General features: G+C 70.5%; 115 protein-coding genes and 2 pseudogenes (1 of these 117 running past the window's edge). 65 read left to right on the forward strand and 52 right to left on the reverse strand.

Annotated elements, in window-relative coordinates; genetic code table 11:
* Together FG385_RS19380 and lpdA are read right to left on the reverse strand one after the other, a co-directional pair.
* Positions 1–740: biotin/lipoyl-containing protein (locus FG385_RS19380; protein ID WP_327436855.1), on the reverse strand; the 740-nt coding region annotated here is incomplete at its 3' end.
* A 57-nt stretch (positions 741–797) separates the two neighbouring features.
* Positions 798–2171 (reverse strand): dihydrolipoyl dehydrogenase, encoded by a 1374-nt coding sequence (gene lpdA / locus FG385_RS19385; protein WP_139098186.1) that lies wholly within the window; start codon positions 2169–2171, stop codon positions 798–800.
* Between the two features lie 191 nt (positions 2172–2362).
* Here lpdA and FG385_RS19390 point away from each other — a divergent pair, with 191 nt between their 5' ends.
* On the forward strand, positions 2363–2686 hold the full coding sequence (locus FG385_RS19390) for an oxidoreductase (protein ID WP_139098187.1): 324 nt from the start codon (positions 2363–2365) through the stop codon (positions 2684–2686).
* A 63-nt stretch (positions 2687–2749) separates the two neighbouring features.
* Here FG385_RS19390 and FG385_RS19395 read toward each other — a convergent pair whose 3' ends face one another.
* Positions 2750–4255, reverse strand: a complete 1506-nt coding sequence (locus tag FG385_RS19395; RefSeq protein ID WP_139098188.1) for a leucyl aminopeptidase — start codon at positions 4253–4255, stop codon at positions 2750–2752.
* Between the two features lie 86 nt (positions 4256–4341).
* Between FG385_RS19395 and FG385_RS19400 the strand changes: the two genes are divergently transcribed.
* Entirely contained in the window at positions 4342–5313 is a 972-nt protein-coding gene (locus FG385_RS19400) for a hypothetical protein (protein ID WP_235022666.1), read from the forward strand.
* On the opposite strand, the gene FG385_RS19405 is transcribed toward FG385_RS19400, so the two are convergent.
* Complete coding sequence (locus FG385_RS19405) at positions 5282–5569, reverse strand: hypothetical protein (protein ID WP_235022667.1); 288 nt, start codon at positions 5567–5569, stop codon at positions 5282–5284. The genes FG385_RS19400 and FG385_RS19405 overlap by 32 nt on opposite strands.
* Before the next feature lie 62 nt (positions 5570–5631).
* Here FG385_RS19405 and FG385_RS19410 point away from each other — a divergent pair, with 62 nt between their 5' ends.
* Complete coding sequence (locus FG385_RS19410; protein WP_139098191.1) at positions 5632–6735, forward strand: branched-chain amino acid aminotransferase; 1104 nt, start codon at positions 5632–5634, stop codon at positions 6733–6735.
* Between the two features lie 54 nt (positions 6736–6789).
* Here the strand turns inward: FG385_RS19410 and cobT are convergent, their stop codons facing one another.
* Entirely contained in the window at positions 6790–7848 is a 1059-nt protein-coding gene (gene cobT, locus FG385_RS19415) for a nicotinate-nucleotide--dimethylbenzimidazole phosphoribosyltransferase (protein WP_139098192.1), read from the reverse strand.
* Positions 7849–7872: 24 nt separating this feature from the next.
* Here cobT and FG385_RS19420 point away from each other — a divergent pair, with 24 nt between their 5' ends.
* Entirely contained in the window at positions 7873–8529 is a 657-nt protein-coding gene (locus tag FG385_RS19420) for an IspD/TarI family cytidylyltransferase (protein WP_139098310.1), read from the forward strand.
* Here the strand turns inward: FG385_RS19420 and FG385_RS19425 are convergent.
* Positions 8526–9515 (reverse strand): aldo/keto reductase family protein, encoded by a 990-nt coding sequence (locus tag FG385_RS19425; RefSeq protein WP_139098193.1) that lies wholly within the window; start codon positions 9513–9515, stop codon positions 8526–8528. The genes FG385_RS19420 and FG385_RS19425 overlap by 4 nt on opposite strands.
* Positions 9516–9570: 55 nt before the next feature.
* A complete protein-coding gene (locus tag FG385_RS19430; protein ID WP_200834548.1) occupies positions 9571–10227 on the reverse strand; it encodes a DUF3043 domain-containing protein in 657 nt (218 codons plus the stop codon).
* 162 nt (positions 10228–10389) lie between these two features.
* On the opposite strand from FG385_RS19430, the gene FG385_RS19435 reads away from it, so the two are divergent.
* The gene (locus tag FG385_RS19435; protein ID WP_139098194.1) at positions 10390–10755 is read left to right on the forward strand and encodes a HesB/IscA family protein; all 366 of its coding nucleotides are present in this window, start codon (positions 10390–10392) and stop codon (positions 10753–10755) included.
* Positions 10756–10926: 171 nt separating this feature from the next.
* On the opposite strand, the gene FG385_RS34400 is transcribed toward FG385_RS19435, so the two are convergent.
* Positions 10927–11100 carry a hypothetical protein gene (locus FG385_RS34400; protein ID WP_200834549.1) on the reverse strand — a complete coding sequence of 58 codons (174 nt, stop codon included), beginning with the start codon at positions 11098–11100 and terminating at the stop codon, positions 10927–10929.
* 124 nt (positions 11101–11224) lie between these two features.
* Between FG385_RS34400 and FG385_RS19440 the strand changes: the two genes are divergently transcribed.
* Positions 11225–12214 (forward strand): carbohydrate kinase family protein, encoded by a 990-nt coding sequence (locus FG385_RS19440; protein WP_139098195.1) that lies wholly within the window; start codon positions 11225–11227, stop codon positions 12212–12214.
* A gap of 74 nt (positions 12215–12288) precedes the next feature.
* Here the strand turns inward: FG385_RS19440 and asnB are convergent, their stop codons facing one another.
* Positions 12289–14223: an asparagine synthase (glutamine-hydrolyzing) gene (asnB, locus tag FG385_RS19445; protein WP_139098196.1), complete on the reverse strand. Its 1935-nt coding sequence runs from the start codon at positions 14221–14223 to the stop codon at positions 12289–12291.
* 147 nt (positions 14224–14370) lie between these two features.
* On the opposite strand from asnB, the gene ctaC reads away from it, so the two are divergent.
* Both ctaC and FG385_RS19455 read left to right on the forward strand, forming a co-directional pair.
* Positions 14371–15267, forward strand: coding sequence for an aa3-type cytochrome oxidase subunit II (gene ctaC / locus FG385_RS19450; RefSeq protein WP_200834550.1), 897 nt, complete (start codon positions 14371–14373; stop codon positions 15265–15267).
* A 27-nt stretch (positions 15268–15294) separates the two neighbouring features.
* Positions 15295–15714, forward strand: coding sequence for a cytochrome c oxidase subunit 4 (locus tag FG385_RS19455; RefSeq protein ID WP_139098197.1), 420 nt, complete (start codon positions 15295–15297; stop codon positions 15712–15714).
* 78 nt (positions 15715–15792) lie between these two features.
* Here FG385_RS19455 and trpD read toward each other — a convergent pair whose 3' ends face one another.
* From trpD to FG385_RS19470, 3 genes are all read right to left on the reverse strand, one after another.
* Entirely contained in the window at positions 15793–16818 is a 1026-nt protein-coding gene (trpD, locus tag FG385_RS19460) for an anthranilate phosphoribosyltransferase (RefSeq protein ID WP_139098198.1), read from the reverse strand.
* Positions 16818–17228 (reverse strand): amidohydrolase family protein, encoded by a 411-nt coding sequence (locus FG385_RS19465; RefSeq protein ID WP_139098199.1) that lies wholly within the window; start codon positions 17226–17228, stop codon positions 16818–16820. Before FG385_RS19465 ends, trpD begins: the two co-directional genes overlap by 1 nt.
* A 63-nt stretch (positions 17229–17291) precedes the next feature.
* Complete coding sequence (locus tag FG385_RS19470; protein ID WP_139098200.1) at positions 17292–17705, reverse strand: hypothetical protein; 414 nt, start codon at positions 17703–17705, stop codon at positions 17292–17294.
* A gap of 84 nt (positions 17706–17789) precedes the next feature.
* Between FG385_RS19470 and ctaE the strand changes: the two genes are divergently transcribed.
* From ctaE to qcrB, 4 genes are read left to right on the forward strand one after another with little or no spacing between them, the layout of a single operon-like run.
* Positions 17790–18419 carry an aa3-type cytochrome oxidase subunit III gene (gene ctaE / locus FG385_RS19475; protein ID WP_139098201.1) on the forward strand — a complete coding sequence of 210 codons (630 nt, stop codon included), beginning with the start codon at positions 17790–17792 and terminating at the stop codon, positions 18417–18419.
* Positions 18420–18460: 41 nt separating this feature from the next.
* Positions 18461–19279: a cytochrome bc1 complex diheme cytochrome c subunit gene (gene qcrC / locus FG385_RS19480; protein ID WP_139098202.1), complete on the forward strand. Its 819-nt coding sequence runs from the start codon at positions 18461–18463 to the stop codon at positions 19277–19279.
* Entirely contained in the window at positions 19276–20430 is a 1155-nt protein-coding gene (gene qcrA / locus FG385_RS19485; protein ID WP_200834551.1) for a cytochrome bc1 complex Rieske iron-sulfur subunit, read from the forward strand. Before qcrC ends, qcrA begins: the two co-directional genes overlap by 4 nt.
* Positions 20427–22085 (forward strand): cytochrome bc1 complex cytochrome b subunit, encoded by a 1659-nt coding sequence (qcrB, locus tag FG385_RS19490; RefSeq protein WP_139098203.1) that lies wholly within the window; start codon positions 20427–20429, stop codon positions 22083–22085. Before qcrA ends, qcrB begins: the two co-directional genes overlap by 4 nt.
* A 102-nt stretch (positions 22086–22187) precedes the next feature.
* On the opposite strand, the gene FG385_RS19495 is transcribed toward qcrB, so the two are convergent.
* Positions 22188–22469, reverse strand: a complete 282-nt coding sequence (locus FG385_RS19495; protein WP_139098204.1) for an Lrp/AsnC family transcriptional regulator — start codon at positions 22467–22469, stop codon at positions 22188–22190.
* A gap of 51 nt (positions 22470–22520) precedes the next feature.
* Positions 22521–24230, reverse strand: coding sequence for a DEDD exonuclease domain-containing protein (locus tag FG385_RS19500; RefSeq protein ID WP_139098205.1), 1710 nt, complete (start codon positions 24228–24230; stop codon positions 22521–22523).
* A 90-nt stretch (positions 24231–24320) separates the two neighbouring features.
* Here FG385_RS19500 and FG385_RS19505 point away from each other — a divergent pair, with 90 nt between their 5' ends.
* From FG385_RS19505 to FG385_RS19520, 4 genes are all read left to right on the forward strand, one after another.
* The gene (locus tag FG385_RS19505; protein WP_200834552.1) at positions 24321–25694 is read left to right on the forward strand and encodes an NYN domain-containing protein; all 1374 of its coding nucleotides are present in this window, start codon (positions 24321–24323) and stop codon (positions 25692–25694) included.
* An 84-nt stretch (positions 25695–25778) separates the two neighbouring features.
* Positions 25779–25994 (forward strand): hypothetical protein, encoded by a 216-nt coding sequence (locus FG385_RS19510; protein WP_139098206.1) that lies wholly within the window; start codon positions 25779–25781, stop codon positions 25992–25994.
* 450 nt (positions 25995–26444) lie between these two features.
* The gene (locus tag FG385_RS19515) at positions 26445–27497 is read left to right on the forward strand and encodes a C40 family peptidase (RefSeq protein WP_139098207.1); all 1053 of its coding nucleotides are present in this window, start codon (positions 26445–26447) and stop codon (positions 27495–27497) included.
* 112 nt (positions 27498–27609) lie between these two features.
* Complete coding sequence (locus FG385_RS19520) at positions 27610–28746, forward strand: glycosyltransferase family 4 protein (RefSeq protein WP_200834553.1); 1137 nt, start codon at positions 27610–27612, stop codon at positions 28744–28746.
* Here FG385_RS19520 and FG385_RS19525 read toward each other — a convergent pair.
* Positions 28743–29363 carry a nucleoside/nucleotide kinase family protein gene (locus tag FG385_RS19525; protein WP_139098208.1) on the reverse strand — a complete coding sequence of 207 codons (621 nt, stop codon included), beginning with the start codon at positions 29361–29363 and terminating at the stop codon, positions 28743–28745. The two genes, FG385_RS19520 and FG385_RS19525, sit on opposite strands and share 4 nt — an antisense overlap.
* A 95-nt stretch (positions 29364–29458) precedes the next feature.
* On the opposite strand from FG385_RS19525, the gene FG385_RS19530 reads away from it, so the two are divergent.
* The 7 genes from FG385_RS19530 to FG385_RS19560 all read left to right on the forward strand — a co-directional run bounded on the left by FG385_RS19530 (position 29459) and on the right by FG385_RS19560 (position 37281).
* Positions 29459–30661, forward strand: coding sequence for a cytochrome P450 family protein (locus FG385_RS19530; protein WP_139098209.1), 1203 nt, complete (start codon positions 29459–29461; stop codon positions 30659–30661).
* Between the two features lie 126 nt (positions 30662–30787).
* The gene (locus FG385_RS19535; protein WP_139098210.1) at positions 30788–32068 is read left to right on the forward strand and encodes an adenosylmethionine--8-amino-7-oxononanoate transaminase; all 1281 of its coding nucleotides are present in this window, start codon (positions 30788–30790) and stop codon (positions 32066–32068) included.
* Between the two features lie 292 nt (positions 32069–32360).
* Positions 32361–34613, forward strand: a complete 2253-nt coding sequence (locus tag FG385_RS19540) for a SulP family inorganic anion transporter (protein ID WP_139098211.1) — start codon at positions 32361–32363, stop codon at positions 34611–34613.
* Positions 34614–34642: 29 nt separating this feature from the next.
* Complete coding sequence (gene bioD / locus FG385_RS19545; protein WP_139098316.1) at positions 34643–35359, forward strand: dethiobiotin synthase; 717 nt, start codon at positions 34643–34645, stop codon at positions 35357–35359.
* Positions 35360–35437: 78 nt separating this feature from the next.
* Positions 35438–36454 (forward strand): biotin synthase BioB, encoded by a 1017-nt coding sequence (bioB, locus tag FG385_RS19550; protein ID WP_139098212.1) that lies wholly within the window; start codon positions 35438–35440, stop codon positions 36452–36454.
* Positions 36451–36657, forward strand: coding sequence for a biotin synthase auxiliary protein BsaP (bsaP, locus tag FG385_RS34905; protein WP_139098213.1), 207 nt, complete (start codon positions 36451–36453; stop codon positions 36655–36657). Before bioB ends, bsaP begins: the two co-directional genes overlap by 4 nt.
* Positions 36658–36696: 39 nt before the next feature.
* A complete protein-coding gene (locus tag FG385_RS19560; RefSeq protein ID WP_139098214.1) occupies positions 36697–37281 on the forward strand; it encodes a DUF2567 domain-containing protein in 585 nt (194 codons plus the stop codon).
* 211 nt (positions 37282–37492) lie between these two features.
* Here FG385_RS19560 and FG385_RS19565 read toward each other — a convergent pair whose 3' ends face one another.
* Complete coding sequence (locus FG385_RS19565; protein ID WP_139098215.1) at positions 37493–38200, reverse strand: LON peptidase substrate-binding domain-containing protein; 708 nt, start codon at positions 38198–38200, stop codon at positions 37493–37495.
* A 33-nt stretch (positions 38201–38233) separates the two neighbouring features.
* Positions 38234–38872: an NUDIX hydrolase gene (locus FG385_RS19570; protein ID WP_139098216.1), complete on the reverse strand. Its 639-nt coding sequence runs from the start codon at positions 38870–38872 to the stop codon at positions 38234–38236.
* 113 nt (positions 38873–38985) lie between these two features.
* On the opposite strand from FG385_RS19570, the gene nadA reads away from it, so the two are divergent.
* The 4 genes from nadA (at position 38986) to FG385_RS19590 (ending at position 43849) form a co-directional block, all read left to right on the forward strand.
* Positions 38986–39996 carry a quinolinate synthase NadA gene (gene nadA, locus FG385_RS19575; RefSeq protein ID WP_139098217.1) on the forward strand — a complete coding sequence of 337 codons (1011 nt, stop codon included), beginning with the start codon at positions 38986–38988 and terminating at the stop codon, positions 39994–39996.
* Complete coding sequence (locus tag FG385_RS19580) at positions 39993–41639, forward strand: L-aspartate oxidase (RefSeq protein ID WP_139098218.1); 1647 nt, start codon at positions 39993–39995, stop codon at positions 41637–41639. The genes nadA and FG385_RS19580 overlap by 4 nt, the downstream gene beginning before the upstream one ends.
* The gene (gene nadC / locus FG385_RS19585) at positions 41636–42490 is read left to right on the forward strand and encodes a carboxylating nicotinate-nucleotide diphosphorylase (RefSeq protein ID WP_139098219.1); all 855 of its coding nucleotides are present in this window, start codon (positions 41636–41638) and stop codon (positions 42488–42490) included. The genes FG385_RS19580 and nadC overlap by 4 nt, the downstream gene beginning before the upstream one ends.
* A 72-nt stretch (positions 42491–42562) precedes the next feature.
* Entirely contained in the window at positions 42563–43849 is a 1287-nt protein-coding gene (locus FG385_RS19590) for a sensor histidine kinase (RefSeq protein WP_235022668.1), read from the forward strand.
* A gap of 38 nt (positions 43850–43887) precedes the next feature.
* On the opposite strand, the gene FG385_RS19595 is transcribed toward FG385_RS19590, so the two are convergent.
* Positions 43888–44967, reverse strand: a complete 1080-nt coding sequence (locus FG385_RS19595; RefSeq protein WP_139098221.1) for a dihydrofolate reductase family protein — start codon at positions 44965–44967, stop codon at positions 43888–43890.
* Between the two features lie 24 nt (positions 44968–44991).
* The gene (locus FG385_RS19600; RefSeq protein WP_139098222.1) at positions 44992–46032 is read right to left on the reverse strand and encodes a type VII secretion protein EccE; all 1041 of its coding nucleotides are present in this window, start codon (positions 46030–46032) and stop codon (positions 44992–44994) included.
* Between the two features lie 146 nt (positions 46033–46178).
* Between FG385_RS19600 and FG385_RS19605 the strand changes: the two genes are divergently transcribed.
* A complete protein-coding gene (locus tag FG385_RS19605) occupies positions 46179–46799 on the forward strand; it encodes a LuxR C-terminal-related transcriptional regulator (protein WP_139098223.1) in 621 nt (206 codons plus the stop codon).
* On the opposite strand, the gene FG385_RS19610 is transcribed toward FG385_RS19605, so the two are convergent.
* Positions 46796–47446, reverse strand: a complete 651-nt coding sequence (locus FG385_RS19610; protein WP_139098224.1) for a VC0807 family protein — start codon at positions 47444–47446, stop codon at positions 46796–46798. The genes FG385_RS19605 and FG385_RS19610 overlap by 4 nt on opposite strands.
* 178 nt (positions 47447–47624) lie before the next feature.
* Between FG385_RS19610 and FG385_RS19615 the strand changes: the two genes are divergently transcribed.
* A complete protein-coding gene (locus tag FG385_RS19615; RefSeq protein ID WP_200834554.1) occupies positions 47625–48554 on the forward strand; it encodes a DMT family transporter in 930 nt (309 codons plus the stop codon).
* On the opposite strand, the gene FG385_RS19620 is transcribed toward FG385_RS19615, so the two are convergent.
* A complete protein-coding gene (locus tag FG385_RS19620; protein WP_139098225.1) occupies positions 48499–49296 on the reverse strand; it encodes a carbon-nitrogen hydrolase family protein in 798 nt (265 codons plus the stop codon). The two genes, FG385_RS19615 and FG385_RS19620, sit on opposite strands and share 56 nt — an antisense overlap.
* 48 nt (positions 49297–49344) lie before the next feature.
* On the opposite strand from FG385_RS19620, the gene hisD reads away from it, so the two are divergent.
* From hisD to FG385_RS34405, 4 genes are read left to right on the forward strand one after another with little or no spacing between them, the layout of a single operon-like run.
* Positions 49345–50670: a histidinol dehydrogenase gene (gene hisD / locus FG385_RS19625; protein WP_139098226.1), complete on the forward strand. Its 1326-nt coding sequence runs from the start codon at positions 49345–49347 to the stop codon at positions 50668–50670.
* The gene (locus tag FG385_RS19630; protein ID WP_139098227.1) at positions 50667–51806 is read left to right on the forward strand and encodes a histidinol-phosphate transaminase; all 1140 of its coding nucleotides are present in this window, start codon (positions 50667–50669) and stop codon (positions 51804–51806) included. Before hisD ends, FG385_RS19630 begins: the two co-directional genes overlap by 4 nt.
* Positions 51803–52402 carry an imidazoleglycerol-phosphate dehydratase HisB gene (gene hisB / locus FG385_RS19635; RefSeq protein ID WP_139098228.1) on the forward strand — a complete coding sequence of 200 codons (600 nt, stop codon included), beginning with the start codon at positions 51803–51805 and terminating at the stop codon, positions 52400–52402. The genes FG385_RS19630 and hisB overlap by 4 nt, the downstream gene beginning before the upstream one ends.
* Entirely contained in the window at positions 52399–52557 is a 159-nt protein-coding gene (locus FG385_RS34405) for a hypothetical protein (protein ID WP_200834555.1), read from the forward strand. The genes hisB and FG385_RS34405 overlap by 4 nt, the downstream gene beginning before the upstream one ends.
* On the opposite strand, the gene FG385_RS19640 is transcribed toward FG385_RS34405, so the two are convergent.
* Genes FG385_RS19640 through FG385_RS19650 form a run of 3 tightly spaced genes read right to left on the reverse strand, consistent with a single transcriptional unit; the run spans position 52554 to position 56129 of the window.
* Positions 52554–53531: an NAD-dependent epimerase/dehydratase family protein gene (locus tag FG385_RS19640; protein WP_139098229.1), complete on the reverse strand. Its 978-nt coding sequence runs from the start codon at positions 53529–53531 to the stop codon at positions 52554–52556. The genes FG385_RS34405 and FG385_RS19640 overlap by 4 nt on opposite strands.
* Positions 53528–53965, reverse strand: coding sequence for a MerR family transcriptional regulator (locus FG385_RS19645; RefSeq protein ID WP_139098230.1), 438 nt, complete (start codon positions 53963–53965; stop codon positions 53528–53530). The genes FG385_RS19640 and FG385_RS19645 overlap by 4 nt, the downstream gene beginning before the upstream one ends.
* Positions 53966–53984: 19 nt before the next feature.
* A complete protein-coding gene (locus FG385_RS19650; protein ID WP_139098231.1) occupies positions 53985–56129 on the reverse strand; it encodes an MMPL family transporter in 2145 nt (714 codons plus the stop codon).
* A gap of 176 nt (positions 56130–56305) precedes the next feature.
* Between FG385_RS19650 and FG385_RS19655 the strand changes: the two genes are divergently transcribed.
* Positions 56306–56890 (forward strand): TetR/AcrR family transcriptional regulator, encoded by a 585-nt coding sequence (locus FG385_RS19655; protein ID WP_139098232.1) that lies wholly within the window; start codon positions 56306–56308, stop codon positions 56888–56890.
* A gap of 17 nt (positions 56891–56907) precedes the next feature.
* Here the strand turns inward: FG385_RS19655 and FG385_RS19660 are convergent.
* Both FG385_RS19660 and FG385_RS19665 read right to left on the reverse strand, forming a co-directional pair.
* Positions 56908–57231, reverse strand: a pseudogene (locus tag FG385_RS19660) (GNAT family N-acetyltransferase); the annotation flags it as partial.
* Between the two features lie 94 nt (positions 57232–57325).
* Entirely contained in the window at positions 57326–57874 is a 549-nt protein-coding gene (locus FG385_RS19665; RefSeq protein ID WP_139098234.1) for an RNA 2'-phosphotransferase, read from the reverse strand.
* A gap of 82 nt (positions 57875–57956) precedes the next feature.
* Between FG385_RS19665 and FG385_RS35640 the strand changes: the two genes are divergently transcribed.
* Positions 57957–58268 (forward strand): DUF2695 domain-containing protein, encoded by a 312-nt coding sequence (locus FG385_RS35640; RefSeq protein WP_160148846.1) that lies wholly within the window; start codon positions 57957–57959, stop codon positions 58266–58268.
* On the opposite strand, the gene soxR is transcribed toward FG385_RS35640, so the two are convergent.
* Entirely contained in the window at positions 58240–58701 is a 462-nt protein-coding gene (soxR, locus tag FG385_RS19675) for a redox-sensitive transcriptional activator SoxR (protein ID WP_139098236.1), read from the reverse strand. The genes FG385_RS35640 and soxR overlap by 29 nt on opposite strands.
* Positions 58702–58798: 97 nt before the next feature.
* On the opposite strand from soxR, the pseudogene FG385_RS35645 reads away from it, so the two are divergent.
* Positions 58799–59316: pseudogene (locus FG385_RS35645) on the forward strand (transketolase); the annotation flags it as partial.
* Positions 59317–59660: 344 nt separating this feature from the next.
* On the opposite strand, the gene FG385_RS19685 reads toward FG385_RS35645, so the two are convergent.
* Complete coding sequence (locus FG385_RS19685) at positions 59661–60041, reverse strand: hypothetical protein (RefSeq protein WP_235022669.1); 381 nt, start codon at positions 60039–60041, stop codon at positions 59661–59663.
* 110 nt (positions 60042–60151) lie between these two features.
* Here FG385_RS19685 and hisH point away from each other — a divergent pair, with 110 nt between their 5' ends.
* On the forward strand, positions 60152–60781 hold the full coding sequence (gene hisH / locus FG385_RS19690; RefSeq protein WP_139098237.1) for an imidazole glycerol phosphate synthase subunit HisH: 630 nt from the start codon (positions 60152–60154) through the stop codon (positions 60779–60781).
* Positions 60782–60804: 23 nt separating this feature from the next.
* On the forward strand, positions 60805–61536 hold the full coding sequence (gene priA, locus FG385_RS19695; protein WP_139098238.1) for a bifunctional 1-(5-phosphoribosyl)-5-((5-phosphoribosylamino)methylideneamino)imidazole-4-carboxamide isomerase/phosphoribosylanthranilate isomerase PriA: 732 nt from the start codon (positions 60805–60807) through the stop codon (positions 61534–61536).
* A gap of 220 nt (positions 61537–61756) precedes the next feature.
* Here priA and FG385_RS19700 read toward each other — a convergent pair whose 3' ends face one another.
* The 4 genes from FG385_RS19700 to FG385_RS19715 are packed head-to-tail and all read right to left on the reverse strand — an operon-like array spanning position 61757 to position 64452.
* The gene (locus FG385_RS19700; RefSeq protein ID WP_139098318.1) at positions 61757–62128 is read right to left on the reverse strand and encodes a PPOX class F420-dependent oxidoreductase; all 372 of its coding nucleotides are present in this window, start codon (positions 62126–62128) and stop codon (positions 61757–61759) included.
* A gap of 14 nt (positions 62129–62142) precedes the next feature.
* Positions 62143–62877, reverse strand: coding sequence for an ABC transporter permease (locus FG385_RS19705; RefSeq protein WP_139098239.1), 735 nt, complete (start codon positions 62875–62877; stop codon positions 62143–62145).
* A complete protein-coding gene (locus tag FG385_RS19710) occupies positions 62874–63599 on the reverse strand; it encodes an ABC transporter ATP-binding protein (RefSeq protein ID WP_139098240.1) in 726 nt (241 codons plus the stop codon). Before FG385_RS19710 ends, FG385_RS19705 begins: the two co-directional genes overlap by 4 nt.
* Before the next feature lie 31 nt (positions 63600–63630).
* On the reverse strand, positions 63631–64452 hold the full coding sequence (locus tag FG385_RS19715; protein ID WP_139098241.1) for a DMT family protein: 822 nt from the start codon (positions 64450–64452) through the stop codon (positions 63631–63633).
* 43 nt (positions 64453–64495) lie between these two features.
* Between FG385_RS19715 and hisF the strand changes: the two genes are divergently transcribed.
* The 4 genes from hisF (at position 64496) to FG385_RS19735 (ending at position 66426) form a co-directional block, all read left to right on the forward strand.
* Complete coding sequence (gene hisF, locus FG385_RS19720) at positions 64496–65269, forward strand: imidazole glycerol phosphate synthase subunit HisF (protein WP_139098242.1); 774 nt, start codon at positions 64496–64498, stop codon at positions 65267–65269.
* Positions 65266–65643, forward strand: a complete 378-nt coding sequence (locus FG385_RS19725; RefSeq protein WP_235022670.1) for a hypothetical protein — start codon at positions 65266–65268, stop codon at positions 65641–65643. The genes hisF and FG385_RS19725 overlap by 4 nt, the downstream gene beginning before the upstream one ends.
* The gene (gene hisI, locus FG385_RS19730; RefSeq protein ID WP_139098243.1) at positions 65640–65996 is read left to right on the forward strand and encodes a phosphoribosyl-AMP cyclohydrolase; all 357 of its coding nucleotides are present in this window, start codon (positions 65640–65642) and stop codon (positions 65994–65996) included. Before FG385_RS19725 ends, hisI begins: the two co-directional genes overlap by 4 nt.
* Before the next feature lie 130 nt (positions 65997–66126).
* Positions 66127–66426 (forward strand): hypothetical protein, encoded by a 300-nt coding sequence (locus tag FG385_RS19735; protein ID WP_139098244.1) that lies wholly within the window; start codon positions 66127–66129, stop codon positions 66424–66426.
* A 10-nt stretch (positions 66427–66436) separates the two neighbouring features.
* Here FG385_RS19735 and FG385_RS19740 read toward each other — a convergent pair whose 3' ends face one another.
* A complete protein-coding gene (locus tag FG385_RS19740; protein ID WP_139098245.1) occupies positions 66437–67066 on the reverse strand; it encodes a TetR/AcrR family transcriptional regulator in 630 nt (209 codons plus the stop codon).
* 95 nt (positions 67067–67161) lie between these two features.
* Here FG385_RS19740 and FG385_RS19745 point away from each other — a divergent pair, with 95 nt between their 5' ends.
* The 8 genes from FG385_RS19745 to lgt all read left to right on the forward strand — a co-directional run bounded on the left by FG385_RS19745 (position 67162) and on the right by lgt (position 74100).
* Complete coding sequence (locus FG385_RS19745; RefSeq protein ID WP_139098246.1) at positions 67162–68733, forward strand: anthranilate synthase component I; 1572 nt, start codon at positions 67162–67164, stop codon at positions 68731–68733.
* Complete coding sequence (locus tag FG385_RS19750; protein ID WP_139098247.1) at positions 68711–69259, forward strand: Trp biosynthesis-associated membrane protein; 549 nt, start codon at positions 68711–68713, stop codon at positions 69257–69259. The genes FG385_RS19745 and FG385_RS19750 overlap by 23 nt, the downstream gene beginning before the upstream one ends.
* A 148-nt stretch (positions 69260–69407) precedes the next feature.
* Positions 69408–70217 (forward strand): indole-3-glycerol phosphate synthase TrpC, encoded by an 810-nt coding sequence (gene trpC / locus FG385_RS19755; protein WP_139098248.1) that lies wholly within the window; start codon positions 69408–69410, stop codon positions 70215–70217.
* Positions 70214–71428 (forward strand): tryptophan synthase subunit beta, encoded by a 1215-nt coding sequence (gene trpB / locus FG385_RS19760; RefSeq protein ID WP_139098249.1) that lies wholly within the window; start codon positions 70214–70216, stop codon positions 71426–71428. Before trpC ends, trpB begins: the two co-directional genes overlap by 4 nt.
* Positions 71425–72213, forward strand: a complete 789-nt coding sequence (gene trpA / locus FG385_RS19765) for a tryptophan synthase subunit alpha (RefSeq protein WP_139098250.1) — start codon at positions 71425–71427, stop codon at positions 72211–72213. The genes trpB and trpA overlap by 4 nt, the downstream gene beginning before the upstream one ends.
* Before the next feature lie 134 nt (positions 72214–72347).
* On the forward strand, positions 72348–72899 hold the full coding sequence (locus tag FG385_RS19770; RefSeq protein ID WP_235022671.1) for a Uma2 family endonuclease: 552 nt from the start codon (positions 72348–72350) through the stop codon (positions 72897–72899).
* Between the two features lie 23 nt (positions 72900–72922).
* Positions 72923–73093: a hypothetical protein gene (locus tag FG385_RS34410; RefSeq protein ID WP_200834556.1), complete on the forward strand. Its 171-nt coding sequence runs from the start codon at positions 72923–72925 to the stop codon at positions 73091–73093.
* 92 nt (positions 73094–73185) lie between these two features.
* Positions 73186–74100, forward strand: coding sequence for a prolipoprotein diacylglyceryl transferase (lgt, locus tag FG385_RS19775; protein ID WP_407645515.1), 915 nt, complete (start codon positions 73186–73188; stop codon positions 74098–74100).
* A 6-nt stretch (positions 74101–74106) separates the two neighbouring features.
* Here the strand turns inward: lgt and FG385_RS34910 are convergent, their stop codons facing one another.
* From FG385_RS34910 to FG385_RS19810, 6 genes are all read right to left on the reverse strand, one after another.
* Positions 74107–74313, reverse strand: coding sequence for a hypothetical protein (locus FG385_RS34910; RefSeq protein ID WP_139098253.1), 207 nt, complete (start codon positions 74311–74313; stop codon positions 74107–74109).
* Positions 74268–74711, reverse strand: a complete 444-nt coding sequence (locus FG385_RS19785) for a hypothetical protein (RefSeq protein WP_139098254.1) — start codon at positions 74709–74711, stop codon at positions 74268–74270. Before FG385_RS19785 ends, FG385_RS34910 begins: the two co-directional genes overlap by 46 nt.
* A 78-nt stretch (positions 74712–74789) precedes the next feature.
* Positions 74790–75578, reverse strand: coding sequence for an SDR family oxidoreductase (locus FG385_RS19790; protein ID WP_139098255.1), 789 nt, complete (start codon positions 75576–75578; stop codon positions 74790–74792).
* A 242-nt stretch (positions 75579–75820) separates the two neighbouring features.
* Entirely contained in the window at positions 75821–76621 is an 801-nt protein-coding gene (locus FG385_RS19800; RefSeq protein WP_139098256.1) for an ABC transporter ATP-binding protein, read from the reverse strand.
* Positions 76618–77634: a FecCD family ABC transporter permease gene (locus FG385_RS19805; protein ID WP_139098257.1), complete on the reverse strand. Its 1017-nt coding sequence runs from the start codon at positions 77632–77634 to the stop codon at positions 76618–76620. Before FG385_RS19805 ends, FG385_RS19800 begins: the two co-directional genes overlap by 4 nt.
* Positions 77624–78547 (reverse strand): ABC transporter substrate-binding protein, encoded by a 924-nt coding sequence (locus FG385_RS19810; RefSeq protein WP_200834557.1) that lies wholly within the window; start codon positions 78545–78547, stop codon positions 77624–77626. Before FG385_RS19810 ends, FG385_RS19805 begins: the two co-directional genes overlap by 11 nt.
* A 507-nt stretch (positions 78548–79054) precedes the next feature.
* Here FG385_RS19810 and gltB point away from each other — a divergent pair.
* The 4 genes from gltB to FG385_RS19830 all read left to right on the forward strand — a co-directional run bounded on the left by gltB (position 79055) and on the right by FG385_RS19830 (position 88843).
* Positions 79055–83638, forward strand: a complete 4584-nt coding sequence (gene gltB, locus FG385_RS19815; protein ID WP_139098258.1) for a glutamate synthase large subunit — start codon at positions 79055–79057, stop codon at positions 83636–83638.
* Positions 83631–85139, forward strand: coding sequence for a glutamate synthase subunit beta (locus FG385_RS19820; protein WP_139098259.1), 1509 nt, complete (start codon positions 83631–83633; stop codon positions 85137–85139). The genes gltB and FG385_RS19820 overlap by 8 nt, the downstream gene beginning before the upstream one ends.
* A gap of 122 nt (positions 85140–85261) precedes the next feature.
* The gene (locus FG385_RS19825) at positions 85262–87418 is read left to right on the forward strand and encodes an MMPL family transporter (RefSeq protein ID WP_139098260.1); all 2157 of its coding nucleotides are present in this window, start codon (positions 85262–85264) and stop codon (positions 87416–87418) included.
* A gap of 21 nt (positions 87419–87439) precedes the next feature.
* Entirely contained in the window at positions 87440–88843 is a 1404-nt protein-coding gene (locus tag FG385_RS19830; protein ID WP_139098261.1) for a class II 3-deoxy-7-phosphoheptulonate synthase, read from the forward strand.
* Between the two features lie 57 nt (positions 88844–88900).
* Here FG385_RS19830 and FG385_RS19835 read toward each other — a convergent pair whose 3' ends face one another.
* From FG385_RS19835 to pknB, 3 genes are all read right to left on the reverse strand, one after another.
* Positions 88901–89461: a 2'-5' RNA ligase family protein gene (locus FG385_RS19835; RefSeq protein WP_139098262.1), complete on the reverse strand. Its 561-nt coding sequence runs from the start codon at positions 89459–89461 to the stop codon at positions 88901–88903.
* 31 nt (positions 89462–89492) lie between these two features.
* Entirely contained in the window at positions 89493–90794 is a 1302-nt protein-coding gene (locus FG385_RS19840) for a wax ester/triacylglycerol synthase family O-acyltransferase (protein WP_139098263.1), read from the reverse strand.
* 193 nt (positions 90795–90987) lie between these two features.
* Positions 90988–92943: a Stk1 family PASTA domain-containing Ser/Thr kinase gene (pknB, locus tag FG385_RS19845; protein ID WP_139098264.1), complete on the reverse strand. Its 1956-nt coding sequence runs from the start codon at positions 92941–92943 to the stop codon at positions 90988–90990.
* Positions 92944–93075: 132 nt separating this feature from the next.
* On the opposite strand from pknB, the gene FG385_RS19850 reads away from it, so the two are divergent.
* Positions 93076–93444 (forward strand): Rv2175c family DNA-binding protein, encoded by a 369-nt coding sequence (locus FG385_RS19850; RefSeq protein ID WP_139098265.1) that lies wholly within the window; start codon positions 93076–93078, stop codon positions 93442–93444.
* On the opposite strand, the gene FG385_RS19855 is transcribed toward FG385_RS19850, so the two are convergent.
* Positions 93399–94559 carry an MFS transporter gene (locus tag FG385_RS19855; protein ID WP_235022672.1) on the reverse strand — a complete coding sequence of 387 codons (1161 nt, stop codon included), beginning with the start codon at positions 94557–94559 and terminating at the stop codon, positions 93399–93401. The two genes, FG385_RS19850 and FG385_RS19855, sit on opposite strands and share 46 nt — an antisense overlap.
* A gap of 23 nt (positions 94560–94582) precedes the next feature.
* Between FG385_RS19855 and FG385_RS19860 the strand changes: the two genes are divergently transcribed.
* Positions 94583–95107: a CGNR zinc finger domain-containing protein gene (locus FG385_RS19860; RefSeq protein WP_139098266.1), complete on the forward strand. Its 525-nt coding sequence runs from the start codon at positions 94583–94585 to the stop codon at positions 95105–95107.
* Here the strand turns inward: FG385_RS19860 and FG385_RS19865 are convergent.
* Genes FG385_RS19865 through FG385_RS19875 form a run of 3 tightly spaced genes read right to left on the reverse strand, consistent with a single transcriptional unit; the run spans position 95079 to position 98384 of the window.
* Positions 95079–95855, reverse strand: coding sequence for an LLM class F420-dependent oxidoreductase (locus FG385_RS19865; RefSeq protein WP_139098267.1), 777 nt, complete (start codon positions 95853–95855; stop codon positions 95079–95081). The two genes, FG385_RS19860 and FG385_RS19865, sit on opposite strands and share 29 nt — an antisense overlap.
* 9 nt (positions 95856–95864) lie before the next feature.
* Positions 95865–97319, reverse strand: coding sequence for a phytoene desaturase family protein (gene crtI, locus FG385_RS19870; RefSeq protein WP_139098268.1), 1455 nt, complete (start codon positions 97317–97319; stop codon positions 95865–95867).
* Positions 97320–98384, reverse strand: coding sequence for a polyprenyl synthetase family protein (locus FG385_RS19875; RefSeq protein WP_139098269.1), 1065 nt, complete (start codon positions 98382–98384; stop codon positions 97320–97322).
* 28 nt (positions 98385–98412) lie between these two features.
* Between FG385_RS19875 and FG385_RS19880 the strand changes: the two genes are divergently transcribed.
* Positions 98413–99180 carry a PIG-L family deacetylase gene (locus FG385_RS19880; RefSeq protein WP_139098270.1) on the forward strand — a complete coding sequence of 256 codons (768 nt, stop codon included), beginning with the start codon at positions 98413–98415 and terminating at the stop codon, positions 99178–99180.
* Here FG385_RS19880 and FG385_RS19885 read toward each other — a convergent pair.
* Positions 99173–99973 carry a hypothetical protein gene (locus tag FG385_RS19885; RefSeq protein WP_139098271.1) on the reverse strand — a complete coding sequence of 267 codons (801 nt, stop codon included), beginning with the start codon at positions 99971–99973 and terminating at the stop codon, positions 99173–99175. The two genes, FG385_RS19880 and FG385_RS19885, sit on opposite strands and share 8 nt — an antisense overlap.
* A 174-nt stretch (positions 99974–100147) precedes the next feature.
* Positions 100148–101002, reverse strand: coding sequence for a LysR family transcriptional regulator (locus FG385_RS19890; protein ID WP_139098272.1), 855 nt, complete (start codon positions 101000–101002; stop codon positions 100148–100150).
* A gap of 113 nt (positions 101003–101115) precedes the next feature.
* On the opposite strand from FG385_RS19890, the gene FG385_RS19895 reads away from it, so the two are divergent.
* The 4 genes from FG385_RS19895 to FG385_RS19910 all read left to right on the forward strand — a co-directional run bounded on the left by FG385_RS19895 (position 101116) and on the right by FG385_RS19910 (position 105882).
* Complete coding sequence (locus tag FG385_RS19895) at positions 101116–102117, forward strand: bile acid:sodium symporter family protein (RefSeq protein WP_139098273.1); 1002 nt, start codon at positions 101116–101118, stop codon at positions 102115–102117.
* A gap of 173 nt (positions 102118–102290) precedes the next feature.
* Positions 102291–103175, forward strand: a complete 885-nt coding sequence (locus FG385_RS19900) for a methylenetetrahydrofolate reductase (protein ID WP_139098274.1) — start codon at positions 102291–102293, stop codon at positions 103173–103175.
* Between the two features lie 34 nt (positions 103176–103209).
* Positions 103210–104871 carry a DUF885 domain-containing protein gene (locus FG385_RS19905; protein WP_139098275.1) on the forward strand — a complete coding sequence of 554 codons (1662 nt, stop codon included), beginning with the start codon at positions 103210–103212 and terminating at the stop codon, positions 104869–104871.
* A gap of 117 nt (positions 104872–104988) precedes the next feature.
* Positions 104989–105882, forward strand: a complete 894-nt coding sequence (locus tag FG385_RS19910) for a DMT family transporter (RefSeq protein ID WP_139098276.1) — start codon at positions 104989–104991, stop codon at positions 105880–105882.
* 5 nt (positions 105883–105887) lie between these two features.
* Here the strand turns inward: FG385_RS19910 and FG385_RS19915 are convergent, their stop codons facing one another.
* From FG385_RS19915 to FG385_RS19925, 3 genes are read right to left on the reverse strand one after another with little or no spacing between them, the layout of a single operon-like run.
* Positions 105888–106457 (reverse strand): GNAT family N-acetyltransferase, encoded by a 570-nt coding sequence (locus FG385_RS19915; RefSeq protein ID WP_139098277.1) that lies wholly within the window; start codon positions 106455–106457, stop codon positions 105888–105890.
* Entirely contained in the window at positions 106454–106954 is a 501-nt protein-coding gene (locus FG385_RS19920; protein WP_139098278.1) for a YbaK/EbsC family protein, read from the reverse strand. Before FG385_RS19920 ends, FG385_RS19915 begins: the two co-directional genes overlap by 4 nt.
* An 8-nt stretch (positions 106955–106962) precedes the next feature.
* Complete coding sequence (locus tag FG385_RS19925) at positions 106963–107838, reverse strand: DMT family transporter (protein WP_139098279.1); 876 nt, start codon at positions 107836–107838, stop codon at positions 106963–106965.
* Positions 107839–107866: 28 nt separating this feature from the next.
* On the opposite strand from FG385_RS19925, the gene pdxR reads away from it, so the two are divergent.
* From pdxR to FG385_RS19940, 3 genes are all read left to right on the forward strand, one after another.
* Complete coding sequence (gene pdxR, locus FG385_RS19930; protein ID WP_235022673.1) at positions 107867–109306, forward strand: MocR-like pyridoxine biosynthesis transcription factor PdxR; 1440 nt, start codon at positions 107867–107869, stop codon at positions 109304–109306.
* A 171-nt stretch (positions 109307–109477) separates the two neighbouring features.
* Complete coding sequence (locus FG385_RS19935; protein ID WP_139098281.1) at positions 109478–109957, forward strand: SAV_6107 family HEPN domain-containing protein; 480 nt, start codon at positions 109478–109480, stop codon at positions 109955–109957.
* Complete coding sequence (locus FG385_RS19940; RefSeq protein WP_139098282.1) at positions 109957–110721, forward strand: maleylpyruvate isomerase family mycothiol-dependent enzyme; 765 nt, start codon at positions 109957–109959, stop codon at positions 110719–110721. The genes FG385_RS19935 and FG385_RS19940 overlap by 1 nt, the downstream gene beginning before the upstream one ends.
* 66 nt (positions 110722–110787) lie before the next feature.
* Here FG385_RS19940 and FG385_RS34915 read toward each other — a convergent pair whose 3' ends face one another.
* Positions 110788–110934 carry a hypothetical protein gene (locus FG385_RS34915; RefSeq protein WP_235022674.1) on the reverse strand — a complete coding sequence of 49 codons (147 nt, stop codon included), beginning with the start codon at positions 110932–110934 and terminating at the stop codon, positions 110788–110790.
* A gap of 301 nt (positions 110935–111235) precedes the next feature.
* On the opposite strand from FG385_RS34915, the gene FG385_RS19945 reads away from it, so the two are divergent.
* Positions 111236–112046 carry the 5' portion of a GNAT family N-acetyltransferase gene (locus FG385_RS19945; RefSeq protein WP_139098283.1) on the forward strand. The gene runs 308 nt beyond the window's last position, so only the first 811 of its 1119 coding nucleotides appear in the window; its start codon is at positions 111236–111238; its stop codon lies off the right edge, out of view.

The raw sequence follows: 112046 nt of genomic DNA on the forward strand, positions 1-112046 counted from the left end.
GTCGGCGCGGGCGGGGGAGCCGAAGCGGGCGCCGGCGCGGGCGGCGGAGTCGGCCCCTGCGGCCGGGTCGGAGTCGGCGGGGGAGCCTGCTGCTGAACCGGCTCGGGCGCCGGGGCCGGCGGCGGTGCGGCGGGCGCGGCGGACGCGTCACCGATGACGGCGAGCCGCCCGCCGACCTCGACGGTCTCGTCCTCGTTCACGCTGATCTCGAGCAGCGTGCCGGCGACCGGCGAGGGGACCTCGGTGTCGACCTTGTCGGTGGAGATCTCCAGTAGCGGCTCGTCGACCGCGACGGTGTCACCGACCTGCTTGAGCCAGCGGGTGACGGTGCCCTCGGTGACGCTCTCGCCCAGTTCGGGCAGGGTCACCGGGGTGCCCTGCGCGGAACCGCTCGGCGCGGGCTGGGCCGGCGCGGGGGCCTGCGCGGCCGGGGCGGGCTCCGGGGTGGCCTGCGGTTCGGGCTGCTCGGCGGGCGCCGGGGCGCTCGCGGGGGCGGCGCCGGAGCCGTCGTCGATCACGGCGAGTTCGCCGCCGACCTCGACGGTGTCGTCCTCCTTGGCGACGATCCTCGCCACCACGCCGGCGACCGGGGAGGGGACCTCGGTGTCGACCTTGTCGGTGGAGATCTCCAGTAGCGGCTCGTCGACCGCGACCGTGTCACCCTCCTGCTTCAGCCACCGCGTGACGGTGCCCTCCGTGACGCTCTCCCCGAGCTCCGGCAATGTGACGGAGTAGGCCATCGTTCGCTGACTCCCTTTACATCTTTTCTTGCTGTGGTCTGGTGGTCTGGAGGAACGTCAGCTGTGCACGTGCAGGGGCTTGCCCGCCAGGGCAAGGTGTGCTTCGCCGAGAGCCTCGGTCTGGGTCGGGTGCGCGTGGATCAGGGGCGCCACGTCCTCCGGGAACGCCTCCCAGTTGTAGATCAGCTGGGCCTCGCCGATGAGCTCGCCCACGCGGTCGCCCACCAGGTGCAGGCCGACGACCGGCCCGTCCGGTGCCTTGACCAGCTTCACCGCGCCGGAGGTCTTGAGGATCTGGCTCTTGCCGTTGCCGGCGAGGTCGTAGGTGAACGTGGTGACGCCGGCGCCGTACTTCTCCTTCGCCGCGGCCTCGGTCAGGCCCACGGAGGCGACCTCCGGATGCGAGTAGGTGACCCGCGGGATGCCCGCCTCGTCGATCGCGCGCGGGGCGAGCCCGGCGATCTCCTCCGCGGCGAAGATGCCCTGGGCGAACCCGCGGTGCGCGAGCTGCAGCCCCGGCACGATGTCGCCGACGGCGTACACGTTCGGGATGTTGGTGCGCAACCGGTCGTCGGTGAGCACGAACCCGCGCTCCATCCTGACGCCGGCTTCCTCGTAGCCGTGGCCCGCAGTGTTCGGTCCGCGGCCGACGGCCACCAGCATCAGGTCGGCCTCGATGGTCTCGCCCGATTCGAGCGACACCGTGACGCTCTTGTCGTCCTGCTTGGCGCCGGTGAACCGCACCCCGGTCTTGAAGGTGATCTTGCGACGGCGGAAGGCGCGCTCGAGCTGCTTGGAGGCGAACTCGTCCTCGGCCGGAACGAGCCTCGGCAGTGCTTCCACAATGGTCACGTCGACCCCGAAGGAGGCCCACACGCTGGCGAACTCCACCCCGATGACCCCGCCGCCGAGCACGACGACCTTCTCCGGGATGTAGTCCAGCGACAGCGCTTCCTCGCTCGCGATGATGCGCCCGCCCAGCTCGAGGCCGGGCAGCGTCTTCGAGTACGAGCCGGTGGCCAGGATCAGGTTCTTGCCGGTGTGGCGCTGCCCGTCGACCTCGACGGTGGTGCCGCCGGCGTAGGTGCCGGTGCCTTCGACCAGGTTGACCTTGTGGGCGCCGGCCAGCCCCTGCAGTCCCTTGTAGAGCCGCGAGACGATCTGGTCCTTGTACTTGTTGACACCCGCGATGTCGATGCCCTCGAGGGTCGTCTTCACCCCGAACTGCTCACCCTCGCGCGCGGAGTCGGCGACCTCCGCGGCGTGCAGCAGGGCCTTGGTGGGGATGCAGCCGCGATGCAGGCAGGTCCCGCCCAGCTTGTCCTTCTCGATCAGCGTCACGGAAAGGCCCAGCTCGGCGGCCCGGAAGGCCGCTGCGTAGCCGCCTGATCCGCCACCAAGGATCACCAGGTCGGCGCCAGCGTCGGTCACTTCTTCTCCTTGAGGAGCTCGTCGGCGATGCTCGTGTTCAATTCGGGTTCAACGTCGTATTACGTCGCGACCCTCATCATCTTGTCACTACGGAGTTGCGAGTTGCGAGGTAGCCGGGTGTGTTACTGGGCGCACTCCGGATCACCGGGATAATGGGTGGTGGGAACCGCGGGAAATGAGGTGGTCGAGAAGTGGGTCTGTTCGACTCGCTGCGCAGGAAAGGCAGACCGGGCACGCTGCGCCGGGCTAGCGACCGCGACGCGCAGCACCTCGAAGAGTGGGCGTCGACGCGCCGGGGTGTCGAGGCGTATGTCGAGCCTCGCACCACGGTGACCGAGACAACCGTCGTGCTCGTCGCACACGACGGCGAGTGGACGCGCCGGCGGATCGGCAGCCTCGACGCGGCGCAGAACTTCGGCCGCAAGCGGGGCATACCCGTGTACGAGGTGGCGAAGACCGGTTACCCCAAGCGCATGCGCGAATACACACAGCGCCAGAAGCGCGCCCAAAGCTGACGCAGGGCGTGCCGTGAGGGACCCCCTCATGCCCTTTTCGGCCGTGAGGGGGTCCCTCACGGCTCAGCCGTTGTCGGCGATGTCGGCCATGACGGCGGCGATGGTGCGGACCGGGACGCCGGTGCCGCCCTTGCCGGTGTAGCCCCACGGGCCGCCCGTGTTGTACGCCGGGCCCGCGATGTCGATATGTGCCCAGGGCAGACCGTCGGCGACGAACTCCCGCAGGAAGATCCCGGCGGCGAGCATGCCGCCCCACCGGTGCCCGGTGACGTTCGCGAGATCGGCCAGTCGCGAGTCGAGGTCGCCGCGCAGTTCGTCGGGCAGCGGCATCGGCCAGCCGCCCTCGCCGGTCGCCTGCGCGATCGCGGCGACCCGGTCCCGGAACTCGTCCGAGCCCATGATCCCCGCTGTCCGGTTGCCCAGCGCGACCACCTGCGCGCCGGTCAGCGTCGAGGTCTCGATCAGGTAGTCCGGGTCGTCCTCGGCCGCGCGCACCATCGCGTCGGCGAGCACGAGGCGGCCTTCCGCGTCGGTGTTGAGCACCTCGACGGTCTTGCCGCCGTACATGCTCAGCACGTCACCGGGCCGGTAGGAGGTGCCCGACGGCAGGTTCTCCGCGAGCGGGATGTTCGCGGTGACCTCCAGCGGGTACTTGACCTTCGCGGCCAGCACGACCGACGCGAGCACCGCCGCGGCGCCCGACATGTCGGAGGTCATGTTGTCCATGTTCGCGGCGGGCTTGATCGAGATACCGCCGGAGTCGAACGTGATGCCCTTGCCCACGAGCGCGACCTTCCTGGCCGCCTTCGGGCCCCGGTAGCTCACCCGCACCAGCCGCGGCGGCCGCGAGGATCCGCCACCGACGCCGAGGATGCCGCCGAACCCCTTGCGCTTCAACGCTTTCTCGTCGAGCACCTCGTAGTCGAGGCCGTTGTCGTCGGCCAGCTTCTTCGCGCGCTCGGCGAACGAGGCCGGGAACAGGTCGTTGGGCGGGGTGTTGACGAGATCGCGCGCGATGATCACCGATTCGGCGATCGCGGTGGCGGCCTTCAGCGCCGTCCTGTGCACGCGGCCGCTGGCCTCGGCGGGCTGCACGAAGTCCACAGCGGACACCGGTGCGTCACCGGGCTCGGACTTGTACTCGGTGAACTTGTACGCGCCCAGCGCGACACCCTCGACGGCGGCGCGAAGGTCCAAAGTAGACGGAACGAACAGCGCGCGGGCGGTGCCGGCCAGCGACCGGGCCACGGCACCGGACGCGCGGCGGATCTGCTCCGCGGGAACCGTGCCGTCGTCACCGGCCTTGCCGAGCCCTACCGCGTACACCACGTCGGCGTTGAGCTTGCCGAGGGTGGGCAGCTTGACGATCTCCTCGGTCTTGCCGCTCGCGCCGAGCGAGTCCAGCACGTCCGCGAGCCTGCCGTCGAAGGCCGCGTCGACCGCTTCGGTGCCGGGGGCGAGGACGACCGTCTTCTCGCCCTGGAGCGTGCCGATGACGACCACCGCGGCCCGGCTCTTGCCCAGGGCGGTCTCCGTGTTCTCGTACAGGGCAAACTTCGGCACGGTCACTTATGGCTCCTCGCGCGCATCAGACGGTGTGGATGGTTTGCCATGCTAATGAGCGGATCGGGCGGGCAGAAAGGCAGGTGGTGGGCGTGCGGCTCGGTGCGGGGCTCGGGATCGCCCTCGCGGTCGGCGCGGCCGGCGGCGGATGGTGGCTCCCGGCCGGGGCAGTACTCGCGGGAGTGCTCGCGCTGCTGGCCCCGCGGGACGGCCTTCCTGCCCGGGTGGCGCCGCTCGCGGACGGCGCACGGTTGATGGCACGGCTGGGCCTGGTGGCGGTGTTCGCCTCGGCGGTCGGGGTCTACCTGCTTCCGCAGTATCGCGTGCCGGTGGCCGCCGGGGTCGTGCTGCTGGTGACCGTGGCCGACGGGTTCGGGCTCGCGCTGCCGAGATTCCTGCGCGGCTGGGTGCTGGGGATCCTGCTGGTCGCCGCCGCCGGGGTGGTCGCGCTGTGCCTCGCGATCGCGCCCGAGCGCGGGGCGGGTTCCGGCCCCGGCTTCACGGGGCTGTTCGCCGCCACGGCGGTGCTGTTCCCCCTGCTCGACCGGCGCAAGCCCGACCGCTGGCTGGCCGGGACCGTCGTGGTCGCCGCCGCTCTCTGCGCGGCCGCGCTCTACCAGTTGGGCCCGGTCCGAACAGGACTGTCCGGCGCGCCGCTCGCGGACCTGCTGGCCGCCGTCGACGGGCAGGCGATCGAGCCGTTGCTGGCCGGTGTCGTCGTGATCGCGGCGGTGCCGGCGGCGCTGGGCGCCCTGACCGAGGCGCGCGGGAAGTTGTCGCGCCCGCTCGGTTCGGTCCTGTGTGGATTGGTCGCCGCCGCGGGCGCCGTGCTGCTCGAACCGGGGCAGGCGATGCTGATCGCGGCCGCGCTCGCACTGGCGGAGGTGCTCGTACGCAGCCTGCTCACGCTGTTCGCGCGGCGCCGGGACGTGCGTTCCGTGCTCGGCGCGGCACTGGCCGTCACCCTGCTGGCCTGGCTTCCGCCGGGGACGCTGCTGATCGCGGTGGCCGCGATCGTGGCGGGCACGCTGGTCAGGCTGCCATCACGAGCGCCAGCACGGTGAGGACCGCGCCGACGCCGGCGAGGATGATCAGCGAGCGCGCGGGCACGTTGCGCGGGATCACGCGCTCGCCGTGCACGTTGCGCCACCACACGACGCCGAACCCGGCGCCGACCAGGCCGAGGATCGCGCCGAACACCCCGGACAGCAGCAGGTAGCCGACCAGCATCAGCACGCCGGCGGAATAGGTGAGCAGGGCAGCGGCCAGCAGAGCGCGGACATCCGAGCCGGGGCCCGCGGAGACGCTGTTGTCGGTCACCAGGCCGATACTAGGGGAAGTGGGAATTCTCGGACGTCCAACTAAGAGATATCCTGTCCGGCATGACGACGACCGTGCCTTTCACGCGAACCCTGAACCCGACTCCCGCCTCCGCGGAGCGGGTAGCGGAGGTACTCGCGGCCCCGGGTTTCGGTCAGCACTTCACTGACCACATGGTCACCGCGCGCTGGGATGCCGAGCGTGGCTGGCACGATGCCGGGCTCCGTCCTTATGCGCCGGTGACCCTCGATCCGGCCACCTCGGTGTTGCACTACGGCCAGGCGATCTTCGAGGGGCTCAAGGCCTACCGGCAGCCCGGCGGTTCGATCGCCGCCTTCCGCCCGGACGCCAACGCGGAGCGCTTCCGCTCGTCGGCGCGGCGGCTGGCGATGCCGGAGTTGCCGGACGAGCTGTTCCTCGGTTCGCTGCACGAGTTCATCGCGGCGGATTCGCGCTGGGTGCCGACCGCGCCTGGTGACACGCTGTACCTGCGGCCGTTCATGATCTCCACTTCGATCGGCCTCGGCGTGAACTCGCCGGCGAGCGAGTACCTGTACACGCTGATCGGTTCGCCGGCCGGGTCGTACTTCACCGGTGGCGTCAAACCGGTGAGCGTGTGGCTGTCGACCGAATACGTGCGAGCGGCCCCGGGTGGGACCGGCGCGGCCAAATGCGCCGGCAACTACGCGGCGTCGTTCGTCGCGCAGGCGCAGGCCGTGGAGAACGGATGCGACCAGGTGGTGTGGCTCGACGCGATCGAGCGGCGCTGGGTCGAGGAGATGGGCGGGATGAACCTGTTCTTCGTCTACGGCTCCGGCGCGGACGCGCGGTTGGTGACGCCCGAGCTGAGCGGTTCGCTGCTGCCCGGCGTGACCCGCAGTTCCTTGCTGCGGTTGGCAAAGGACTTCGGCCACGAGGTCGAGGAGCGGCGGATCTCCACCGAGGAGTGGGAGAAGGACGCGGCTTCCGGCGAGCTGACCGAGGTGTTCGCGTGCGGGACGGCGGCGGTCATCACCCCGGTCGGGCGCGTCAAGCACGCGGAGGGCGAGTTCCTCGTGAACGGCGGCGAGCCGGGCGAGCTGACGATGAAGCTGCGCGGTGAGCTGATCGGCATCCAGGACGGCACCCGCCCCGACCCGCACGGCTGGATGCACGCGCTTTCCTGATTTCCCCCGCCCGTCAAGGCCGCCGTCCCGTTTCGGGGCGGCGGCCTTTCCAGTTCACGCGGGCGGGTGCACCCCGGCGTCCACATAGGACGCGACATCGGTCAGCAGGCGCGCGGACATCATGAGGATCGGCAGCGCGGTGAGCGCCCCCGCCCCCTCGCCGAGGCGGATGCCCAGGTCCACGACCGGTACCAGGTCGAGGTGGTCCAGCGCCAGGTCGTGCGCCGGCTCGGCGGATCTGTGCGATGCGACCCACCACGACCGCGCGTTCGGGGCCAGTTCGTCCGCCACCAGCGCCGCCGCCGCGGAGGGGAGACCGTCGAGCAGCACCGGTGTGCGCCGGACGGCCGCCTGTGCCAGGAACCCGGCCATCGCCGCGAGGTCGGCGCCCGCGGACGCACGCAGCAGCGCCACGGGGTCCGCCAGCACCGCCCGCGCGCGGCGGAGCGCGTCGCGGATCGCGGCGGTCTTGCGCATCCACGTGTTGTCGTCGATCCCCGAACCCCGGCCGACGACGGCCACCGGCTCCGTGCCGGTCAGCGCCGCGACGAGCACCGACGCCGGCGTGGTCACGCCCACCCCGAGATCACCCGCGACGAGCAGGTCCGCGCCGGAGTCGATCTCGCTGTTCGCGATCTCCACTCCCGCCCGCAGCGCCGCCTCCACCTCGGCTTCGGTCAGCGCGTCCTCGTGGTCGATCGAACCGGACCCCCTGCGCACCTTGAACTCCTCCGCGGAGGTCCCGGCGTCGACAGCCAGGTCCAGGACCCGCACGCCCGCACCCGCGACACTCGCGAGCGCGTTCGGCACCCCCTGGCCCTTCAGCAGCGCGTTCACCAGTTGCGCCGTCGTCTCCACGGGATAGGCAGAGACGCCCTTCGCCGCGACGCCATGATCGCCGGCGAAGATCACGACGCGGGGCCGCGCGAACGGGCGCGGCGGGCACACGCCCTGGCACGCGGCGATCCACGCACCCAGTTCCTCGAGCCGCCCGAGGGACGCGACGGGCTTGATCAGCGTCGCGTGCCGCCGCCGCGCTTCGGCGCGCGCAGGCTCGTCGGGCAGGGGGACGTCGGTGAACTCGGGTCGGGTCACGGCGTTAGATTCCCCCATGTGGCAGAACCTTCGGCGGCCGGGGTGGTGCTGGCGAGCGGCTCCGGGACGCGCGTCGGCGCGAGCCTGAACAAGGTGTACCTCCCGCTGGCCGGGCGCCGTATCGTGTCGTGGTCGCTCGCGGCGTTCGCGAAGGTGCCGGAGGTCGGGGTGCTCGTGCTGGTGACCCGGCCCCAGGACGAGGACCTGGTCGCCGAAGTGCTCGCCGACCAGGGAGCACCCGTCGAGGTCGTGTACGGCGGCGGCACCCGCCAGGAGTCGGAACTGCGTGCCCTGCGGCATCTGGCGGGGCGCATCGGCGAGGGTGTGATCGACACCGTCCTGCTGCACGACGGCGCCCGCCCGCTGATCACGCCGGCGTTGATCACCGAGGTGCTGCGCACGGCCCGCGAACACGGCGGGGCGATGCCGGGCCTCGAAGCGGACGACATCATCAGCGCCGACGGCAGCCGCCTGTCCGGGAAGGTCGTTCGTGCCCAGACGCCGCAGGCGTTTCGCGCCGCGCCGTTGCTCGACGCGTACGAACAGGCCGCGCGCGAAGGGTTCGCGGGCACCGACACCGCGTCGGTGATCGAGCGGTTCTCGACGCTTCCGGTGCGATGGGTCCCGGGCGACGAGCGGAACTTCAAGGTGACCTACCCGCACGACCTCGTTGTCGCGGAGCAGGTCCTTACGAGCTAGCGCGGGCTCTGCGTGCGCCGCGGGTCGGTCTCCAGCACGTCGGCGAGCGCCTCGTCGATCGCGGTCAGCAGGCCGGCATCCAGCTTCACGCCGACGGCCTTGACGTTCTCGTGCACCTGCTCGGGCCGGGACGCGCCGATGATCGCCGAGGCGACGTTCGGGTTCTGCAGCACCCACGACACGGCGAGTTGCGCGAGCGACAGACCCGCCTGCTCGGCCAGCGGCACGAGCTTCTGCACGGCTGTCAGCACGTCGTCACGCATCCAGCGCTGGACCATCTTGGCGCCGTTCTCGTCGGTCGCGCGCGAGCCTTCGGGCACCGGCCGGCCGGGCTTGTACTTGCCCGTCAGCACACCCTGTGCGATGGGCGAGAAGACGATCTGGCTCATCCCTTCGCGTTCGGCCGCCGGCACGACCTGCGATTCGATGACGCGCCACAGCATGTTGTACTGCGGCTGGTTCGACACCAGCGGCACGTGCAGTTCGCGGGCCAGCGCGGCGCCGCGGGTGATCTCGTCGGCGGTCCACTCCGAGACGCCGACGTACAGGATCTTGCCCTGGCGCACCAGGTCGGCGAACGCGAGCAAGGTCTCCTCGAGCGGGACCGAATAGTCGAACCGATGGGCCTGGTAGACGTCGATGTGATCGGTCTGCAGTCGCTCGAGCGAGCCGTGGCAGGCCTCGATGATGTGCTTGCGGCCAAGCCCGCGGTCGTTCGGGCCGTGGGGGCCGGTCGGCCAGTAGACCTTGGTCAGGATCTCGAGGCTCTCGCGGCGCTGCCCGGCGAGCCCGCGCCCGAGTACCGCCTCGGCGGCGGTGTTCGCGTAGACGTCGGCGGTGTCGAAGGTCGTGATGCCCGCGTCGAGTGCGGCCTTGATGCAGGCCTGCGCCTGCTCTTCCTCGACCTGGGAGCCATGGGTGAGCCAGTTGCCGTACGAGATTTCACTGACGGAAAGACCGCTGCGGCCGAGACGACGAAATTCCATGGCCCCACCCTAGCCGAGGTAGTTCGCATTGCTAACTACCTGGAGCCGCTCCAGGTCAGGAGATCGCTTCTCCCGGCTTGACACGCGGCTTGGGCATCCGCAGCTTGCGGATCTGGCTCGACCGGACGAACGCGTACCAGCCGATCGACCGGCCGTTGATGGTCTCCTTCGGGAACTTCTCCCGAGCCAGGCGCGCGACCCGGCGGCCGGTGACGAAGCCCTCCACGATCATCGCGAGCAGCAGCACGGTGACCATCAGCGTCGCGTACTGCTGCAGCACCGGGAACGGCACGATCATCGCGACCAGCACCAGCACCGCCAGCGGCATGAACAGGCCGGTGAGGTTGCGGCGTGAGTCGACGAGGTCGCGCACGTACGCCTTGACCGGGCCCTTGTCGCGGGGGAGCAGGTACCGCTCGTCGCCCGCGGCCATCCGCGCCTGGCGCTCCTTGGCGGCGGCGCGGCGCTCTTCCTTCGTCTGCGGGCTGGACTTGCGCAACTCCTTGTTGCGCTTCATCGCCTCGCGCGTGGTGCGGGGCGGCGGCGCGACCGGGCCGCGGCGCTTGCCCTCGGCCTCGCGGCGCTTCGGCGTAGCCCTTCCCTTACTCGGCGTAAACCCACGAGTGTGAGATTCAGCGCTTTCGGCCACCTCGGCGGCCTCGGTCTCGGGGCTGTCTTCGGTGGTCGTGCCGTTGCGGCGTAGGAACCTCACCCGACCAGGATATTCCAGGGTCCGACGTTGGTGTTCGGCCGGTCGCGGGATATGCGACGATGGGGACAACGCCCCGGCGTGGAACAGATCGGGCACCTGCGGTGTTGACTGCTTCTAGGAGGCATCCGCACGTGCCACAGAGCTACATCCTGAGGGAGAGCCATGACGACCGCTGAGACCGGCGCCCCGCAGACCGAGGCCACCCACGGCGTGACCTTGACCGAAACGGCCGCTGCCAAGGCGAAGGCCCTGCTGGACCAGGAGGGCCGGGATGACATGCACCTGCGCATCGCCGTCCAGCCCGGTGGTTGCGCGGGCCTGCGCTACCAGTTGTTCTTCGACGAGCGCGAGCTCGACGGCGACCTCTTCCGGGACTTCGACGGCCTGCGTGTCGCCGTGGACCGGATGAGCGCGCCGTACGTGCAGGACGCGGTCATCGACTTCGTGGACAGCATCGAGAAGCAGGGCTTCACGATCGACAACCCGAACGCCACGGGCTCCTGCGCCTGCGGCGACTCGTTCCACTGAGGGCGGAGAAATGGGCGACCTCTGCTCGTGGAGAGCGCTCGCCTGATTTCTCGGCCGTATCGTCTGGGGGGGCGACCCCAGGCCCCCAGACGATACGAGCTTCTTACGTTGGCGGGCGCTGGTCACGTTAGTTGGTGACCAGCGCCCGTTTTGTCTGTCGACTTGTGGTTGCTAGGCGTAGTCGTCCAGGCCGTCGACCTGGGAGTGGCACGCCTCGTCCACCGTCCAGCCGCGAGGTGCCGGCGGGGTGGGCGCCGACGGTCGCTGCTCGCGGAGGCCGGCCGGGATCTCCGCGCAGTCGCTGATCAGCTCGGCGAGTGTCTCGGGTTCGGTCGAAGTGCGCACGATGCCGAACCTATGGCGCCTGCCCCTGCCGCGACAGCCTTACCTGACGGTAGTGTCGAGCGGCGGCGGCCTTTTCCCTCTGCAGGGTGAATGCCGATCTGTGTGCCGACAGCAGGGAGCACTGGTGCCAAGCAATGCCCGAATCGCGGTGTCCGGCAGTATCGCCACCGACCATCTGATGCACTTCCCCGGCAGGTTCGCCGATCAGCTCATCGCCGATCAGCTGCACCGGGTGTCGTTGAGCTTCCTCGCCGACGACCTGGTCGTCCGGCGCGGCGGTATCGGCGCTAACGTGGCCTTCGGCCTTGGCGTGCTCGGGGTGCAGCCGGTACTGGTCGGCGCGGTGGGCGAGGACTTCGTGGACTACCGGTCCTGGCTCGAACGGCACGGCGTGGACACGTCCGGAGTGCTGGTCTCGGAGGTCGCGCACACCGCCCGGTTCGTCTGCACGACCGACGAGGATCTCAACCAGATCGCGACCTTCTACGCGGGCGCGATGGCCGAAGCCCGCAACATCGAACTGGCGCCGATCGCCGGGCGCAGCGGCGGTCTCGGCCTGGTGCTGATCAGCCCGGACGACCCCGAAGGCATGCTGCGGCACGCCGAGGAGTGCCGCCAGCGGGGCTACGAGTTCGCGGTGGACCCCTCACAACAGCTGGCCAGGATGGACGGCGAGCAGGCCCGCCTTTTCGTCGAGGGCGCGAAGTACCTGTTCACCAACGACTACGAATGGGAACTGCTGCGGCAGAAGACCGGCTGGAACGCGGACGAGGTCCTCGACCATGTCGGCCTCCGGGTCACCACACTCGGCGAGAAGGGTGTGGAGATCGTCGGGCCGGACGGGCTGTCCCTGCAGGTCGGTGCTATCCCCGAGCTGAAGAAGGCCGACCCCACGGGCGTCGGCGACGGCTTCCGGGCCGGATTCCTCGCCGGGTTGCACCGGGGCTTGGACCTCGAGCGGTCCGCGCAGCTGGGTTCGCTGATCGCGGTGCTGGTCTTGGAGACCATCGGCACCCAGGAATGGCAACTGGACCGGGCGAACGGACTCAAGCGCATCGCCGACGCATACGGCACGGACGCCGCCGTCGAAATCGGCGAAGTCCTAGGCGCCTGAGCCGAGTCCGGTGCCGTGAGGGGGTCCCTCACGGCACATATGGGCATGAGGGGGCCCCTCACGGCATAGCCAGCTCAGATCTTGACTGGGTAGGCGGGTTCGGGGATTTCCGGCTTGATGCGGTGTTCGATGAAGATGCCGTGCCACAGCATGAAGACCAGCAGCGCCCAGATCCGGCGGCTGTGGTCGAGCGTGCCGGACCGGTGCTCCTCCAGCATCCGCAGGATCGCCTGCTTGTCCAGCAGCGCGTCCGTCGTCGAGTCGTTGACGATGCCGCGCGCCCAGTCGTACATCTCGGCCTTCAGCCAATGCCGGATCGGCACCGGGAAGCCGAGCTTCCGGCGGTTGAGCACGTGCGCGGGCACGATGCCGTCCAGCGCCCGCCGCAGCGCGTACTTCGTCGTCTCGCGTGTCACCTTCTGGTCCAGCGGGATCCCGGCCGCGACCTTGAAGACCTCGGCGTCGAGGAACGGCACCCGCAGCTCCAGCGAGTTCGCCATGGTCATTTTGTCCGCCTTGACTAGGATGTCCCCGCGCAGCCAGGTGAACAGGTCCACGTGCTGCATGCGCGCGACCGGGTCCCAGCCCGCCGACGTCCGGTAGTACCCGGCCGTCACGTCTCGGTGCCCGACACCTTCGGCGTAGTCGCGCAGCACGCGGCGCAACTGGTCGTCGCGGAAGATCCGGGCGTTGCCGTAGTAGCGCTCTTCCAGGATGAGCGCGCCGCGGCGGAGCAGGTCCTTGCCGCGCGTGCCTTCCGGAATGCGCTCGGACACCTTGCCCAGCAGCTTCCGCACCCCGCCCGGCACCTTCTCGAACGGTGCGAGCGAGATCGGTTCCCTGTAGATCGTGTAGCCGCCGAACAGCTCGTCCGAGCCTTCACCGGACAGCACCGCCTTGACGTGCCTGCGCGCCTCGCGGGCGATGAACCACAGCGGTACGAGCGCGGGATCGGCCACCGGGTCGTCGAGGTACCAGACGATGAGCGGCAGCACGTCCATCATCTCGTCCGCGGTCACCGTGCGGATGACGTGCTTCACCCCGATCGCGGCCGCGGACTCGGCGGCGACGTCGACCTCCGAGTAGCCCTCGCGGTCGAACCCGGTGGTGAAGGCGATCAGGTTCGGGTTGTGCTCCTTGGCCAGCGCGGCGATCGCGGTCGAGTCGATCCCGCCGGACAGGAACGCGCCCACCGTGATGTCCGGATCGGCGATCATGTGCTTGGCGACCGAGTCGCGCATCGCGTCGGCGATCCGCTCGTGCAGCGCCTTCGCCTCGGCCTCGCCGGTGACCGGGCGCGCGGTGAACTCCGGGAAGAAGTACCGCTCCTGCCGCAGCCGGCCGCCGGGGGAGACGGTGAACGAGGTGCCCGACTCGATCCGCCGGATGTGCGTGTGCAGCGACTCCGGCTCCGGCACGTACTGCAGGGTCAGGTAGTGCTGCAGCGCGGCCTGGTCGAGCTCCTCGGGCACGCCGAGCACCCCGGAAAGCTCCAGCAGGCTCTTCTTCTCGCTGGAGAACGCCACGCCGCCGGGGCCCGCCGAGTAGAACAGCGGCTTGATGCCGAACGGGTCGCGCGCGCCGTGCAGCACCTTCTCCTGTGCGTCCCAGAGCAGGAACGCGAACATGCCCCGCAACCGGCTCACCGCACCGGCGCCCCAGTAGTGGAAAGCCGCCACGATCGCCTCGCCGTCGCCTTCTGTGGCGAATTTCGCATCGTGCTCGGCGAGCAACTGCTCGCGTAACTCCCGGTAGTTGTAGATCTCGCCGTTGAAGTTCAGCGTGTACCGCCCCGGAGCTTCCGGCGGACCCCATACCAGCGGCTGGTGCGCGTTCTCGACGTCGATGAACGCGAGGCGGTTGAAGCCGTAGACAATTTCGGCATCGGCCCAGGTGTCGGTCTCGTCGGGGCCACGATGCCGCTGGCAGCGCAGGGCCGCTCCGACCGCGTCGCGAGCCTTCGCCGCTTCGTTCTCACTGGGACACACCAGTCCGAGCAGGCCGCACACGTGTACTCACACACCTCTAGGTCGTGGCCGGATAGTGGACGCCAGTATGCCGGGTGGGCTCGCCCCGAACGGTCACCCCTTGGTCGGCGGTAATCCTCAACTCAGCTAGGCTCCGGCTGTCACGCGAAGAATTCAAGGAGGCCTGGGTTGAAGAGGGTCGGTAAGGTCGCCGTGCTGGCCGGGCTCGTGGCCCTGTTGGCGACCGGGTGCTCCGGTGACGAGATACTGCGTTTCGGCTGGCCGGTGGGTGTCACCGAGCAGGCCAGCAAGATGCGCTGGCTGTGGACCTGGTCCGCGGTAGCCGCGCTCGCCGTCGGCGTCATCGTCTGGGGCCTGATCTTCTGGGCGTCGATCTTCCACCGCAAGAAGAAGAACCAGGACCCGACCGAGCTGCCGCGTCAGTTCCAGTACAACGTGCCGCTGGAGCTGTTCTGCGTCATCACGCCGTTGATCATGGTCTGTGTGCTGTTCTTCTTCACCGCCACCACCGAGAACGACGTGCTGGCCAAGAAGCCGGACCCGGACGTCACGGTCAACGTCACCGCGTTCCAGTGGAACTGGGAGTTCGACTATCCGTCCGAGCCCAAGGACGCGACCGGTCAGATGATCCGCACCGTGGGCAGCTCGACCGAGGTCCCGCTGCTGGTGCTGCCGGTCGGCAAGACGATCCAGTACGACCTGCGCTCGACCGACGTCATCCACTCCTTCTGGGTGCCGGAGTTTCACTTCAAGCGTGACGTCTTCCCGTACCCGGAGAAGAACAACCAGGACTCGTCGTTCCAGAACACGATCGACCGGACCGGTTCGTTCGTCGGCCGGTGCGCGGAGCTGTGCGGCACCTACCACTCGATGATGAACTTCGAGGTCCGTGCCCTGCCGGACAACCTGTACCAGCAGTACATTCAGACGCGGACGCAGGTGAATCCGGCCACGGGTGCGCCGTACACCGCGTCCGAGGCGCTGGCCAAGATGAACTGCGGCGAGCTGTGCACCCCGCACGCGGTCACGACGCAGCCGTTCAACACCGACCGCACCGCGCGCTGACGCCGGACCAGGAGTGAGGACAGCTTCATGAAGGTCGAAGCCCGGATTTTCGACATCGTCACGGCGTTCGCGTTCGTCATCGCGATCGTCTACGGCGTGACCACCTACTTGTGGAGCGGGTTCGGTGTCGAGCCGGTCGGGCTGGTCGCGCTGATCCTGACCGGCGGGCTCTCGCTCATCGCGGGCAGCTACATGCGGTTCATCTCGCGCCGCATCGATCCGCGCCCCGAGGACCGGGAGGACGCCGAGATCAGCGACGGCTCCGGTGAGCTGGGCTTCTTCAGCCCGGGCAGCTACTGGCCGATCGCACTGGCCGGGTCCGCCGCGACCGCGGGGCTGGCGCTCGCGTTCTTCCACATCTGGCTGCTGGTGATCGCGGTCGTGCTGATCCTCATCACGGTCGGCGGGCTCGTGTTCGAGTACCACACCGGCCCCAGCCACGAATAACCCCCACATTCGACGAAAAGCCCAACTCGCGTGTCGCGCGCGAGTTGGGCTTTCGTGTCGGGTGAGTTCGGCGTTCGCTCAGCGGAAAGCGGCCCAGCGGGTCAGGAGATCGGCGGCGGCGCCGGAATCGATCGCTGCCCCGGCGCGGTCCAGTGCGGCCGTCAGATCGTCATGCAGAGACCCGGAAAAGCCCTCGTGCGCGGCGAGGGCTCCGGCGGCGTTCACCAGGACGGCGTCCCGCACCGGGCCCGGCTTGCCCGTCACCAGTTCGCGCACGACCTCGGCGTTCGCCGCCGGGTCGCCGCCACGCAGGTCTTCCGTGGTCGCGCGCGGGACGCCCAGGGACTGCGGATCGAGCCGCTCCTGGCGCACGTCTCCGCCGGACACCACCCACACGGTGCTGGTGGTCGTGGTGGTGATCTCGTCCAGGCCGTCGTCTCCCCGCACGACCATCGCGCTCGCGCCGCGGCGGGCGAACACGCGCGCCAACAGTTCGGTGCGGTCCGCGTAGGCGCAGCCGATCAGGCCCGCGCTCGGCTGGGCCGGGTTGGTGAGCGGGCCGAGCAGGTTGAACGTCGTCGGCACGCCGAGCTGGCTGCGTGCGGGACCGGCGTGCCGGAAGGCCGGGTGGAACACCGGTGCGAAACAGAACCCGATGCCCAGTTCGGCGACGCAGCGCTGCACGCCTTCGGGCGGCAGGTCGATCGCGACCCCGAGCGCTTCGAGCACGTCCGCGGCGCCGGCCTTCGACGAGGCCGCGCGGTTGCCGTGCTTGACCACCGGCGCGCCGGCCGCGGCCACGACGATCGAGGCCATCGTCGAGATGTTCACCGAACCGGAGCGGTCGCCGCCCGTGCCGACGATGTCCACCGCGCGGCCCTCGACGTGCACTCGCCGGGCGTGCGACAGCATCGCCTCGGCCATCCCGGAGATCTCTTCGGGCGTCTCGCCCTTGGCGCGCAACGCCACGGCGAAACCGCCGATCTGCGCAAGCGTGGCTTCACCGGACATCACCTGGTCCATCGCCCAGGCGGTGTCCTCCCCGGACAGATCGGCCCGTTCGATGAGCCGGGACAGCAGGGCGGGCCAGGTGTGCGCGCTCATCACGCCCGCACGGCTGGAAGCCGCTGCCCCCGCAGCACTTCGGCGATGGTCTCCGCCGCGGTGAGGGGGTCGAGCGGGTGCACGAGCACGGCGTCGGCCTGCGACCAGGTGGCCAGCCACCGGTCGTCCTTGCGCCGTACTGCGACCACGATCGGCGGGCAGTCGAGAATCTCGTTCTTGAGCTGACGGCACAGCCCGATCCCGCCGGTCGGCTGCGCCTCGCCGTCCAGGATCGCGAGGTCGATCCCGCCCTCGTCCATCTCCTGGAGCACGTCGGACACGCCGGCGGCCTCGACGTAGTCCACCCGGCCGAGGTCGGCGGCCGGCCTGCGGCCGATCGCGTTGATGATCGACTCGCGGACTTCCCCCCGGTGACTGAACACCAGGATCCGCATCGGCTGCTCGGTCACAATCAAGCCTCCGGCCTCGTCGTACGGTTGTGATGCGTCCGATGCTATCCGCAGTGCCCGGATTCACCGAGAGCAGACGGCCTGTAATGCGTCCCAGCCGCGCGAGTCGCCGCCCAGCCGTTGCGCGAGCCCTGCCATCCGGGCCCGTTCCTGCGCGCAGTGCAGCGCGTCGACCTTCTGGACCCGCACCGCGTGCACCGAAACGATCTCACCGGAACCGGGCACGGTGCGTAATTCCCACCCGTCCTGAGCCAGGATGCGCGCCGCCTCGGCGACCCCGACCGAGGACAGGGTCAGGTGGTGCCCTAGCACAGCGGGCTTTCCTTTGTCCCACAGGTGTGATCTGGCCAGCACCGCCGAATCGGCCTCGGCGAGGTCGAACGCCTCCGCGACCACTTCGAGCCCGGGCGTGTCAGGCGTCAGCGGGGGCTCGGACGGCTTTCGCAGCAGGTCACGCACCCGATCGAGCAGACTCATCGGCGTACCTCACCCTCCGCGTTCGTCACTGTGACCAACCCGCATCCAGACCCAACCGGGCACCCTCCATTGCCGGAGGCCATAATGCGACTCGTGACAACGGCAGCTCCCAACATCAGCCAGCGGGTGCACTCGCTGAACCGGCCGAACATGGTCAGCGTCGGCACGATCGTGTGGCTTTCCAGCGAGCTCATGTTCTTCGCCGGGCTGTTCGCGATGTTCTTCACGATCAAGGCGCAGAACTCGAGCGGGATATGGCCGCCCGTCAACCCTGCCACGGGCGAGCCGATCCACCTCGACATCCCGTACTCGCTGCCGTTCACGATCATCCTGGTGGCGTCGTCGTTCACCTGCCAGCTGGGTGTGTTCGCCGCCGAGAAGGGCGACGTGTACGGCCTGCGGCGGTGGTACGTCATCACGTTCGTGATGGGCGCGGTCTTCCTCGGCGGGCAGGCCGGGGAGTACACGAGCCTCATCAAGGAGGGCGTGACCATCCCGTCCGGCGCCTGGGGTTCGATCTTCTTCGTCGCGACCGGGTTCCACGGACTCCACGTGCTCGGCGGGCTCATCGCGTTCGTGCTCCTGCTCATCCGCACCAAGTTGAGCAAGTTCACGCCCGCGCAGGCCACCTCCGCGATCGTCGTGTCCTACTACTGGCACTTCGTCGACATCGTCTGGATCGGCCTGTTCGCGGTCATCGAGCTCCTGCCATGACCGCTTCGCCCGAACCACCGAACAGCAAGGGTTGCCGCAAGATGACCACCACGAAGAAATCCTCCGGACGCCGATTCGGTGCGCGTGGCAAGCTGCGCAGGCGTGTCGCCGGCCTGCTGGCGCTGGGTGTCGCGCTGATCGGAGCCGGCGCGGTGTACGCGGTCTTCGTGCCGAAGGCACAGACGGCGCAGGCCCAGGGTGACCCGGCGCAGATGCGGCTGGGCGAGCAGGTCTACAACAACACCTGCATCACCTGCCACGGCGCGAACCTGCAGGGCGTCCAGAACCGGGGCCCGAGCCTGATCGGCGTCGGTGACGCGGCGGTGTACTTCCAGACCTCCACGGGCCGGATGCCGATGGTGCGGCAGGAGGCGCAGGCGGCGCGCAAGCCGCCGATGCTGTCCCCCGAGGAGATCGACGCGGTCGGCGCGTACATCCAGGCCCACGGCGGCGGCCCGGAGCGGCCCGCCCAGACCGGTGCGGCGCTGCAGGGTTCGGACCCGGCGCGCGGTGGCGAGCTGTTCCGCCTCAACTGCGCGTCCTGCCACAACTTCACCGGCCGCGGTGGCGCGCTGTCGGCCGGCAAGTACGCGCCGAACCTCGACCCGGCGTCGGAGGACCAGATCTACACGGCGATGCTGTCCGGCCCGCAGAACATGCCGAAGTTCTCCGACCGGCAGCTGACGCCGAACGAGAAGAAAGACATCATCGCGTACATCAAGTCGGTGTCGAACGGCAACAACAACCCAGGCGGTGACTCGCTCGGCGGGTTCGGGCCGGCGTCTGAGGGCGTGATCGCCTGGATCGTGGGTATCGGCGCGCTGATCGGCGTCACCCTGTGGATTGGATCGAGGGCATGAGCAGCGAAGAAACTGCGGGGCAGGGCTCGTCACGGCCCTCCGACGCGGAACTCGCCGAAATGAACCGCGACCAGCTGCTCAAGCTGGGCGGTCAGCTCGACGGGGTCGAGCTCGTCGAGTACCCGGACCAGTGGCCGGTCAAGGGCACCCGCGCGGAGAGGCGCGCCGAGCGGGTGGTCGCGCTGTGGTTCGCCATCGCCGGGCTGGCGGGCCTCGCGTTCGTGGTTGGCCTGATCTGGTGGCCGTGGCAGTACCAGGCGCCCGGCCAGAGCGGCACGTTCCTGTACTCGCTCTACACCCCGGTCCTCGGCGTGACCCTCGGTCTGACGGTCCTCGGCCTCGGCGTCGGCATCCTGCTGTACACGAAGAAGTTCGTCCCGCAGGAACTCGCGGTCCAGCAACGTCACGACGGCGACGGCGACGGCTCGGCGGAGATCGACAAGAAGACGATCGTCGCGCACCTGGAAGACGCCGGCGCCCGCAGCACCATCGCCCGCCGCTCGCTGATCAAGCGCAGCGTGGGCTTCGCGGGCGGCACACTCGGGCTGGGGTTGGTCGCGCTGCCGGTCGCCTCGTTCATCAAGGACCCCTGGAAGGACTCGAACGGGCCGGACTCGCTGTGGCACACCCCGTGGCAGAAGCGGTTCCCCGGTGAGGTCGTCTACATGCGGCGCAACACCGGAAAGCCGGACGAGGTCGTGCTCCTGCGGCCCGAAGACCTCGACGCCGGCGGCCTGGAGACGGTGTTCCCGTTCCGCGAATCCGACCGGAGCGACCCCGAGGCCCTGACGTCGATCTTCCTGCGCTCGGACGCGCCGGTCATGCTCATCCGGTTGCGGCCCGGAGACGCCGAGCGCGTCGTGAAGCGCAAGGGTCAGGAGGACTTCAACTTCGGCGAGTACTACGCGTACACGAAGGTGTGCAGTCACGTCGGGTGCCCGGTCTCGCTGTACGAGCAGCAGACCAACCGGCTCCTGTGCCCGTGTCACCAGTCGCAGTTCGACGTGCTGCACTACTGCAAGCCCATCTTCGGCCCGGCGACTCGCGCGCTGGCCCAGCTGCCCATTACCGTGAACGATGAGGGATACCTGGTCGCACGCCACGACTTCATCGAGGCCGTGGGACCGGCATTTTGGGAGCGCAAGCAATGAGTTCACTCACCACGCCGACGAAGGGCACGAGCCTGGTCCAGCGGCAGGCGGCCGAGGCGGCCACCAACATGGATCAGCGGTATCGGCTGGCCAAGGGCCTGCGGCACCAGATGAACAAGGTGTTCCCGACGCACTGGTCGTTCCTGCTCGGGGAGATCGCGCTCTACAGCTTCATCATCCTGATCCTGTCGGGCGTGTACCTGACGTTGTTCTTCGACCCGTCGATGACCGAGGTCACCTACCACGGCAGCTTCAAGAACCTGCAGGGCATCGAGATGTCGCGGGCCTTCGCGACCACGCTCGACATCTCGTTCGACGTGCGGGGCGGCCTGTTCGTGCGGCAGTTGCACCACTGGGCGGCGCTGGTGTTCACCGCGGCGATGATGGTGCACATGTTCCGGATCTTCTTCACCGGGGCATTCCGGCGGCCGCGTGAGGCGAACTGGCTGCTCGGGGCGTTGCTGCTGATCCTGGGCATGTTCGAGGGCTTCTTCGGCTACTCGCTGCCGGACGACCTGCTGTCGGGCACCGGCATCCGGGCGACCCTGTCCGGCATCGTGCTTTCGGTTCCGGTGATGGGCACCTGGCTGCACTGGGCGATCTTCGGCGGGGAGTTCCCGGGTAACGAGATCATCCCGCGGCTGTACACGCTGCACATCCTGTTGCTGCCGGGCATCATGCTCGGCCTGCTCGGCGCGCATCTGGCCCTGGTCTGGTACCAGAAGCACACCCAGTTCCCCGGCGTGCGGCGCAAGGAGACCAACGTCGTCGGCGTGCGGATCATGCCGTACTTCGCGCTCAAGGCCGGCGCCTTCTTCGCGGTCGTCACCGCGGTCACCGCGCTCATGGCCGGGATCTTCCAGATCAACCCGATCTGGAACATCGGCCCGTACAACCCGTCGCAGGTGTCGGCGGGCTCGCAGCCGGACTGGTACATGGCCTGGGCGGACGGGCTGCTGCGGATCTTCCCGTCCTGGGAGCTGTATCTCGGCAACTACACCGTCCCGGCGGTGTTCTTCGCCGGCGCGGTCGGCATGCCGATCCTGCTCGTGTTGCTGCTGGCGTACCCGATGCTCGAGCGCAAGCTCTCCGGCGACACGGCGCACCACAACCTGTTGCAGCGGCCCCGTGACGCACCGGTACGGACCAGCATCGGCATGATGGCGCTGGCGTTCTTCGGCGTCATCGAGGCCTCGGGCTTCAACGACATCATCGCGGACCAGTTCGACATCTCGCTCAACGCGACCACGTGGGCGGGCCGGATCGGGGTGCTGGTGGTCCCGCCGCTGGCATACTTCATCACCTACCGGATCTGCCTGGGCCTGCAGCGAGCCGACCGCGAGGTGCTCGAGCACGGGATCGAGACCGGCATCATCAAGCGGCTGCCGCACGGTGAGTTCATCGAGGTGCACCAGCCGCTGGCCGGCGTCGACGATCACGGCCACGCCATCCAGCTGGATTACCAGGGCGCGCCCGTGCCCAAGAAGATGAACAAGCTCGGCGCCGCGGGCCGTCCGGTGCCCGGCACGATGCTCGCGCCGGACCCGGCCGAGGAGGTCGCGGCCCTGGAGCGGGCGCGCGGGGCCAACGGCCATCACGGCAACGGTGAGGTGACCTCGTCCGAGGAAGTCTCCTCAGGCCACGGCGAAGCCTAGCGCCAGCCCCTCGCCCGACCACCACCCCTCATCGAGGCTTCGCGCCACAGCGCCTTCGCGAAGAAGCCGGCTCTCCCGAACGGGGGAGCCGGCTTCTTCGCGTTACTCGTCCGCGCCGAGCGCGAAGGCCGACTCGGTGTCTGCGGTGGAGTACGAGCGGAACGCGATGTGGGTGTCGGTGTCGATGACGCCGGGCACGCGGCCGATCTTCGCCGGGATCAGGTCGGCGAGGTCCTCATGGCTGTGCACGCGCACCATCGCGATCAGGTCGACGTCGCCCGCGCACGAGTACACCTCCGTCACGCCGTCGATGTCCGCGATCGCCTGCGCGGTCTCGGGAATGCTGTCCGCCACGGCATGTATCAGCACGATCGCGGTGATCACGGGTCCTCCTAGGAAAGTCTGCCGAAGACGCGGAGATCGTATCCCCGTGGCTCAGCCGACCGCTTGTTCCAGCGTCGTCGCGGTCGAGGCGCGTTCCAGCCACTCGTTCCAGTTGCCCGCGCCGCGCGCCGGCTCGGCCCACGGGATCGCGGTGCGGACCAGCCGGACGCCGGGCCGGGTGAGCCACCGCAGCAGCAGGGAAACCTCCTCGGCGGGCGCGCCGAACAGCGGACCAGGCTCCGGCGTGACCGTCTCCGCGCTCGCCACCAGCGCGTCCACGACGGGCATCGGCGGTACGCCCCGCCGCGCCACGCCGGCCGAGGCGAGCCTGCCGTACCGGATCACCGCGAACTCCCAGCCGCGGTTCCCGTCGGGCGCCGCTGCGACGAGTTCGGGGATGCCCGCGAGCGCCGTCAGCCTGTGCGCCTTCGCGACCGCGCGCACGAGAATGGCGAGTTCGTCCCGGCGCCGCGCGGCCTGCTCGTAGTGCTGCGCCTCGGCGAGCTCGTCGAGCTGCCGGAGCGCGGTGTCGAGTGGAACGGCGTCCTCGCCGCCGATCAGCTGCCTCACGGCGCGTACGGACGGGAAGTACGCCTCGGCGCTCTGCCGCCCCGCGCACGGCGCACCGCACCGCCCGAGCTCCGCGAGCGCACACGGCCTGCCCGACGGTGAGACCGCCGAGATGCGCTGGGTGCAGGTCCGCAGCCCCGACGCGCCTGCCAGTACGTCCGCCGCGAGTTTCGCCATCGCCTGCGAGTTGAACGGACCGAGCGCGCCGTCCTTCGGCACCCGGACCACCGACAGCCGGGGGAACGCCTCCTCGGTCAGCAGCACCCACCACGATTTGCGCGGGTTCTTCGACCGCCGGTTGTACGCGGGCCGGTGCGCCGCGAGCAGCCGCAGTTCGCGGATCTGGGCTTCGAGCGCATGTGAGCATTCGATCCCGTCCACACGCTGCGCCAGGCCCACCATCTCCCGGATCCGGCCGCGGCTTTCCGAACCGGTGAAGTAGCTGCGCACCCGCCGCCGCAGGTTGGTCGCCGTGCCGGCATACAGCACCTCCTCGCCGGGCCCGCGGAACAGGTAGACCCCGGGCCGCTCGGGCAGGTGGGCGGCCATCCCGCGCTTGCGCCGCTGCTCGGGCGTGACCTCCGGCAGGTAGTCGATCAGCTCCTCGAGCGAGTGCACGCCGACGGGGCCGACGTGCTCCAGCAACGCGTGCAGCACGTGGACGGTCGCGCGCGCGTCGGAGAGCGCCCGGTGGTTCGGCACGGTCGGGGAGCCGAACAGCGCGGCCAGCGCGGACAGCCGGAAGCTCGGCGTGTCCTGCCTGGTCAGCACGCGCCGCGCGAGCCGGACCGTGCACACCACGGCGGGCTTCGGCCACGGGTACCCGTGCGCGGCGCACGCGGCACGAAGGAAGCCGGTGTCGAACGGGGCGTTGTGCGCGACGAGCACCGCACCCGCGGCGAACTCCAGAAAGGCAGGCAGGACACGGTCCATCGGCGGGGCGTCGTAGACCATCGTGCCGGTGATCCCGGTGAGCGCGACGATCTGCGGCGGGATCGGCATCCCCGGGTTCACCAGCGTGGCGAACTCGCCCAGGACGTCGCCGCCGCGGACCTTCACCGCGCCGATTTCGGTGATGCCGTCGGGACCCGGCCTGGTGCCGGTGGTCTCGAGGTCGAACACCACGAACGTGGTGTCGCGAAGCGGCGTGCCCAGCTCGTCGAAGGTCAGCTGGTCGTGGGCCCCATGCATGATCGGCACCCTAGGTAAGGACACCGACATTTCCGCGTTCCGAGGCCGGACGAGGAGAGATCTTCAACTTCGACGGACTACCCTGGATGGATGCCGCCCTCAGTGCACGCCGCAGAGCCCGAAGACCCAGGTCTTCGCGCCTCGGACGCTGCCCAGCGGCCGGAGGCGGAGCCGGCGCCGCCTTTAGCCTGGCGCGAGCTGCCGGAACCCGTCCGGGCCAGACTCACCGAACTCGCCGCCGAGGCCCTTGGCAAGATGCCGAGGGCCGACATCCCGCAGCAGCTGCGCCCGGTCGCCAAGTTCGCGCCGGCCAAGCGCGCGCGGCTCGGCGCCACGGCCCTGCTCGCGACGTTGCAGGATTCGACGGCCTTCCGCACAGCCGTGCTGGAGTGGGTGCGGGAGCATCGCCAGGACGCGCTCGATCCGAACGACGAGGACAGCGTGATCGCCGCGACGGCCGCGATCCTGCTCGGTGAGTCGAGCGCCGGCTCCCGCGTGCGGCTCGTCGCCAAGAACGCGGCCGAGACGGCGTTACGCGCGGAGCGGGATGCCGCGCTCGCACGCAACCAGAAGCTGGAAGCAGAGCTGTCCCGCACGCAGGAAGAACTCGCGCAGGCGCTGGAAGCCGTCGAGGCGGCGCGCCGCGAGCGCGAAGACGAGCTCAACCGGCTGCGGGGCAGGCTGCGCGAGCAGGGCACGCTCCTGCGCCAGGCCAAGGACGCGGCCGAGGAGGCCAAGGCTGAGGTGTCGGACGCGGGCAGCAAGCGCGAAGCGGAGATCGCCGCGCTGACCGCCCAGCTGGAGCGTGAGCGGAGCCGGGTGGCGTCGGAGCGCGCGCGGGCGGAGCGCGCGGTGACGGACGCGGAGATGGCGCGTCAGGCGGCGCGTGAGGCCCGGGACGCGGACGAGGTCCGCCTCGCGTTGCTCGTCGACACCATCGACGGTGCGGTCGCCGGGCTTCGCCGTGAGCTGTCGATCGGGGCGAGCAAGCGCCGTCCCGCCGACCAGGTGCGTGGCGCGTCCTCCTCCGGCGCCAACGGGGCGCACGTACGCGATCCCGCCGCGCTGGACCACCTTCTGGCGCTGCCGAGCGTGCACCTGATCGTGGACGGCTACAACGTCACCAAGACGGGGTACCCGGAGCTGCCGCTGGCCGACCAGCGCACCCGGCTCGTCCAGCAACTCGGGGCCCTCGTGTCGCGGACCGGTGCCGAGGTGACGGTCGTGTTCGACGGTGCGGGCGTGCTGTCCATACCGACCGCGGCGCCTCGCGGCGTGCGGGTCCTGTTCTCCGATCCCGGCGTCCTGGCCGACGACGTGATCCGCGCGCTCGTGGCGGCGGAGCCGTCCGGGCGGCCGCTCGTGGTCGCCACTTCGGATCGCGCCGTCGCCGATTCGACCAGGAGTTCGGGTGCGCATCCGGTGGCTTCCGCGGTACTGCTGACCCGGCTCGGGCGGGTTTGAAGTCCAATACGCCTCCGAAATTGTCGGTGGGTGTCTCTAGCGTGTTTCCTGTCCGGCCCGAGCGGGTCAGAAGGAGGCAGGAAGATGCGGGAAGACGCCGTGATCGTCGACTGTGGCCGTTGCGTCGTGCGAGGAATCCGCTGCGCGGACTGTGCTGTCAGCGTGCTGTTGAACGCACCCCCGTCACTGGAATGGGACGAGGAAGAATTGGCGGCGATAGAAGTGCTCGCGGAAGGCGGCTTGATTCCCCGGTTGGCGCTCGAGCCGATGACCGGCCGGCCCCAGGAGCGCGCCGCCTGAACCGGGCGTGTACCCCGTCAGCGACAAACGGTCGTTTAAGTCGGTGAACGGTCAGTAGTCGTAACAGGCGAGATTGTTATCTCCGTCACATTCACGCCGTCGTCGCTGGTCCGAACGGGATCGGGCTGGGTTACGCAGAGTTTTTGCCCGGTGTCTTCTGGACGTGGCGGCTTCTCTTTCGTAACCTGACCGAGATCTCGCGGCCGGCAGCCGTCGCACCCCCGCGACAGCGACGCGAGATCGCCGCCGAAACAGCTTTGTCGGGGAGCTGTGCCGGAACCACTGTGCTGGCAGGACCCAGGTGCGGTACCCCTGTGCCCGGATCCGGCGAACACGGTGGTCGATGCCGCTGGCCGGACGCGTGGTTTCGCCGCTCCGGTGAGCAGAGGGCCCCCGACCTCTGCGTGCGGCGACCGGTAGGTGGCCGAGTGCAAAGGAGACACGCGCGGCGTGCAGTCGCAACCGATCAAGCGCGTGGTCGCAGGAGCCATCGCCGCCGCCGCGGTCATCACCGCGGCCGGTGTTGGAGTTCCAGCCAGCGCCATCACCCTCCCCGCCCTCCAGAATCCCCCCACCACCGCAACCGACGCGCTGGCCCAGTACCGGGCCGCGGCCGGGCAGGCCGAGCAGCTGAACGAGCAGAAGCTCCAGGCGCAGGAAGACTACAACGCCAAGCAGGCCGACCTGGCCAAGGCGAACGGCGACATCGCCGCCGCGAACCAGAAGGTGCAGTCGGCCGAGGCCGACAAGGCGAAGTTCCAGAGCGTGGTCGACCAGTTCGCCGACGCCTCGTTCGTCAGTGGCGCGGAGATGAGCAGGATGTCCGCGCTGCTGACCGGCACCTCCGCCCAGGACTTCCTGGACCGGTCCTCGGCGCTGGCCGTGCTGGCCAACGACAAGAACAAGGCGCTGCAGAGCTACACCGACGCGGTCAACGCCGCATCGGCCGCCGCGCAGCAGGCCACCGACGCGAAGAACCGCGCGCAGGCGGCCTCGGACCAGGCGCAGCAGTTGCTCAACGACCTGAACACCCGTTCCGCCGCGTTGCAGGCGCAGGTCGACCAGCTGAAGCAGCTGAGCACCCGGCTGACCGCGGCGGACCGGGCCGCCCAGCGCGACACGGGTGGCTCCGCGCCCAACCTCCCGGCGCCCAGCGCCGCCGCGCAGAAGGCGATCGACGTCGCGCTCAGCAAGCTCGGCGACGCCTACGTGTGGGGTGCCACCGGGCCGAACACGTTCGACTGCTCGGGCCTGATGTTGTTCTCCTACCGTGCGGCGGGTGTCTCCCTGCCGCGTACCGCGGCGTCGCAGCAGCAGACCGGCCTGCCGGTGTCACGGTCCGCGCTGCAGCCGGGCGACCTGGTGTTCTTCGGCTCGCCCGCGTATCACGTCGGGATGTACCTCGGCGACGGCAAGATGGTGCAGGCGCCCACCTCCGGTGACGTCGTGAAGATCTCGCCGCTTCAGAACGACTACGCGGGAGCTCGACGGGTCGCCTACTGATCCGTCATGAGCTCCCATCAGGGGCGGCAACCGTGCGCGCGGTGCCGCCCCTGATGCATTGCGGGCGCGATGCCTTTCGTGGCTCACACCTGGTGGCCGGTAACCTCCCCTCGTGCCTCGGACCCTCCTGGTGACCAACGACTTCCCGCCGCGGCCCGGGGGGATCCAGAATTACCTCGACTCACTGGCGCGCCGCCTGCCGCCCGAGGATCTCGTGGTCTACGCGCCGTCGTGGCATTCGGCATCCGGTTCGCATCCGGAGTTCGACGCGGCCGCCCCGTTCGAGGTCGTGCGGCATCCGGGTTCGCTCATGCTGCCCGTGCCTGATGTGCTCCGCCGCGCGAAGGACATCTTGCGCGCCCGCGACTGCGATTCCGTGTGGTTCGGCGCCGCGGCGCCGCTGGCGCTGCTCTCCCCGGCGCTGCGCAAGGCGGGGGCGCGGCGCGTCGTCGCCAGTACGCACGGCCACGAGGTCGGCTGGTCGATGCTGCCGGGCGCGCGGCAGGCATTGCGCCGTATCGGCGATACGACCGATGTCATCACGTATGTCAGCAAGTACACCCGCCGCCGCTTCGCGTCCGCTTTCGGCCCCATGGCCGGATTGGAGCACCTTCCGTCCGGAGTGGACGTCGAGCTGTTCCGGCCCGACGAGGGCGCGCGGGAGGAGATCCGCGCGCGGCATGGCCTCGACGACCGTCCGACCGTCGTCTGCGTGTCACGTCTGGTGCCACGCAAGGGGCAGGACATGCTCGTGCACGCGATGCCCGAGCTGCGCCGGCGAATCCCCGGCGTCGCGCTGCTGCTCGTCGGCGGTGGTCCATACCGCGGGACGCTGGCGAAGCTCGCGCGTGACCTGGACGTCGAAAACGACGTCGTGCTCACGGGTTCGGTGCCGTGGGCGGAGTTGCCGGCGCATTACGCGGCCGGCGACGTGTTCGCGATGCCCGCGCGAACCCGCGGCAAGGGCCTCGACGTGGAGGGCCTTGGCCTGGTCTACCTCGAGGCTTCGGCGACCGGCCTGCCCGTCGTCGCCGGCCGGTCCGGTGGCGCACCGGAGACCGTGGTCGACGAGGTCACCGGCCACGTGGTGGACGGGCGGGACGTCACACAACTCGCGGACACGCTGGCCCCGCTGCTCGCGGATCCCTTGCGGGCTCGCAAGATGGGCGAAGCCGGCCGCGCGTGGGTCAGCGAGCACTGGCGCTGGGACCAGTTGGCCGCGCGGCTGCGGGAACTGCTGACCGGCTAGTCGCCGAGCACGGCCGGATGGCGCGGGTCGTTCGCCCGCACCACGACGTCGGCGACCTCCACGGGACGCACCTCGTCCTCGTACCGCGCGAACGCCGGGAGCGCCCAGTGCTCGTCCTCGGGCAACTGCCGCCGCAGCGCTCCGGGCGAAAGCGAAAGGTGCACGGTGAGCTCGAACGGCAGCCCGCGGCCGAGCAGCAACTCGCCGTCGGCGATGAGGACCCCGCTCGCCGGCAGTTCGGTGCGGTCCAGGCGCGTCGCGCGGTCACGCTCGGCGTCCCACAACGCGGGCAGCACCATTCCGGTACCACCGGGGGACAGCGGATCGAGCACCTCGCGGCGCAGCGCGTTCTCGTCGAGCCAGTCGAAGTACCGCGCTGCCGGATCCTGCCTGCCCTTCTCGAACCGCAGCGAGGCCGGTCGCAGAAAATCTACAGTGGACACTCGAAGTGCGGACCGGCCGTTGACCCGCAAGGGATCCACCAGTGCGTCCGCGAGCGCGCCCGTACCGGCGGCACCGTCGATCGAGACGCGCACCCACGGCGTGCCGGGCAGGCCGAGGACGCGTTCGGTGAGCTCGGCGGCGAGCCGGTCGGAGGAGATCGGGCGGTATCTCATGATCGTCCATTGTCCCGGAGGCCCGGACCGGGCACTATCGGCGGCGGCGGTCCGTTGTCGTGGCATCAGCCGCTGATCTGGGAGGACGACGAAGAATGCCGCTGCTCGACGAACCGGTCCAGCTCGATTTCGACTTCGCACAAGATCGGCACCGCCTCTACGAGCGGTTGCGCATCGAGGCGCCGGTGTGCCAGGCGGTCCTGCCGCGCGGGCTCAGCGCCTGGCTCGTCACCCGCTACGCCGACGCCAAGGCGCTGCTGGCCGATCCCCGGCTGAGCAAGGACAACAAGCGCGTTCGCGAGCTGTTCCAGGAAAGCTCCGGCAACCAGACCGCGTTCGCGTCCTCGATCGCCGCGCATATGCTCAACATGGATCCGCCGGACCACACGCGCCTGCGCAAGCTCGTGAACAAGGCTTTCACCGCGCGCACGGTTTCGCGACTGCGGCCGCGGATCGAGCAGATCGCGGACGAACTGCTCGACTCGATCGCCGCGGCCGGAGGGGTCGACCTGCTGGAGGCGTACGCGTTCCCACTGCCGATCACGGTGATCTGCGAGCTGCTGGGCGTCGCCGTCGAGGATCGCGACAAGTTCCGCACCTGGTCCAACACGGTCGTCTCCGCGGCCTCGCCCGAGCAGCTTCAGGAGCACTCGGCTGCGCTTGCCGGCTATCTCGCAGAGCTCATCGCGTCGAAACGCGCGCACCCGACCGACGACCTGCTGTCCGATCTGGTGCACGTGTCCGACGCCGGTGACCAGCTGTCCGAGATCGAACTGATCTCGATGGCGTTCCTGCTACTCGTCGCCGGGCACGAGACCACGGTCAACCTCATCGGCAACGGTATGCGCGCGCTGCTGGAGCGGCCGGACCAGCTGGCGGCGCTGCGCGCGGATCCGTCGCTCCTGCCGAACGCCGTCGAGGAGTTCCTGCGCTTCGACGGCCCGGTCAACGTCGCGACGCTGCGGTTCACCACCGAGCCCGTGCCGGTCGGCGACGCGGTGATCCCGGCGAACCGGTTCGTCATGGTGTCCCTGCTCGGGGCGAACAGGGACGGCGAGAAGTTCGAGGATCCGCACAAGCTCGACATCACTCGCCCCACGGGCGGCCATCTCGCCTTCGGGCACGGTATCCACTACTGCGTCGGCGCCCCGCTGGCACGGCTCGAGGCCGAGATCGCGATCGGCAAGCTGCTGGCGCGGTTCGGCACGATCGAGCTGGACGGTGCGCCGGGCGGACTGCGCTGGCGGGACAGCACGCTCATGAACGGCCTGGAGACCCTGCCGGTCCGCGTGGCCTGAGCAGCCCGGGGTTGCCAATCCGACCGAAAGCAGGCGGACACGGTCCGCAGCCGACCTGCCCGTAGAAACCCGTTTCCGCCGTGGCTGCCGTCGGATTGGCGACGATCGGCACAGTAGGGTCGGGGGGTGGACCCCGCGAAGCTGCTCGCTCTCGATGCCCGGCATGTGTGGCATCCCTACGCCCCCATGCCGGGCCGGGTGGAGCCGCTGCTGGTCACCGATGCGTCGGGGGTGCGGCTGCGCCTGGCCGACGGCCGCGAGCTGGTGGACGGCATGTCGTCGTGGTGGGCGGCGATCCACGGCTACCGGCACCCCGTGCTGGACGCGGCGCTCGCCGAGCAGGCCGGGCGGATGAGCCACGTCATGTTCGGCGGGCTCACCCACGAGCCCGCGATCCGGCTCGCCACGAAGCTGGTGGAGCTGACCCCGCCCGGGCTCGAGCACGTGTTCCTGTGCGACTCCGGCTCGGTCTCGGTCGAGGTCGCGGTGAAGATGTGCCTGCAGTACTGGCAGTCCTTGGGGCGCAAGGGAAAGCGCCGCCTGCTGACCTGGCGCGGCGGTTACCACGGGGACACCTTCCACCCGATGAGCGTGTGCGATCCGGATGACGGCATGCACTCGCTGTGGCGCGGGGTGCTGCCGGAGCAGGTGTTCGTGCCCGAACCGCCGGGAGGGTTCGGCGCGCCGGTCGACGGGTCCTATGTGGACATGCTGGCGCGCGAGATCGAAGAGCACGCGGATGAGCTCGCCGCCGTCATCGTCGAGCCCGTCGTGCAGGGCGCGGGCGGGATGCGGTTCCACAACCCGGGTTATCTGCGCGCGCTGCGGGAGCTGACTCGCGCGCACGACGTGCTGCTGATCTTCGACGAGATCGCGACCGGGTTCGGCCGCACCGGTGCCCTGTTCGCCGCCGGGCACGCCGGGGTGACGCCGGACGTCCTGTGCCTCGGCAAGGCCCTGACCGGCGGTTACCTCACCATGGCCGCCGCCCTGTGCACCCCGGAGGTCGCCGGCGGGATCTCTCGTGGCGAGCTTCCGGTGCTCGCGCACGGGCCGACCTTCATGGGCAACCCGCTGGCCTCGGCCGTCGCGAACGCGTCGATCGATCTGTTGCTGGACCACGACTGGCAGGGCGCCGTCCGCCGGATCGAAACCGGCCTGCGCGAGGGTCTGTCGGGGGCCGTGGACCTGCCGGGTGTCGCCGACGTCCGCGTCCTCGGGGCGATCGGGGTCGTCCAGTTGGACCACGACGTGGACATGGCCGCGGCCACGAAAGTGGCCACCGAACGCGGAGTGTGGCTGCGCCCGTTCCGTGACCTGATCTACGCCATGCCGCCGTATGTCTGCACTGATGCCGAGGTCCGGACCATCGCCGCGGCGATGACGGCGGCCGCCGCGGGTGCCTGACCGGTAGTACGGGGGAAGTTCACCCGATCTGGGTGGGCGATGGGTGCGGCCCGCTGTTTGACCACCCCGCGTGCACGCGAACTCGTCGGCAGACGCCAAGGAGTGAGCGCGATCACGTCGTCCGCCTAGTGTGCGGCAGTTGGGCAGTCACCACCTGCTGCGAACAAAACATGAGACCTCCTCTACATAACGGACATTCCGCCCGTTTTTCGGTATCAGTGGATCACCGGCGGTCGCCGTTGCCGGCCGGACCTCATCCACCCCGTTCAGGGAACCGATACCGGGAGGCACCATGAGTACCGCGGCACGCGAGCACGCTCCGCCGGGTCCGCGCCGGCACAAGGCGCTGCAGAACCTCAGGCACGACGTTCCCGCTTCGCTGGTCGTCTTCCTCGTCGCCGTCCCGCTGTCGCTGGGCATCGCGCTCGCCTCGGGCGCCCCGATCGCGGCCGGCCTCATCGCCGCGATCGTCGGCGGGGCGGTCGCCGGGTCGCTGGGCGGATCGCCGTTGCAGGTCAGCGGGCCCGCGGCCGGGCTCACCGTGATCATGGCCGAGACCATCGACCAGTTCGGCTGGGCGGTCACGTGCGCGATCACGGTGCTCGCCGGGGCGCTGCAGATCCTGCTCGGGCTGAGCCGGATAGCGCGCGCCGCGCTCGCCATCTCGCCCGCGATCGTGCACGGGATGCTCGCGGGGATCGGCCTGACCATCGTGCTCGCGCAGTTGCACGTCGTCCTCGGCGGCAGCGCCCACAGCTCACCGCTGGAAAACCTGGCGCAGTTGCCGCGGCAACTGCTCGATCCGCACGGCATGGCCACCCTCGTCGGGTTGCTGACCATCGCGATCCTGCTCGTCTGGGGCCGCCTGCCCGCGGCTGTCCGCAAGGTGCCGGGGCCGCTGGCGGCGGTCGTCGCGGTCACCGCGGTCTCGGTGGCCTCGGAGATGAGCGTGCCCAGGGTCGACGTGCCGGCGAACGTGCTGGACCTCCGGTTCGTGCCGCAGTTCCCGGACGGCGGCTGGTACGAGTTCGGCGTCGCCGTGGTCACGGTCGCGCTCGTCGCGAGCGTCGAGAGCCTGCTGTCGGCGGTGGCGACGGACAAGATGCACACCGGCCCGCGGGCGAACCTCAACCGTGAGCTGCTCGGCCAGGGCGCCGCGAACATGGCCTCGGGTTCGCTCGGCGGGCTCCCGGTCACCGGGGTGATCGTGCGCAGTTCGACCAATGTGCACTCCGGCGCCCGCAGCCGCGCTTCGGCGGTGCTGCACGGGTTGTGGATCCTGCTGTTCGTCGTGCTGCTCGCCGGGCTGCTGCGCAACATCCCGCTGGCCGCGCTCGCCGGTCTGCTGGTGCACGTGGGCGCCAGGCTCGTGAACGTCGCTCACCTCAAGGACGTGCTGCGCCATGGCGATCTGCCGGTCTACGTCGTGACGCTGGCCGGTGTCGTGGTGATCGACCTGCTCACCGGTGTGCTGATCGGCATCGGCCTGGCGGCGCTGATCATATTGCGGCGCCTGCTGTGGTCCGGGATCCACGTCGAACCCGACGGCGACGGCTGGCGCGTGGTCGTCGAGGGGGCGCTGTCGGCCCTGTCCATCCCCAGGCTGTCGACGGTGCTGGGCGGCATTCCTCGCGGGAGCACGGTCACGCTCGAACTCGTGGTCGACTATCTCGACCACGCCGCGTTCGACATGCTCTCGACCTGGCAGCACTCGCATGAACAGGCCGGCGGCACGGTGCTCGTGGACGAGGTCGGGCATCCGTGGTTCGAACGCGGCAAGGCGGGGGAGCCGACGGTGCTCAAGGCGCGGGCGCGGCCGGTGGTGCCGCGCTGGTTCGCGCCGTGGTCGCAGTGGCAGCGGGTGCAGGAGGGCACCGCGCCGCAGGTCCCCGAGCAGCGCGGCGGAAGCTCGATGCGGCGGGGCATGGTCGAGTTCGAGCGCCGCACCTCGCTGCTGGTGCGGCCGATCCTGAGCCGGCTCGCGGACGTCCACGAACCGCAGACACTGTTCCTGACCTGCGGCGACGCGCGGATCGTGCCGAACCTGATCACCAGCAGCGGGCCCGGCGACCTGTTCACCATCCGCAACATCGGCAACCTCGTGCCCGATCACGGGGGCGCCGACGCCTCGATCGGCGCGTCGCTGGAGTTCGCGGTGGACGTGCTGAAGGTCTCCGAGATCGTGGTGTGCGGGCATTCCTCGTGCGGCGCGATGAAGGCCCGGCTCGAGGGGGCGCCCGAGGACGCGGCCGCGTTGCGGTCGTGGTTGCGGTACGCCGAGCCGAGCCTCATCCGCTCGCGCACCCACCCGCCGATCGCCGTGGCGGGCGAGACGCCCGCGGGAGCCGACCAGCTTGCCCTGCACAACGTGCTGCAGCAACTGGACCGGCTGAGCGAGTACCCGACGATCGCGCGCGCCGAGGCGTGCGGGCAGGTCGAGCTGGTCGGGATGTACTTCGACGTCGGCGCGGCGCGGGTGCATCTGTACGACCCGGCGACGGGAGCGTTCGGCCCGGTCGAGCGGGCGGTGGCGATGGGGAAATAGCGCCGGTACTACGGTGAAGTTCCGTGAGCATGCTGGTGGTGACCGGAACGGGTACCGGCGTCGGCAAGACCGCCGTCACGGCGGCGATCGCCGCGCTGGCGAGAGACGCCGGTCAGCGCGTGGCGGCGCTCAAGCCGGCGCAGACGGGCGTCGCGCCTGGTGAGCCCGGCGATCTGGCCGAGATCGCCCGCCTCGCCGGTGACGTCACCATCCGCGAGTTGCGCCGCTATCCCGACCCGCTCTCGCCTGAGGCCGCGGCCCGCCGCAGCGGGGTTCCGGTCCTGTCCCCGGCCGAGGTCGCGGGCGCGGCGACCGAGCTCGACTCGGAGCACGACCTGGTGCTGATCGAGGGCGCGGGCGGGCTGCTGGTGCGGTTCGGGCCCGACGGCAGCACCCTGGCCGACGTCGCCTGGGCGCTCGGCGCGCTCGTGCTGGTGGTCGCCGAGGCGGGGCTGGGCACGCTCAACGCGACCGCGCTGACGTCCGAGGTCGCGACCGGCCGCGGGCTGCACGTCCCGGGTGTGGTGATCGGGTCCTGGCCCGCCGCGCCGGATCTCGCGATGCTGTCCAACGTCGGTGACCTGCCCGTCGCCGCGGGGGCACCGCTGCTCGGCGCGCTCGCCGCGGGAGCCGGGCAGCTGAGCCAGGCCGAGTTCCTCGACGAGGCGCGCGCCGGGCTGTCGCCCTGGTTCGGCGGCGACTTCGACCCGGACAGCTTCCAGAACGCGGCGTCCGCCCGGACGTGACGCGCATCGCTATGTTTCGCGGTTCCCGTCCGGCAGCATGCTAGATGTCTGCTCCCAAGCTCGAAGAGGAGAAGCGCCGTGACCTCAGCGCCCGAACGGACCGACGTCCTCGCCGTCGCCAGGGAGCAGGTACTCGAACAGGGCACCGGACTGTCGCGGCAGCAGGTGCTCGACGTGCTGCGGCTGCCCGGCGAGCGGCTCTCCGACCTGCTCGCGCTCGCGCACGAGGTGCGCATGCGGTGGTGCGGTCCGGAGGTCGAGGTCGAGGGCATCGTCAGCCTCAAGACCGGCGGCTGCCCCGAGGACTGCCACTTCTGCTCGCAGTCCGGCCGGTTCCCGAGCCCGGTGCGCTCGGCGTGGCTGGACATCCCGGGCCTGGTCAAGGCCGCGCGCCAGACCGCCGAGACCGGCGCGACCGAGTTCTGCATCGTCGCCGCCGTGCGCGGTCCGGACAAGCGGCTGCTCTCGCAGGTGCGTGAAGGCATCGAGGCCATTCGCGCCGACGGCAACGACATCCAGATCGCCTGCTCGCTCGGCATGCTCACGCAGGAGCAGGTCGACGAACTGGTCGAGATGGGCGTGCACCGCTACAACCACAACCTCGAGACCGCGCGCTCGCATTTCCCGAACGTGGTCACCACCCACAGCTGGGAGGAGCGCTGGGAAACCCTGCGCATGGTGCGGGACGCGGGGATGGAGGTGTGCTGCGGCGGCATTATCGGCATGGGCGAAACCCCGGAGCAGCGCGCGGAGTTCGCCGTGCAGCTGGCCGAGCTGGAGCCCGACGAGGTGCCGATGAACTTCCTCATCCCGCAGCCGGGCACGCCGTACGAGAGCTACGAGATCGTCGAAGGCCAGGACGCGCTGCGGATCGTCGCGGCGTTCCGGCTCGCGATGCCGCGCACGATGCTGCGGTTCGCGGGCGGGCGCGAGCTGACGCTCGGTGACCTGGGCGCCGAGCGCGGCATGCTGGGCGGGATCAACGCGATCATCGTCGGCAACTACCTGACCAACCTCGGCCGCCCGGCGAGCCAGGACCTGGCCATGCTCGACGAGCTGAAGATGCCGATCAAGGCGCTGAGCGAGACACTGTGACCGAACCGGCCGCCTACTGCGTCCACTGTGGACGTAGTCTCGCCGGCGGCGAGCACGCGGGCTGCCACAACCCGCGAACGGCGCTCGAGCCGCCGCGGTTCTGCCCGCGGTGCGCGCGGCGGATGGTCGTGCAGGTGACGCCGACCGGCTGGACGGCGCGATGCAGCCGACACGGTGCGTGCACGAGTGGGGGGACCGGCTAGTCTCGCTGTGCCAGCAGGCGCGGCGAAGGAGAGGCACCAGTGGCTGAGGGATCGGTCGGCGTACCGGACGGGCAGGAGTTGCCGCAGCTCGTGTTCAGCCTGCCCCGCCCCCGGCCGCGCGTCGTGGTGAAGGCCGATCTGCTGCCCGCGGTGAGCGTGCTGTCCCTGATCGGGCTCGTGGGCATCCCGCTCGGCTGGATCTGGTCGCGGCTCGCCCCGCCGGAGAAGGTGCGCGTGTACGACGCCAACCAGGTCGTGCCGCTGCAGCTGGAGAGCTGGCACCGCTTCGACGACCTGGGCATCTACGCGATGCTCGCGCTCGCGGCCGGTGTCGTCGTCGGCGCGGTGGTCTGGCTGCTGCGGGAACGGCGGGGGCCGGTGATCATGATCGCGGCGGTGCTCGGCGGGCTGCTCGCCGGTTACCTCGGCACGTCGATGGGCATCGCGTTCGCCAACGGCCACTACGCGATCACCGGGACGCCGAAGATCGGGGACGTGCTCACCACGGCGCCGCGGCTGGAGTCGATGTGGGTGCTGCTCGCCCAGCCGTTCGCCACGGCACTCGTGTACGGTCTGCTCGCCGGCTGGAACGGCCGCGACGACCTCGGCCGCCGCCTCGCCTGAGCGTTCGCCCGTTCCGGGGTGCTGGAACCACGAACCCCCGATAGCCGGACGGCGCTCGGTTCGCCGGCCGTGGTGCTCGGGATTCTCGCCGGTCTCGCGACCCGGGCGGTCGAAGGCGGGGCCGCGCGCAGCGTCGCGCATCTGGTCGCGAACGCGCCGGTCGCGGGCCGGGTTGTGGCTCACGCCCGAACCGGGGCCGCGGCCGCGGCCGTCAGTTCAGGCAGGCGCGGGTCGTGAGCTGCGGCGGCGGCGCGGGCACGGCGTGCAGCGCCGAGAGGAAACCCGCTTCGCGCGAGAGCAGGCGGCCGACCAGCCGCAGGCGGCGCAGGGGGTGGGTCTCCTCGAGGAGCCGCTGGCGGTCGGCCAGCGGGAGCAGGCAGTCGGCCGCCAGCAGGTACGCCAGATCGACCGGATGCGTCTCGGGCGCCGGGACCGACCAGGTTTCGCGCTCCCAGGCGCACTCGCAGTACCGCCGGTACGCCGTGCGGGCCGCGCCGGCCAGCCGGGCTGTCGCCTCGGCGGCGCCCGGCGGCGGCTGATCGTCCTCGACCCATTCCACGGTGCCCATCAGGTACGGCGCCCGTTTCGCGTCGATCTCGAGCAGGCGGAAGCGGCGCTCGCCCGTGGTGAGGATGTCGAACCGCCCGTCGGGCAGGCGCTCGCTCTCCTCGAGCAATGCGGTGCACCCGATCTCGTGGACGTGCTCGAGGCGCTCGACCTCGCGGACCGCGGCACTGCGGATCGCCACGATGCCGAACCGCCGGTCCGGCACCACACCCATCCGCAGATCGACCGCCAGCTGCCGGTAACGCGGCTCGAACAGGTGCAGCGGGAGCGCCGCCCCGGGCAGCAACACGGTCTGCAACGGGAACAGCGGAATGGTCAGTGCTCCGCTGCCGGGCTGCTCCGCATCCGTCACGGCTACACGGTACTTCGGATCCGGGCCCGCTGCTCACCGCCGCTTGGGCGGCGGCCGGAACACCGCGAACGGGTCGGTCACCTGGATTCCCTCGCCCGCGAAGGAGAACAGCGCCGCGGGCCGGCCCCCGCCCCGTCCGGGGGGAGCGGTGTGGCCGGTCGGCACGAGCAGCCCGCGGCGGGACAGCACGCGTTGCAGGTTGGTCGCGGAAACCTTGTACCCCAGGGCCGCCGAGTACACCTCGCGTAGCGCGGAGATGGTGAACTCCTTGGGCGCCAGCGCGAAGCCAAGATTCGTGTAGCTCAGCTTGGCGCGCAGGCGGGCGCGGGCGCGCAGGATGATCTCGCGGTGGTCGAACGCGGTACGCGGCAGCGCGTCGATCTCATGCCATCGGGTGTCCTCGGGGACGGCGGGATCGGCGTCGGAGGGCACCAGGCCGAGGAACGCGGTCGCGACGACGCGCGGGCCCGGCACGCGGTCGGGTGCGCTGAACACCGCGAGCTGCTCGACGTGCGCCAGCTGGCGGACGTCCACCTTCTCCGCGAGCTGACGGCGGATCGAGGTCTCCACGTCCTCGTCCGGGCGGAGCCGCCCGCCCGGCAGCGACCAGCGCCCGACGTGCGGATCCAGGGCGCGACGCCACAGCAGGACGCGCAGTGTGGCGTAACGCACCTGTAATACGGCGGCCAAAACCTCGTGTGCCAGCGGAGCGCTGCTGTTAATATGGCTACGCACGGTTTTCGATTATAAGGCGAAAACTAGGAGCCGGGTCCAGGAGGGCCGAAATGTCTTCGACGACTTTGCAGGAGCTCACCCCGTACGCCGGTGTCGAACCCGACGGGGCCTGGGCGGAGAAGGTGCGCCGGCTCGCCCGCGAGCGCGACGCCGTCCTGCTCGCGCACAACTACCAGGCCCCGGCGATCCAGGACATCGCCGACCACACGGGCGACTCGCTCGCGCTGTCCCGCATCGCGGCCGCGAGCGACGCCTCGACGATCGTCTTCTGCGGCGTGCACTTCATGGCCGAGACCGCGAAGATCCTCGCGCCGGAGAAGACGGTGCTGATCCCCGACGCGCGGGCAGGCTGCTCGCTCGCCGACTCCATCACCGGGGCGCAGCTTCGAGCCTGGAAGGCCGAGCACCCGGGTGCGGTCGTGGTCTCGTACGTCAACACCACCGCCGAGGTCAAGGCCGAGACCGACATCTGCTGCACCTCCTCGAACGCGGTCGACGTGGTCTCCTCGATTCCGGCCGACCAGGAGGTTCTCTTCTGCCCCGACCAGTTCCTCGGGGCGCACGTCAAGCGGGAGACCGGTCGCGGCAACATCCACGTCTGGGCCGGGGAATGCCATGTGCACGCCGGGATCAACGGGCCCGAACTGGCCGAGCGCGCGGCCGCGAACCCGGACGCGGACCTGTTCATCCACCCCGAATGCGGCTGCGCCACCTCGGCGCTCTACCTGGCCGGTGAGGGTGCCGTGCCCGCGGAGCGGGTCAAGATCCTCTCGACCGGCGACATGGTGCACGAAGCCCGTGACACCAAGGCCTCGACGGTGCTCGTGGCGACCGAGATCGGCATGCTGCACCAGTTGCGCAAGGCCGCCCCGGGGATCGACTTCCGCGCGGTGAACGACCGCGCGTCCTGCCGCTTCATGAAGATGATCACCCCGGCGGCCCTCCTGCGCTCGCTGCGCGAGGGTGCCGACGAGGTCCATGTGGATCCCGAAACGGCCGCGAAGGCACGGGCCTCGGTGCAGCGCATGATCGAGATCGGCAAGCCTGGAGGCGGCGAATGAGAAAGCCGGTTAACGACTTTCAGGCGAAAACTCCCGTGTGGGAAGCGCGCGCGGATCTGCTCGTGCTGGGCAGTGGCGTGGCCGGGCTGACGGCCGCGTTGCGCGCGCAGGAACTCGGGTTGCGCGTCCTGGTGGTCACCAAGGCCGCGGTCGAGGACGGCAACACCCGCTGGGCGCAGGGCGGGGTCGCGGTCGTGCTGGACGGCGAGCACGACGAGGGCGATTCCATAGACCGGCACGTCGAGGACACGCTGACCGCGGGCGCCGGACTGTGCGAGGAGGACGCGGTCCGGTCGATCCTGCACGCGGGTCCGCGATCGGTTTCGTGGCTGCGCTCCGTCGGCGCGCGGTTCGATCCGGGCGCAACGGGGCTGCTCGCTCGCGCGCGTGAAGGTGGGCACAGCGCGTTCCGGGTCATCCACGCCGGCGGTGACGCGACGGGCGCCGAGGTCGAGCGGACGCTGGTCGCGGAGGCGGCCGGGCGGCGGCTTCCGGTGCTGGAGCGGCATATCGCGGTCGACGCGCTGCTCACGCCGCTCGGCGCGGTCGCGGGCGTGACGGTGCTGGACCCGAACGGCGTGCCCGGCCTGCTGCGGGCGCCCGCGGTCCTGCTGGCGACCGGTGGCCTCGGCCAGCTGTACCAGGCGACCTCGAATCCCGAGATCGCGACGGGCGACGGGCTCGCCCTCGCCCTGCGCGCCGGTGCGCAGGCCGCGGACCTCGAATTCGTGCAGTTCCACCCGACGGTCCTGTTCACCCCGGGCGCGCGCGGCCGGTGCCCGCTGGTGACCGAGGCCGTGCGCGGTGAGGGCGCGGTGCTCGTCGACGGCGCGGGAGAACGGGTGATGCGAGGGGTGCATCCGCTTGGCGATCTCGCGCCGCGGGACGTCGTGTCGGCGGCGATCACGCGCCGGATGGCCGCGGCGCCCGGCGGGATCGACGATCACGTGTTCCTGGACGCCACCGGCGTTTCCTCGTTCGCCGGGCGGTTTCCGACCGTGTTCGCCGCCTGCCGGGCGATCGGCGTCGACCCCGCCCGCGATCCGGTCCCGGTGACCCCGGCCGCGCATTTCGCGTGCGGTGGGGTGGTGGCCGGCACCGACGGGCGCACCGGCGTGACCGGGCTGTACGCGGCGGGCGAGGTCGCGAGGACCGGCCTGCACGGAGCGAACCGGTTGGCGTCCAACAGCTTGCTGGAGGGCCTGGTGTCGGGCACGGGTGCGGCCGAGTCGGCGGCCGCGGATCTGGCGGCCGGGTTGCTGGCGGATCCGAAGCAGGGCAGGCAACTCCGGCAGAAGGCGGTACCGGTCACCGGCCGCGACGCCCTGCAGCGCGCGATGAGCCGGTACGCGGCGATCGGCCGGGACGCGGAAGGCTTGTCCGTACTGGGTTCCGTGCTCGATCTGTCCACACAGGACCATCTACTGCGGACGCACCGGGACGTCGAGGACGCGGCGCTCACGCTGGTGGCGCAGGCGCTGGTGGCGGCGGCGGAACGGCGGACGGAATCGCGCGGTTCGCACGTCCGCGCGGACTATCCGGACTCGGACGACGAGCTGTGGCGGCGCAGCCAGCTGATCCGGCTGAGCCCGTCGGGGCAGCCCGTGCTGGCGGATCCCGTTGCCGCGATGGGAGTGGCATGACGAGCGATCTGGACATGGTCGACGTCCGGCGTGTGGTGGAACTCGCGCTCGCCGAGGACCTGCGGTACGGGCCGGACGCGACAACCGGCGCGACGGTGCCGGCGGACGCGACGGCGCGCGCCGAGGTGACGCCGCGCGTGGACGGCACGCTCGCCGGGGCGCCGGTGGCGCTCGCCGTGTTCGACCAGGTGCTGGGCAACGACTACGAGGTGATTTCCGCGCGTGCGGACGGCAGCAAGCTCGTCGCCGGTGAGCCCGCGCTCGTGCTCCGCGGCTCCGTGCGCGGGCTCCTCACGGCGGAGCGGACGGCGTTGAACCTCCTGTGCCACCTGTCCGGCGTCGCGACGGCGACCGCAGCCTGGGTGTCTGAAGTGGACGGTACCGGCTGCCGGATCCGGGATTCTCGCAAGACCTTGCCGGGGCTGCGGTTGCTGCAGAAGTACGCGGTGCGGTGCGGTGGCGGGGTGAACCACCGGATGGGTCTCGGGGACGCGGTGCTGATCAAGGACAACCACGTCGTCGCGGCGGGTTCGGTCGCGGCGGCGATCGAAGCGGTGCACGCGCACGCGGCGGACCTTCCGTGCGAGGTGGAGGTCGATACGCTCGAGCAGCTTTCCGAGGCGCTGAAAGCCGGGGCGGACGAGGTCCTGCTGGACAACTTCGCGCCCGAGGACTGTGCGCGTGCCGTCCGCGTCCGGGACGAGCAGGCGCCGCGGACGCGGCTGGAGGCCTCGGGTGGGCTGAAGCTGCACAACGCCCGCGCGTACGCTGAGACCGGGGTGGACTTCCTCGCGGTCGGCGGCCTCACGCATTCCTCGCCCGCCCTGGATCTCGGGCTCGACCTATCCTGAGCCGTCCGGGCAGCCGCGCGGTGGGTTATGGTTGCCGCGGGCGACCATCGGGGGGAGGAAGCACGGTGGACTTTGGCGCGCGGTTCGAACTTCCTCGGTGCCCTGCTGCGGCAGGGAGCATCGGTGCTCGCCTCGACACCGCGGGAACTGCCCCCGGAGGTTGACGATCCCGAGCCGGTGTCGGCCGTGCGGCGGATGGGCGCGGTGGCCGCGACGGAAGTGGCCCCGCCGACGGACTCGCTGATGATCAGGGCCACCCGGTACGCGGTGCTCCTGCCGCTGGCCTTCCGGGTCCTGATCGTGCCGGTGCTCTGGCTGTGGGTGTTCATCGGGTTCGGCAGTACGCCCGTGCTGACCGCGATCACGTGGATCGGCACGGCCGCGAACCTCGCCGGGATGATGTGGGTGCTGCGCGTGCCCGACCGGCGCGGGCGGCTGACGCGGATCCTGCTCGCCGTCGACGTGGTGTGCACCGGGGTGGCGAGCGTGCTGTTCAGCGTGACGGCGCCGGCGGAGCTGTTCTGGCCCGGCGGCTGGATCCCGCTGGTGTACCTCATGGGCACCGTCACGCTGTGGACGATTTGCCGCGGGATCGTGGCGGGCCTCGCTCTCGCCGGGTACGGCGTCGTGCTCGAAGGCGTTTCGCTGTGGCTGGGGCCGGTCGCGGAGCTAGGCCGGTTCGGGGTCGCGGCGGTGGTGGTCGCCGCCGGGACGATGCTGGCCGCGATCGCCGCCGGGGCCGGTTGCCTGATCATGCTGGGCCTCGCGACCCGGCTGGCGCTGGCGATCGGGATGCGGCTGGGGCAGCGGGGCGAGCGTGCCCGCACCGAACGGGCCTTGCACGACACGGTTCTGCAGACCCTCGAGGCGATCGCGCTCACCGGCGACGGTCCGGGCCGGCTCGACCAGGTGCGGGACGCGGCCCGTGCCGAAGCGCGGGAGCTGCGCCGTTCCTTGCGGGCGCCCGAGCCGCCCGATGGCCTCGCCGCGGAACTGGCGACACTGGCGTCGGAGATGGCGAGGGAGGGGCTGCGCGCGGAGCTGGCGATCTCCGATATCGGCGACGATCAGCTGTCGGAGGTGCGCCGCGCCGCGGTCCGGGACGCGGCGCGGGAGGCGCTGCGCAACACGATCAAGCACGCGGGGACGCGGGAGGTCGTGGTCCGGCTGGAGGAGCGCGACGGCGGGGTCGCGGTGATCACGCGCGATCACGGTGTCGGCTACGACGAGGACGCGCGGCCGGCGGGCTTCGGCGTGAGTGAGTCGATGAAGGCACGCCTCGCGGAAGTCGGCGGCTGGTGCCGGATCGACTCACGCCCGGGCCGCGGCACCCGGGTCACCATGTGGGTCCCCCGCTGACCCCGCGGCGGCCTTTCGCTGCGCGAGTCGCGTTCGCGCTACTCCTCCGCCAACCCGGGCAGGTGCCGGTTGGCCCGCCGCACCGCGGCCGCCAGGTCGGGGATCTCGACGACCTCTCGCCCTGCCGCCCGCAGCAGCTCCGCGCCCTGCGCGTGCACGAACACATCCGGCTCGCGCCAGGCGAAAACGACCCGGGGGATGCCCGCGTCCAGGATGTGCCGCGTGCACGTGACCGGTCGCGAAGCCCGCTCGCTGCACGGTTCCAGCGAGCTGTAGATGGTGGCCCCGGCCAACCGCGAATCGGCGCCGAGCTTCGCCAGCGCGGCCTCCTCCGCATGATCGTGCGGGTCCGTCTCACCTGAGTACCCGGTCGCCAGCACGTTGTCGTCCGCATCCGTGATCACCGCCCCGACCCGGAACGTCGAGGACGGCGGGCACCGGTCCGCCAGCGCCACCGCCTCGCCAAGGCGCCGGTGGTCCACCACGGCCTGCCCGGCCAGGTACCGCGCGAACACCACGTCGCCGAGCTGCCGGGTCTCGACGAGCGTCATCCGGCCCTGCGGGAACGGCCCCGCGCCGACGAATCGCGGCGCGTCCGGCTCGCCGACGAAGAACGGGGCGATCACCAGGTGCAGCTCGTCGACGACGTCCTCGGCAAAGAACAAGGTATGGATCGCGCTCCCGCCCTCGACCATCAACCGCCCGACGCCGCGGTCGGCCAGGTCGGCGAGGATCCGGTGCAGATCGGGTGGGTCGCCCGCATCGACGACCGTGGCCAGCCCGCCGAGCTGCGACGCCAACGACGGCACGGCCGCCGAAGCGGCGTACACGAGCTTCGCCGCGTCACCGGTCGTGAAGAACTTCGTACCGGCGTCGAGCTTTCCGCTCACGGTGAGCGTGACCTTGACGGGATCGGGCCCCGAGCGCGACCGCAGCCCCGGGTTGTCCGCGCGAATGGTGTTCGCGCCGACCAGGATCGCGTCCGCCCCGGCGCGGACCTGGTCGACCCGCGCGAAATCCTCGGCGCTCGAGAGCAGCAGCCGCTCGTCGCTCGTGTCGTCGAGGAAACCGTCGAGCGACATGGCGGCGGAGGCCAGGACGTACGGGCGCTTGCTCACCCCGCCACTTTCCCACAGGCGTGATCAGCCGGGCAGGGCGAGCGGAAGGGTGCGACGGACGGCCACCTCGTGCCGCCCGTACAGCGGGACCACCGGCACGTCGAGATCCTCGGCGCGAGGAGCCTTGCGTGTGCCCTGGTACTTCACGGCCCGGATCGTCAAGTCCTCGCGCAGGCGCCCGAGATGGGTGCGGCGCAGTTCGTACGAGGTGACCGTGAACGCGACCTCGCTGTCCGAGACAGCGAAGGCGCGTTCGACGCCTGCCTTCGGGGTGAAGCAGGCCTGGGTCGTCCCGGCCGCGGACCACGACCGCCAGCCGTTCACCACGGCGGTGGCCCGGTGGCTGTGGGCGAGCAGATCCCCTTTCACCCCAAGGGTTTCGCGCAGCTCCGCGGCGAGTTCCCCGGCCTCCAGGACGGTCGCGGCGATCCCCGCTTCGGTCAGAGTGCCGAGAACGCCGAGCGCAGCGCGGACGGTGGCCCGGTGCTCCCCGACTTCGCCGGAACCGCGGGCCAGCGCGGCCAGCGGAGCCTCGGCCGGGCGGTAGCGCACCGCGATGAGATGGACCCGGCGCCCGTGCTCGCTGCGCACCAGCAGTTGCGCGCTCGCGAGCGGGATATCCGCGTTGTCACAGGCTTCGCGGAGAATCGCGGTCAGCGCCGCCACATCCGGTTCACCGGCCGGATCGAGCCGGAGTACGGCGGTCCAGCCGCCATCGACGCCGACGACCCCGAAGGAGTTGCCCGCGCGATCGCGATGCTGGCGCAGGCGGAAGTCCGGGGCGAGTACGAGCAGCGGATCGTCCCCGAGCCGCCGGTCGTCGTGCTGCAGCAGCCGGTACCAGATCCAGATCCCGGCCCAGCCGGCCAGATGCCGCCCCGCGACCCGCACCGACGTGGTGCCGACCACGAGCGCGGCGATCGCCGCCACGGCGATTCCCCGGTCCACGAGCGAAACCGTGAGCGCGATCGTCCAGACCACGACCTGCGCCGGGCGCACCGGCAGCATCGCGGTGGGGCCGGTCGGCCCTCCGAACGCGGGAATCCGTGCACTGGCCGTGGTCAACGTTCTTCGGCGCCTCTCGTTGATTCGTGGTACAGACTAGTCACGGCCGTCACGGTTTCCTGCCGGTAGAAATAGCCACAGGGCAGGGGTTTGCGGGACAATGCCGAGGGGGCGGGTCGGTGTCGCGATTTCTGGAGGAGGCCGGTATGGGCGAGCAACCGCGGATCCGGGTCAGTGTGGTGGAGGACCACCCGCTTTACCGGTCGGCCGTGGCGCGGGTGCTGAGCGAGGCGCCGGACATCGAACTCGGCGCGGTCGCGGATTCGGTGGCACGGTTCGCCGCGGCGCGCGAACCCGCGGGGTCCGTGGTGGTGCTCGATCTCAAGCTGCGAGGGGTCACCGACGCGGCCGCCGTGCAGAAGGTCGTCGGACTGGGCTACCAGGTGCTCGTGGTGTCCGCGCACGCCGGGCAGGAGGAGGTGCTCGGCGCGGTGTCCGCGGGCGCGCGGGGGTACCTGTCCAAGGACGCCGATGGAGCCGAGATCCTGCGCGCGGTACGGGAGATCGCCGCCGGCAACACCTACGTCTCGCCGGCGCTGGCCTCGTTCCTGCTCAACTCGACGCGCGGGGTGAAGAGCCTGCTGTCCGACCGCGAGCGGCAGGTGCTGTCGCTGGTCGCGGCGGGCGAGCGGGACACCGACATCGCCGAAGCCATGTCCATCAGCGTCCGCACGGTCCGCTCCTACCTGGAACGGATCCGCGACAAGACGGGCCGCCGTCGCCGTCCGGAGCTCACCAGGCTCGCGATCGAGGAGGGCATCTCTTAGGCGGCGTGCGCGCCCCAGCGCAGGTGGATGCCCTCGCCACGCAGCACGCGGCGGAACCACAGCAGCGAGACCACGATGGCCGCGCCGACGACGCTCCACGAGCCGGCCGTCGACACCAGCAGGAAGTTGCCGACGCTCTCGCGCGCCAGGATCCACAGCGTGGTCGCGCCGTTGGTGAGGAACACCATCGCCCACAGCAGCGACAGCCGGCGGAAGATCTGCACGACACGCGGATGCTCGTTGAACGCCGCGGGGAACGCGCAGAAGTCGTCGGCCAGCTTCGCGATGAAGGGGCGGCCGAACGGCAGGGACGCGACGAGGACGAACGCGATCAGGAAGTTCTGCAGGGTCGGCTGCAGGAAGTAGAGGAAGGCGCTGCCGGTGGCGAGTCCCAGCACGGTGCGCGCGACCAGCAGGGCGGTCGTCAGCAGCAGGATCGCGGGGAAGGGCTCGCGTTTCACGGCGCGGCGTACCAGGGCGAGCAGCGACCAGGACAGCGCGGCGATGAGCCCGCCGTCGAAGCTGACCAGCGTCAGGAGCAGGTAGAAGAGGCCGAGGGGGACGACCGTGGATTCGAGCAGGTGTTTCGCGCCCTGGCGCAGCAGGGCGCCGAACGCGGGCAGGTGGACCGTCAGGTGCGGGGGCATCGAACTCGCTGTCTCTTTTCGTGCCGGGGGAGCACGGGGTGGGGCGGCGGTTTGAGTGGCCAATGTACCCGGTGACGCTGTGAAGTCAGGGTCGGCTCCCGGTAACACTCGGGGAAAATTCCGGATCCGGGAAGAGAGCGCAGGTGGTGGGATGTTGGTGTGAGAGGGAGGTGAGCCGATGACCGCGGAGTGGAGCAGCACGGCGGTGGCGGTACCTGCCGCGGTGCTCGGGGCGGCGCTGATGGGGCTGGCGTCGGCGGCTCAGGCGAAGGCGACGAAACAGGTGCCACAGGGCAAGACGCTGCATCCCGGCCTGCTGGTCGACCTGGCGCACCGGCCGTTGTGGCTGGTCGGCATCGTGGCGACGATCGGGGGATTGCTGCTACAGGTGCTCGCACTGGGGTTCGGGCCGTTGCTGTTGGTCCAGCCGCTGCTGGTGACGGCCCTGCCGTTCGCGGCGGCGTTCTCGGCCTGGCTGGGCCACCGGCGGCCGGACGGGGTGGTCGTGCTGGGCGCGCTGGTGTGCGTCGCGGGCCTGGCGGGTTTCCTGGCGCTGGCGCAGCCGACGGGCGGGGCGAACGAGCTGGTGAGCGACGTGGGGCCGCTCGCCGTGGTGCTCGGGCTGATCGCGTTGCTGGGGCTGGGGCTTTCGACCGTGCTGCGGGGCGCGGGGCGGGTGCTGGGGCTCGCGCTGGCGACGGGCGTGTTCTACGGCGTCACCGCGGGCCTGATGAAGGTCGTCGCGGGGCAGTTGCGGGAGGGCGCGGCGGTGCCCTTCTCCCACTGGGCGCTCTACGTGGTCTGCGTCGTCGGGCCGATCGGGTTCCTGCTTTCGCAGAACACGTTCCAGCAGGGCCGCGCGATGGCGCCGGCGCTCGCGGTGATCACCACGGCCGACCCGATGGTCGGGGTCGCGATCGGGATCGGGTGGATGGGCGAGTCGGCGATGGACGGCACCGCGGTGCTGGCCGGGGAGATCGCGGCGGCCGCCGTGATCGTCGCGGGGATCTGGATCCTGTCGCACCGCAGCAGCCATCTGCTGGCGCCGGCGCCTACCCCAGCCGCCGGTTCGCGAGCGCACCCGTCGCAACCCGTGCCTTCTCAGTGACCTCCGGGTCCACGTCGACCATAAGGAGTTCCGGCCCCGCGCCCGCCTGGGCGCGCACCCGCCCGAATCCGTCGGCGACGGTCGAGTAGCCGATGCCGGTCGGCGCCTTCGGGTTGACCTGCGTACCTGTCGCGGCCGGGTCGGCCTGGCCGCAGCCCAGGACCCAGCAGCCCGAGTCGAGGGCTCGGGCGCGGACCAGGACCTCCCACTGGTCGCGCTTGCCCTCGCCCGCTCCCCACGACGTGGGCACGATGATCACGGACGCGCCCTGGTCGGCCAGCCGGCGGAACAGCTCCGGGAACCGGCTGTCGTAGCACGTGGCGAAACCGAGCGTGACCCCGTCGACGCTCGTCGTGACCACGTCGGCGCCCGGGGCGACCGTGTCGGACTCACGGAAGCCGAACGCGTCGTAGAGGTGGATCTTGTCGTAGCCGAGGTGCCTGCCGAGACCGGTGATGAGCAGCGTGTTGCGCACGCGCCCGTCGTCGGACGGCGTGAACATGCCCGCGACCAGGAGAACGTCGTGTTGGGCGGCGACGGCGGCGACCGATTTCGCCCACGGCCCGTCGATGGGCTCGGCGAGCGGTTTGAGCGGAACGCCGAACCGGGCCATCGCGGCCTCCGGGAACACGACGATGCGCGCGCCCTCGGCGGCGGCCCTGGCCGTCTCACCGTGGATCAGCTCGAGGTTCGCCGCCGGGTCCTCGCTCGATGTGACCTGACTCAGGCCGACGCGCAGCACCGATACCTCCCTGGTCGCCGATGGGTTCCCCCTCCGTACCCTAGACCTATGCTGAACCGCACCGACCTGCGTGGAAAGGTCCCGTCCGCCGCCGAGCTGCGCGCCACGCTGCCGCGCGCCGAGATCGATGTGGACGCGGCGCTGCATCAGGTGCGCCCGGTGGTGGAGGCGGTGCGCGACCGCGGGGTCGAGGCCGTCCTCGAGTACACGGAGAAGTTCGACCGCGTGCGCCCGTCTTCGGTCCGCGTGCCCGCCGCCGCGTTGGAGAAGGCCCTGGCCGAACTCGATCCGGCCGTCCGCGCCGCGCTCGAGGAGGCCGTCCGGCGGGCTCGCCAGGTCCATCTGGACCAGCGCCGCACCGACGTCACGACCGAATTGACCGAGGGCGGCACGGTGACCGAGCGCTGGGTGCCGGTCGAGCGCGTCGGCCTGTACGCGCCGGGCGGGCTCGCGGTGTACCCGTCGAGCGTGGTGATGAACGTCGTCCCGGCGCAGGCGGCGGGCGTCGGTTCGCTCGTGCTGTGCACGCCGCCGCAGGCGGAGTTCGGCGGCAGCCCCCACCCGACGACGCTGGCGGCGGCCGCGCTGCTGGGGGTGGACGAGGTGTGGGCCGTCGGCGGGGCGCAGGCCGTCGCGCTGCTCGCGTACGGCGGCACGGACACCGACGGTGCCGAACTCGTCCCGGTCGACTTGGTCACCGGGCCGGGCAATATCTACCTCACGGCGGCCAAGCGCATGCTGCGCGGGCTCATCGGCATCGACTCCGAGGCGGGCCCGACGGAGATCGCGATCCTCGCGGACGAGACCGCCGACGCGGGGCATGTCGCGGCGGATCTGATCAGCCAGGCCGAGCACGACACGCTGGCCGCGAGCGTGCTGGTGACTACTTCCGCCGAGCTGGCGGACGCCGTCAACGCCGAGCTGGCCACCCGGGTGAAGGCGACCAAGCACACTGAACGCGTCACGGAAGCCTTGGCGGGCAGGCAGTCCGGCACGGTTCTCGTGTCCTCCGTGGACGAAGGGCTGCGGGTCGTGGACGCCTACGCCGCCGAGCATCTGGAGATCCAGACCGCGAACGCACGCGAGGTCGCCGCCCGCGTGCGCAACGCGGGCGCGGTGTTCGTCGGCCCGTACGCGCCGGTTTCGCTCGGCGACTACTGCGCCGGGTCGAACCACGTGCTGCCGACCGGCGGGTTCGCGCGGCATTCGTCGGGCCTGTCGGTGCAGAGCTTCCTGCGCGGGATCCACGTCATCGACTACAGCGAGGAGGCGTTGCGCGAGGTGGCCGGCAAGGTCGTCGCGCTCGCCAACGCCGAGGACCTGCCCGCCCACGGCGAGGCCGTGACAGCGCGTTTCCCGGAGGGAGCACAGTGACAGCCGACGACTCCGCCGAAGTACGTTTCCCCGCTGAGGCTGAATCCAACACTGTGACGCTGGCGGACCTGCCGCTGCGCGAGGACCTGCGGGGCCGCAGCCCGTACGGGGCGCCGCAGCTGGACGTGCCGGTCCGGCTCAACACCAACGAAAACCCGTACCCGCCGCCCCAGGAGCTGGTCGACGACGTGACAGCGGCGGTGCGCGAGGTCGCGGCCGGCCTGCACCGCTACCCGGACCGTGACGCGATCGCGTTGCGGCAGGCGCTGGCCGACTACCTGTCGGTGTCCACCGGTGTCCTGCTGTCGGAGCGGAACCTGTGGGCCGCCAACGGTTCCAACGAGGTGCTGCAGCAGATCCTGCAGGCCTTCGGCGGCCCGGGCCGCACGGCGCTGGGCTTCGAACCGTCGTACTCGATGCACCCGATCATCGCGGCCGGGACGCGCACCGACTGGGCGCCGACGCCCCGCCGTGAGGACTTCACACTCGACACCGCGCGGGCCGCCGAGATCGTCTCGGAGCGCAAGCCGGACGTCGTGTTCGTGACGAGCCCGAACAACCCGACCGGCGGCTCGATCCCGTTGGCGGAGCTGGAAACCGTGCTGCGGGCCGCGCCGGGGATCGTCGTGGTGGACGAGGCGTACGCGGAGTTCTCCTCCCAGCCGAGCGCGGTCGGGCTGCTGGATTCGTTCCCCGCCAAGCTGATCGTCTCGCGCACGATGAGCAAGGCCTTCGCCTTCGCCGGCGGACGGCTGGGGTACCTCGCGGCGGCGCCCGCGGTCGTCGACGCGCTGCAGCTCGTCCGGTTGCCGTACCACCTGTCCTTGCTGACCCAGGCGGCCGCGCGAGCCGCGCTCCGGCACGCCGACGCGACGCTGGCCTCGGTGGCCAAGCTGGTGGCCGAGCGAGAGCGCGTGGTGGAAGCCTTGCAGGGGCTGGGTTTCCAGACCGTGCCCAGCGATGCCAACTTCGTCCTCTTCGGACGGTTCGCCGACGCGAAGGCCAGTTGGCAATCCTATGTGGACAACGGGGTGCTGATCCGTGACGTCGGTATCGACGGGCACCTGCGGGTGACCATCGGCACCCCCGAGGAGAACGACGCCTTCCTGGCGGCGAGCAAGGAGGTACCCCGATGAGCCGGGTGGGCAAGATTTCCAGGACCACCAAGGAGTCCTCGATCGAGGTGATGCTCGACCTGGACGGCGCCGGCGAGGTGGAGGTCTCCACCGGCGTGCCGTTCTACGACCATATGCTGACCTCTTTCGGGGTGCATGGCTCGCTGGACCTGAAGGTCGAGGCGACGGGCGACGTGCACATCGACGCGCACCACACGGTCGAGGACACCGCGATCGTGCTGGGCCAGGCGATCCGCCAGGCACTCGGCGACAAGAAGGGCATCCGCCGGTTCGGCGACGCGTGGATCCCGATGGACGAGACCCTGGCCCACGCGGCGATCGACGTGTCCGGCCGGCCGTACTGTGTCCACTTGGGAGAGCCCGCCGAGTTCGCCACGTTCACGATCGGCGGGAACTACCCGTTCGTGCTGACCCGGCACGTGTTCGACTCGCTGTCGTTCCACGCGCAGCTCGCGCTGCACGTGCGCGTGCTGCACGGCCGGGACCCGCACCACATCGCGGAGGCGCAGTACAAGGCGGTCGCCCGCGCCCTGCGCGCCGCGACCGAAGCCGACCCGCGCGCGGGCGGGATCCCGTCGACCAAGGGGGTGCTGTGAGCAAGGAACTCGTCGGGATCCTGCTGCTGGCGCTGGCCGGTTTCCTCGCCGGCGGCGTGTACAGCACGTACAAGACCGCGAAGATCATCGCCGGTTTCCTGCTCATCGCCGCCCTGCTCGCCGTCGGCGGGGCCGTCCTCTGGTTCGTCGGCTAGCCGGCCGGCTCCAGCAGGCCGAGGTCGCGAAGGCTTTCCGCCGTCTCGACGATCGTGGTCTCGGCGGGGCGTGGGCGCCATCCGAGCTCGTCGCGGGCCCGGTCGTTGTGGAGGATCGGTTGCGGCAGTTCGTCGCCCGGCGCCTCCTCGGTGGGCACGCGGGCGGCGAGCGGGCCGAGCCGGTGCCACAGGATTTCGGCGACCCGCAGGAAGCTCAGCGTGGGCCCGTCGGCGACGGTGAGGAACCGCTTGCCCGCGGCCTTGGGCGCGGCCATCGCGCGAATGTGCACGTCGGCCACGTCGCGCACGTCGACGACGCCGAAACGCTGGCGGGGCGCGACGCCCATGGTCCCGTCGAGCATGATCTTGATCAGGTACATCGAGGAGCGCAGATCGGACGTGAGGGCGGGCCCGAAGATCGCCGTCGGGTTGACCACGACCAGTTCGGTGTCGCCGCCGTCGCGCTGCATCAGGTCCCATGCCGCGCGCTCGGCGATGGCCTTGGAACGCGGATAGGGCGCCAGTCCCGGGGTGTCCGGGTCGGTCCAGTCGTCTTCGGTGAACTCGGCGCCGGGTTTGGGCGTGTAGCCGATCGCGGCGAACGACGACGTGAGCACAACGCGCCGGGCACCCCCGTCGCGCGCGGCCCGCAACACCCGCAGCGTGCCCTCGCGGGCGGGGACGATCAACTCGTCGGGGTCGTCGGGCTGGACGGCCGGGATGGGCGAGGCGACGTGATGGACTTCCTCGCAGCCGGCGAGCGCGGCGGGCCAGCCGTCGTCGGTCATCAGGTCCGCGGTCACGATCTCGAGGCCGGCGTCGTCGGCGCCGCCGCGGCGCACCGCCGCACGCAGGCCGTCCTCGCGCGCGGCCGACCGCACCGCGGCCCGCACCGGGCGACCGGCTCGTAGCAGCGCCGCGATCAGGTGCGTCCCCAGGTAGCCGGAACCGCCAGTGACCAGCACCGGGCTCATCGCAGCACCCCCAGACGATCGACCACGTCCACGAGACGCTCGATCACCTCGGCCTCCGCGACGGTGTCGCCGCGGTCGCGGGCATCCCACAGCGCCGCCTTCTCCCGTAGGTAGCCGAGCCGCGCCTGCTGGGCGGCGATCTCGGCCTCGATGCGAGTGGCGTGACGCAGTAGCAGATCGCGCTGCTCGCCCGCGGCCGCCCGCCCGCGCGCCCGGTTGGCCAGGTACGTGCGCATGTCCTCGATGCCAACGCCGACCGCGCGCAGGCAGGACAGCGCCTCGAGTGTGTCGATGTCCTCGGTGCGGTAGCGGCGATGGCCGCTGTGTTCGTCGCGGTCGATCGGGCCGACGAGCCCGACCTCCTCGTAGTAGCGGAGGGTCGGCTCGCTCAGCCCGCTGCGCCGCGACACCTCCTGGATGGTGAATGCTGTCATACGACCAGCAAAACAAACCTCAAGCGCTTGAAGTCAAGCGCTCGGGCTTCTTCTCGTCCAGCCGCTTCGTGAGCTTCGCGCCTTCGACGTCCACGTTGGGCAGCACCCGGCCGAGCCACTTGGGCAGCCACCACGCCTTCGCGCCGAGCAGGGACATCACCGCGGGCACGATCGTCATCCGGACCACGAAGGCGTCCACCGCGACGCCGAACGCGAGCGCGAAACCGATCGACTGGATCAATGCTGTGTCGGAGTGCACAAACCCGGCGAAGACGCTGATCATGATCAGTGCGGCGGCGACCACGACCCGCGAACCGTGCCGGAAGCCGGTGACCACCGCTTCGGGCGGCTCGGCGCCGTGCACATGTTCCTCGCGCATCCGCGTCACGAGGAACACCTGATAGTCCATCGCGAGCCCGAACAGCACGCCGATCAGCAGGATCGGCAGCATGCTCATGATCGGCGCGGTCGACTGCACGCCCAGCAGATCGTCGAGCCAGCCCCACTGGAAGACCGCGACGACGGCGCCGAAGGTCGCCGCCACCGAACCGAGGAACCCGAGTGTCGCCTTCAGCGGCACGATCAGCGAGCGGAACACGAGCATCAGCAGCAGGAACGCCAGCCCGACGACGAGCGCGAGATAGGGCAGCATCGCGCCGGCGAGCTTGGCGGAGACGTCGATCTGCAGCGCGGTCTGCCCCGTCACGGCCAGGTGCGTGCCGCCGGTGTGCGACCGGATGTCGCCGACGAGCTTTTCGGTCTGCTCGCTGCTGGGCCCGCTCTTCGGGATGACGGTGAACATCGCGGTGTCGTGCGGTGCGTTGAACTGTGGTGGCGTCACCAGCGCGACATCGCTCAGCCGCGAGATCCGGTCGGCGGCCGCGTCCGCGTTCTCGGCGGTCGCGTCGGAGATCACCACGATCAGCGGCCCGTTCATGCCGGGGCCGAACCCCTCCGAGACCAGGTCGTAGGCCTTGCGCTGAGTCGAGCCGGGCGCGGCGGTGGCGTCGTTGGGCAGGCCGAGTTGCATGCTCAGCGCGGGGATCGCGACGATGAGCAGTCCGGCGACAGCCGCGAGCAGGACCGGCACACGATGCCGCGCCACGAATCGCGCCCAGCGCTCGCCGTTCGGAGTCTTCGTCCGCTTTTTCGCGCGCTTGCCGAGCACCCTGCGCCCGGCGAAACCGAGGATCGCGGGCAGCAGGGTGAGCGCGATCAGCACCGCGACGGCGACGGTTACCGCGGCGGCGACGCCCATCTGGCCGAGGAACGGGATGCCCACGACCGTGAGCCCGACCAGCGCGATGATGACGGTCAGCCCGGCGAACACGACCGCGGAACCGGCGGTACCGACGCTGCGTGCGGCGGCTTGTTCGGGTTCGCGGCCTTCGCTCAGCTCATGGCGGTACCGCGAAACGATGAAGAGCGCGTAGTCGATGCCCACGGCGAGGCCGAGCATCAGCGCGAGGATCGGGGTGTTGGAGTTCAGGTCGGTGAACCCGGAGATGGTCATCACCCCGGCCATCCCGACACCGACCCCGATCAACGCGGTCAGCAGCGGCAGGCCGGCGGCGAGGAGTGAACCGAAGGTCACGGTCAGCACGATGGCCGCGATGACGACGCCGATCCCCTCGGTGCCGCCGACTTCCGGCATGCCCTGGATCGCGTCGCCCCCGAACTCGACGGTCAGCCCGGCGTGGCGGGCGGTTTCGGCGGGCGCGGTGAGGCCTTCGCGGTCGGCGCCGGTCAGTTCCGACGCCGGGACGGGATAGCTCACCTGCGCGAGCGCGACGCGGCCGTCGCGCGAGACCGTGCCGGTCTGGAACGGATCGGTGACCGCGCGCGCCTTCGGGGCGGTCTTGAGCGCACTTAGGAGCTGCTCGACCGTGGCCTTGTTCACCGGATCGGTGAGCTTCTGCCCGGTGGGCGCCTCGATCGCGACGCGTGCGGTCGCGCCCCCGGCCGGCGCCTGAGCGAAGCGCTCCTTGAGGTGGTCGATCGCCTGCTGCGACTCGGTGCCGGGGATGGTCACGTCGTTCGTGAGCTGCCCGGACAGTGTCACGGCACCGAGCCCGAGCGCGATCAGGACGGCCGCCCAGACGGCGGCGACGAGCTGGCGACGGCGGAACGAGAACCGGGCGAGCCGGTAAAGGAGAGTGGCCATGCGCGCGGCTCCAATTCGGGCGTCCGTCATGCGATCGGGTGAGCCTCAAGCTAGCCGATCGGCAAGTGGAGCTACAAGCCGATCGGCTAGCATGTGACTAGCCGCACGGCTAGCGCTCTTCCTTGCTTCGCGCGGTAGTGGACGCGTAACCTCGCCGTGTTCACTGGGAGGGTGCTATGACAGCCGGTCCTGCCGCCGTCACCGCGAGCGGCCAGGAGGACACGCGTACGCGCCTGCTCGCGACCGCGCTGCGGCTGTTCACCGAGCACGGCGTCGAAGGCACGTCGCTCCAGATGATCGCCGACGCGCTGGGCGTGACGAAGGCGGCGGTGTACTACCACTTCAAGACGAAGGACGAGATCACCGGCGCCGTCGCGGAACCGGGGCTACGCGAGCTGGAGCTGGTGGTGGAGGAGGCTTCGCGGCTGCGGGGCCGGAACGCGCGGCTCGATCACCTGCTGACCGGTTTCGTCGACATCGTCGTGCGGCACCGGACGCTGGTGGCGCTGTTCAGCCGCGATCCCGGGGTCACGCGGGCGCTCACCGCCTCGTGGCTGGACAGGGAGAGCTTCAGCGTTCGGATGATGGAGATCTTCGCGGGCTCCGAGGCGGATGTGACCCGGGCGATCGCCGCGCACGCGGCCATCACGGGGATCGCACTGACCGGTGGCGCGCCGCAGTTCGCGGATCTGGACGATGAAACGCTGCGCGCGCATCTGCTCGGCGTGGGGCGCCGGCTGCTGGGCGGGCGCCGGGGCTGAGCTTCCTTCCCGCGCGGTCAGGTCAATTCTCGTTTCAGGTACGTCGCGGTCTCGGTGAATCCCAGCGTCAAGTAGTAGTCCCGTGCCCGCCGGGTCGGCACGGTCAGTTCGACCGCCCCGGCCACCCGGGCTCGCTCGGCGATCGCGGCCACGAGTGCCCGCCCGACACCCGGTCCGCGCGCTTCCGGGGCGACGATCAGCTCCTGCAGTTCGGCGACCCAGCCGTTCGCGTACAACACCAGGAACCGGGTCGCGAGGGCGTACCCGATCACCTGGCTGTCGTACTCGGCGACGAGCAGATCCGCCCTGTTGTGGATCATCATGCCGAGCAGTCGTTCATAGTTCCGGTCGAAAGCGGCGCGCGAAGGCGGGTAGCTCGTCGCGAACTGGTCCGTGCGTAACGCTTCGGCTTCGGCGTCGGCAGGGCTCGGCGCGTCATGCCGCCCGCCGCAGGAACTCCGGTGGCACCCGCGCGGTCAGCCACACCCCGTTCGGGCTCAGCCGGAACTCGCGGCCCGCGCGGGTCATCGCCGCCGCGTCGATCTCGAGTACTACCGGTTTCCCGCGTCTCGCACCTACACGAGTTGCCACCTCGCGCGTGTGCGAAAGGTGAACGTCGTGCCTTTTCATCGGCCGCAAGCCCGCGCGCAGGATGGCCGGCAGGAACCGTTCGACGGTGCCGTGGAACAGCAGCGGGGGTGGATCGGCGACCGGCAGCCCGAGGTCGACGGGCACGCTGTGGCCCTGGTTCGCGCGGATCAGCTGGCCGCTGCCGTCGACGGCGAAGCGCTGTTTGTCGTTACGTGCCACCACTTCCTCGAGCTCGGCCCGGGACAGCAGGAGTCCGTGCCTGGCGAGCGCGGACAGCAGCACGTCCACCTCGATCCAGCCGCCGGACCCCAGGCTCACTCCGATCGCCTCGGGCGAGTGGCGCAGATGATGAGACAGCCGCTTCGAAATGGCAACTGCTTTTTGGTTCTCCATGTCGGCTCCATTGGCTCACGAAGCTTCTCGGCGCGCAAGATCGTCGGTAAGCACGAACCAGCCGGAAGACCAAGGAGGAGCCATGCGTACTGAACTCGTTCCCGCCGCGTTGCGCGAGCAGTGGACCAAGCCGCTGGGCCGGGAATGCCTGCCCTGTTACCTGTCCCGCATGTTGGCGGATTTCGGATGTGACGACACGATGCGCTGGACCCTGCGGTGGCGCGACTCGCGTGCCCCCGGCGTGACGTCTCTCGATGGGCGCGCCCCCTGTGACTGCCGCCTGCCGGGAGTCCTGAGTTCACCGGTCGAAGCCCCGCCACCGCCCTGTGCGGGCGTTCGCAGGGGCTCGACCAGGCCGTGCCGTCCTACGCGCCACCCTCCATCGCCGGTTTGAGCAGGCGTGCGCCGGGGCCGAAGCGGGCCAGCTGGTCGTCCTGGTTGTACAGGCCGCACATACGAAGGGAGAGACAACCACAGCCGACGCAGCCGGTGAGCCGGTCGCGCAGGCGCTGCAGCGCGTCGATCCGGGCGTCCAGTTCGTCCTGCCAGTTTCTCGAGAGCCGGGCCCAGTCCGCCTTCGTGGGCGCGTGGTCCTTGGGCAGCGTGGCCAGGGCCGCGCTGATCTCCTCGAGGCTCAGGCCCACTCGCTGGGCGGCGCGGATAAATGCGATGCGGCGCAGCACCGTCCGCGGGTAGCGGCGCTGGTTACCCGTGGAGCGCTCGGCGTGGATCAGGCCGCGATCCTCGTAGAACCGTAGCGCGGTGTGGGGTACTCCGCTGCGTTCCGCGACCTGACCGATGCTGAGGTGGTCGGCAAGCTTGGTCACGTTCGCCAGGGTAACCTTGACCTAGACTTAAGTCGAGGTTGACCGGTGGCGATATGACGACGACCACCGAACCGGCCTGCCGGCGCTGGTCGCGCGGATGACCGGGACGAGAGGCACGCCGCGGCTGCGGAGTCCACTGTGGACGTGCCGTGGGTGCTCTGCGACCGCGTGCCGAACGTCTCGCCGGAGACGGCGCGCGACCCGGGGCGTGACCGGTTCGTCCTGCCATCGGCACGGTCCTCGGCCTGCTGCGCGGTACTCGCCGCGAGAGGCTTCCTCGGCCCGGCCGACCTCGAGGACTGGAGGTCGGTGCGGTCGCGTCTGGGCATGCACCCGGACCGGGCGCTGCACCGGGCGCCGAGATCGCGAGCGGTTCGCTCGGCCCCAGGGTGGCGCTCGTGGTCGGCACGGCCCTCGGCCTGCGCGCGCGGGGCTCACCGAGTGACCACGGTCCTGGTCGGCAACTCGTCGCCCATGCACGGCTGGCCCGGCGGCATCGAGCGCCACCCCGGGGCCGAGGGCTGGGCACCCCGCACGGCCGGCGGTCGCGACCACGAGGCGCCGTACGACGCCTTCACCGCGCCGCGTCCGCGGCAGCCGCCGTGCGTCGTGGCGCGACCCATGGCCGGTCGCCTGAGCCGTTCCTGTCCACAATGGATGAGGTGCCGCGCGCGAGCACGATCCGCCCCTTCGACGGCAAGGCCCTGCGCGCCGCGCGCTGGCCGGCGTCGTCCTGGTCGAGCGGTACCCGAGGGCACGTCCGCGTACCGTGTCGCCGGGGCGCTGGCCGACGTGCCACACCGGCGGCCCTGCGCACTGGCCATGCGCCACGCCGCCGAGGTCCGCGTCCACCGCACCCCACCGACCACGACGCGATCCACGGCCTGGACACACCAGGCCTCAGGTTCGCGATCAGGGACTTCTTCGGCGGGAGCTGACTCGATGCGGTGCCAGACCCGTCACCCGCCTCTCCTGGCCGGGACGGAAACGTCCAGCGGTAGCAACCCGCACAGCGACTCGGCGGTCACCCGCAGGTCCTCGGCCGCCGCGGCAGCCTGTTCGAGCTCGCTGCGCACGGTCTGGTACGCGGGCAGGCCCACCTCGTGTTCGAGGCGGCTCAGCATCGCGCATTCGCGCAGCTGGTCGAGGATCCGGGTGAGCGCCGAGGCGGTACCGGTCATACCGCGCAGCAATCCGCGCAGTTCGGCCGCGCAGAGCTCATGAGTGTCGAAGTCCGAGAGTTCGTCGGACAGCTGGCCGGCAAGCGTGATGATTCTTCGGGCAGGTACGGCCCGGCTCTGGAGACCGGGGTGCGTCATCGAATCGTTCTGCGACAGCATTCTCACTCCCTTGCCTGCTGCCCGGGGGGAAGCCGTTCCCCGCGTGGGGAAAGTTCGAACGGCCGGGCAGTGTCGTTGGAAGCCGTTGCTTGTCACCCTAGACTGAGAACGTGGCTCGTGTCGTCATTCTGGACTACGGTTCCGGGAACCTCCGTTCGGCCGAACGCGCTGTCCGGCGCGTGGGCGCCGAGGTCGAGGTGACCGCGGACCCGCATGCGGCGCTGGAGGCGGACGGCTTGGTCGTGCCCGGCGTGGGTGCGTTCGCCGCCTGCATGGAGGGGTTGCTCTCGGTGGGCGGGGAAAAGATCATCGGTACCCGGCTCGCCGGCGGCCGCCCCGTGCTCGGCATCTGCGTCGGGATGCAGATCCTGTTCGAGCGCGGGGTCGAGCACGGCGTGGAGTCGAAGGGCACCGGAGAGTGGCCGGGCACGGTCGAGCGCCTGCACGCGGACGTGGTGCCGCATATGGGCTGGAACACCGTCCGGGCGCCGGCGGATTCGCAGCTGTTCGCCGGGCTCGACGTGGACACCCGGTACTACTTCGTGCACTCCTACGCGGCGCGCACCTGGGAGCTCGACTCGGCGCTGCCAGGGCAGCAGCCCAAGGTCACGTGGGCCCGCCACGGAGAGGACTTCGTCGCCGCCGCGGAGAACGGGCCGCTGTGGGCCACCCAGTTCCACCCCGAGAAGTCGGGCGACGCCGGGGCGCACCTGCTGGAGAACTGGCTGGCCGTCCTCTGACCAGCCTCACCTATAGTGACCGCGTGACTTTCACGCTCCTTCCCGCCGTAGACGTGGTCGATGGTCAGGCCGTCCGGCTCGTGCAGGGTGAAGCCGGCACCGGGACCTCCTACGGGGATCCGCTCGACGCGGCCCTGGCCTGGCAGCGCGACGGGGCGGAGTGGATCCATCTCGTCGACCTCGACGCCGCCTTCGGCAAGGGCTCGAACCGCGAACTGCTCGCCCGCGTCGTCGCGCGGTTGGACGTGCAGGTGGAGCTCTCGGGCGGGATCCGTGACGATCAGTCACTGGAGGCGGCGCTCGCGACCGGCGCCCGCCGCGTGAACCTCGGCACCGCCGCGCTCGAGGACCCGGAGTGGACCGCGAAGGCCGTCGCCACCTACGGCGACCGCGTCGCGATCGGCCTGGACGTGCGGATCACCGACGCGGGGCACAGGCTCGCCGCGCGCGGCTGGACCCGGGACGGCGGCGATCTGTGGGAGGTACTCGACCGCCTCGACCGCGACGGCGCCGCCCGCTACGTGGTGACGGACGTGAGCAAGGACGGCACGCTCAAGGGGCCGAATGTCGAACTGCTCGGCGAAGTCGCCGCGCGCACCGACGCGCCCGTCATCGCCTCCGGCGGCGTATCCAGCCTGGACGACCTGCGTGCGCTCGCCGCGCTCTCGGCCGACGGCCTAGAGGGTGCGATCGTCGGTAAGGCGCTCTACGCGGGCGCGTTCACCCTGCCCGAGGCCCTGGCGGCGGTCCGCTAGCGTCCGGCGACACGGTTCAGTTCCCGCTGGAGGCCGTGGCCGCACCTGCCTGCCACGCCGGTCGGCTGTCACGTTCGGCTGGGCGATCACCGATACCCTGGCCGGACCGCTGCTCGGTGACGACGGTGCCGCCCAACGGGCTCCCGTCGTGGTCGTCGACGAACCCGGTAGCGCCACACTCGCGCCGCGGCAGCCGGCGCGTCCGGAATGAGCTGCGCTGTCACCGAAAGCTCACGGCGATCCCGACGGTCCTGTCCTTCGGCCCGCGCAGGCGGCTGAAGAACATGCTCACCTGCCCCACGACGCCGTACTTCCGCGCGATCAGGCGACGCACCCGCGTGTAGTCCTCGTCGCCGAGCAGCCGGGCGGTGCCGGTCAGTTCGGGGCCGTGCACGCGCCGGCCGCGAAGGTCGCACGCCTGGACGAGCACCTTGGCGTCGCGGCGAATGCGCTTGACCTTGCCCGCCTTGCGTTCCGAGAACAGCACCATGTCCTCGCCGTCCATGGCCAGCCAGACGGGGGTCGGCACCGGGGTGCCGTCCCGGCGGAACGTGGTCAGCAGCACGTACTTCTCATTGCCCAGAAAGGCCATGGCGTCCACGATAATCACGGTGTCCGGCGGCGCAGCGTCGCCGCGCCCAGCACCAGCGCGAGCAGCGTGCACCCGGCCACGACCAGCAGGTCCCTGATCAGCGTCACGTCCACTGTGGACGATGAAGTGACCTCCCCGAGTGCCTCCACCGCGTAGGAAAGGGGCATCACGTTCGACAGCCAGTTCAGCAGCCAGCCCATCGAACCGCGCGCCACGAACAGCCCGCACAGCAGGATCTGTGGCAGCACGAACACCGGCATGAACTGGATCGCCTGGAACTCGGTGCGGGCGAACGCGCTGACGAACAGCCCGAGCGCCATCCCCAGCAGCGCGTCGAGCACCGCGATCAGCAGCAACAGCCACAGCGAGCCCCGGATGTCGAGATCGAGCCACGCGAGCGACACGCCGGTCGCCACCGCGACCTGCACCACCGCGATCGCACCGAACGCCAGCGCGTAGCCGAACAGCAGGTCGAGCCGCGCGATCGGCAGCGTCATCAGCCGTTCCAGGGTGGCGCTCGTGCGCTCACGCAGTGTCGTGATCGACGTGACCAGGAACATCGCCAGAAACGGGAAGACACCCAGCAGCGCGGGTGCGGTCGCGTTGAACAGCCGCGGCGAGTTGAGCACGAAGCGCAGCAGCACCATCAGCAACGACGGCACCAGGATCAGCATCGCGACGGTCCGCGGGTCGTGCCGTAGCTGGGTCAGGATCCGGCGCGCGGTGGCGAGCGTGAGTGCGGGGTTCACGAGCGCGCCGCCTGCCGTTCCCGGATCAGGTGCAGGAAAGCCTGCTCCAGATCGGCCGTCCCGGTGCGCACGCGCAGGCCCGCCGGTGTGTCGTCGGTGAGCAACCGCCCGTCGCGCATCAGCAGGAGCCGGTCGCACCGGGCCGCTTCGTCCATGACATGGCTCGACACCAGCAGTGTCGTTCCGGCGGCGGCCAGTGAGCGGAACAGTCCCCACAGCGAGTCGCGCAGGACCGGGTCCAGGCCCACGGTCGGTTCGTCCAGGACCAGCAACCGCGGGCGGCCCAGCAGCGCGATGGCGAGGTTGGCACGCGAGTGTTCCCCGCCGGACAGCGTGCCGATCAGGCTGTGCGCCTCCTCCTCCAGGCCGACCTCGGCCACCACCCGGTCCACATCGGAGGCCGGGGCGCGCAGGATCGAAGCGAAGTAACGCAGCGCCTCGGTCACCGTCAGATCCGCGTAGACCGCCGGATCCTGTGTCGCGTAACCGATCTCGCGCCGCAGCGACCGGCTCCCGGCGGGTTCGCCGAGCACGCTCACCCGGCCGCCCGCGACGATCTGCACGCCGACGATCGAGCGCATGACCGTCGTCTTGCCGCAACCGCTCGGGCCGAGCAATCCCGTCACCGCGCCGGCGGTCACCTCGAAGCTCACGCCGCGCACGACCTCGCGCCCGCCTCTGCGTACCCGCAGGCCGTCGACGGTGACGGCTGAATTCGTCATGCGTTCAATTTGCGGGGCCGGGCGGCCGGGGTCAAGACACCTCGCCGAAGCGGGCCAGCGCGAGCGCGGACACGACGGCCAGGACGAACCCGGCCGCGGCCAGGATTCCGAGGCCCGACCGTGTCGTGTCGCCGAGAAACAGCACACCGATCACGGAGGGCAGCACGGTCTCGCCGACCACCATCGACGCGGTCGCCGTCGTCACGCTGCCCCGCTGCAGTGCCGACGCGAAGAACAGCATTCCGAGCACCCCCGATCCGGCGATCGCGTACGTCGCCGGATCGGACAGGAACGCGCCGACGCTGCTTGTCGCGATGATCCGCCCGGCCACGGCGACCAGTCCGAACGCCAGCCCGGCGACCAGCCCGAGCGCCGGGCTGCGCGTCCGGTCGTCCGCGCGCCCCGCCGCGGCGCCGGCCACGCCCAGCATCGCCGTCGCGATCACGAGCGCCAGATGGAACGCGAGCCCCACCGGCGTCGAGCCCTCACCGTGGGCGGACGCGCCGAGCAGCGCGAGCCCGGCGCATACCGCCGCGACCGCGGCCCACTCCCGCGCGTACAGCCGTGCGCCGATCCCGATCGCCGCGACGGCCGTCACGGCCAGGCTCGACGCGAGCGCCGCCTGCACGGCGAACAGCGGGAGCACCCGCAGCGCGACCAGTTGCGCCAGGAAGCCGACCACGTCCAGGCCCGTCCCGGCCACGTACCGCCACTGCCGGAACACCCGCACCAGCAGCCGCGGATCGACCCCGCGCCCACCCCCGCCGACGGCCCGCGCGGCGACCGCCTGCAGCACCGACGCCACCCCGTACGCCACGGCCGCGACCACCGCGCACACCCATCCCCACCACATCCCGCCAGCGTACGGACAGCCGGTGCGCGGATATCCTGGGCGCATGTCCGTAGCCGTGAGGGTGATTCCCTGTCTGGACGTCGATGCCGGCCGGGTCGTGAAAGGAGTGAACTTCGCGAACCTGCGCGATGCCGGTGACCCGGTCGAGCTGGCGCGCGCCTACGACGCCGAGGGGGCCGACGAGCTGACCTTCCTCGACGTCACCGCGTCCTCCGGGAACCGCGAGACCACCTACGACGTGGTGCGCCGCACCGCGGAACAGGTGTTCATCCCGCTCACCGTCGGCGGCGGTGTGCGCACCTGCGACGACGTGAACCGCCTGCTGCGCGCGGGCGCGGACAAGGTGAGCATCAACACGGCGGCGATCGCGCGCCCGGAGTTCCTGCGGGAGGCCTCGCGGCGGTTCGGGGCGCAGTGCATCGTCCTGTCCGTGGACGCGCGCCGCGTGCGCGAGGGAGGCGAGCCGACCGCGTCCGGGTTCGAGGTGACGACCCACGGCGGCCGCGAGGGCACCGGCATCGACGCCGTCGAATGGGCGGAGCGCGGCGAGGAACTGGGTGTCGGTGAGATCCTGCTCAACTCGATGGACGCCGACGGCACCAAGAACGGCTTCGATCTCGAGCTGATCGAACGGACCCGCAAGGTCGTGCGGGTGCCGGTGATCGCCAGTGGCGGCGCGGGGGCGGTCGAGCACTTCCTGCCCGCCGTGCGGGCGGGCGCCGACGCGGTGCTCGCGGCCAGCGTGTTCCACTTCGGACAGTTGAAGATCGGCGACGTGAAGGACGCTTTGCGCGCCGGGGGAGTCGAGGTCCGGTGAAGCTCAAATCCGTTGCCATCGAAGTGAAACTGGCGATGGCGCTGATGGCCGGGCTCGGCCTGGCCTATCTCGCACTCGGCATCGTCATCGTGACCACGTCGGGAGCTTCGGCGCGCACGCTGCTGCTCCCGATCGCGAGCGTCGTCCTGGGCGGTCTCGTCGCGGGCGGGCTCGCGCTGCGCATGCCCTCGTCGCGGTTCTTCGGCTTCGTCGTGGCGGCGTTGCTGGGGCTGCTGCACGCTTTCCTGTTGCTGGCCGGGTCCGTGCTGGGGTTCAAGGTGTTCTCGGCCGTGCTCGCGGTCGGCTACATCTACAGCTGGGTGCTGCTCAACTCCGGGCCGGTGCGGCGGTATTTGCTCGGAGATGCGGCATGAGCCTGGAGCCGGCGCTGGCCGCGCGGCTCAAGCGCAACGCCGACGGGCTGATCTGCGCCGTCGTGGTCGACCACGAAACCTCGGACGTGCTGATGGTCGCGTGGATGGACGACGAGGCACTCGAACGCACGCTGACCACCCGCCGCGGCACCTACTTTTCCCGCAGCCGCAAGGAGTTGTGGGTCAAGGGCGAGACCTCGGGGCACACCCAGCACGTGCGCGAGGTCCGGCTCGACTGCGACGGCGACGCCGTGCTGGTGCGTGTCGATCAGGCCGGTCCCGCGTGCCACACCAACACCAGGACTTGTTTCGGCACCGGGGAAAGGCTGCTGCTCGCCGACGACCGCGGTTGACCGCGGAAGCTCGCCAAATCGATCTTCCGGGTGAACTTCGGATCTCGTTGTCTGATTCGTTGCCACGGGGGACATCTTTCGGAACTGTATGGGGCACGATGTTTTCCCCGAGTCCCGGAAAGGTGTGGACATGAGCGATACCCGGCTCTATTACGAACAATTGCGCGGTAGGGCGCGGCAGTTGGTGAACCGGATCGACGACGCGATGGACGGCCTGCTGTCCGTGGACGGCGCGATCGACGAGGTCATGCGCGCGGACATGGACAACCCAGGAGAAATGTCCACAACGGACGCCGAAGATATCCGCCGGATGCTCGATACCGCGCGGTTCTCGCTGCGTGCCGCGGAACGGATAGCGGTGACCCACGCGGGCGATGTCGACGGTGCGATGCGTAGGGGTGGTCTGGTGGTGGAGAAAACCGCCGGCTGAGTCCGAACGGTCAATTCGAACTGATGGAACCGAGGTCGCCGGTGAGGTAGCGCTGCAGGGTCGGCGCTACCGCGGCCACCATCGTCTCGACGTCGGAGGAGGCCAGCGGTTCGAACCGGGCCACGTAACGCACCATGCCGATGCCGATCAACTGGGAGGCGCACAATGTGGCACGTAGCTGGGGGTGGTCCGCCTCGATCCGGGTCATGATGGTGTCGAGGATGTTCTCGATCAGGAAGTCCCGCAGCGCGGCCGCGGCCTTGTCGTGGTTGGCAAGGCTCCGGATGAGGGCGGGGAACGTCTGGCCGGACGCCGAGTCCCAGACCGTGACGAACCGGCGGATGATCCGCGCGCCGAGGGTGTCCCGATCACCCTCGAGCAAGGTGTGCACGATGTCCTGCGGGTCGAAGGGCAACTGGAGCACGGACTGGGCGAACAAGGTTTCCTTGCCGCCGAACCAGTGGTTGACCATGGCCGCGTCCACGCCGGCCCTCGCGGCGATGGCGCGTACGGTGGCGCCCTCGTAGCCGTTCTCGGAGAACTCCGCGCGGGCGGCGGCGAGCAGCGCCGCGCGGGTGTCCTGGCCGGCGGGGCGGCGGCCACGCCGCTTGCCGGCCTTCGGTTGATCGGTCGTGCTCATCAGTCCATCATGACTCGCGCGAGCCCAGAATTCAACAATGAGTGAATTATGGCCCGCTGCAGGGCAGCTGAGCCTTCAGCGGCACAATGGCGGTCATGGTCACTGTCCATCCCGCGAACTCCGCGTCCGGCGGGCTCGGTTCCGTGAGCCCGGCCCGGGGCGAGTTCCGCGCGCTCGCCGAGGGCCGCCGGGTGATCCCGATGGTCCGGCGGTTGCTGGCCGACGGGGAGACCCCGGTCGGCGTGTACCGCAAGCTGGCCGCGGACCGCCCCGGCACGTTCCTGCTCGAATCGGCGGAGAACGGGCAGTCCTGGTCGCGATGGTCGTTCGTCGGCGTGCGCAGCCCCGCCGCGCTGACCGTGCGTGACGGCAAGGCCGCGTGGGTGGGCACCCCGCCGGTCGGGCTGCCGACGGAGGGCAATCCGTTGCAGGTGCTGCGGGAGACGGTGGCCGCGCTGCACACCGAACCGCTGCCCGGCCTACCGCCGCTGACCGGCGGGATGGTCGGCTACATCGGCTACGACTCGGTGCGCTGGCTGGAGAGGCTGCCCGAACTGGCCGAGAAGGACATCGACATCCCCGAGTTGACGATGCTCCTGGCGACCGATCTCGCGGTCCTCGACCACCACGAGGGCACCGTCACACTGATCGCGAACGCGGTCAACTGGGACGATTCGCCCGAACGCGTCGACGCCGCGTACGACGACGCGGTCCGCCGTCTCGAGGCGATGACCGAACACCTGCGCGCGCCCGCCCCGTCCACCACCGCCGTGTTCTCCCGGCCCGCGCCCGAGTTCCGGCGGCGCCGCACGAAGGAGGACTACCACCGGGCGGTGGAGAAGGCCGTCGAGGCGATCAAGGCCGGTGAGGCGTTCCAGATCGTGCCCTCGCAACGGTTCGAGATCGACACCGAGGCCAGCGCGCTGGACATCTACCGGGTGCTGCGCACCTCCAACCCCAGCCCGTACATGTACCTGCTGCGGCTGGAGGGCTTCGACATCGTCGGCTCCAGCCCGGAATCCCTCGTCACGGTCCACGACGGGCGCGCCACCACGCACCCGATCGCGGGCACCCGCTGGCGCGGCGCGGATCCGGAGGAGGACGCGCAGCTGGCCAAGGACCTGCTCGCCGACGAGAAGGAACGCGCCGAGCACCTCATGCTCGTCGACCTCGGGCGCAACGACCTCGGCAAGGTGTGCAAGCCCGGCACCGTGCACGTCGTCGACTTCTTCACCATCGAACGCTACAGCCACGTGATGCACATCGTTTCCACCGTCACCGGCGAACTGCGTGACGACTGCACCGCGTTCGACGCCGTGGCCGCGTGTTTCCCGGCCGGCACGCTGTCCGGCGCGCCCAAGGTGCGGGCGATGCAGCTCATCGAGGAGCTCGAACCCGTCCGCCGCGGCCTTTACGGTGGCGTCGTGGGCTACCTCGACTTCGCCGGGGACGCCGACACCGCCATCGCCATCCGCACCGCGCTGGTACGTGACGACGTCGCGTACGTGCAGGCCGGTGGTGGCGTCGTCGCGGACTCGGTCGCCGACTACGAGGACAACGAATCGCTCAACAAGGCGCGCACGGTGCTGTCCGCCGTCGCCGCCGCGCAGACCATCGCCCCCGCCAGGGCACTGGATCCCGATGATGACATCGCCAGCGTCCAGTAAGCGTCCATTGTGGATAGTCGCGGCCACGCTGCTCCTCGGCGCGGCGGCACTGTGGGGAGGCTCACGCCTGGTCTGGTCGGCGCAGCAGCGCGACGGCGGCGTGCGCGGAATGCTGCTCGAAACCCAGACCGGCGCGCAGCATTCGGGTGCGCTGGTGCCATTGGCGGTACTCGCCGTGGCCGGGGTCGCCGGCGCGGTCGCGACAGGCGGCTGGCCACGGCGGGTGCTCGGCGTGGTACTCGCCGTCGCCGGGTTGTGGGCGTGCTGGATCGCGGTGGACGGGGTGTCGTTCAGCGGTTTCCCGCCCGGGGCGCCGGTGTGGCAGATGTTTCTCGGTCGCGCGCTCACCTTGCTGGCGGGAATTCTCGTGCTGCTCGGCGGGTTGATCGCCACCAAGCGCGCCGGTGCGATGCCGCGACTCGGTGCACGCTATGCGGCACCGAGCGTGAAGAAGACCGCGCGCGACCCTGACACCGAGTTGTGGGAGGCGCTCTCCGAGGGAGAAGACCCCACCGACAGTGCCTAGCGGAGATCTTGCCGCTGCCAAGGCATGTTCGACCCGGAACCGGCCCGTGATTGTGGGCGGGTTAGCATCTTTTCTGCGGGAAGGGGAAGGTGTTTGTGAGCCAGCTTTCGAGTGAAAATCCGGATGTGCCCGGTGTTGGGGGCACCTGGTGAGCGTTCTCGAAGAAATCGTCGCCGGTGTCCGTGCCGACCTCGCCGAGCGTGAGAAGGCGCTGCCGTTCGACGAACTCAAGGTGCTCGCCGCCAAGGCCGCCCCGCCGCGGGACGCCGCCAGTGCGCTGCGCGAGTCGTCGATCGGCGTGATCGCCGAGGTCAAGCGCCGCAGCCCGTCGAAGGGCCTGCTCGCGCCGATCGCTGATCCGGCCGCACTGGCCAGGGACTACGAGGAGGCCGGGGCGCGCGTGATCAGCGTGCTCACCGAGCAGCGCCGTTTCGGTGGTTCGCTCGCCGACCTCGACGCGGTGCGCGCGGTGGTCGATATTCCGGTGCTGCGCAAGGATTTCGTCGTCAGCCCGTACCAGGTGCACGAGGCGCGGGCGCACGGCGCGGACATGGTGCTGCTGATCGTCGCGGCGCTCGAGCAGAACGCGCTGGTCTCGTTGCTGGACCGGGTCGAGTCGCTCGGGATGGCCGCGCTGATCGAGGTGCACAACGCCGAGGAGGCCGACCGCGCGCTCGAGGCCGGTGCGCAGGTCATCGGCATCAACGCCCGCAATCTGCACACGCTCGAAGTGGATCGCGACGTGTTCAGCCGGCTCGCCCCGGGGCTGCCGTTCGACGTGACCAAGATCGCCGAGTCCGGGGTCCGCGGCCCGGGCGACCTGATGGCCTACGCGGGGCACGGTGCCGACGCCGTGCTGGTGGGCGAGGGTCTGGTCGCCTCGGGTGACCCGAAGGGAGCGCTGATCAAACTGGTCACCGCCGGTTCGCACCCCGCCTGCCCGAGGCCGGCCCGATGACCGCCCGGCGCACCGAGCACGACCCGGACGAGCGGGGCTACTACGGCGGCCGGTACGGCGGCCGGTTCATGCCGGAGGCGCTGATCGGCGTCGTCGACGAGGTGGCCACCGAGTACGACAAGGCTCGCTCGGACCCCGCGTTCACCAACGAGCTCAAGCGCCTGCTGCGCGACTACGCCGGCCGGCCGAGCCTGCTGACGGAGGCGCCGAGGTTCGGGGAGCACGCGGGTGGCGCACGGATCTTCCTCAAGCGCGAGGATCTCAACCACACCGGCTCCCACAAGATCAACAACGTGCTGGGCCAGGCGCTGCTCACCAAGCGGATGGGCAAGAAGCGGGTCATCGCCGAGACCGGGGCGGGCCAGCACGGCGTCGCGACGGCCACCGCGTGCGCGCTGCTGGACCTCGAGTGCGTGGTGTACATGGGCGAGGTCGACACCGAGCGGCAGTCGCTGAACGTCGCCCGGATGCGGCTGCTCGGCGCCGAGGTCGTACCGGTCAAGACAGGTTCACGCACGCTCAAGGACGCGATCAACGAGGCGCTGCGGGACTGGGTCACCAACGCCAACACGACGCACTACCTGTTCGGCACGGCCGCCGGCCCGTACCCGTTCCCGACGATGGTGCGCAACTTCCACAAGGTGATCGGTGAGGAGGCCAGGGCGCAGGTCCTGGAGCAGACCGGGCGCCTGCCGGACGTGGTGGCCGCGTGCGTCGGCGGCGGGTCCAACGCGATCGGTATCTTCCACGGCTTCATCGACGATCCGGACGTCCGGCTGGTCGGCCTGGAGCCAGGCGGGGACGGCATCGAGACCGGCCGGCACGGCGCGACGCTCACCGAGGGCAGCCCGGGCAACCTGCACGGCGCGATGTCGTACCTGCTGCAGGACGAGGACGGCCAGACGCTCGAATCGCATTCGATCTCCGCGGGCCTCGACTACCCGGGTGTCGGCCCCGAGCATTCGTGGCTCAAGGACAGCGGGCGCGCCGAGTACCGCCCGATCACCGACACGGAGGCGATGGACGCGTTCAAGTTGCTGTCGCGCACCGAGGGCATCATCCCGGCGGTCGAGTCCGCGCACGCGCTCGCCGGCGCGATCCAGCTGGGGCGGGAACTGGGCCGCGAGGCGCTGATCCTGGTCAACCTGTCCGGTCGCGGCGACAAGGACATGGACACGGCGGCGAAGTGGTTCGGGCTGGTGGGCAAGTGAGTCTCAAGGAGTTGTTCGAGCAGACTCGCGGCGAGGGCCGGTCCGCACTGGTCGGCTACCTCCCCGCCGGGTACCCGAGCGCCGAGGGCTCGAAGGAGATGCTCGCGGCGATGGTCGACGGCGGCGCGGACCTCGTCGAGGTCGGCATGCCGTACTCGGACCCGGTGATGGACGGGCCGACGATCCAGCTCGCCGCGGACACCGCGCTCAAGCAGGGATTCCGGCTCAAGCAGCTGTTCGAGGTCGTCGAGTCGGTCTCGGCGCGGGGTGGCCGGGCCGTCGTGATGACGTACTGGAACCCGGTGCACCGCTACGGCGTGGACCGGTTCGCGCGCGACCTCGCCGCCGCGGGCGGGCTGGGCATGATCACCCCGGACCTGATCCCGGACGAGGCCGCCGAATGGATGGTCGCCTCGAAGGAGCACGGCCTGGACCGGATCTTCCTGGTCGCGCCGTCCTCGTCGGAGGAGCGGCTGGACCTGACCGCGCGGGCCGCGTCGGGCTTCCTGTACGCGACGTCGGTCATGGGCGTGACCGGGGCGCGGGACAAGGTCGGCGCCGGTGCCGCGGAGCTGGTCCGCCGGGCCCGGGCGCACACGGACCTGCCGATCGGGGTCGGGCTGGGCGTGCGGTCGCGTGAGCAGGCGGCGGAGGTCGCCGCGTTCGCCGACGCCGTGATCGTCGGCTCGGCGCTTGTGACGAAGGCCGCCGAGAGCGCCGAAGCGGTGCGCGCGCTGAGTGAAGAACTCGCGGAGGGCGTGCGCCGGCCAGTCGTTCCCGCCTGATCGCCTCGCACCGAAACTGTCGGTGGGTGATGGCATGGTGACCCCATGTTCCGACGAAACGGGGAGTCGACATGTCACACTGGTCACAAGCGAACCGTTCTCAGCAGGGGTGGGGGTGAACTACCGTGGCCGCAGTGCCTGACATCGAGCCTGACTACATCGTGCCTTGGCACCCCGGCGAGTGGACCGTCGAGGAGTTCTTCGAGCTGCCCGAGGACAGCGGCAGCCGCGTCGAGCTGGTCGACGGGAGCCTTCTGGTGAGCCCCGCCCCCGCCTCACGGCATCAGGAAATCTTGCAGAAGCTCCAGTTCGGCCTGCACGATGCGGTCATTCCAGGCACGCGACTGCTGCCGGGCGTAAACGTGCGCCTGAACAGTAGGCGGGTACTCATTCCGGATCTGGTGATCGTGACCTGCCCGGACGACGTGGTGTATTTCTCCGCGGCCGATGTGCTCCTCGCGGTAGAGGTCGAGTCGCCGTCGACCAAGATGCAGGACCGGGTGCTCAAGCGTGCGCTGTACGCCGAGGCGAACATTCGCTACTACCTGCTGGTGAGCACGGTGGGGCCGGTCGAGGCCACGCTCTTCGAACTGAGCGAAGGCGAGTACCGCGAAATCGCGCGCAGCGACGGCGGCAAGCTCACCCTCACCCGCCCCGTCGCCACCACCGTGGATCTCGGTGTCTGACCGGGTGTGAAAGGCTGGCCGGCATGGCCAAGCCGACACCCCTGCAGCTGCGCAACCTCCTGATGGCCCTGCTGATGGCCGCCGGCGGGATCTGGAACGGACTGCGGGGCGGACCGGTCTGGCTGACGATCATCTTCGGGGTCGGCTGCGTGCTCGCCGTCGGCTCCGCGTTCCTCAACCGCCCCCAGACCTGATGTCGGCTCGGCACGCCCTGTGACCCGGTGAACTCGCCCGGCCTCAACGCCGAGCCGTTACCCGCGCAGGCTACGGTGGCGTCGTGCACACCGTGTTTCTCGCGACGATCCCGAGCCCGGAGCGGGGCGTGTGGTACCTCGGACCGCTCCCCATCAGGGCCTACGCCCTGTGCATCATCGCGGGCATCATCCTCGCGATCTGGTGGGGCGAGCGCCGCTGGCAGGAACGCGGCGGGGCCAAGGGCGCCGTCGTGGACATCGCCGTGTTCGCGGTGCCGTTCGGCATCGTCGGCGGGCGGATCTACCACGTCATCACCGACCCCGAGCTGTACTTCGCCCCGGGCAAGAACCCCATCCAGGCCCTCTACATCTGGGACGGCGGTCTCGGCATCTGGGGCGCCGTCGCGCTCGGCGGGGTCGGCGCGTGGATCGGCTGCCGCCGCAAGGGGATCCCGCTGCCGGCGATGGCGGACGCGATCGCGCCGGGCATCGTGGCCGCGCAGGCGATCGGCCGCCTCGGCAACTACTTCAACCAGGAACTCTACGGTTCGCATACGAGCCTGCCCTGGGGCCTGGAGATCTACCAGCGCTTCGACCCGAACAACCCCACGGTCCCGCTCCAGGGGCCGGACGGGGTGGCCTTCGGGCACATCCCGCTGCCCGACAGCCCGGTGCAGCCGACGTTCCTCTACGAGCTGATCTGGGATCTCGCGGTCGCCGGGTTGGTGGTGTGGCTGGACCGGCGGTTCAAGCTCGGGCACGGTCGCGCGTTCGCACTGTACGTCGCGGGCTACACGGCCGGCCGGTTCTGGGTCGAACTGCTGCGCGACGACCACGCCAACCACATCCTCGGCCTGCGCGTGAACACGTGGGTCTCGACCCTGGTGTTCATCGGGGCGATGATCTACTTCTACGTGGCGCGCAGACGCGGCCCACGCGAGGCGCCCGAACTTCTCGCCGGGACGGGGGAGAAATCCGGGTCACATGTGGCCGAGAAGGTCGACTAGCGCGGGTCAGGGCTTCCTGACGTCGTAGACCAGGTGGGTCACCCGGTCGCCCTGGATGACTTGCGAGGGGTTGTCCAGCATGATCGCGGCGCGGAGTTCGCCGGTGGCGAAGAACGGGCGGCCGGCGCCGAAGATCGCCGGGACCAGGTTGACGACGATCTGGTCGATCAGGCCCAGCCGCAGGGCCTGGCCGCCGATCTGCCCCGCGGACACGTCGACGATCCGGTCTCCCGCGTACTCCCTCGCCGCCGCGATGCCCTCTTCCACCCCGCAGACGAAGTGAACGGCGCGGTGCCGGCGAACTCCCAGTCGGCCGGCGGTTTGTGGGTCACGACGAAGACGTGCTCGCCCGCGGCCGGTACCCCGTTCCAGCCGTTGGTCAGGTCGAACACCCGGCGCCCCATCACCACGGCGGCGATGTCGGCGTACTTCGTGCGCATGAAGTCCGCGGTCGCCCGGCTGGATCTGGATGGTTGATGCTCGCCGCCGGGCAGGCTCCACTCGACCTCCCCGCCGACCAGGTAGTCGAACAGCGGTCCCACGCCGTCCCCGGTGTCGGCCATGAAACCGTCGAGCGAGACGGCCGCCGCTCCCATGATCGTCGTTGCCATGATCTCTCCCTTCTGGTCGTGCCCCCAAGGGTCCACCGACGATAGCGAGGAGAAGGTTTCCTGGCGCGAGAATCGGGATCAGACGTCGGGCAGGCCGAGTTCGAGGTTCGGGGTCTGCAGCCCGCCGTCGACTTCGAGGACCTTGCCCGTGACGTAGGCGCCCGCCGGCGAGGCGAGGTACAGGATGGCCGCGGCGATGTCCTCGGGTTCGCCGATCCGCCGCAGCGGGGTCGCGGACTCCATGCGCTCCTTGATCTCCGGGTTGCTCACCACGATGTCGAGCGCGGAGGTGGCCGTCGAGCCGACCGCCACCGCGTTGACCCGGATCTTCGGGGCGAGGTCCACCGCGGCGAGCCGGGTGTAGTGCGCGAGCGCGGCCTTCGCGGTGCCGTACGCGGCGAACCCGCGCCCCGCCATCCGGCCCATGTTCGACGAGATGTTCACCACCGCGCCGCCGCCGGCTTCCAGCATCGCCGGGACGGCCGCGGTCGTGAGCGCATGCGCGGTGGACACGTTGAACCGGAAGGCTTCTTCGAGGAACTCGGGCGTGGTTTCCCGCAGCGGACGCGGATAGGTGCCGCCGACGTTGTTCACCACGATGTCGAGTCGGCCGAACGTGTCGACCGCGGCGGCCGCCAGCGCCGCCGCGGCGACCGGATCGCTCAGGTCCGCCGGCACGACATGGGCCGTGCGGCCCCGTTCGGTCACCTGGGCGGCGACCTTCGCCAGATCGGACTCGGTACGGGAGGAGATGACGACGTCGGCCCCGGCTTCGGCCAGCGCGACCGCGGCCGCCGCGCCGATGCCGCGGCCGGAACCGGTGACGACGGCGACTTTGCCGGGCACCTGGAAACGATCGAGGATCATGCGAAAAACTGTAACAGGTTCTAGATGGCGCGGATCCCGCGTTCGGCGATCAGTTCCAGCACGGCTTCGACGAGCGCGGCGCGCAGATCACCGTGGTGGTAGCGCATGGACAAGGTTGTCGCGATCACCGGGGCGAACAGCGGATCGGTGAGTCGACCGCGCTGGTGCTGGCCGAGCGCGGGGCGAAGGTCGTGCTCGGCGCCCGGCGGGCTTCGCCGTCGAGCAGCCGCCGGACGTGGACGTCAGCGAGGTGGTCGTCCGGCCGACGGCGCGGGCCTGACCGGCGCGACCACCAGTTCACCATGCCCGGCGGTGAGGATGTCCGCGGCGGCCCCGTAGTACCGCGCCAGCGCCTCGGCCGTGAGGACCTCCGCGGGCTTCCCGCCGGCGGCCACTTCGCCGGCGCACAGCAGCAGCACCTGGTCGGCGTACTGCGCGGCGAACGTCAGATCGTGCAAAGTGGACACGATGGTGGCGCCGTCCTCGCGGCGCAGCCGGTCGATCAGTTCCAGCATCGCCTGCGCGTGCCCGATGTCCAGGCCCGTCGTGGGTTCGTCGAGCAGGAGCAATCCTGCTTGCTGCGCGAGAACACGGGCGAGCACGGCCCGTTGACGCTCACCGCCGGAGAGGGTGCGGAGCCTGCGGGAGGCCAGTGCCGTCAGATCGAGACGGCCGAGCACGGTATCCACAATAGACAGATCGGCGGCGCCCTCGCGGGCGAGCGGCCCGAGGTGCGGGGTGCGGCCCAGCAAGGCGTAGTCGGTGACCGTCAGCCCGCCGGGAAGCACCGGATCCTGGGGCGCGTAGCCGATCAGGCGCGCCTTTTCCCGGCGGGACAACGAGTTCACCGGTCTGCGGTCGATGAGCGCTTCGCCGCTGCCGGGCAGTAGCCCTGCCATGGTCTTGAGCAGGGTGGACTTCCCGGCGCCGTTCGGGCCGACGATCGCCAGCCAGCTCCCGTCCGGCACCTCGACGGACACCGCGCGGACGACCTCGCGCCCGCCGTACCCGGCATGCACGTCCCGCAGGCGCAACGCGGTCATGAGACTTTCCCGCGCGAGGATCGCAGCACCGCGACGAAGAACGGCGCCCCGGCGAACGCGGTCACCACGCCGAGGGGCAGTTCGCCCGGCATGGCCGTACGCGCCACCTGGTCCGCCGCGATCAGGAAGATCGCCCCGCCCAGCAGCGAAAGCGGGACCACGACGCGGTAGCTCGCCCCGCCGAGCAGCCGCACCACATGCGGTACGACGATGCCGACGAACCCGATCAGCCCGCTCACCGACACCGCGGCCGCGGTCGCGAGCGAAGCGGCGGCGAGCAGCACGAGCCGCGTCCGGCCGGGATGCACGCCGAGCGAGGCGGCCTCGGCGTCGCCCAGCGACAGCACGTCGAGCAGCCGCGCGCCGGCACACAGGATCACCGCCGCGACCGCGACGTACGGCAGCGCGATCAGCACTTCGTGCCAGCCGCCGAGGTTCAGCCCGCCCAGGAGCCACATGTAGACCTGGCGGATCGTGCTGGTGTTCAGTTGCTGCGCGAACGTCTGCACGGCCGACAGGAACGAGCCCACCGCGACCCCGGCGAGCAGCAGGGTTCCGGTGCCCGTCCCGGCGGACCGGCCGAGCAGCCAGCTCAACCCCACCCCGCCGAGCGCGCCCGCGAACGCGGCCGGCGGGACCAGGCCACCCGCGTCCGGTGTGACCACGACCACGATCGTCGCCGCCATCCCGGCACCGGCCGCGGCGCCGAGCAGGTACGGATCCGCGAGGGGGTTGCGGAACACGCCCTGGAACGTCGCGCCGGACATGGCGAGCGCGGCGCCCACGATCCCGGCGAGCAGCACGCGCGGCACCCGTAGCTGCCAGACGATCGCGGCCTCGCGGGCCGACAGCGGGGACCGGCCCCCGGTCACCTCGGCGAAGATCTCCCCGAGCACGCGCTGCCAGCCCAGATCGGCCGCCCCGATCAGGATTCCCAGGACCAGCACGACAAGCAGGGCGAGGACCGCGGCGAGCACGGTCAGCGGCCGGAGCCGTGTGACATCACCCGGCATGGGCCGCCTTGGTCACCGCGGTGGAGACTGCCCGGGCGAGATCGACGATGCGCGGGCTCCATCGGGAGGCGATGTCGTCGTCCAGCGGGAACACGTCCCCGTTCTTGACGGCGGTAAGCGTGTTCCAGCCGGGCCGCGCCGCGACGGTCCCGGCGTTCTGCCCGCAGCAGTGCGTATCCGCGAGGAAAATCAGGTCCGGATCGGATTGCAAAATGCGTTCTGCAGACAGCTGCGGATAACCGCCGGAAATGGCGGGGTCATTGCCGTCCGCAATATTCTTCAAGCCGAACTGGGCGAGTGCCTGCCCGATGAAGGTCTTCGACGTCGCGCTGTAGTAGGTCTGGTCGAGTTCGTAGTAGAAGGTCAACGGTTTTGCCGGTTTCGGCGTATCCGCGACGATCTTGCCGATCTCGTCCCGCGTCTGCTGGGCGAGGCTCTCGCCCTCGGCCTGGTGCCCGGTCGCCCTGCCGAGCTGGATGAACTCCTGGTAGGCGTCGTCGAGCGTCTTCGCGTCCGGCATGACCAGCGTCTTCACCCCCGTTTTCGCGAGCGCGGCGGACAAGCCGCCGGTGTCGGCGGAAGCGATCACGAGGTCGGGGTGGTAGCCCGCGATCGCCTCGGGATCCGGCTGCAACGCGGAGAGCTTGGTGTGCGGGGCCTGCGGCGGGTAGTCCGACTGCGAGTCGACCGCGACCACCTGGGGACCCGCGCCGAGCGCGAACAGCGTTTCGGTGGCCGACGGGGACAGCGAGACGATCCGCATCGGCTGCTGTTCGATCGTCACCGATCCGACGGTGACCGGGAACGTCGCCTCCGTATTGGGTTTCGCCGTGGAGTCCTCGTCAGGTGGATGCGAAGCGCATCCGGCGAGCACCAGCAGCAACACGATCAGCAGCGGAAACCTGCGCGACATCTGGACCTCTTCGACGAGCCCCCGGCGCATCCGCCGTGCCGTCTCCGGTCACGCCGCACCTCTGCGCCGGAGGTGAAGGGCGTCAGCGCGGGGAGGCGACCTGGCTCGGCCTGACACAGCGTGTCCGGACCATCACAGTTGCGGCACAGCACCGGATTCGCACCGGTTTCGCTCCGTTCGCGCCGCTGGCCGGCAAGCCGCTGACCAGCGTGAGAAACGCTACCACCGGTGGATCTGGCCGGTTCGGGCAACGTTCACGTAATCTTGATGGGATAGCCGCGAGCTACCCTGGAACCGTTCGCCGGTGAACGAGCCCATCAAGAACAACGTCGTTCGCCGCAGCCGGATCGTTACCTCCTTGACGAGAATTTCCACGCTCCGAAAGGGTGCCGTCGTGTTTCCTGGGTGTTAAGGTCGCGCTAATCAGCGGGCCATCGTCGTCCCGAGCACAGCAGAACCGGGGGAACTTTCCGAACTGAGCACGACGACGACGAAGGAGGTCCCCGTATGATCTTCTCCGCCAACCCAGGCAAGCAGGGTCTGTACGACCCCGCCACAGAACAGGATTCCTGCGGTGTGGCCATGGTGGCCGACATCCGCGGGCGGCGCTCGCACGGCATCGTCACCGACGGCCTGGCCGCGCTGACGAACCTTGATCACCGCGGCGCCGCGGGCGCCGAGCCGACCTCGGGTGACGGCGCCGGCATCCTCGTCCAGCTACCCGACGAGTTGCTGCGCGCGGAAGCTGGTTTCGGGCTCCCGGCACCCGACTCGGCGGGCCAACATCGTTACGCCGCAGGCATTGCGTTCCTGCCGGCCGACCCGGAGAGCCGGACGAAAGCGATCTCGCTGATCGAGCGCCTTGCCGACGAAGAGGGGCTCGACGTCCTCGGCTGGCGCGACGTACCTGCCGACGCGGACGCGGCCGGCATCGGGCCGACCGCACGCTCGGTCATGCCGCATTTCGGGATGCTGTTCGTCGCGGGCAAGCCCGGCGCGGACGGTGCGCGCCCGTCCGGCGTCGCGCTGGACAGGCTCACCTTCGGCCTGCGCAAACGTGCCGAGCACGACAGTATGAACATCGGGGCCGCCGAATCCGATGGTGTCTACTTCCCGTCGCTGTCCTCGCGGACGCTGGTATACAAGGGAATGGTGACGCCCGAGCAGTTGCCGGCGTTCTTCGCCGACCTGCGTGACGAGCGGCTCACCAGCGCGATCGCCCTGGTGCACTCCCGCTTCTCCACCAACACCTTCCCGTCGTGGCCGCTCGCGCATCCGTTCCGCTACGTGGCGCACAACGGCGAGATCAACACCATCCGCGGCAACCGCAACCGGATGCGCGCCCGTGAGGCGCTGCTGCAGTCCGACCTGCTCCCGGGCGATCTGTCCCGGCTGTATCCGGTGTGCTCGCCGGACGTCTCGGACTCCGCCTCGTTCGACGAGGTGCTCGAACTGCTGCACCTGGGCGGCCGGAGCCTGCCGCACGCGGTGCTGATGATGATCCCGGAGGCGTGGGAGAACCACACGGAGATGGACGCCGAGCGCCGCGCGTTCTACCAGTTCCACGCGAACCTGATGGAGCCGTGGGACGGTCCGGCGTGCGTGACCTTCACCGACGGCACGCTCGTCGGGGCGGTGCTGGACCGCAACGGCCTGCGCCCCGCGCGATGGTGGCGCACCGCGGACGACAGGGTGGTGCTCGCCAGCGAGGCCGGTGTGCTCGACGTGGCACCGGAGAATGTAGTGGCCAAGGGCCGCCTCAAGCCGGGCCGGATGTTCCTGGTGGACACCGGCGCCGGGCGCCTGGTCGATGACAACGAGGTCAAGACCGGGCTTGCCCGCCGGCAGCCGTACGCGGAATGGGTGCACGCCGGGCTGCTGCAGCTGGCCGACCTGCGCAACCGCGATCACGTGACGCAGAGCCATGATTCGGTGCTGCGCCGCCAGCTTTCCTTCGGCTACAGCGAAGAAGAGCTCAAGATCCTGCTCTCGCCGATGGCGCAGAAGGGGGCCGAGCCGATCGGTTCGATGGGCACCGACACCCCGCCCGCCGTGCTGTCCAAGCGGTCCCGCCAGCTCTACGACTACTTCAAGCAGGGCTTTGCGCAGGTGACCAACCCGCCGCTGGACGCGATCCGCGAGGAGTTGGTCACCTCGATGGGCCGGACGATGGGGCCCGAATGCAACCTGCTCGACCCGGGACCCGCCTCCTGCCGGCATATCCAGCTGCCGTACCCGGTCATCGACAACGACGAGCTGGCCAAGCTGATCCACATCAACGACGACGGCGACCTGCCTGGTTTCGCCTGCACCGTCCTGTCCGGACTGTTCGAAGTGGACGGTGGTGGGGCGGCGCTGCGGGAGGCGATCGAACGTGTTCGCCGCGAGGCCTCCGAGGCGATCGCGGCCGGCGCGCGCACGCTCGTGCTCTCCGATCGCGACTCCGACCACCGGATGGCGCCGATCCCGTCGCTGCTACTGGTCTCCGCGGTGCACCACCATCTAGTGCGCACCAAGGAAAGGCTGCGCGTCGCGCTGGTCGTGGAGTCCGGTGACGCCCGCGAGGTGCACCACATCGCGATGCTGCTCGGGTACGGTGCCGCGGCGGTGAACCCGTACCTGGCCTTCGAGAGCATCGAGGACCGGATCAACCAGGGCATGCTGACCGGTATCGAGCCGCGGCACGCGGTGCGCAACTATGTCAGGGCGCTCGTCAGGGGCGTGCAGAAGATCATGTCCAAGATGGGCATCTCGACGGTCAGCGCGTACACCGCGGCGCAGGTCTTCGAATCGCTCGGGCTGTCCCAGGACGTGCTCGACGAGTACTTCACCGGCACGGTGTCGAAGCTCGGCGGCGTCGGGCTGGACGTGCTGGCCGAAGAGGTCGCGATCCGGCATCGCCACGCGTACCCGGACAACCCGGCCGAACGCTCGCATCGCCGCTTGGACACTGGCGGCGAGTACGCGTACCGCCGCGAGGGCGAACTGCACCTGTTCACCCCGGAAACGGTCTTCCTGTTGCAGCACGCGTCGAAAACCCGCCGCGAGGAGGCGTACCGTGCCTACTCCGACGAGGTGCACCGGCTGGCCCGCGAAGGCGGCCTGCTGCGCGGGATGTTCAAGTTCACGGCGGCGGACCGCCCGCCCGTGCCCATTGACGAGGTCGAGTCGATCGAGTCGATCTGCAAGCGGTTCAACACCGGCGCGATGTCCTACGGCTCGATCTCGGCGGAGGCGCACCAGACGCTGGCGATCGCGATGAACCGCATCGGCGGCCGGTCGAACACCGGCGAGGGCGGCGAGGACGCCGAGCGCCTCTACGACCCGGAGCGGCGCAGCGCGATCAAGCAGGTCGCGAGCGGCCGGTTCGGGGTGACCAGCGAGTACCTCGTCAACGCCGACGACATCCAGATCAAGATGGCGCAGGGCGCGAAGCCCGGTGAGGGCGGCCAGCTCCCGCCGCACAAGGTGTACCCGTGGATCGCGCGCACCCGGCATTCGACGCCGGGCGTCGGGCTCATCTCCCCGCCACCGCACCACGACATCTATTCGATCGAGGATCTCGCGCAGCTCATCCACGATCTGAAGAACGCCAACGAAAAGGCCCGCATCCACGTGAAGCTGGTCAGCTCGCTCGGCGTCGGCACGGTCGCGGCCGGGGTGTCCAAGGCGCATGCCGACGTGGTGCTCATCTCCGGGCACGACGGCGGCACCGGTGCCTCGCCGATGAACTCGCTCAAGCACGCCGGCACGCCCTGGGAGATCGGGCTCGCCGAAACGCAGCAGACCTTGCTGCTCAACGGTTTGCGCGACCGGATCACCGTGCAGGTGGACGGTGCGATGAAGACCGGGCGGGACGTGGTGGTCGCGGCGCTGCTCGGCGCCGAGGAGTACGGTTTCGCGACCGCGCCGCTCATCGTCGAGGGCTGCATCATGATGCGGGTCTGCCATCTGGACACGTGCCCGGTGGGCGTCGCGACGCAGAACCCGGAGCTGCGCAAGCGGTACACGGGTCAGGCCGAGCATGTGGTGAACTACTTCCGGTTCGTCGCGCAGGAGGTCCGGGAAACCCTTGCGGCACTGGGCTTCCGGACCCTCGACGAGGCGATCGGGCGGGCCGACGCGCTCGACGTCGACGAGGCCGTCGAGCACTGGAAGGCCAAGGGGCTCGACCTCGAGCCGATCTTCGACATGCCGGCCGAGACCCCGTACGGCGGCGCCCGGCGCAAGATCCGCGAGCAGGATCACGGGCTCGAGCACGCGCTCGACCGCACGCTCATCCAGCTCGCCGAGGCGGCGCTGGAGGACGCGCATCCGGTCCGCCTGGAACTGCCGGTGCGCAACGTCAACCGGACGGTCGGCACGCTGCTCGGCTCGGAGATCACCCGGCGCTTCGGCGGTGAGGGCCTGCCCGACGGCACGATCCACGTCCGGCTCACCGGTTCCGCCGGCCAGTCGCTCGGCGCGTTCCTGCCGCGTGGCGTGACGCTGGAGATGATCGGCGACGCCAACGACTACGTGGGCAAGGGCCTGTCCGGCGGGCGGATCGTCGTGCGCCCGCATCCGGACGCGAAGTTCGTCGCGGAACAGCAGGTGATCGCGGGCAACACGCTGGCATACGGCGCGACCGGCGGCGAGATGTTCCTGCGCGGTCAGGTCGGGGAACGGTTCTGCGTGCGGAACTCGGGTGCGGTCGTCGTCGCCGAGGGTGTGGGTGACCACGCGTTCGAGTACATGACCGGCGGGCGGGCCGTCGTGCTCGGGCCGACGGGGCGGAACCTCGCGGCCGGGATGTCCGGCGGCATCGGCTACGTGCTCGACCTCGACCACGCCCGCGTCAACGACGAGTTGGTCGATCTGCTCCCGCTCGAGCCCGAGGACCTGACCTGGCTCAAGCGGATCGTGACCCGGCACCACGAGCTGACCCGCTCGCCGGTGGCCGCGTCACTGCTCGGCGACTGGCCCCGGCGGTCGGCGTCCTTCACGAAAGTGATGCCGCGCGACTACGCGCGTGTCCTGGAAGCGATGAAAGCGGCGAAGGCAACGGGGCGCGACGTCGACGAGGCGGTCATGGAGGTGGCCAATGGCTGACCCCCGCGGTTTCATGAAGTTCGAACGGCGCGACCCGAAGAAGCGGTCTCGTGACGAGCGGGTCCACGACTGGCGCGAGGTCTACGCGGTCGAACCGGCCGAGGAGCGCAACGCCGAGGTGCGCACGCAGGCCGCGCGCTGTATGGACTGCGGTATCCCGTTCTGTCATTCCGGCAGCGCGGGCTGCCCGCTGGGCAACCTGATCCCGGAGTGGAACGACCTTGTCCGGCAAGGACATTGGGCGTCCGCGAGCGACCGGCTGCACGCGACCAACAACTTCCCCGAATTCACCGGGAAGCTGTGCCCCGCCCCGTGCGAGGCGGGCTGCGTGCTGTCGATCTCACCGGAGTCCGGCGGGCCGGTGGCGATCAAGAACGTCGAGGCCACGATCGCGGACGTCTCGTGGGAGATGGGCCTCGTCGAACCGCAGGCGGCCGAGGTGTCCTCGGGTCAGCGGGTCGCGGTCGTCGGTTCCGGCCCGGCGGGCCTCGCCGCGGCGCAGCAGCTGACCCGGGCCGGGCACGAGGTGACCGTGTTCGAGCGCGATGACCGGCTCGGTGGGTTGCTGCGCTACGGCATCCCCGAGTTCAAGATGGAGAAGAAGCATCTCGACCGGCGCCTGGCGCAACTGCGCAAGGAGGGCACCCGGTTCGTCACGGGGTGCGAGGTCGGGGTTGACCTGACCGTCGAGGAACTGCGTGCCCGGTATGACGCGGTGGTGCTCGCGGTGGGCGCGCTGCGCGGGCGCGACGACACGACGACCCCGGGCCGCGAGCTGGCCGGGATCCACCTCGCGATGGACCATCTGGTGCAGGCCAACAAGCAGTGCGAGGGCGACGGCCCGCCGGAGATCGACGCGACCGGCAAGCATGTGGTCGTCATCGGCGGCGGTGACACCGGCGCGGACAGCTACGGCACGTCGACCCGCCAGGGCGCGCTTTCGGTGACCCAGCTCGACCAGTACCCGATGCCGCCCACCACGCGCGACGACGACGTGTCGCCGTGGCCGACCTGGCCGTATGTGCTGCGCACGTACCCGGCGCACGAAGAGGGCGGCGAGCGGAAGTTCGGGGTCGCGGTGAAGCGCTTCGTCGGTGACGAAGAGGGGCGTGTGCGGGCGATCGAGTTGCAGAAGGTTCGCGTGTCGCGCCATCCGGAAACGGGTGTGCGGCAGGTCGTGCCGGCCGGTGACGAGGTCGAGCAGATCCCGGCCGATCTGGTGCTGCTCGCGATCGGGTTCGAGGGCGTCGAACAGATGCGCCTGCTCGACGACCTGGGCATCGAACTGGCCAGGAACGGGCGCGTGTCCTGCGGTAGCGACTGGCAGACCGACGCTCCCGGCGTCTTCGTCTGCGGCGACGCGCATCGCGGCGCTTCCCTTGTGGTGTGGGCGATCGCGGAAGGCCGCTCGGTGGCGAACGCGGTCGACACCTACCTCACCGGCGCCAGCGACCTCCCGGCCCCCGTCCACCCCACCGCGCTGCCCCTGGCGCCCGTCTGACCGTCGAACTCGACGTTCACGACCCTCAGTGAGTTCTCAGCAGTGACCGCGCTCACCTGGCGACCCCGGCCGGGTGCCGGTTCACTGGCTTCCATCAAGGGGAATTCCACAAGGGGTGAATCATGGACACCGGTGTGTTCGCGAGACTCGGGCGCTTCGTCGTGGGCCGGCCGTGGTGGGTGGTCGGCGCGTGGGTGCTGCTGGCCGTCGTGGTCATCGCCACCGCGCCGGCGCTGCCGAAGGCCAGCAACGAAAGCGACGCGCTGCCAAGGGATTACGAGTCCATCCAGGCCGCGACGCTGGGCCAGCAGGCGTTCCCCAGCGCGTTCACCCCGTCGATGATCGTTGTGTTCTCCCGCGCCGACGGGGCGCCGCTCACCGAGCAGGACTCGGCGAAAGTTTCCCAGGTCGTCACCGAACTGGGTGCCAAGCACCTTCCCGATATCCAGGCGATCCTGCCCGCGCAGCCCTCACCGAACAAGCTCGTCGAGCTGTCCGCGGTGAAGATGCCGCAGCTGGGCGGCGGTAACCAGCAGCAACTGACGGACGCGGCGAAAGGGTTCCGCACCGAACTGCAATCCCTTGTCGGGCACGATAATCTTCAGGCAGGAACCACCGGAACCGTTGCGCAGCAACTGGATTCGCAGGAGGCGTCCCGCAACTCCGACGCGATCGTCGGGGTCTCGACCGTCGTGATGATCCTGCTGCTGCTCCTGCTGATCTTCCGCAGCCCGATCATCGCGCTGCTCCCGATCGTCCTCATCGGAATCGTCTCCCAGGTGGCCAACGGGCTCATCGCCTGGGTGGTGAAGTTGTTCGGCATGCAGGCCGACAGTTCGATCTCCTCGATCCTCATCGTCGTGCTGTTCGGCGTCGGCACCGACTACATCCTGTTCCTGATGTTCCGCTACCGGGAACGGCTCCGCGCCGGAGACGAGCCGAAGCAGGCGATGGTGACGGCCGTCAGCCGCGTCGGCGAGGCGATCACGTCCGCCGCCACGGTGGTGATCATCGCGTTCCTGACGATGGCGCTGTCGCTGTTCGGGTTCTTCCGCTCGATGGGGCCGGCGCTCGCGATCGCCGTCGCGGTCACCCTGCTGGCCGGCCTGACACTCGTCCCCGCGGTGGTTTCCCTGTTGGGCACCAAGGTGTTCTGGCCGTCGAAGGCCTGGCGGAAGGAACCGGAGGCGGCCCGCTTCGCCGCCGTCGGGCGCGCGGTGGGGCGGCGGCCCGCGGTGTTCGCGGGAGTGTCCGGAGTGGTCATGGTCGCGCTCGCGATCGGACTGATCAACTTCAATCCGACCTTCGACCTCTCGTCCGGGTCCATGCCGGACACGGCCGAATCGCAGGTCGCGATGAAGACCCTCGAAAAGGGCCTGCCGCCGGGCGCCACGTCTCCGACGAACGTGTACCTGCGAAGCGAGAACGGTGCGCGTCTCGGCGAGGCCACCCTGACCGGGTTCGGCAACGATCTCCGGGCCGTACCGGGCGTCGGGCAGGTGGGCCGTCCGCAGGTGAGCACCGACGGCACGACCGCGAACTACTCGGTCACGCTCGCGAGCGATCCCGCCTCGGACGCCGCGATCGAAACCGTCCGCGGCCCGTTGCGCGACACCGCGCACGCCTCGGCGCCGCCGGGCACGAGGGCCCTGGTCGGCGGTATGACATCGGTGTACGTGGATATCCAGAGCACGATGAACCGCGACTACCGGGTGGTGTTCCCGGTCGCGGCGGTGCTGATCATGCTGGTACTCGGGCTGATGCTGCGCAGCGTGGTCTCGCCGTGGTACGTGATGATCGCGGTCGGCCTCGGGTTCGCCGCGACGCTGGGCGCGACCACGTGGATCTTCCAGGGCATCTTCGGCGAGTCCGGGCTGATCTTCATGATCCCGCTGATCATCTACATGTTCGTGGTCGCGCTGGGCACCGACTACAACATCCTGATGATGTCGCGGCTGCGCGAGGAGGCGAAGGAGGGCAAGCCGCCGCGGGAGGCCGCCGCGATGGCGATCCGGCATACCGGCCCGACCATCGCCGCGGCCGGGGTGATCCTCGCCGGTTCGCTCGGCGCGCTCATGCTGGCGGGCAACGCGCTGCTCGCGGAAATGGGCTTCGCGCTGGCGTTCGGCATCCTCGTGGCGGCGTTCGTGATGGCGATGTTCTTCGTGCCGAGCCTGACCGCGCTGATCGGGCGCGCCGCGTGGTGGCCCGGGCACGGGGACCGGGCGAAGGCGACGCCCGTCGAGCCGCGTGACCCGGTGTACAGCGGGCGCGGCTGAGACCGGCGGGGGCAGGCGCATATCCTGGGTGCCGTGAACTGGACCGTGGATGTCCCCGTCGACACCCTTCCCGAACTGCCCCCGCTCCCGCCGGAGCTGCGCAAACGGCTCGACGACGCGCTGGCCCGCCCGGCCGCGCAGCAGCCCGAGTGGCCGGACGCCGACGCGACCCGGCGGGTGCGCGGCGTGCTGGAGAGCGTTCCGCCGATCACCGTGCCGGTCGAGATCGACCGGCTGCGCGGGCGGCTCGCCATGGTCGCCCGGGGTGAGGCGTTCATGCTGCATGGCGGGGACTGCGCGGAGACGTTCGAGTCCAACACCGAGCCGCATATCCGGGCGAACCTGCGCACGCTGCTGCAGATGGCCGTGGTGCTGACGTACGGGGCGAGCCTGCCGGTCGTGAAGGTCGGCCGGATCGCCGGCCAGTACGCCAAACCACGCTCGAACGCGCTCGACGCGCTGGGCCTTCCGGTGTACCGCGGTGACATCGTGAACTCGCTGGCCGCGAAGCCCGAGCTGCGGATCCCGGACCCCGGCCGGATGATCCGCGCGTACGCGAACGCGGGCGCGGCGATGAATCTGGTGCGCGCGCTGACCGCGTCGGGCCTGGCGGACCTGACCCGGGTGCACGACTGGAACAAGGACTTCGTGCGCACGTCGCCCGCGGGGGAGCGGTACGAGGCGCTGGCCGGCGAGATCGACCGTGGTCTGCGGTTCATGTCGGCATGCGGTGTGACGGACGCCTCGCTGCACACGACGGAGATCTTCGCCAGCCACGAGGCGCTGCTGCTGGACTACGAGCGTGCGCTGCTGCGCCTGGACAACGCGGACGCGGCCAATCCGAAGCTGTACAACCTGTCCTCGCACTTCCTGTGGGTCGGCGAGCGCACCCGGCAGCTGGACGGCGCGCATATCGCCTTCGCGGAGCTGCTGGCGAACCCGATCGGCATCAAGATCGGCCCGACGACCACCCCGGACGAGGCGGCGCACTACGTCGAACGGCTCGATCCGCACAACGAGCCGGGGCGCCTGACGATGATTTCGCGGATGGGCAACGGCAAGGTGCGCGAGGTGCTGCCGGCGATCGTGGAACGGGTCGAGGCCACCGGGCACAAGGTGATCTGGCAGTGCGACCCGATGCACGGGAACACGCACGAGTCGTCCACCGGGTACAAGACGCGCCACTTCGACCGGATCATCGACGAGGTGCAGGGCTTCTTCGAGGTGCACCACAAGCTGGGGAGCTACCCCGGCGGTATCCACGTCGAGCTGACCGGCGAGGACGTGACCGAATGCCTCGGCGGTGCGCAGGAGATCTCGGAGCTCGACCTGTCCGGCCGCTACGAGACCGCGTGCGACCCGCGGTTGAACACGCAACAGTCGCTGGAGCTGGCCTTCCTGGTCGCCGAGATGCTCCGCGGCTGACTAGCGGCTGTGCCGTGAGGGGGTCCCTCACGGCACATAAGGGCATGAGGGGGTCCCTCACGGCACCGCCGGGGGCAGGGCGAACTCGGCGATGGTGCGCCACGGGCCGTACTCGTCTTCGCCCGCGACGAGGCGGACGCGGTCGATCCTCGCGTGCACCGGCAGGTGCGCGGCGATGTCGGTCGCGATCCGCTGCTTGCCCGCGGTGTCGCCGCTGCGGCTGTCGGCCACGGTCAGATGCGGCACCGTGTCCGGATGCTCCCCGTCGTAGGGCAGATGCGCCGGGAAACGCTCGCAGACCGCCGCGGTCAGCGCGCGGAAGTGCTCGTCCGGTTTGGGCTCCAGCCAGACGACCTCCTCGTCGAACCACTTCACCTGCGAGAAGGCGCAGTCGAACGCGGGAATCGCGGCCAGCGCCGCACCGAGCGCACCGAGCGTCTCCACGCCGATACTCGCCGGATGCACGAACGGGTACAGCACCGTCACATGCGCGGGCACCGTCGAGGTGGGGCTGTCAACGAGCCTGCGGCGGTGCGAGGTCACCAGCGGTTCCGTTTCGGGAACCGGAACGATGAGCGCGCTGCGCGTCGCGCGCGAAAGCCAAGCGGGGACCGGCATACCTCAATTCTGGCCTACCAAGGTCACGAAGTCAGACAGACCGTTCATAGAGTTCCGCCGCCGACTTCAGCACCGCGTCCCGCAGTGACCCGGTGTCGGCCACCGCGGCGCCGTTCGCCTGAAGTCCGATGTGGACGAAACCGCGGTAGGTCGCCGCCGCGATGCCGACCGCGTGCCGCGAGGCCAGTGGTACCAACGGATACACCTCGCGCAGCGGCGCGCCGTCGAGGGAGAGGTCCAGCTTCGGCAGCGGCACGTTGGTGATCACCGTGTCGAACAGCAGCCCGGCCGCCTGCCCGGCGAACCGGGTCGCCAGGCGGTGCACCTGCGGCGGGATCCGTCCCGCGAGCACGGGTATCGCCCCGGCGCCCGAGAGCGGCCCGGCCGCCTTGCTGGCGTTCATCGACCGGCGGATCTCCCGCAGCCGCTCCACCGGATCCTCCATGTGGACCGGCAGTTCGCACAGGTAACCGGAAAGCTGGTTCGCCGACGTGCCACCGTCGCGGGCGCGTGTGCTGACCGGGATCAGGGCCCGCAGCGGCCGCCGCGCCGCCCGCTGCCCGCGATCGGATATCCAGCCTCGCAACGCGCCCGTGAGCACGGCCAGCAGCACGTCATTGGTCGTGCCGCCTTGCGTGCACCGGATGGCACGCAGATCGGCTTCGTCCAACCGGAGGAACCCGAGCCGCCGGGTGGCGGAATCCGGTGCTGCCAACGGCGACACCGGATACGGCCGGGCGGCGCGCAGCATCGCCGACGCGATGCCGGCGTTCTCCCCGGCCTCGCTGAGCGCGTCCTTGACCATCGCCAGCGGCGAGCGCGGGCGCGGCCGCGGCTCGGACGCCGCCACGATCGTGGCTGTCACCGGCAGCTCGTCCAGCAGCCCCGCCGCGACGGCGAAAGCGCCGGCGCCGTCGGTGAACGAATGGTGCAGTTTCAACAGCAGCGCGAACCTGCCTTCGGAAAGTCCGGTTACGACCTGCACCTGCCAGGGCGGGCGCCGCAGGTCGAGCGGCTCCTCGATCCATTGCGCCGCATGGGAAGCGAGCGCGTCGCACTCGCCTTGCAGCATGCGCACCTGGATGTGCCGCTCCGCGTCGAACGACGGATCCTCGGTCCACCGCGCTCCGCCGGGCGGTAGCAGGGTAGAGCTGGCGTGCCTGCGCAGCCGGGGCAGCCGTGCCGCCCGTTCGGCCAGCAGGGTCGCGATCCGCGCGGGTGCGATTTCCTCCTCGGGTGAGAAGATCGCCACCGCGCCCATATGCATGGGGGTGGTTTCCCCCTCCAGGCAGAGAAACGCGACATCGAGCCCACTGAGCTGGCGGCCTGCCATGGGCGACCCTTCTGTGGTCGTTTTCAGGAAAAGGACGGGCAACTACTGCAGCGCACGGACATGACAAGAGCGTAGTCGTTATGTTTCCACGGCGCTAACAGCGAATCTTCTTCACCCGAAAGGAGGATCCACCGTCCACAAAGGAGTATCGCGACCCCGGCAATGGTCCCTTTCCTCGACCAATCAGAAATGATCAGGGAAACGTTTTCAGTTCCACCTTGCTGCCCTTCTTCGCGACGCTGCCGCCCTCCGGGCTCTGTTCCACGACAATCCCGAAACCGCCTCGGTTTCGCCCCTTGATGTCCGGTTGCAGCCCGGCCTGCTGGAGTTCCTGTACGGCATTGGAGATCGGCTGCCCCACGACGGAGGGCACTTCGACCGCGTTGTTCGTGAACACCCCGACCCGCATGCTGCCGCCGGTGATCTCGCCGCCCGCCTCGGGGCTGGTCTTCGTGACCGCGCCCGCCGCCACGTCCTTGGAGAACTCCGTCCCCGCGTCGAACGGCTGGAACCCCGCTTGCTGCAGTTGCGCGAACGCCTGGTCGCGCGGCAGCCCGACGACGTCCGGCACCGGCTGCGGCGGCGGGCCCTTCGACACGATGATCGACACTGGCGCGTTCACGTTCAGCTGTGTGCCCGGTTGCGGGTTCACCCTGATGACGTTCCCGGCGGCCACCGTGGTGCTGAACTGGTCGGCGTTCGCGTCGTGCTTCGGGACCAGTTCGGCCGCGATGATCGCCGTCTCGGCCTGGGTGAGCGAGGTGTTCGCGCCGATGTCGGGCACCGTCGGGCGCCCGGCCGAGAGGACGACCGTCACCTCGCTGCCGCGCACCGCGCCGGACCCGGCCACCGGATCCGTGCGCACGGCGAGCCCCGCGGCCACGGTGTTGCTGCGCTGCTGGGTGAACTTCGGGGCGAACCCGGCGTCGGTGAGCGTCTTCGTCGCGGCCGCCTGATCCATGCCGGCGACCTGGGGGATCGACGTGCTGCTGACCGAGGTCGGCCCGGCGGTGACCCACCAGATCCCGATCCCGAACAGCACGAGCGCGGCCGCCGCGAGCGACCAGACCAGAGCCGGGCGCTTGCTTCCGCCATCCGGCTCCGGTTCATCCGGCGTAACGGGCGGGGGGACCGGCGGAACCGGCGCGGCCATCGTGCGCGGGATGGCCCGCGTGCCGCGAGGACCGGTGATCGGCGAGGTGTTCCCCACCGGGGCGAACGCCGGCACCGTCGTTTCCGCGTCCGGCAACGGAGCCGGCTTGCCCGGCACCGGGACCGGGACCGGCGCGAGCCCGAGCGAGGCGCGGATCTGCCGCAGCTCGCGCAGGAACACGCCCGCGTCGGCGGGCCGGGCTTCGGGGTCGCGGCGGGTTGCGCGCAGGACGAGGTCGTCGAGCGCGGGCGGGACACCGGGCGTGACCGTGCTCGGGGCGGGGACGTCATCGTTGACATGGCGGTAGGCCACCGAGATCGCGGTGTCCCCGGTGTAGGGCGCCTGGCCGGTCAGCATCTCGTACAGCACGATCCCGGCTGAGTAGACGTCACCGCGCTCGCCGGCCTGACCGGTGGTGACCTGCTCCGGCGCGAGGTAGGTGACGGTGCCCAGGATGATGCTGGAGCTCGTGGTGCCCGAGCTCGCCACGGCCCGGACCAGCCCGAAGTCGGCGACCTTCACCACGCCTGTCGGCGGCGTGCCGGTGCGGCCGATCAGCACGTTCTCGGGTTTGACGTCGCGGTGCACGAGACCGGCCGCGTGCGCGGCGGCCAGCGCGGCGAGCATCTGCTCGGTGATGGCCAGCGCGAGCGGCACGTCGAGGCTGCCGCGCTCCTCCAGCAGATCGCGCAGCGTGCCCCCGTCGACCAGTTCCATCACCAGGAACGCGTGGTCCTCGTCGAAGCCCTGGTCGTGCACCGTGACCACGTTCGGGTGGTGCAGTTGCGCGGCGGAGCGGGCTTCGCGTTCGAAGCGCTCGACGAAGGACCGGTCGTCGGCGAACCGGGGATCCATGATCTTGATGGCGACCGGACGATCCAGCCGGGTGTCCGAGCCCCGGTACACCGAGGACATGCCGCCCCTGGCGATCGGGGTGTCGACCCGGTAACGCCGTTCGAGGAGCGTTCCGGCCAGCCCGGTGTCGGTGGTTGTCACGGAGGCGATCGTACGGACTTCCGTCACCCGTGTGGGCGGAACCCGGTCTGAAACGATCGTGCCTGACTACAGGTGTTGAACCAAAGGTTCGATATTGCGCTGGGTGATACCCGATGTGGCACAGTGTCAGCTGTGAGTGCGATTCCAGTCGCTGATGACGTGCTCGGGCCGGACGTGGCCGTGCTCTCGCTGGAGACGGTCAGCGAGAGGCTGGGCCATTCCGCGAACAAGGTGCGGCAGTTGCTGCGGGACGGGCAGCTGCTCGCGGTCCGCCGGGACGGAGCCCTGTACGTGCCCGCTGACTTCCTCGCCGGCTCGGCGCCGGTGAAAGGCCTGGCGGGGCTGCTGACGGTGCTGCACGACGCCGGGTTCAGCCGGACCGAGATGCTGAGGTGGCTCTACACCGAGGACGAGTCGCTGCCGGGGGTCACCCCGATCAACGCCCTGCGCACCAATCACGGCACCGAAGTCAAGCGGCGGGCACAGGCGATGGCGTTCTGATCCGCATCGCCAGGTAGGCCGCGCTCGCGACCAGCTGGACCGCGGCGGCCGCGAGCAGGCAGCCGGTGAGTGAACCGGCGGCCAGCGGGCCCGCGAGCGCGGACCCGGCGGCGAAAGCGGTCACCTTGAGGCTCGCCGCGGTCGTGAACACCTGCGCCCGCAGTTGTTCGGGCGCCTCGCGCCGGCGCACCGCGAACAAGGCCGTCAGCTGGGGCCCTTCCGCGATCCCGGCCACGAACGCCGCCCCCGACCACGGCCGGTCCCGGCAGTGCGCTGAGCGCCGCGCTGGCGGCAAGTACGAGCGTGCTGGCGAACACGAGTGTGTCCGGCATCCCGCGCCACGGGCGGCGCGCCAGTACGGCGTTCGCCGCCATGGCCGCGGCCGCGAGCACGGCCAGCAGCAACGCGCCCCGGCTCGCGCCGCCGAGCCGCTGGGCGCCGAGCAGCGGGTAGCACACGGTCGTCATGCCCACGCCGACGTAGGAGATCATCGACGTAACCGTTGCGCGCAGCAACGCGCGGTGTCGGACGAATGTCCGGAAACCTGCTGTCCAGTGCCGTTTCCGCACCTTCGCCGCGCGTGCGGGCAGCGACCACGCCGAGGGCAGCGCGAACACGACGAGGCCGGCGGCGGCCGCCACCGCGACCGGTGCGCCCAGCCGGTCGGCGACGAGCGCCGCGAGCGCCGGGCCGGTCAGGCTCGCGACGCTGAACGTCATCGCGTCCAAGGCCGTCGCCCGCTCCGGTCCGCGCTCGCCCACCGGTAGCTGCGACGTCCAGCCGCCCGCGACGGCCGGGTTGAACAGGCCGGCGAGCACCGCGAGCACGGGCACGGCGGGCAGCGGCAGCCGCCCCACCGACGCGAGCACCGCCGCCAGCCCCACGGCGTAGGCGGCGAGCGCGACCGCCAGCAGCCGCCCCGGCCGCCGCGCGCGGTCCAGCAGGGCACCGAACACCGGACCGCCAACGGCCGAGGACGCGGTGAGCCCGGCCAGCAGCGCCGAGGCGACGACCGGCGAGCCGGTGACGGTGAGCCCGAGCAGCAGCAGCGCGGGGCCGGACGCCTCGTCGCCCATGCGCGCGAGCGCCGCGCCCGCCAAGTAACGGCCTAGCACGAAAAAGACGTTACACTGGTGTCGTGCAAGCGCACCGAGCCGCCGATCTGGTGAACCTGCTGGCACCCGGGCCGCCGCCGGTCGAGGCGGTGGTCGAGGTGCTGCGCGCCTACGGGGAGCCCGAGCCGATCGAGTTGACCGAGGGCGACGTGCGCGAAATGCGCGAGGCCGCGCTGGTGCTGCGCGAGATCTTCGCGGCGCGCGATGTGGATCAGGCGGCGGAGTCGCTCAACGCCGCGCTGGCGGAGTACGCGTGCCCGCCGCGGCTGACGACACACGGCGGCACCTTCGCCTGGCACCTGCACGCCGATTCGAGTGACGACACGCCGTGGGGCGAATGGCTGCTCACCTCCTCGTGCCTGGCGCTGGCCTTCCTGCTGACCGAGCGCCAGGCACCGCCGGGCGGGCTGTGCGCCGCTCCCGGCTGCGGACGATCCTTTGTGGACACCGGGCGCGGCAGCCCGCGCCGGTACTGCTCACCGAGATGCGCGACGCGCGAACGCGTCGCCGCGCACCGGGTCAGGAGTTCTGGGCGTCCCGCCAGCTGATCCACTTCTGGAGCGCGGACAGGTCGTAGTCCGGCCCGCCGACGCCGACGGTGAACAGGGACACGCCCAGCTCGCGCAGCTTCGGCCCGAGTTCGGCCGGCTCGCCCTGGACACCGGTCGAGATCTCGATCTCGCTCGCGTCGCGGCCGACGTCGGCGCAGTGCTGCTTGAGGATGCCGACCTTGCGCTCGACGACCTCCGGGTCCCCGAAACCGTGCCAGATGTCGGCGTGCTTCGCGACGAGCCGGAGCGTCTTCTTCTCGCCGCCCCCACCGATGAGGACCGGGATGTGCCGGGTCGGCGCGGGGTTCAGCTTGTCCAGGCGGGACTCGATGCGCGGCAGCGCCCCGGCGAGGTCGTTCAGCCGCCCGCCTGCGGTGCCGAACTCGTAGCCGTACTCGTCGTAGTCCTTCTCGAACCAGCCGGACCCGATGCCGAGGATCAGCCGCCCGTCGCTGATGTGGTCCACCGTGCGGGCCATGTCGGCGAGCAGTTCGGGATTGCGGTAGCTGTTGCAGGTGACGAGCGCGCCGATCTCCACCCGGGACGTGGCTTCCGCCCAGGCGCCGAGCATGGTCCAGCATTCGTAGTGCAGCCCGTCGGGATCGCCGTAGAGCGGGAAGAAGTGGTCCCAGTTGAACACGACGTCCGCGCCGAGTTCCTCGGCACGGGCGGCGGTCTCGCGGATGGCCTTGTAGTCGGCGTGCTGCGGCTGCAGTTGCAGTCCGATGCGAACAGGTCGGGTCATGTCCTTAGGCTACGTAATGGTTGTGAGCCGCGCAGCAGCGAGGCGCCCGGAGATCAGCACCGGCGGGATACCCACCCCTGGTGTGGTACCGCATCCGGCGAGTACGGCGTTTTCGATGCCCCGCACCAGGTTTCGCGGCCGGAACGGCCCGGTCTGGGCGAAGGTGTGCGCCAGCGAGAACGGGGTGCCCGCGGCCATCCCGCGTTCCGCCCAGTCCCGCGGTGTGACCAGTTCACCGGCGCGGAACGCCTCGCCGAAACCGGTCAGCCCGCGTGAAGTCAGTACCCGGATGAGTTCCTCGCCGTAGGCCGGGCCGACGCGCGGCCAGTCGATCCGGCCCGCGCGCAGGTTCGGCGCGGGCGCGAGCACGGAAACGACCTGCCCGCCCGCGCTCAACGCCGGATCGGTCGCGGTCGGGCGGGTCACCAGCAGCGAGGGATCGGACATCAGCCTGCCCTCGCGGATGATCTCGGCGAAGGTCCGTTCCCACGCGCCACCGAAGAAGATCGTGTGGTGGTCCAGTTCCGGCCAGCTCCGGTCGGTCTTCCCGTGCAGTACCACTGCGGAGGGGGAGAACCGCAGCGGAACGGGCCGCCGCGGGCGGCTGCCGAGCAGGCGGTACGCCGTGCTCAGCTCGGTCGCGAGGACGACCGCGTCGCATTCGATGCGCTCGCCGGCGCGCGTGCGCACCGCCCGCACGCGCGCGGAAACCCTTTCCAGCCAAGCCGCTTCGGTCTTGAACCGCACGTCCGCGCCGGCTCGCTCGGCCGCGCCGGCGAGCACCTGCCCGACCCGGGCCATCCCGCCGAGCGGGTAGTACACGCCCGCGATCGTGTCCATGTACGGGATCACGCCGTACGCGCCGAGCGCGGTCTTCGGGTCCAGACCGGCGTAGAGGGCCTGGAACGAGAACAACCGGCGCAGCCTCTCGTCGCGGAGGAACCGGCCGATCCTCGGCCCGAGGCGGCCGAAGCCGCCCATCGCGACGAGCTGGACCAACTCCGGCCGCGCGAGGTCGAGCGGGGAGTCGAAGTTGGCGCCGAGGAACCGGTCCTTTTCCACCGCGTACAACCGCGACAGCCACCGGCGCAGCTTCCGGTAGCCGTCGGCCTCGCGCGCGCCCGCGAACGCGCGGATCTCCGCTTCCATCGCCTCGCCGCCGGTATGCACGCCGATCGAGCTGCCATCCGCGAACCGGGCCCGGTACGCGGGATCGAGCCGCACGAGCCGCAGCCGGTTCGGTTCGCCCACGGCCGCGAGCGCCTCGTCGATCAGCTCCGGCATGGTGAGCACGGTGGCGCCGGTGTCCGCGGTGTAGCCGTCGAACTCGTGCCCGCTCACCCGCCCGCCCGGCCGGTCCTCCAGTTCCAGCAGGGTGACCCGGCGTCCGGCGCCGAGCAGGTGCAGGGTCGCGGACAGGCCGGCGAGCCCGGCGCCGACCACGACCACATGGTCCGTGCGCATTCAGTGCGTCCTCTGGGTCGCCCTGGTCGCGAGATCGGCCAGTGCGCTCTCCGCCGGTTCGATGAGATTCGCTTGCCGCAGCGCCGAAAGCGCCGTCCCGGTCAGCTCGCCGATCCGGTCCTCCACCGCGGAGACCGCACCGACCTCCCGCAGCGTCGCGCGCACCTCGTCGACCTCCTTTTCGGACAGTGTGGCATTGCCGAGCGCCGTGGTGATCAGGTCGGCCTGCGCCGCGCCCGCCTGCCGCAGCGCCAGCGCGATCAGCAGGGTTCGCTTGCCCTCGCGCAGATCGTCGCCGGCGGGCTTGCCGGTGACCGACGGATCCCCGAACACGCCGAGCAGATCGTCCCGCAGCTGAAAGGCGATCCCGAGGTCGCGGCCGAACTCCCGCAGCGCACGGACCTGTTCGCCGGGTGCGCCGGCCAGCGCGGCGCCGAGGTGCAGCGGCCGTTCGACGGTGTACGCGGCGGTTTTGAGCCTGCTGACCCGCAACGCGGCTTCGGCCGAAGTGTCCCCCGTGACCTGCATGTGGACGTCGAGGAACTGCCCGGCCAGTACCTCGGTCCGCATCGCGCGCCAGACCGGCCGCGCGCGGTCGAGCGCGGCCGCCGGTAACGAGGCCGCGCCGAACATGTCATCGGCCCAGGCGAGCGCGAGGTCGCCGATGACCACGGCCACCGCGAGCCCGAACGAGGCCGGCAGCCCCGACCAACGCTGGGCGGTGTGCAGGTCGGCGAACGCGACGTGCACCGTCGGCCTGCCGCGGCGCGAGTCGGAGGAGTCGATGAGATCGTCGTGGATGAGCGCGCAGGCCTGCACCAGTTCCAGGCTGGCGACCGCTTGCAGCACGCCGTCGGCGTCCGCCTCGTCGCCGCCCGCACCGCGCCAGGCCCACCACGCGAACGTGGGGCGCAGGCGTTTCCCGCCGCGCAGCACGAACTCGGTGAGCGTTTCGACGCCGGAGGCGAAGCTCGGTTCGGTCGCCTCGATCTGATCGCCCGCGATCCGCAGGAACCGGGTCAGCACGCGCTCGACGTGTCCCGGCAGATCGGCGTCGTAGTTCATCTCCCTATCGTCCCTGTAGTCTCGCGATGTGGCGACACTCGTGACGTTTCATGCCCATCCGGACGACGAATCCATCGCCTGCGGCGGGGTGATGCGCAAGGCGTTCGAGGACGGGCATCGCGTGATTCTCGTCGTGGCGACCCGCGGCGAGCACGGCGAGGTACCCGACGGCTTCCTCGCCGAGGGCGAACCGTTGTGGCAGCGGCGGGTAGCCGAGACCACGGCGGCGGCCGAAATCCTCGGCGTGGCCCGCGTCGAGTTCCTCGACTACACCGACTCCGGGATGGTGGGCGAACCGACCAACGACGAGCCGGGCTCGTTCTGGACCGCGCCCGTCGGGGAAGCCGCGCGGAAGCTCGCGGAGATCCTGCGTGAGGAAGACGCGGAAGTCCTGACCTGCTACGACGACAACGGGAACTACGGGCATCCCGACCACATCCAGGTGCACCGGGTCGGGATGCGGGCGGCCGAACTGGCCGGCACCCCGAGGGTGTTCCAGGCCACTACGAGCCGCGAGCACATGATCCGCGGGATGGCCTCGATGGGCGGTGAGCTGCCGTCCGAAGAGCAGATGGCGAACCTGGGCAAGCCCGAGTCGGAGATCAACACGACGGTCGACGTGACGCCGTGGGTCGAGTACAAACGAGCGGCGATGCGCGCCCACGCGAGCCAGATCAGCGAGGAGTCGTTCTTCCTCGCCATGCCCGATGACCAGTTCGGCTACGTGTTCGGCACCGAGTGGTTCATCCGCCCGGGCCAGGAGCCCGGCGTCACCGGCGACGACCTGTTCAAGTGAGCGTGCCGGCGCCGAAGATCACGTCCGTGACCTCGGTCGAGCGCAGGTAGGCCCCTGGCGTCTGGAACTCCCACATGCCGGCGCGGATCCGGATGTCCTCGTCGGGGCCGGACCGCCGTGCCGCCTCACCGTGCGGGACCGCCGCGATGTCGTCCGGGTCGGCGAGGTTGATCCAGCGCCGCACGCCGGGCGGGCGGCCGTGGTCGCCCGGCTCGAGGTGGTCCGCCACCACGCCGGGCATGGCCAGCGGGCTGCCGAGGGTGACGAGCAGGCCGATGTCGTGATCCTGGTGCGCGCAAAGGGATTCGTACGCCACGACGCTGCCGAGCGAGTGGGCCACGACGACGTCGGGTTCGAACCGGGCGATCGCGTCCGCCACGGTCCGCCGCACCGCTTCGCGAGCGTCGTGATCGGACAGGTAGGCGTTCAGCTCACGGCAGAAGGTCAGGGCGAACAGCCGGGTGGCGGAGCCGTGCGTACGGGCGAGCCAGTCCCCGGCGCGGGGCACGTTCCCGGTGAGCGCGGGGTTGAGCAGTCGCATCCAGTCGACGAACAGTCCCTGCTCGGCGGGCTCCAGCATCGCCGGGTCCTCTTCGACGGGCGGGCCGCCACCGGGGTGCAGCAGGTGCGCGTAGTAGGCCATCTGCAGGTCGACGGAGGAGTTCGCGGGCATGGCCGTGCCGAGATGGCGGAACCAGTCGGTGGCGAGCGCCGTCGCCGCTCGTTCGGGCGAACTTGTACGGCGGTGATAGCGGTGCGCGCCGACACCGTGCACACCCAGGACCCGCAGCATCCCTCTCCCCGTTCGTCTCCGTCCGGACAGGGGAGTAGTCGTTCGAGCGCGGTGCGTCGTTACCAATCCGACCGAAAGTAGGCGGACACGGTCTGCAGCCGACCTGCTCGTAGACACCCGTTTCCGCCGTGGCTGCCGTCGGATTGGTAACAAACGGCACAGCACCTACCGCGGTCAGGTGTGCAGTCGCTCGGCCGCGGCCTGGATGGCGTCCGACAGCGCGGCGGTGGGCCCGCGCAGTGCGGAACGGCGGGCCGTCAGGACGAACTCGACCTCACCCGGATCCGGCAGGCCGTGCCCAGCGGGTAGTTCGGCCAGGCCCGGCGGGATGAGGCTGCGCGCGAACACGACCACGCCGAGCCCGGCCAGCGCGGCGGCGCGCAGCCCGTTGAGGCTGCCGCTCGTGCATACGATCCGCCAGTGCCGGCCACTCCGGCGCAACGCTTCCAGCGCGTGGTCCCGGGTGATGCTCGGCGGCGGGTAGGCGATCAGCGGCACCGGGTACGCCGCGTCCAGTTCGATGCCGTCGCGCCCGGCCCACACCAGCTGGTCGGTCCACAGTGCACCGGCGGCGTCCTCGTCCGTGAGCCGCTTGCACAGCACCAGGTCGAGCTCGCCGGCGCGTAGTTGCCCGTGCAGTATCCCGGACAGCGCGACGGTCAGCTCGAGGTCCACCTGCGGATGCGAGCGGCGGAACTCGCCGAGGATGTCGGGCAGCGGCCCGACCACGAAGTCCTCCGAAGCGCCGAAACGCACCCGGCCACGCAGTTCGGTGCCTGTGAAATAACTCATAGCGCGGTCGATCGTGTCGATGACATTGCCCGCGAAACCGAGCATCGCCTCCCCGTCGGAGGTCAGCTCCACCGAATGCGTGTCCCGCACGAAAAGCTGCTGTGTGCTCGCCTGCTCGAGCTTGCGAATGTGCTGGCTGACAGTGGATTGCCGCAGTCCGAGCCGCTGCGCGGCGCGGGTGAAACTGCGGGTTTCCGCGACCGTGAGGAAGGTCTTGAGCCACACCGGATCGAGCACACGGAAACCGTATATCACGAACCGCGATAACGGTTATGGCAGCAATCATACTTCACAATCGATGCGGGTGACCGGATGATCGGTGTCATCCAGCGAAGGGGAGAGGACCATTCATGCGTGGGGCCACGCTGCTCGCGAAGACCCGGATCGACCCGTTCATCATCGGCATCCTCGCCACGGTCGGCGTGGCGTGCGTGCTGCCCGCGCGGGGCCAGGGCGCCGGCATCGCTTCGGTCGTGAGCACGGTGGGGGTCGGCGCGCTGTTCTTCCTCTACGGCGCGCGACTGTCCACAGCGGAGGCGATGGCGGGGCTGCGGCACTGGCGGCTGCACCTGGCGATCCTGGCCTCGACCTTCGTCCTGTTCCCGGCGCTGGGCCTGGTGACCAAGCTGCTGCCGTCGGCGCTGCTGAGCCCGGCGCTGGTGGCCGGCGTGATCTTCCTGTGCGCGCTGCCCTCGACGGTGAACTCGTCCATCGCGTTCACCTCGATCGCCCGCGGCAACGTCGCGGCGGCGATCTGTGCCGCGTCGTTCTCCAGCATCATCGGCATCGTGCTCACCCCGCTGCTGGTCGGGTTGCTGCTGAACACGGCGGGCAGCGGGTTTTCCTGGCACGCGGTGACCTCGATCGTGCTGCAACTGCTCGTCCCGTTCGTCGCCGGGCAGGTGCTGCGGCCCTGGATCGGTGGCTGGATCACCGCGCGCAAGAAGGTGCTCGGCCGCGCCGACCGGAGCGTCATCCTGATCATCGTGTACACCGCGTTCAGCGAGGGTGTCGCGGCCGGGATCTGGCACCAGCTCAGCTGGCTGTCGCTGATCGTGCTGCTCGCGGTGAACGTCGCGCTGTTCTTCGCCGTGCTGGGCGTGCTGAAGTTCGCCACCCGGCGGCTGGGCTTCGCGCGCGAGGACCGGATCGCGATCATCTTCGCCGGATCGAAGAAGAGCCTGGCCAGCGGGCTGCCGATGGCCACCGTGCTGTTCCCGGCGCACAGCGTCGGGCTCATCGTGCTGCCGCTGATGCTGTTCCACCAGGCCCAGCTGATGATCTGCGCGGTGCTCGCGCGCCGCTGGGGCGCCGAGGTGAAGGACCGGGAACTCGCCCCCGCGGCGGCGTGAGTCCCGGGGTTCGCGTTCGAGCGTGACTGGCGCGAAGTCATGACCCGAGCCGCCGAGACGCTGGACGTCTGGCCGGCCTGATCTGATCGCTCACCGGTCCGCCGGAACTCGCCGCGTGCTTCCCATGACCTGAGACATATGTCGCGGGCGCGGTACGCCTCTAGTATTAGGGCATGACGTCGGTCGTCGAGCGTGTGCAGGGCGATGCCCCGGTGTTCTCGGTGGAGTTCTTCCCACCCCGTGACGCCGCGGACGAGGCCGTCCTGTGGCGGTCGATCCGCGAGCTCGAGGCGTTCGACCCGGCGTACATGTCGATCACCTACGGCGCGGGCGGGTCGAGCCGCGACGGCACGATCCGCAACATCGCGCGCGCCGCGACCGAGACCACGCTGGTCCCGATGGGGCACCTGACCGCGGTCGACCACTCGGTGGCGGAGTTGCGCAACGTCATCGGCTGGTACGCGGCCGTCGGCGTGCGGAACATCCTCGCGCTCCGCGGGGACCCGCCGGGTGACCCGTACGGCGAGTGGATCCCGCATCCGCAGGGCCTCAGCTACGCCGAGGAGCTGGTCGAGCTGGTCCGCTCGCTGGGTGACTTCTGCGTCGGCGTCTCGGCGTTCCCGTACGGCCACCCGCGCTCGCCCGATCTCGAAACCGACACCAAGCATCTCGTCCGGAAGTTCAAGGCCGGTGCCCAGTTCGGTATCGCGCAGCTGTTCTTCCAGGCCGAGGACTTCCTGCGGCTGCGCGACCGGGTGGCGGCCGCGGGCAGCGACGCGCTGCTCATCCCGGGCGTCATGCCGCTGACCACGCCGCGCACCCTGAAGACCACGATCAAGCTCTCGGGAGCGCCGTGCCCGCAGTGGCTGCTGGACCGGCTCGAGCCGCTGGAGAACGATCCCAAGGCCTTCCGCGCCGAGGGGCTCGACGTGGTCACCGAGCTGTGCGAGCGGCTCATCGCCGAGGGCGTGCCAGACCTGCACTTCTACACGTTCAACCGGTCGAAGGCCACGAGCGAGGTCGTCAGCCGGCTCGGCCTGATCCCGGCGCGCACCTGAAACCCGCTTGCCGCCGGCAGGTAGGTTGGGCCCCATGGCCTCAGTGCACGAGATCTGTGACCAGTTCGTCGACGATTACGCGGCGGCGCATCCGCTCCTGGCGACCGAGATCGGTATCCCCGGCTACGACGACCAGGTGACCGACTACTCGCCGGCGGGACACGCGGCCCGCGCCGCGATCGCCCGGCGCGCGCTCGCCGCGATCCGTGACACCGAAGCCACCGATCCGTCCGAGCGCGCCGCGAAGGCGGTGTTCACCGAGCGCGTCGGCCTCGACCTGGAGATCCACGAGGCCGGTCTCGACCAGGCCTCGCTGAACGTCATCGCCAGCCCGGTGCAGGACCTGCGGATGGCGTTCGACCTCATGCCGGCCGAAACCGAGGAGCAGTGGGCGAACATCTCCGCGCGGCTGCGGAAGGTCGCCGAGGCGCTCGACGGGGTCCGCGCGTCCCTGCTCGCCGCGGCGGACGCGGGCAACGCGGCCGCGCTGCGCCAGGTCACGAAGGTCGCCGAACAGGCCGAGACGTGGGCGGGGCTCAAGGGGGAGAAGGCGTTCTTCGAGACCCTGATCGAGGGAGTGCCGGAAGCCCTGCGCGCAGACCTCGAACAGGGCGCCCGCTCGGCGAGCGAGGCGTACGCCGAGCTGGCGGGCTTCCTGCGCGCGGAGCTCGCGCCGAGGGCTCGCACGAAGGACGCGGTGGGCGAGGACGCGTACCGGCTCTGGTCCCGGTACTTCATCGGCGCGGCGCTCGACCCGCGTGAGGCCTACGAATGGGGCTGGGGCGAGTTCTCCCGGCTCGAAGCGGAAATGCGCGAGGTCGCCGCGCGCCTCAAGCCCGGCGCGACTCTGGCCGAGACCGCGGAGGCGCTCGACGCCGATCCGCGCTACCGGGTGCGCGGCACCGAACAGTTCCGGCAGTGGATGCAGGAGCTTTCGGACAACGCGCTGAAAGCGTTGCGTGGCAAGCATTTCGAGATCCCCGACGAGCTGATGGCGCTCGAGTGCAGGATCGCCCCGCCGGGCGCCGGCGCCGGCGCGTACTACACGGGGCCGAGCGAGGACCTCTCCCGCCCCGGCCGCATGTGGTGGTCGCTGCCACCGGGCCGCGACGAGTTCTCCACCTGGCGTGAGGTCAGCACCGTCTACCACGAGGGCGTCCCCGGGCATCACCTGCAGATCGCCACCGCCGTCCACGAGCGCTCGCTCAACCGGTTCCAGCGCCTGTTCGCGTTCACCTCCGGGCACGGCGAGGGCTGGGCGCTGTATGCCGAACGGCTGATGCAGGATCTGGGCTACCTCTCCGACGACGGCAACCTGTTCGGCATGCTCTCCGAGCAGCTTTTCCGCGCCGGGCGCGTGCTCGTCGACTTCGGGATGCACCTCGAGCTGGAGATCCCCGCCGGCACGGGCTTCCACGAGGGCGAGCGGTGGACCCCCGAGCTGGGCCTGGAGTTCATGCTGACCCGCACGATCACCGACCCGCCGCTCGTGCACGACGAGATCGACCGCTACCTCGGCTGGCCGGGCCAGGCGCCCGCGTACAAGCTCGGCGAGCGCCTGTGGCTCGAAGCCCGCGAGGACGCGCGCCGCCGGCAAGGATCTTCGTTCGACATCAAGGATTTCCACACGAAGGCCCTCCGCCTCGGCGGGATGGGCCTGGACACCCTCCGCCAGCAACTCGCCGAACTGGACTGACATGCACCGGATCTATCGCGTCACCCCACCGCCCCGCGCCTAGCGGGGCGAACACGTCGTTAGAGCGCTTCGCCCCGCGTCGGCTGTCCTGACACTTCGACGCTGGAGCGATCCTTCATGTCCACTTCCGTTGCCGCGCCCGCGCGCGGCCGATCGGCGCTCGCGCTGATCCTCGCCGGCATCCTGTGGGGTACCGGTGGCCTGTCCGGCAGCCTCCTCGCGGAGAAGGCGCACCTCAGCCCATTGCCGGTGGCGACCTACCGGCTGCTGCTGGGCGGGTGCGTCACCGTGCTGTTCGTGGTGCTGACCGGCCGCCGTCCACAGTGGACGGTGCCGGTGCTGCGCCGGCTGCTCGTCGCCGGCGCGCTCATCGCGCAGTTCCAGGCCTGCTACTTCGGCGCGCTCACGCTGACCTCGGTCAGCATCGCCACGATGATCACGATCGGCAGCGTGCCGGTGTTCGTGGCACTCGCCACGGCGGTCCGCCATCGTCGGCTGCCCGGCGCGTTGACGGTGGTCTCGATGACGGCCGCGGTGGCCGGGCTGGTCCTGCTGACCTGGTCGCCGCAAGGCATCCCGGGCGGCGGGCGGCTGCTCACCGGCGTGACGCTCGCGCTCGCCGCGGGGGCCGGGTTCGCCACGCTGACCGTGGTGACCCGCCGCCAGGTCGACGGTCTGGATTCCTTCTGCACCACCGCGTTCGGCCTGCTGATCGGCGGGATCCTGCTGCTGCCGTTCGCGCTCGGGTTCGGGATGGCGATCCCGCTGCGCGCCGACGTGCTCGCGGTCGCGCTGTACTTCGGGCTGGTGCCGACGGGAATCGCCTACGGGGCGTACTTCCTCGCCCTGCGGACAGCGGCACCCGTCGTGGCGGCGCTGTCGGCGTTGCTCGAACCGCTGACGGCGGCGGTGCTGTCCGCGGTACTGCTGCACGACGAGCTGGGCGCGACCGGCTGGACCGGCGCCGCGCTGCTCGTGGCCGCACTCGCGATGAGCTACCTGCGCGAGTGATCCGCCTACTCGGCCGCATGCTCCAGCGGGAGCGTGCGGCCGAGGATGGCGAACGGCCGGGGATCGCCGGCGAAGTGATAGTCCCGCAGGACATCGGCGAAACCCATCCGCCGGTACAGCTTCCACGCGCGGCTCGGCCCTTCCGGCGTGGACAGCAGGACATGCCGGTTCGGCACCTGCGCGAGCAGGCGCCGCAACAGGTTCTCGCCGATGCCCGCCGCCTGGTTGCGGGGCCGCACGTGGATCTCGGTCAGCTCGAAGTAGTCGGCGAGCCAGCGTGCCGCGGTCTCTTCGCCGCTGCTCTTCACCAGGCCGCGGCGCACCTGCTCATGCCACCACTGCCCGGGGTTTCCGCGGTAGCCGTAGGCGATCCCGAGCATCGTGCCGTCCGCGTCGAGTGCGGCGTAGCAGCGCCAGCCGTCGCGCAGCGCGTGCGTGAGCCACATCGGGGCCCGCTGTTCGGCGGTGCCCGGCGGGTACCGCATCGCTTCAACGTAGATGTCCAGCGCCTCCCGCAGACGTGTCCGGAACTCGTCGGCCGTCAGCGGGACGAACTGGGTCGACACCGTGGTCATGTACCCACCTCTGCGGCGCGTCCCCCCGTGAGCGCCACGAGTTCGGCGAAGCTGGTCGGGAACACCGACTTGGCGTGCCCGGCCGCGGCCCAGATCTCGCCGTACCCTTCGAGCGCCGTGTCCACGATCGTCTCGATGGGCGCCGGGTGGCCGACCGGGGCCACCCCGCCGATGACCTGACCGGTGTGCTCCTTCACGAAGCCCGGGTCCGCCTTCTCGACGGCGGTGGCGCCGGCCAGTTCCGCGAGCCTGCCCGTGTCCGCCCGGTGGGCGCCGGAGGTCAGCGCCAGCAGCGGCGCGGTCCGGCCGGGGAACACGGCCTTGAAGACGAGGCTGTTCGCGATCGCGCCCACTTCGACGCCGAGCGCTTCCGCCGCCTGCACCGCCGTGCGCACTTCGGCGGGCAGGATGCGGATGCCAGCCGCGGCACGGTGCTGGCCCGCTTCCGCCAGCGTCGCGGCGACTTTCGCGATCGCGGGGTGGTCGAAGCTCTCCATACTGCCTATCAGATCACGGACGCCGCCTGCGGGCGACGGTGTATCCCCTTTCCGGAACGCGTGAGCAGCAAGCCGGTCGCGAGCCCGGCGAAGACGACGACGATGCCGATCCAGACGAGCGGTCCCGGCAGTTGCCCGCCGGTGAGCGCGGCGGCGACGGGCGCGACGCCGGTCAGCAGCCCGCTGCGGCCCGGTCCGAGCTTCGCGACTGCCGAGTACCACAACAGGAAGGCGACCGCGGTCACGAGCACCGCGAGATAACCGATCGCGCCCCACTGGACGGCGGTGAACCGGACCGTGCGTTCCGTCGCACCGCCGAGCACCGCGAAGATCACCGCGCCGAGCCACACCGAATGCACCGAGACGCCCCACGCTCCATGCCTGGTCAGCACCGGCACAGCCAGGAGGGTGAACCCGGCTTCGCACAGGAGCGCGACCGCGGCCCATCCGACGCCGATCGCGTCCGCGCGCCCGGTGCCCTCGACGAGCACGCAGCCGATCGTGACCACCGCGGCGGCGGCGAGAACCTGCCGGTGCGGCCGTTTGCGTTCCAGGAGCGGGCCGACGAGGGCGAGCAGGACGGGCACGCACGCGACCGCAACCGCGATGACGGCGGGTTCGGCGTGCTCGACGCCGCGCACGACGGCGACGTTGAACAGCACGAGCCCGCTCGCGGCGACCCCGGTGAGCCACAGCCATTCCGCCCCGCGCGGGCGCACGATCCGGGCGCCCGTGACCTTGGCGAGTGCCAGCAGGATGAGGGAGGCGGCGGCATACCTGATCGCCTGCGCGGTGAACAGCGGCGCGGTGACGAGGGCGCGGGACACCCCGGCGCTGCTGCCGACGAACACCATGGCTATCGCTCCGGCCAATGCCCTGTTCATGAGCCCAGCCTGTCGGCACAATGGCCCTGTGGACAGGTCCAAACTCACTCACGATGACCGGTCCATAACCGGTGCCGACTTCCTCCAGTTGAACCTCACCGACGCGCCGCCGGGCCGCCTCTCCGACTGGCTGACGCGGCGGCTGCGGAGCGCGATCGCGGACGGCCGCCTGGCGGTCGGCGCGCGGCTGCCGGCGACGCGGGTGCTGGCCGAGGAGTTGCGGGTGTCGCGTGGCGTGGTCACCGAGGCCTATCAGCGGCTGACCGAGGAAGGGCACGTCTCCGGGCGGGGGCGGGCGGGCACGATCGTCGTCGCCGCCCCGGTTGCTCTGCCGGAGCCGGTGCCGCCCGCGCCGCTGACCTCGTTCCCGGTCGATTTCGAGTCCTTCCGGGAGGTCTCCGCCCCGATCGACCTGTCGCCGGGAGTGCCGGATCTCGCCGCTTTCCCGCGTTCGGCGTGGTTACGCGCCGAGCGCACCGTCCTGGACGGACTGTCCCCTTCGGACTTCGGGTACGGCGATCCGTGTGGTGCCCCGGTTTTCCGCCGGGCGGTGGCGCGCTGGCTGGCGCGCTACCGCGGTGTCTCGGTCGATCCGGACGAGGTGATCATCGTGTCCGGGGTCGCGCAAGCGCTCGTGCTGCTCGCGAGAATCCTGCCGCCCCAAGGTATTTCGACCATCGCGGTGGAAGATCCCGGTTCGCTGGGCGCGCGGGAGCAACTGCGGAAGTGGGGGATGCGGACGCCGCCGGTGTCCGTCGACGAGGGCGGGCTGCGTACCGGCGAACTCCGCGACAGTGGCGCGCCCGCGGTGCTGCTGACCCCGGCGCACCAGTTCCCGACCGGGGTCGTGCTCGATGGGGCGCGCCGGCGCGAGCTCATGCGCTGGGCCGGCGACGGCGGGCTGGTCATCGAGGACGACTACGACGCCGAGCATCGTTACGACCGGCCGCCGGTGCCGGCGCTGCGGTCGATGCTCGCCGAGCACGTGTGTTACGCCGGCAGCGTGTCCAAGCTGCTTGCCCCGGCGCTGCGGGTCGGCTGGCTCATCGTGCCGCGGAAATACCGTGCCGCGGCGGTCGCCGCGAAACGTGAGGCCGATCTGGGCAGTTCCGTCCTGCCCCAGCTCGTGCTCGCCGACTTGATGGAATCGGGCGAGCTGGAGCGCCAGTTGCGGTTGCTGCGCCGCCGCCATCGCCGCCGCCGGGACGTCCTGATCGCGGCGTTGCGGGAGCACCTGCCGGACGCCCGGGTGCACGGCGCCGCGGCGGGGCTGCATCTGATGGTCACCTTCGACGGCAAGTTCGCCGATGTCGAGGTGGCCGCGGCGGCGCTCGCCCACGGGGTGAAGGTCCAGCCGCTGTCGTGGCACCGGCAACGGCCGGGCCCGCCGGGCCTGGTCCTCGGCTACGCGGCGAGCGCTCCCGGCGACCTCGAACGGGGAGTGGCGGCGCTGGCTTCGGTGCTGTGAGCATCACCGGATCGGGACTTGAACGAACACGTGTTCGAAGTTAGTCTGGGAGCTAGTCGAACACAGGTTCGACGGCCGGTGGAGCGCTCGCCGGGGCGGCGCCCGGCGTGGGGACGGGGGAAGCGTCTCGGCGCCGGGCGCCGCTGCCACCAGTAAGAACAGGGAGGGGCAATGTCCATTGCCGCCGTCGCGTCCCGGGCCGATCGCGTTCAGCCCCAGCTGCCGCTGCCGGTCCGGCCGCCCACAGCGCCCGCTGCCGTGGCACTGCTGAACGAGGCGAGGCACGGTCTCGCCGAGGCCGAGCAGGCCACGGATCCGGTGACCAAGTTCATCTCGTCGTATCTGGCCGCTCTGCGTGCGGGCGCCGCCGTGCTCGCGGCCCGCGGCCGCCCGCACCGTGGCCGTGCCCGCCCGGCCAGCGTCTGGGTCCTGCTGGAGGCGGCGGCGCCCGAACTGGCCGAATGGTCGGCGTTCTTCGCCGCGAACTCGGCCGCCCGCGCCGCTGCCCAGGCCGGGATCACCCGCCGCATCACCGAACGGTCCGCGGCGGAACTGTGCCGTCAGGCCGGCCGGTTCCTCGAACTCGCCGACCGGGTGGTGCATCCGCGTCCCGACGCGGTCCGCGAGTCCGCCGCGGGCCGCCACCGGTGATGGCCGGCCAAGCCCTGATCGACCACGGCCGGTTCGCCGAAGCGCTCGGGATAGAGGTGGAGTTGCTGCTCGGCGCCGCGCGCTCGGCGCCGCCCGGCACCCGGGTGCCCACCTGTCCCGGGTTCACGATCGGCGAGATCGTCCGGCATGTCGGCGGGCTCTACCGGGTGGCACGCCAGTGGATCGTCGAGGGGCGGGCACCCGGGGGCTGGCAGGAGAGCCCGGCGCCCGGACAGTCCACTGAGGACTATCTGCGCGCCGGTCTCGCCGAGTTGCTCGCCGAGCTGACCGCGCACAGCCCGGACGCGTATGCGGCGAGCTGGTGGCCGGCGGACCATACCTACGGGTTCTGGTGGCGGCGCGTGGCGCATGAGACCACCATCCACCGGTACGACGTCGAGCAGGCCGCGGGCGAGCCGACCGCCGAAATAGCCGAGGATTTCGCGGTCGACGGGGTCGACGAAGCGCTCACGGTATGGTTCGGCCAGCGGTTGCCGATGCTCGGTCTGTCCGGCACCGCACGACATTCGGTCGCGGTCAGCAGCGGTGGGCATCACTGGATCGCGCGGGCCGGTCCTGGCTTCACCGAGGCCTGGCGCTGCTCGGCGGAAGAGACCGGTAGGGCCGATGGCCGGGTCTCGGCGCCGCCGGTGGCCATGTACCTGTGGGTGTGGGGCCGCCTGAACCATCGCGATGTCGAATGGTCAGGCAGTGATGATGCGATCGCCCAGCTGTGGGCCCTGATGCGATTGGCCACCAGATGATTCCGGCGCGTGGGGAAGCGTTGCCGGACAACGGTTCCCGGTGACGTCAGGCACGGCATCCTGGCGTCACCGGGTCACCACATCGCCCGACGTCGGGCGCGGCGTGCCGCGTTTCTTCGCCCCCCCCGCCAGATGGCAGCCGGTCCGGAAATCGTTGAGTTCACGGTCCATGTCGTCCGGCTGGTCGACGCCTCGCTTGGAAACTGTCCCCACGGCCGACGTCGTAGCCCGCATCGGACGGGTGCGGGTGAAGAGCCGGATCCATCTCGACCTGCCGGAAGCTCGCCGGAGGATCAGCGGGCGAAGGTCCAGCAGGCTCGACCCGGCCACGGTCGGCGGTTGGGGTTCCCGGTGCACCCGATTGGGTCACCCGGCCACGAGTTCATCCGGATCAACCAGGCTTGAACGCTGTTCGGAGGCTTGTTTCGGAGGCGTTGCCAGGGCGCGCACAACGCTGACAAGGGCGAAACACGTGCGTCCTCAGCCAGCAACAAGCCTGCGGGATTGTTACCGAATGGAGATTCGACCTGCCAGACGGCAGCACGTCGCTGAACTGCCCGGAGCGTGGCGGTCAGCCATCGACGAGGGACCGGCGTCCGCCACCTGGCGGCTGCGGATCCGGATGGAGGACCACCCGGGCATGCTGGCGCGGATCGCGATCCGGATGGCCGATCTGGAATGCAACATCCTCGGCCTGGCCGTGCTGCCCGTCCCGGGCGGGGTGCTCGACGAGGTCGTGATCCGTCCGGCCAGCGGGCTGACGAAAGAGCAGCTGATCCGCGCCATCCAGGACGAGGGTTGTGAATGCTCGGCGATCGCGGACGCCGACGTTCACGAGCTGGTCGACCCTTCCGCGGCGGCGTTCACGGCGGCGAGCCGCGCGGTCGATGACCCTTCGCGGTACGCCGAGGTCCTGCGCGAGGTGCTCGCCGCCGACCTGGTGACCGTCGTGCCGTTGGCCGAGGCCAACCCCGCGCGGACCGAGGGCGGGCACCGCGCCACGTTCGCGGTCGACGGCGCGACGGCACTCGTCGCACGGCGGCGGTGGTCGCCGTTCGTGCAACTGGAGCTGGCGCGGGCGGAGGCGCTGCTCGGATTGCTCGACAGCGTGCGCGCCAACGTCGCGGGCCAGGCGGTCGCGACGCTGACCGACGGGACGTCGATCGTGCTGAGACAGGGGCAGCCCGGAGACGCCGACGCCCTCTCCGCGCTGCACGAACGTTGTTCCACGGAAACGCTTTTCCAGCGCTACCACACGGGTATGAGCACGATGCCGCGCCGCTGGCTGCACCGGCTCCTGATGCCGCCCCGGGGGATGAGCGTGC

This window comes from Amycolatopsis alkalitolerans (assembly GCF_006152065.1).
GTDB classification, from domain to species: domain Bacteria; phylum Actinomycetota; class Actinomycetes; order Mycobacteriales; family Pseudonocardiaceae; genus Amycolatopsis_E; species Amycolatopsis_E alkalitolerans.

Coding starts and splice junctions, on each gene's coding strand:
- FG385_RS19580 (WP_139098218.1), top strand. CDS start 39,993: ATGAGAAAGCCGGTTAACGACTTTCAGGCGAAAACTCCCGTGTGGGAA.
- FG385_RS19805 (WP_139098257.1), bottom strand. CDS start 77,634: ATGCCGGGTGATGTCACACGGCTCCGGCCGCTGACCGTGCTCGCCGCG.
- hisB (WP_139098228.1), top strand. CDS start 51,803: ATGAGCCGGGTGGGCAAGATTTCCAGGACCACCAAGGAGTCCTCGATC.
- FG385_RS19715 (WP_139098241.1), bottom strand. CDS start 64,452: ATGTGGTGGGGATGGGTGTGCGCGGTGGTCGCGGCCGTGGCGTACGGG.
- FG385_RS19745 (WP_139098246.1), top strand. CDS start 67,162: ATGGTCACTGTCCATCCCGCGAACTCCGCGTCCGGCGGGCTCGGTTCC.
- FG385_RS19785 (WP_139098254.1), bottom strand. CDS start 74,711: ATGGCAACGACGATCATGGGAGCGGCGGCCGTCTCGCTCGACGGTTTC.
- FG385_RS19645 (WP_139098230.1), bottom strand. CDS start 53,965: ATGACAGCATTCACCATCCAGGAGGTGTCGCGGCGCAGCGGGCTGAGC.
- FG385_RS19940 (WP_139098282.1), top strand. CDS start 109,957: ATGGCCGGCCAAGCCCTGATCGACCACGGCCGGTTCGCCGAAGCGCTC.
- FG385_RS19920 (WP_139098278.1), bottom strand. CDS start 106,954: ATGGAGAGCTTCGACCACCCCGCGATCGCGAAAGTCGCCGCGACGCTG.
- FG385_RS19820 (WP_139098259.1), top strand. CDS start 83,631: ATGGCTGACCCCCGCGGTTTCATGAAGTTCGAACGGCGCGACCCGAAG.
- FG385_RS19935 (WP_139098281.1), top strand. CDS start 109,478: ATGTCCATTGCCGCCGTCGCGTCCCGGGCCGATCGCGTTCAGCCCCAG.
- FG385_RS19790 (WP_139098255.1), bottom strand. CDS start 75,578: ATGATCCTCGATCGTTTCCAGGTGCCCGGCAAAGTCGCCGTCGTCACC.
- FG385_RS35640 (WP_160148846.1), top strand. CDS start 57,957: ATGCGTACTGAACTCGTTCCCGCCGCGTTGCGCGAGCAGTGGACCAAG.
- FG385_RS19425 (WP_139098193.1), bottom strand. CDS start 9,515: ATGGAATTTCGTCGTCTCGGCCGCAGCGGTCTTTCCGTCAGTGAAATC.
- hisD (WP_139098226.1), top strand. CDS start 49,345: ATGCTGAACCGCACCGACCTGCGTGGAAAGGTCCCGTCCGCCGCCGAG.
- hisI (WP_139098243.1), top strand. CDS start 65,640: ATGAGCCTGGAGCCGGCGCTGGCCGCGCGGCTCAAGCGCAACGCCGAC.
- qcrB (WP_139098203.1), top strand. CDS start 20,427: ATGAGTTCACTCACCACGCCGACGAAGGGCACGAGCCTGGTCCAGCGG.
- FG385_RS19825 (WP_139098260.1), top strand. CDS start 85,262: ATGGACACCGGTGTGTTCGCGAGACTCGGGCGCTTCGTCGTGGGCCGG.
- FG385_RS19505 (WP_200834552.1), top strand. CDS start 24,321: ATGCCGCCCTCAGTGCACGCCGCAGAGCCCGAAGACCCAGGTCTTCGC.
- FG385_RS19455 (WP_139098197.1), top strand. CDS start 15,295: ATGAAGGTCGAAGCCCGGATTTTCGACATCGTCACGGCGTTCGCGTTC.
- FG385_RS19650 (WP_139098231.1), bottom strand. CDS start 56,129: ATGGCCACTCTCCTTTACCGGCTCGCCCGGTTCTCGTTCCGCCGTCGC.
- FG385_RS19710 (WP_139098240.1), bottom strand. CDS start 63,599: ATGACGAATTCAGCCGTCACCGTCGACGGCCTGCGGGTACGCAGAGGC.
- qcrC (WP_139098202.1), top strand. CDS start 18,461: ATGACCACCACGAAGAAATCCTCCGGACGCCGATTCGGTGCGCGTGGC.
- FG385_RS19735 (WP_139098244.1), top strand. CDS start 66,127: ATGAGCGATACCCGGCTCTATTACGAACAATTGCGCGGTAGGGCGCGG.
- FG385_RS19500 (WP_139098205.1), bottom strand. CDS start 24,230: ATGCATGGGGCCCACGACCAGCTGACCTTCGACGAGCTGGGCACGCCG.
- FG385_RS19435 (WP_139098194.1), top strand. CDS start 10,390: ATGACGACCGCTGAGACCGGCGCCCCGCAGACCGAGGCCACCCACGGC.
- FG385_RS19750 (WP_139098247.1), top strand. CDS start 68,711: ATGACATCGCCAGCGTCCAGTAAGCGTCCATTGTGGATAGTCGCGGCC.
- nadA (WP_139098217.1), top strand. CDS start 38,986: ATGTCTTCGACGACTTTGCAGGAGCTCACCCCGTACGCCGGTGTCGAA.
- FG385_RS19640 (WP_139098229.1), bottom strand. CDS start 53,531: ATGAGCCCGGTGCTGGTCACTGGCGGTTCCGGCTACCTGGGGACGCAC.
- gltB (WP_139098258.1), top strand. CDS start 79,055: ATGATCTTCTCCGCCAACCCAGGCAAGCAGGGTCTGTACGACCCCGCC.
- FG385_RS19510 (WP_139098206.1), top strand. CDS start 25,779: ATGCGGGAAGACGCCGTGATCGTCGACTGTGGCCGTTGCGTCGTGCGA.
- FG385_RS19605 (WP_139098223.1), top strand. CDS start 46,179: ATGGGCGAGCAACCGCGGATCCGGGTCAGTGTGGTGGAGGACCACCCG.
- FG385_RS19685 (WP_235022669.1), bottom strand. CDS start 60,041: ATGCTGTCGCAGAACGATTCGATGACGCACCCCGGTCTCCAGAGCCGG.
- FG385_RS19665 (WP_139098234.1), bottom strand. CDS start 57,874: ATGGAGAACCAAAAAGCAGTTGCCATTTCGAAGCGGCTGTCTCATCAT.
- FG385_RS19835 (WP_139098262.1), bottom strand. CDS start 89,461: ATGCCGGTCCCCGCTTGGCTTTCGCGCGCGACGCGCAGCGCGCTCATC.
- bioD (WP_139098316.1), top strand. CDS start 34,643: ATGCTGGTGGTGACCGGAACGGGTACCGGCGTCGGCAAGACCGCCGTC.
- FG385_RS19525 (WP_139098208.1), bottom strand. CDS start 29,363: ATGAGATACCGCCCGATCTCCTCCGACCGGCTCGCCGCCGAGCTCACC.
- FG385_RS19885 (WP_139098271.1), bottom strand. CDS start 99,973: ATGCTGCGGGTCCTGGGTGTGCACGGTGTCGGCGCGCACCGCTATCAC.
- FG385_RS19840 (WP_139098263.1), bottom strand. CDS start 90,794: ATGGCAGGCCGCCAGCTCAGTGGGCTCGATGTCGCGTTTCTCTGCCTG.
- FG385_RS19610 (WP_139098224.1), bottom strand. CDS start 47,446: ATGCCCCCGCACCTGACGGTCCACCTGCCCGCGTTCGGCGCCCTGCTG.
- FG385_RS19810 (WP_200834557.1), bottom strand. CDS start 78,547: ATGTCGCGCAGGTTTCCGCTGCTGATCGTGTTGCTGCTGGTGCTCGCC.
- FG385_RS19615 (WP_200834554.1), top strand. CDS start 47,625: ATGACCGCGGAGTGGAGCAGCACGGCGGTGGCGGTACCTGCCGCGGTG.
- FG385_RS19900 (WP_139098274.1), top strand. CDS start 102,291: ATGACGTCGGTCGTCGAGCGTGTGCAGGGCGATGCCCCGGTGTTCTCG.
- ctaE (WP_139098201.1), top strand. CDS start 17,790: ATGCGACTCGTGACAACGGCAGCTCCCAACATCAGCCAGCGGGTGCAC.
- FG385_RS19800 (WP_139098256.1), bottom strand. CDS start 76,621: ATGACCGCGTTGCGCCTGCGGGACGTGCATGCCGGGTACGGCGGGCGC.
- FG385_RS19740 (WP_139098245.1), bottom strand. CDS start 67,066: ATGAGCACGACCGATCAACCGAAGGCCGGCAAGCGGCGTGGCCGCCGC.
- cobT (WP_139098192.1), bottom strand. CDS start 7,848: ATGGGGGAATCTAACGCCGTGACCCGACCCGAGTTCACCGACGTCCCC.
- FG385_RS34410 (WP_200834556.1), top strand. CDS start 72,923: ATGGCCAAGCCGACACCCCTGCAGCTGCGCAACCTCCTGATGGCCCTG.
- FG385_RS19875 (WP_139098269.1), bottom strand. CDS start 98,384: ATGAACTACGACGCCGATCTGCCGGGACACGTCGAGCGCGTGCTGACC.
- FG385_RS19470 (WP_139098200.1), bottom strand. CDS start 17,705: ATGAGTCTGCTCGATCGGGTGCGTGACCTGCTGCGAAAGCCGTCCGAG.
- FG385_RS19700 (WP_139098318.1), bottom strand. CDS start 62,128: ATGGCCTTTCTGGGCAATGAGAAGTACGTGCTGCTGACCACGTTCCGC.
- FG385_RS19905 (WP_139098275.1), top strand. CDS start 103,210: ATGGCCTCAGTGCACGAGATCTGTGACCAGTTCGTCGACGATTACGCG.
- FG385_RS19410 (WP_139098191.1), top strand. CDS start 5,632: ATGACGACGACCGTGCCTTTCACGCGAACCCTGAACCCGACTCCCGCC.
- trpD (WP_139098198.1), bottom strand. CDS start 16,818: ATGAGCGCGCACACCTGGCCCGCCCTGCTGTCCCGGCTCATCGAACGG.
- FG385_RS19530 (WP_139098209.1), top strand. CDS start 29,459: ATGCCGCTGCTCGACGAACCGGTCCAGCTCGATTTCGACTTCGCACAA.
- FG385_RS19865 (WP_139098267.1), bottom strand. CDS start 95,855: ATGACCCGACCTGTTCGCATCGGACTGCAACTGCAGCCGCAGCACGCC.
- hisF (WP_139098242.1), top strand. CDS start 64,496: ATGTCCGTAGCCGTGAGGGTGATTCCCTGTCTGGACGTCGATGCCGGC.
- FG385_RS19910 (WP_139098276.1), top strand. CDS start 104,989: ATGTCCACTTCCGTTGCCGCGCCCGCGCGCGGCCGATCGGCGCTCGCG.
- crtI (WP_139098268.1), bottom strand. CDS start 97,319: ATGCGCACGGACCATGTGGTCGTGGTCGGCGCCGGGCTCGCCGGCCTG.
- FG385_RS19540 (WP_139098211.1), top strand. CDS start 32,361: ATGAGTACCGCGGCACGCGAGCACGCTCCGCCGGGTCCGCGCCGGCAC.
- FG385_RS19925 (WP_139098279.1), bottom strand. CDS start 107,838: ATGAACAGGGCATTGGCCGGAGCGATAGCCATGGTGTTCGTCGGCAGC.
- FG385_RS19895 (WP_139098273.1), top strand. CDS start 101,116: ATGCGTGGGGCCACGCTGCTCGCGAAGACCCGGATCGACCCGTTCATC.
- trpB (WP_139098249.1), top strand. CDS start 70,214: ATGACCGCCCGGCGCACCGAGCACGACCCGGACGAGCGGGGCTACTAC.
- qcrA (WP_200834551.1), top strand. CDS start 19,276: ATGAGCAGCGAAGAAACTGCGGGGCAGGGCTCGTCACGGCCCTCCGAC.
- FG385_RS19915 (WP_139098277.1), bottom strand. CDS start 106,457: ATGACCACGGTGTCGACCCAGTTCGTCCCGCTGACGGCCGACGAGTTC.
- nadC (WP_139098219.1), top strand. CDS start 41,636: ATGACGAGCGATCTGGACATGGTCGACGTCCGGCGTGTGGTGGAACTC.
- FG385_RS19655 (WP_139098232.1), top strand. CDS start 56,306: ATGACAGCCGGTCCTGCCGCCGTCACCGCGAGCGGCCAGGAGGACACG.